Annotated in this window: 116 protein-coding genes (1 of these 116 running past the window's edge); 75 read left to right on the plus strand and 41 right to left on the minus strand. The window is 72.7% G+C overall.

Features of this window, described 5'->3' with window-relative positions:
• Positions 1-160: 160 nt before the first annotated feature.
• The 3 genes from LQ327_RS01095 (at position 161) to LQ327_RS01105 (ending at position 3436) form a co-directional block, all read left to right on the plus strand.
• Positions 161-301 carry a hypothetical protein gene (locus tag LQ327_RS01095; RefSeq protein ID WP_230729678.1) on the plus strand — a complete coding sequence of 47 codons (141 nt, stop codon included), beginning with the start codon at positions 161-163 and terminating at the stop codon, positions 299-301.
• Between the two features lie 159 nt (positions 302-460).
• Positions 461-2425, plus strand: coding sequence for a SpoIIE family protein phosphatase (locus LQ327_RS01100; RefSeq protein WP_230729679.1), 1965 nt, complete (start codon positions 461-463; stop codon positions 2423-2425).
• Positions 2426-2605: 180 nt separating this feature from the next.
• Positions 2606-3436: a universal stress protein gene (locus LQ327_RS01105; protein WP_230729680.1), complete on the plus strand. Its 831-nt coding sequence runs from the start codon at positions 2606-2608 to the stop codon at positions 3434-3436.
• Positions 3437-3503: 67 nt separating this feature from the next.
• Here LQ327_RS01105 and LQ327_RS01110 read toward each other — a convergent pair whose 3' ends face one another.
• The gene (locus LQ327_RS01110; protein ID WP_230729681.1) at positions 3504-3941 is read right to left on the minus strand and encodes an SRPBCC family protein; all 438 of its coding nucleotides are present in this window, start codon (positions 3939-3941) and stop codon (positions 3504-3506) included.
• Between the two features lie 526 nt (positions 3942-4467).
• Between LQ327_RS01110 and LQ327_RS01115 the strand changes: the two genes are divergently transcribed.
• A complete protein-coding gene (locus tag LQ327_RS01115; protein WP_230729682.1) occupies positions 4468-5211 on the plus strand; it encodes a heavy metal-binding domain-containing protein in 744 nt (247 codons plus the stop codon).
• 15 nt (positions 5212-5226) lie between these two features.
• Here the strand turns inward: LQ327_RS01115 and LQ327_RS01120 are convergent, their stop codons facing one another.
• Positions 5227-5892 carry a Sua5/YciO/YrdC/YwlC family protein gene (locus tag LQ327_RS01120; protein WP_230729683.1) on the minus strand — a complete coding sequence of 222 codons (666 nt, stop codon included), beginning with the start codon at positions 5890-5892 and terminating at the stop codon, positions 5227-5229.
• A 225-nt stretch (positions 5893-6117) separates the two neighbouring features.
• Here LQ327_RS01120 and LQ327_RS01125 point away from each other — a divergent pair, with 225 nt between their 5' ends.
• From LQ327_RS01125 to LQ327_RS01135, 3 genes are all read left to right on the plus strand, one after another.
• Positions 6118-6435, plus strand: a complete 318-nt coding sequence (locus LQ327_RS01125; RefSeq protein ID WP_230729684.1) for a YciI family protein — start codon at positions 6118-6120, stop codon at positions 6433-6435.
• Between the two features lie 781 nt (positions 6436-7216).
• Positions 7217-7738 (plus strand): hypothetical protein, encoded by a 522-nt coding sequence (locus tag LQ327_RS01130; protein WP_230729685.1) that lies wholly within the window; start codon positions 7217-7219, stop codon positions 7736-7738.
• 248 nt (positions 7739-7986) lie between these two features.
• The gene (locus LQ327_RS01135; RefSeq protein ID WP_230729686.1) at positions 7987-8910 is read left to right on the plus strand and encodes a serine/threonine-protein kinase; all 924 of its coding nucleotides are present in this window, start codon (positions 7987-7989) and stop codon (positions 8908-8910) included.
• An 18-nt stretch (positions 8911-8928) separates the two neighbouring features.
• Here LQ327_RS01135 and LQ327_RS01140 read toward each other — a convergent pair whose 3' ends face one another.
• The 3 genes from LQ327_RS01140 to LQ327_RS01150 all read right to left on the minus strand — a co-directional run bounded on the left by LQ327_RS01140 (position 8929) and on the right by LQ327_RS01150 (position 10833).
• Positions 8929-9594: a thiolase family protein gene (locus LQ327_RS01140; protein ID WP_230729687.1), complete on the minus strand. Its 666-nt coding sequence runs from the start codon at positions 9592-9594 to the stop codon at positions 8929-8931.
• A gap of 525 nt (positions 9595-10119) precedes the next feature.
• On the minus strand, positions 10120-10515 hold the full coding sequence (locus LQ327_RS01145) for a Zn-ribbon domain-containing OB-fold protein (protein ID WP_230729688.1): 396 nt from the start codon (positions 10513-10515) through the stop codon (positions 10120-10122).
• A 3-nt stretch (positions 10516-10518) separates the two neighbouring features.
• A complete protein-coding gene (locus LQ327_RS01150; protein WP_230729689.1) occupies positions 10519-10833 on the minus strand; it encodes an AMP-binding enzyme in 315 nt (104 codons plus the stop codon).
• A gap of 268 nt (positions 10834-11101) precedes the next feature.
• On the opposite strand from LQ327_RS01150, the gene LQ327_RS01155 reads away from it, so the two are divergent.
• Both LQ327_RS01155 and LQ327_RS01160 read left to right on the plus strand, forming a co-directional pair.
• Positions 11102-11416 (plus strand): DUF6092 family protein, encoded by a 315-nt coding sequence (locus LQ327_RS01155; protein WP_230729690.1) that lies wholly within the window; start codon positions 11102-11104, stop codon positions 11414-11416.
• Positions 11413-11976: a nitroreductase family protein gene (locus LQ327_RS01160; RefSeq protein ID WP_230729691.1), complete on the plus strand. Its 564-nt coding sequence runs from the start codon at positions 11413-11415 to the stop codon at positions 11974-11976. Before LQ327_RS01155 ends, LQ327_RS01160 begins: the two co-directional genes overlap by 4 nt.
• Here LQ327_RS01160 and LQ327_RS01165 read toward each other — a convergent pair whose 3' ends face one another.
• Complete coding sequence (locus tag LQ327_RS01165) at positions 11977-12687, minus strand: alpha/beta fold hydrolase (protein WP_230729692.1); 711 nt, start codon at positions 12685-12687, stop codon at positions 11977-11979.
• A gap of 113 nt (positions 12688-12800) precedes the next feature.
• On the opposite strand from LQ327_RS01165, the gene LQ327_RS01170 reads away from it, so the two are divergent.
• From LQ327_RS01170 to LQ327_RS01215, 10 genes are all read left to right on the plus strand, one after another.
• On the plus strand, positions 12801-13772 hold the full coding sequence (locus LQ327_RS01170; RefSeq protein ID WP_230729693.1) for a GlxA family transcriptional regulator: 972 nt from the start codon (positions 12801-12803) through the stop codon (positions 13770-13772).
• Complete coding sequence (locus LQ327_RS01175; RefSeq protein WP_230729694.1) at positions 13759-16440, plus strand: LuxR family transcriptional regulator; 2682 nt, start codon at positions 13759-13761, stop codon at positions 16438-16440. The genes LQ327_RS01170 and LQ327_RS01175 overlap by 14 nt, the downstream gene beginning before the upstream one ends.
• Before the next feature lie 103 nt (positions 16441-16543).
• Positions 16544-17077, plus strand: a complete 534-nt coding sequence (locus tag LQ327_RS01180; protein WP_230729695.1) for a DUF6790 family protein — start codon at positions 16544-16546, stop codon at positions 17075-17077.
• A gap of 416 nt (positions 17078-17493) precedes the next feature.
• Entirely contained in the window at positions 17494-18363 is an 870-nt protein-coding gene (locus tag LQ327_RS01185) for a hypothetical protein (RefSeq protein WP_230729696.1), read from the plus strand.
• A complete protein-coding gene (locus LQ327_RS01190; RefSeq protein ID WP_230729697.1) occupies positions 18356-18796 on the plus strand; it encodes a hypothetical protein in 441 nt (146 codons plus the stop codon). The genes LQ327_RS01185 and LQ327_RS01190 overlap by 8 nt, the downstream gene beginning before the upstream one ends.
• Positions 18797-18824: 28 nt before the next feature.
• Positions 18825-19472 (plus strand): hypothetical protein, encoded by a 648-nt coding sequence (locus LQ327_RS01195; RefSeq protein WP_230729698.1) that lies wholly within the window; start codon positions 18825-18827, stop codon positions 19470-19472.
• A gap of 449 nt (positions 19473-19921) precedes the next feature.
• The gene (locus LQ327_RS01200; protein ID WP_308286231.1) at positions 19922-20278 is read left to right on the plus strand and encodes a DUF3159 domain-containing protein; all 357 of its coding nucleotides are present in this window, start codon (positions 19922-19924) and stop codon (positions 20276-20278) included.
• A 258-nt stretch (positions 20279-20536) separates the two neighbouring features.
• Entirely contained in the window at positions 20537-21319 is a 783-nt protein-coding gene (locus tag LQ327_RS01205; protein ID WP_230729700.1) for an IclR family transcriptional regulator, read from the plus strand.
• Between the two features lie 70 nt (positions 21320-21389).
• A complete protein-coding gene (locus LQ327_RS01210) occupies positions 21390-22382 on the plus strand; it encodes a PDR/VanB family oxidoreductase (RefSeq protein ID WP_443611910.1) in 993 nt (330 codons plus the stop codon).
• A 10-nt stretch (positions 22383-22392) separates the two neighbouring features.
• Positions 22393-23628, plus strand: coding sequence for a cytochrome P450 (locus tag LQ327_RS01215; RefSeq protein ID WP_230729701.1), 1236 nt, complete (start codon positions 22393-22395; stop codon positions 23626-23628).
• Between the two features lie 4 nt (positions 23629-23632).
• Here the strand turns inward: LQ327_RS01215 and LQ327_RS01220 are convergent, their stop codons facing one another.
• Together LQ327_RS01220 and LQ327_RS01225 are read right to left on the minus strand one after the other, a co-directional pair.
• A complete protein-coding gene (locus tag LQ327_RS01220; protein WP_230729702.1) occupies positions 23633-24448 on the minus strand; it encodes an SGNH/GDSL hydrolase family protein in 816 nt (271 codons plus the stop codon).
• 57 nt (positions 24449-24505) lie between these two features.
• Positions 24506-26026 carry an HD domain-containing phosphohydrolase gene (locus tag LQ327_RS01225; RefSeq protein ID WP_230729703.1) on the minus strand — a complete coding sequence of 507 codons (1521 nt, stop codon included), beginning with the start codon at positions 26024-26026 and terminating at the stop codon, positions 24506-24508.
• An 81-nt stretch (positions 26027-26107) separates the two neighbouring features.
• Here LQ327_RS01225 and LQ327_RS01230 point away from each other — a divergent pair, with 81 nt between their 5' ends.
• The 3 genes from LQ327_RS01230 (at position 26108) to LQ327_RS01240 (ending at position 28478) form a co-directional block, all read left to right on the plus strand.
• Positions 26108-26938, plus strand: coding sequence for a nuclear transport factor 2 family protein (locus LQ327_RS01230; protein ID WP_230729704.1), 831 nt, complete (start codon positions 26108-26110; stop codon positions 26936-26938).
• A gap of 475 nt (positions 26939-27413) precedes the next feature.
• The gene (locus LQ327_RS01235; RefSeq protein ID WP_504766133.1) at positions 27414-27728 is read left to right on the plus strand and encodes an STAS domain-containing protein; all 315 of its coding nucleotides are present in this window, start codon (positions 27414-27416) and stop codon (positions 27726-27728) included.
• 336 nt (positions 27729-28064) lie between these two features.
• Positions 28065-28478, plus strand: a complete 414-nt coding sequence (locus LQ327_RS01240; protein WP_230729706.1) for a hypothetical protein — start codon at positions 28065-28067, stop codon at positions 28476-28478.
• Positions 28479-28547: 69 nt separating this feature from the next.
• Here LQ327_RS01240 and LQ327_RS01245 read toward each other — a convergent pair whose 3' ends face one another.
• From LQ327_RS01245 to LQ327_RS01275, 7 genes are all read right to left on the minus strand, one after another.
• Positions 28548-29132, minus strand: coding sequence for a dihydrofolate reductase family protein (locus LQ327_RS01245; protein WP_230729707.1), 585 nt, complete (start codon positions 29130-29132; stop codon positions 28548-28550).
• A 127-nt stretch (positions 29133-29259) separates the two neighbouring features.
• On the minus strand, positions 29260-30021 hold the full coding sequence (locus tag LQ327_RS01250) for a hypothetical protein (protein ID WP_230729708.1): 762 nt from the start codon (positions 30019-30021) through the stop codon (positions 29260-29262).
• 50 nt (positions 30022-30071) lie between these two features.
• Complete coding sequence (locus tag LQ327_RS01255) at positions 30072-30527, minus strand: BLUF domain-containing protein (protein WP_269069116.1); 456 nt, start codon at positions 30525-30527, stop codon at positions 30072-30074.
• A 118-nt stretch (positions 30528-30645) separates the two neighbouring features.
• Complete coding sequence (locus tag LQ327_RS01260; protein ID WP_230729710.1) at positions 30646-30987, minus strand: hypothetical protein; 342 nt, start codon at positions 30985-30987, stop codon at positions 30646-30648.
• A gap of 251 nt (positions 30988-31238) precedes the next feature.
• A complete protein-coding gene (locus tag LQ327_RS01265; RefSeq protein WP_230729711.1) occupies positions 31239-31571 on the minus strand; it encodes a cupin domain-containing protein in 333 nt (110 codons plus the stop codon).
• Positions 31572-31679: 108 nt separating this feature from the next.
• A complete protein-coding gene (locus tag LQ327_RS01270) occupies positions 31680-32561 on the minus strand; it encodes a DMT family transporter (protein WP_230729712.1) in 882 nt (293 codons plus the stop codon).
• A 310-nt stretch (positions 32562-32871) separates the two neighbouring features.
• On the minus strand, positions 32872-33861 hold the full coding sequence (locus LQ327_RS01275; protein WP_230729713.1) for an LLM class flavin-dependent oxidoreductase: 990 nt from the start codon (positions 33859-33861) through the stop codon (positions 32872-32874).
• Positions 33862-34062: 201 nt separating this feature from the next.
• Between LQ327_RS01275 and LQ327_RS34470 the strand changes: the two genes are divergently transcribed.
• Together LQ327_RS34470 and LQ327_RS01285 are read left to right on the plus strand one after the other, a co-directional pair.
• A complete protein-coding gene (locus tag LQ327_RS34470) occupies positions 34063-34545 on the plus strand; it encodes a MarR family winged helix-turn-helix transcriptional regulator (protein ID WP_308286232.1) in 483 nt (160 codons plus the stop codon).
• Between the two features lie 59 nt (positions 34546-34604).
• Entirely contained in the window at positions 34605-35369 is a 765-nt protein-coding gene (locus LQ327_RS01285; protein ID WP_230729714.1) for a polyphosphate kinase 2 family protein, read from the plus strand.
• 18 nt (positions 35370-35387) lie between these two features.
• On the opposite strand, the gene LQ327_RS01290 is transcribed toward LQ327_RS01285, so the two are convergent.
• On the minus strand, positions 35388-36788 hold the full coding sequence (locus LQ327_RS01290; RefSeq protein WP_230729715.1) for a M1 family aminopeptidase: 1401 nt from the start codon (positions 36786-36788) through the stop codon (positions 35388-35390).
• Between the two features lie 181 nt (positions 36789-36969).
• On the opposite strand from LQ327_RS01290, the gene LQ327_RS01295 reads away from it, so the two are divergent.
• The 6 genes from LQ327_RS01295 to LQ327_RS01320 all read left to right on the plus strand — a co-directional run bounded on the left by LQ327_RS01295 (position 36970) and on the right by LQ327_RS01320 (position 42920).
• Positions 36970-37659 (plus strand): DUF6962 family protein, encoded by a 690-nt coding sequence (locus LQ327_RS01295; RefSeq protein ID WP_230729716.1) that lies wholly within the window; start codon positions 36970-36972, stop codon positions 37657-37659.
• A gap of 444 nt (positions 37660-38103) precedes the next feature.
• Positions 38104-38961: a F0F1 ATP synthase subunit B gene (locus LQ327_RS01300; protein ID WP_230729717.1), complete on the plus strand. Its 858-nt coding sequence runs from the start codon at positions 38104-38106 to the stop codon at positions 38959-38961.
• Positions 38958-40292: a hypothetical protein gene (locus LQ327_RS01305; RefSeq protein WP_230729718.1), complete on the plus strand. Its 1335-nt coding sequence runs from the start codon at positions 38958-38960 to the stop codon at positions 40290-40292. Before LQ327_RS01300 ends, LQ327_RS01305 begins: the two co-directional genes overlap by 4 nt.
• 268 nt (positions 40293-40560) lie before the next feature.
• Positions 40561-41727 (plus strand): S1C family serine protease, encoded by a 1167-nt coding sequence (locus LQ327_RS01310; RefSeq protein ID WP_230729719.1) that lies wholly within the window; start codon positions 40561-40563, stop codon positions 41725-41727.
• Between the two features lie 61 nt (positions 41728-41788).
• Positions 41789-42082 carry a putative quinol monooxygenase gene (locus LQ327_RS01315; protein ID WP_230729720.1) on the plus strand — a complete coding sequence of 98 codons (294 nt, stop codon included), beginning with the start codon at positions 41789-41791 and terminating at the stop codon, positions 42080-42082.
• A 157-nt stretch (positions 42083-42239) separates the two neighbouring features.
• Positions 42240-42920: an alpha/beta fold hydrolase gene (locus tag LQ327_RS01320; RefSeq protein WP_230729721.1), complete on the plus strand. Its 681-nt coding sequence runs from the start codon at positions 42240-42242 to the stop codon at positions 42918-42920.
• Positions 42921-43021: 101 nt separating this feature from the next.
• Here the strand turns inward: LQ327_RS01320 and LQ327_RS01325 are convergent, their stop codons facing one another.
• Positions 43022-43726: an RNA polymerase sigma factor gene (locus tag LQ327_RS01325; RefSeq protein WP_230729722.1), complete on the minus strand. Its 705-nt coding sequence runs from the start codon at positions 43724-43726 to the stop codon at positions 43022-43024.
• A 323-nt stretch (positions 43727-44049) separates the two neighbouring features.
• Here LQ327_RS01325 and LQ327_RS35185 point away from each other — a divergent pair, with 323 nt between their 5' ends.
• Positions 44050-44349, plus strand: a complete 300-nt coding sequence (locus tag LQ327_RS35185) for a hypothetical protein (RefSeq protein ID WP_372460634.1) — start codon at positions 44050-44052, stop codon at positions 44347-44349.
• Positions 44280-44435, plus strand: a complete 156-nt coding sequence (locus LQ327_RS01330) for a hypothetical protein (protein ID WP_230729723.1) — start codon at positions 44280-44282, stop codon at positions 44433-44435. The genes LQ327_RS35185 and LQ327_RS01330 overlap by 70 nt, the downstream gene beginning before the upstream one ends.
• Here LQ327_RS01330 and LQ327_RS01335 read toward each other — a convergent pair.
• Both LQ327_RS01335 and LQ327_RS01340 read right to left on the minus strand, forming a co-directional pair.
• Positions 44390-45796, minus strand: coding sequence for a MurL-like N-terminal domain-containing (locus LQ327_RS01335; protein ID WP_230729724.1), 1407 nt, complete (start codon positions 45794-45796; stop codon positions 44390-44392). The two genes, LQ327_RS01330 and LQ327_RS01335, sit on opposite strands and share 46 nt — an antisense overlap.
• A gap of 67 nt (positions 45797-45863) precedes the next feature.
• On the minus strand, positions 45864-47393 hold the full coding sequence (locus tag LQ327_RS01340; RefSeq protein WP_230729725.1) for an alpha/beta hydrolase domain-containing protein: 1530 nt from the start codon (positions 47391-47393) through the stop codon (positions 45864-45866).
• A 389-nt stretch (positions 47394-47782) separates the two neighbouring features.
• Between LQ327_RS01340 and LQ327_RS01345 the strand changes: the two genes are divergently transcribed.
• The 4 genes from LQ327_RS01345 (at position 47783) to LQ327_RS01360 (ending at position 52527) form a co-directional block, all read left to right on the plus strand.
• Positions 47783-47932 (plus strand): hypothetical protein, encoded by a 150-nt coding sequence (locus tag LQ327_RS01345; protein ID WP_230729726.1) that lies wholly within the window; start codon positions 47783-47785, stop codon positions 47930-47932.
• Between the two features lie 142 nt (positions 47933-48074).
• A complete protein-coding gene (locus LQ327_RS01350) occupies positions 48075-50525 on the plus strand; it encodes a hypothetical protein (protein WP_230729727.1) in 2451 nt (816 codons plus the stop codon).
• Between the two features lie 246 nt (positions 50526-50771).
• The gene (locus LQ327_RS01355) at positions 50772-51839 is read left to right on the plus strand and encodes a serine hydrolase (RefSeq protein ID WP_230729728.1); all 1068 of its coding nucleotides are present in this window, start codon (positions 50772-50774) and stop codon (positions 51837-51839) included.
• Between the two features lie 187 nt (positions 51840-52026).
• Complete coding sequence (locus tag LQ327_RS01360; RefSeq protein ID WP_230729729.1) at positions 52027-52527, plus strand: pyridoxamine 5'-phosphate oxidase family protein; 501 nt, start codon at positions 52027-52029, stop codon at positions 52525-52527.
• Between the two features lie 23 nt (positions 52528-52550).
• On the opposite strand, the gene LQ327_RS01365 is transcribed toward LQ327_RS01360, so the two are convergent.
• The 6 genes from LQ327_RS01365 to LQ327_RS01390 form a co-directional block, all read right to left on the minus strand.
• Entirely contained in the window at positions 52551-52934 is a 384-nt protein-coding gene (locus LQ327_RS01365; protein ID WP_230729730.1) for a hypothetical protein, read from the minus strand.
• A 284-nt stretch (positions 52935-53218) separates the two neighbouring features.
• Positions 53219-54676, minus strand: coding sequence for a flavin-containing monooxygenase (locus LQ327_RS01370; protein WP_230729731.1), 1458 nt, complete (start codon positions 54674-54676; stop codon positions 53219-53221).
• A gap of 127 nt (positions 54677-54803) precedes the next feature.
• The gene (locus tag LQ327_RS01375) at positions 54804-55379 is read right to left on the minus strand and encodes a hypothetical protein (protein ID WP_230729732.1); all 576 of its coding nucleotides are present in this window, start codon (positions 55377-55379) and stop codon (positions 54804-54806) included.
• Positions 55380-55647: 268 nt separating this feature from the next.
• Positions 55648-57486: a hypothetical protein gene (locus tag LQ327_RS01380; RefSeq protein ID WP_230729733.1), complete on the minus strand. Its 1839-nt coding sequence runs from the start codon at positions 57484-57486 to the stop codon at positions 55648-55650.
• 234 nt (positions 57487-57720) lie between these two features.
• Positions 57721-57975, minus strand: coding sequence for a hypothetical protein (locus tag LQ327_RS01385; protein ID WP_230729734.1), 255 nt, complete (start codon positions 57973-57975; stop codon positions 57721-57723).
• A gap of 223 nt (positions 57976-58198) precedes the next feature.
• Positions 58199-60862, minus strand: coding sequence for an AAA family ATPase (locus tag LQ327_RS01390; RefSeq protein WP_230729735.1), 2664 nt, complete (start codon positions 60860-60862; stop codon positions 58199-58201).
• A gap of 666 nt (positions 60863-61528) precedes the next feature.
• Here LQ327_RS01390 and LQ327_RS01395 point away from each other — a divergent pair.
• Together LQ327_RS01395 and LQ327_RS01400 are read left to right on the plus strand one after the other, a co-directional pair.
• A complete protein-coding gene (locus LQ327_RS01395; RefSeq protein ID WP_230729736.1) occupies positions 61529-62344 on the plus strand; it encodes a GVDTG sorting domain-containing protein in 816 nt (271 codons plus the stop codon).
• A gap of 117 nt (positions 62345-62461) precedes the next feature.
• Positions 62462-63076 (plus strand): class F sortase, encoded by a 615-nt coding sequence (locus tag LQ327_RS01400; protein WP_230729737.1) that lies wholly within the window; start codon positions 62462-62464, stop codon positions 63074-63076.
• Positions 63077-63188: 112 nt separating this feature from the next.
• Here LQ327_RS01400 and LQ327_RS01405 read toward each other — a convergent pair whose 3' ends face one another.
• Positions 63189-63794, minus strand: a complete 606-nt coding sequence (locus tag LQ327_RS01405) for an HAD family hydrolase (RefSeq protein WP_230729738.1) — start codon at positions 63792-63794, stop codon at positions 63189-63191.
• 147 nt (positions 63795-63941) lie between these two features.
• Between LQ327_RS01405 and LQ327_RS01410 the strand changes: the two genes are divergently transcribed.
• Both LQ327_RS01410 and LQ327_RS01415 read left to right on the plus strand, forming a co-directional pair.
• Positions 63942-64541 carry a mycothiol-dependent nitroreductase Rv2466c family protein gene (locus LQ327_RS01410; protein ID WP_230729739.1) on the plus strand — a complete coding sequence of 200 codons (600 nt, stop codon included), beginning with the start codon at positions 63942-63944 and terminating at the stop codon, positions 64539-64541.
• Positions 64542-64572: 31 nt separating this feature from the next.
• Positions 64573-65172, plus strand: coding sequence for a GrpB family protein (locus LQ327_RS01415; RefSeq protein ID WP_230729740.1), 600 nt, complete (start codon positions 64573-64575; stop codon positions 65170-65172).
• Here the strand turns inward: LQ327_RS01415 and LQ327_RS01420 are convergent.
• The 3 genes from LQ327_RS01420 to LQ327_RS01430 all read right to left on the minus strand — a co-directional run bounded on the left by LQ327_RS01420 (position 65144) and on the right by LQ327_RS01430 (position 68662).
• Positions 65144-66052, minus strand: coding sequence for a hypothetical protein (locus tag LQ327_RS01420; protein WP_230729741.1), 909 nt, complete (start codon positions 66050-66052; stop codon positions 65144-65146). The two genes, LQ327_RS01415 and LQ327_RS01420, sit on opposite strands and share 29 nt — an antisense overlap.
• The gene (locus LQ327_RS01425; protein ID WP_230729742.1) at positions 66049-66930 is read right to left on the minus strand and encodes an STAS domain-containing protein; all 882 of its coding nucleotides are present in this window, start codon (positions 66928-66930) and stop codon (positions 66049-66051) included. The genes LQ327_RS01420 and LQ327_RS01425 overlap by 4 nt, the downstream gene beginning before the upstream one ends.
• Positions 66931-67102: 172 nt before the next feature.
• Entirely contained in the window at positions 67103-68662 is a 1560-nt protein-coding gene (locus LQ327_RS01430; protein WP_230729743.1) for a purple acid phosphatase family protein, read from the minus strand.
• 225 nt (positions 68663-68887) lie between these two features.
• On the opposite strand from LQ327_RS01430, the gene LQ327_RS01435 reads away from it, so the two are divergent.
• Positions 68888-69139: a hypothetical protein gene (locus tag LQ327_RS01435; protein WP_230729744.1), complete on the plus strand. Its 252-nt coding sequence runs from the start codon at positions 68888-68890 to the stop codon at positions 69137-69139.
• Between the two features lie 55 nt (positions 69140-69194).
• Here the strand turns inward: LQ327_RS01435 and LQ327_RS01440 are convergent, their stop codons facing one another.
• Positions 69195-69458: a 4Fe-4S dicluster domain-containing protein gene (locus LQ327_RS01440; RefSeq protein ID WP_230729745.1), complete on the minus strand. Its 264-nt coding sequence runs from the start codon at positions 69456-69458 to the stop codon at positions 69195-69197.
• On the minus strand, positions 69455-70474 hold the full coding sequence (locus tag LQ327_RS01445; RefSeq protein ID WP_230729746.1) for an FTR1 family iron permease: 1020 nt from the start codon (positions 70472-70474) through the stop codon (positions 69455-69457). The genes LQ327_RS01440 and LQ327_RS01445 overlap by 4 nt, the downstream gene beginning before the upstream one ends.
• Positions 70475-70844: 370 nt before the next feature.
• On the opposite strand from LQ327_RS01445, the gene LQ327_RS01450 reads away from it, so the two are divergent.
• The 8 genes from LQ327_RS01450 to LQ327_RS01485 all read left to right on the plus strand — a co-directional run bounded on the left by LQ327_RS01450 (position 70845) and on the right by LQ327_RS01485 (position 77970).
• Positions 70845-71000, plus strand: coding sequence for a hypothetical protein (locus LQ327_RS01450; protein ID WP_230729747.1), 156 nt, complete (start codon positions 70845-70847; stop codon positions 70998-71000).
• Positions 71001-71002: 2 nt separating this feature from the next.
• Entirely contained in the window at positions 71003-71737 is a 735-nt protein-coding gene (locus LQ327_RS01455; RefSeq protein ID WP_230729748.1) for a phosphatase PAP2 family protein, read from the plus strand.
• Positions 71738-71994: 257 nt separating this feature from the next.
• A complete protein-coding gene (locus LQ327_RS01460; RefSeq protein ID WP_230729749.1) occupies positions 71995-73488 on the plus strand; it encodes an ammonium transporter in 1494 nt (497 codons plus the stop codon).
• 31 nt (positions 73489-73519) lie between these two features.
• Complete coding sequence (locus LQ327_RS01465) at positions 73520-73891, plus strand: P-II family nitrogen regulator (protein WP_230729750.1); 372 nt, start codon at positions 73520-73522, stop codon at positions 73889-73891.
• Between the two features lie 5 nt (positions 73892-73896).
• Positions 73897-74268, plus strand: coding sequence for a hypothetical protein (locus tag LQ327_RS01470; protein WP_230729751.1), 372 nt, complete (start codon positions 73897-73899; stop codon positions 74266-74268).
• Positions 74269-74349: 81 nt separating this feature from the next.
• The gene (locus tag LQ327_RS01475) at positions 74350-75633 is read left to right on the plus strand and encodes a hypothetical protein (protein WP_230729752.1); all 1284 of its coding nucleotides are present in this window, start codon (positions 74350-74352) and stop codon (positions 75631-75633) included.
• Positions 75634-76208: 575 nt separating this feature from the next.
• On the plus strand, positions 76209-77348 hold the full coding sequence (locus LQ327_RS01480; protein WP_230729753.1) for an LCP family protein: 1140 nt from the start codon (positions 76209-76211) through the stop codon (positions 77346-77348).
• Between the two features lie 169 nt (positions 77349-77517).
• Positions 77518-77970 carry a DUF5666 domain-containing protein gene (locus LQ327_RS01485; protein WP_230729754.1) on the plus strand — a complete coding sequence of 151 codons (453 nt, stop codon included), beginning with the start codon at positions 77518-77520 and terminating at the stop codon, positions 77968-77970.
• 28 nt (positions 77971-77998) lie between these two features.
• Here LQ327_RS01485 and LQ327_RS01490 read toward each other — a convergent pair whose 3' ends face one another.
• Positions 77999-79168 carry an FAD-dependent oxidoreductase gene (locus LQ327_RS01490; RefSeq protein ID WP_230729755.1) on the minus strand — a complete coding sequence of 390 codons (1170 nt, stop codon included), beginning with the start codon at positions 79166-79168 and terminating at the stop codon, positions 77999-78001.
• Positions 79169-79253: 85 nt separating this feature from the next.
• Here LQ327_RS01490 and LQ327_RS01495 point away from each other — a divergent pair, with 85 nt between their 5' ends.
• Positions 79254-80192 carry a TetR family transcriptional regulator gene (locus LQ327_RS01495; protein WP_230729756.1) on the plus strand — a complete coding sequence of 313 codons (939 nt, stop codon included), beginning with the start codon at positions 79254-79256 and terminating at the stop codon, positions 80190-80192.
• On the opposite strand, the gene LQ327_RS01500 is transcribed toward LQ327_RS01495, so the two are convergent.
• Complete coding sequence (locus tag LQ327_RS01500) at positions 80183-80572, minus strand: nuclear transport factor 2 family protein (RefSeq protein ID WP_230729757.1); 390 nt, start codon at positions 80570-80572, stop codon at positions 80183-80185. The genes LQ327_RS01495 and LQ327_RS01500 overlap by 10 nt on opposite strands.
• A 95-nt stretch (positions 80573-80667) precedes the next feature.
• On the opposite strand from LQ327_RS01500, the gene LQ327_RS01505 reads away from it, so the two are divergent.
• Positions 80668-81141 carry a hypothetical protein gene (locus tag LQ327_RS01505; protein ID WP_230729758.1) on the plus strand — a complete coding sequence of 158 codons (474 nt, stop codon included), beginning with the start codon at positions 80668-80670 and terminating at the stop codon, positions 81139-81141.
• Between the two features lie 343 nt (positions 81142-81484).
• Positions 81485-82516 carry a YncE family protein gene (locus tag LQ327_RS01510; RefSeq protein WP_230729759.1) on the plus strand — a complete coding sequence of 344 codons (1032 nt, stop codon included), beginning with the start codon at positions 81485-81487 and terminating at the stop codon, positions 82514-82516.
• Positions 82517-82537: 21 nt separating this feature from the next.
• Here the strand turns inward: LQ327_RS01510 and LQ327_RS01515 are convergent, their stop codons facing one another.
• On the minus strand, positions 82538-84436 hold the full coding sequence (locus LQ327_RS01515; protein WP_230729760.1) for an alkyl/aryl-sulfatase: 1899 nt from the start codon (positions 84434-84436) through the stop codon (positions 82538-82540).
• A gap of 164 nt (positions 84437-84600) precedes the next feature.
• On the opposite strand from LQ327_RS01515, the gene LQ327_RS01520 reads away from it, so the two are divergent.
• Both LQ327_RS01520 and LQ327_RS01525 read left to right on the plus strand, forming a co-directional pair.
• Positions 84601-84975 (plus strand): hypothetical protein, encoded by a 375-nt coding sequence (locus tag LQ327_RS01520; RefSeq protein WP_230729761.1) that lies wholly within the window; start codon positions 84601-84603, stop codon positions 84973-84975.
• Positions 84972-85565 (plus strand): carboxymuconolactone decarboxylase family protein, encoded by a 594-nt coding sequence (locus LQ327_RS01525; protein WP_230729762.1) that lies wholly within the window; start codon positions 84972-84974, stop codon positions 85563-85565. Before LQ327_RS01520 ends, LQ327_RS01525 begins: the two co-directional genes overlap by 4 nt.
• 2 nt (positions 85566-85567) lie before the next feature.
• Here LQ327_RS01525 and LQ327_RS01530 read toward each other — a convergent pair whose 3' ends face one another.
• The 4 genes from LQ327_RS01530 to LQ327_RS01545 all read right to left on the minus strand — a co-directional run bounded on the left by LQ327_RS01530 (position 85568) and on the right by LQ327_RS01545 (position 89767).
• Entirely contained in the window at positions 85568-86983 is a 1416-nt protein-coding gene (locus LQ327_RS01530) for a phenylacetate--CoA ligase family protein (protein ID WP_230729763.1), read from the minus strand.
• Positions 86980-87798 carry an SDR family NAD(P)-dependent oxidoreductase gene (locus tag LQ327_RS01535; RefSeq protein WP_230729764.1) on the minus strand — a complete coding sequence of 273 codons (819 nt, stop codon included), beginning with the start codon at positions 87796-87798 and terminating at the stop codon, positions 86980-86982. The genes LQ327_RS01530 and LQ327_RS01535 overlap by 4 nt, the downstream gene beginning before the upstream one ends.
• Before the next feature lie 86 nt (positions 87799-87884).
• Positions 87885-88658 carry an SDR family NAD(P)-dependent oxidoreductase gene (locus LQ327_RS01540; RefSeq protein WP_230729765.1) on the minus strand — a complete coding sequence of 258 codons (774 nt, stop codon included), beginning with the start codon at positions 88656-88658 and terminating at the stop codon, positions 87885-87887.
• Entirely contained in the window at positions 88658-89767 is a 1110-nt protein-coding gene (locus tag LQ327_RS01545) for an LLM class flavin-dependent oxidoreductase (RefSeq protein WP_230729766.1), read from the minus strand. The genes LQ327_RS01540 and LQ327_RS01545 overlap by 1 nt, the downstream gene beginning before the upstream one ends.
• Positions 89768-90036: 269 nt before the next feature.
• Here LQ327_RS01545 and LQ327_RS01550 point away from each other — a divergent pair, with 269 nt between their 5' ends.
• The 5 genes from LQ327_RS01550 (at position 90037) to LQ327_RS01570 (ending at position 94903) form a co-directional block, all read left to right on the plus strand.
• The gene (locus LQ327_RS01550) at positions 90037-91293 is read left to right on the plus strand and encodes a cytochrome P450 (protein WP_230729767.1); all 1257 of its coding nucleotides are present in this window, start codon (positions 90037-90039) and stop codon (positions 91291-91293) included.
• Between the two features lie 12 nt (positions 91294-91305).
• Entirely contained in the window at positions 91306-91959 is a 654-nt protein-coding gene (locus LQ327_RS01555; RefSeq protein WP_230729768.1) for a TetR/AcrR family transcriptional regulator, read from the plus strand.
• A 101-nt stretch (positions 91960-92060) separates the two neighbouring features.
• A complete protein-coding gene (locus LQ327_RS01560; protein WP_230729769.1) occupies positions 92061-92213 on the plus strand; it encodes a hypothetical protein in 153 nt (50 codons plus the stop codon).
• A 125-nt stretch (positions 92214-92338) separates the two neighbouring features.
• Positions 92339-93295 carry a TIGR03564 family F420-dependent LLM class oxidoreductase gene (locus LQ327_RS01565; RefSeq protein ID WP_230729770.1) on the plus strand — a complete coding sequence of 319 codons (957 nt, stop codon included), beginning with the start codon at positions 92339-92341 and terminating at the stop codon, positions 93293-93295.
• 30 nt (positions 93296-93325) lie between these two features.
• Entirely contained in the window at positions 93326-94903 is a 1578-nt protein-coding gene (locus LQ327_RS01570) for an FAD-dependent oxidoreductase (protein WP_230729771.1), read from the plus strand.
• A 56-nt stretch (positions 94904-94959) separates the two neighbouring features.
• Here the strand turns inward: LQ327_RS01570 and LQ327_RS01575 are convergent, their stop codons facing one another.
• Complete coding sequence (locus LQ327_RS01575; RefSeq protein WP_230729772.1) at positions 94960-96066, minus strand: cobalamin-independent methionine synthase II family protein; 1107 nt, start codon at positions 96064-96066, stop codon at positions 94960-94962.
• A gap of 167 nt (positions 96067-96233) precedes the next feature.
• On the opposite strand from LQ327_RS01575, the gene LQ327_RS01580 reads away from it, so the two are divergent.
• From LQ327_RS01580 to LQ327_RS01595, 4 genes are all read left to right on the plus strand, one after another.
• A complete protein-coding gene (locus LQ327_RS01580) occupies positions 96234-96701 on the plus strand; it encodes a GNAT family N-acetyltransferase (protein ID WP_230729773.1) in 468 nt (155 codons plus the stop codon).
• A 73-nt stretch (positions 96702-96774) separates the two neighbouring features.
• Positions 96775-97416: an MEDS domain-containing protein gene (locus LQ327_RS01585; protein ID WP_230729774.1), complete on the plus strand. Its 642-nt coding sequence runs from the start codon at positions 96775-96777 to the stop codon at positions 97414-97416.
• The gene (locus LQ327_RS34475) at positions 97413-99047 is read left to right on the plus strand and encodes a PucR family transcriptional regulator (protein WP_230729775.1); all 1635 of its coding nucleotides are present in this window, start codon (positions 97413-97415) and stop codon (positions 99045-99047) included. The genes LQ327_RS01585 and LQ327_RS34475 overlap by 4 nt, the downstream gene beginning before the upstream one ends.
• Positions 99044-101356, plus strand: a complete 2313-nt coding sequence (locus tag LQ327_RS01595) for a molybdopterin-dependent oxidoreductase (protein WP_230729776.1) — start codon at positions 99044-99046, stop codon at positions 101354-101356. Before LQ327_RS34475 ends, LQ327_RS01595 begins: the two co-directional genes overlap by 4 nt.
• On the opposite strand, the gene LQ327_RS01600 is transcribed toward LQ327_RS01595, so the two are convergent.
• Entirely contained in the window at positions 101344-101835 is a 492-nt protein-coding gene (locus LQ327_RS01600; protein ID WP_230729777.1) for a TIGR03618 family F420-dependent PPOX class oxidoreductase, read from the minus strand. The genes LQ327_RS01595 and LQ327_RS01600 overlap by 13 nt on opposite strands.
• Before the next feature lie 23 nt (positions 101836-101858).
• Here LQ327_RS01600 and LQ327_RS01605 point away from each other — a divergent pair, with 23 nt between their 5' ends.
• Together LQ327_RS01605 and LQ327_RS01610 are read left to right on the plus strand one after the other, a co-directional pair.
• A complete protein-coding gene (locus LQ327_RS01605; RefSeq protein WP_230729778.1) occupies positions 101859-102284 on the plus strand; it encodes a class I SAM-dependent methyltransferase in 426 nt (141 codons plus the stop codon).
• A gap of 227 nt (positions 102285-102511) precedes the next feature.
• A complete protein-coding gene (locus LQ327_RS01610; protein WP_230729779.1) occupies positions 102512-102868 on the plus strand; it encodes a hypothetical protein in 357 nt (118 codons plus the stop codon).
• A gap of 146 nt (positions 102869-103014) precedes the next feature.
• Here LQ327_RS01610 and LQ327_RS01615 read toward each other — a convergent pair whose 3' ends face one another.
• Positions 103015-103896 carry a heparin lyase I family protein gene (locus LQ327_RS01615; RefSeq protein WP_230729780.1) on the minus strand — a complete coding sequence of 294 codons (882 nt, stop codon included), beginning with the start codon at positions 103894-103896 and terminating at the stop codon, positions 103015-103017.
• Positions 103897-104247: 351 nt separating this feature from the next.
• Between LQ327_RS01615 and LQ327_RS01620 the strand changes: the two genes are divergently transcribed.
• The 10 genes from LQ327_RS01620 to LQ327_RS01665 form a co-directional block, all read left to right on the plus strand.
• Entirely contained in the window at positions 104248-105294 is a 1047-nt protein-coding gene (locus LQ327_RS01620) for an alpha/beta fold hydrolase (protein ID WP_230729781.1), read from the plus strand.
• A 97-nt stretch (positions 105295-105391) separates the two neighbouring features.
• Complete coding sequence (locus LQ327_RS01625; RefSeq protein ID WP_230729782.1) at positions 105392-106048, plus strand: class I SAM-dependent methyltransferase; 657 nt, start codon at positions 105392-105394, stop codon at positions 106046-106048.
• Positions 106049-106086: 38 nt separating this feature from the next.
• On the plus strand, positions 106087-106689 hold the full coding sequence (locus tag LQ327_RS01630) for a DJ-1/PfpI family protein (RefSeq protein ID WP_230729783.1): 603 nt from the start codon (positions 106087-106089) through the stop codon (positions 106687-106689).
• A 26-nt stretch (positions 106690-106715) separates the two neighbouring features.
• Positions 106716-106985 carry a YdeI/OmpD-associated family protein gene (locus tag LQ327_RS01635; RefSeq protein WP_230729784.1) on the plus strand — a complete coding sequence of 90 codons (270 nt, stop codon included), beginning with the start codon at positions 106716-106718 and terminating at the stop codon, positions 106983-106985.
• 8 nt (positions 106986-106993) lie between these two features.
• Positions 106994-107317, plus strand: a complete 324-nt coding sequence (locus LQ327_RS01640; protein ID WP_230729785.1) for a rhodanese-like domain-containing protein — start codon at positions 106994-106996, stop codon at positions 107315-107317.
• 99 nt (positions 107318-107416) lie between these two features.
• Positions 107417-107644, plus strand: coding sequence for a hypothetical protein (locus LQ327_RS01645; protein ID WP_230729786.1), 228 nt, complete (start codon positions 107417-107419; stop codon positions 107642-107644).
• Between the two features lie 162 nt (positions 107645-107806).
• A complete protein-coding gene (locus tag LQ327_RS01650; RefSeq protein WP_230729787.1) occupies positions 107807-109096 on the plus strand; it encodes a metal-dependent hydrolase family protein in 1290 nt (429 codons plus the stop codon).
• Between the two features lie 479 nt (positions 109097-109575).
• A complete protein-coding gene (locus tag LQ327_RS01655; RefSeq protein ID WP_230729788.1) occupies positions 109576-110136 on the plus strand; it encodes a hypothetical protein in 561 nt (186 codons plus the stop codon).
• A gap of 101 nt (positions 110137-110237) precedes the next feature.
• Positions 110238-110996: a hypothetical protein gene (locus tag LQ327_RS01660; RefSeq protein WP_230729789.1), complete on the plus strand. Its 759-nt coding sequence runs from the start codon at positions 110238-110240 to the stop codon at positions 110994-110996.
• Between the two features lie 518 nt (positions 110997-111514).
• A protein-coding gene (locus LQ327_RS01665) for a hypothetical protein (protein ID WP_230729790.1) crosses the window boundary here: on the plus strand, positions 111515-111564 show its beginning. It continues 955 nt past the right edge of the window; only the first 50 of its 1005 coding nucleotides appear in the window; it begins with the start codon at positions 111515-111517; its stop codon lies off the right edge, out of view.

Genomic DNA, 111564 nt, shown 5'->3' on the forward strand with positions numbered 1-111564 from the left:
ACCATGGTGACCGGCGTCTCAAAGAGCGAGGCGTCCACGTCGACGACGTGCATGCTCCCGGCCATCGGCGCGCTCGCAACCCCCGACACGCGAGCCGGAACCGACGGGCAGGTGATCACTCGTGCATTCGCACCTGGGACGGATTCTGGTCCCCACCGACGTGCCAGGCAGGACCGAACTGGCCCAGCACCCGATTCCCGCCACCGTCATCCCGGAACGGCCCTGGTGGCCGACGTGGATCGCCGGGGACGAGGACGGCCGCATCCGCCGCGAGTACGCGGAGCGCTCCGCCACCTGGTGAGCACGACGGGTCGCGGTGTCTCCGTCGCGTCGGGGTTCCGTCGCCGCGCCGCCGGACGGCCCCTCGCGCACGGCCGTCCGCCAGCGGATAGTGTGTCCCGCGCCACAAGGGGGCTTTGGGGCGAGGAGCCACGAGGGGGCCTGAGGCGAGGAGTTGGCCATGGCCGAGGACCTGGGATCCCACCGGGAGCTCTCCCACGCGTTCGGTGACCTCGACGCCGTCGCAGCGAGCTTCGAGCAACAGCTCGATCCGGTGCTGGTCTTCCGTGGCCCGGAGCACGTGTTCGCGGCGCTGAACGCCGCCGGGCGGCGGATGTTCGGACACCGCCCGGTGCTGGGGCGCACGTATCGCGAGAGCGTCGGTGACGCCGACGGACCGCCTCTGACCGAGCTGCTCGACGAGGCCTTCCACACCGCCCGGCCGGTCACGGCGCGCGAGCAGCCGGTCATGATCCGGCCGTCCGCCGAGCAGCCGGCCGTCCAGCACTTCCTGACCATCAGCGTGAGGGCGATCTTCGACGGCGACGGGCGGGTCGTCGGAGTCACCTGCCACATCGCGAACGTCACCGGTGAGACCGTCGAGCGGCGCGCCGAGCGGTCCCGGACGGACGAGGCCCGGCAGCACTACCTGGAGAGCCGCGACATGGTGGTGGCGCTGCAGCGCAGCCTGCTGCCCGCCGATCTGCCGGTACTGCCCGGATCGCAGCTGGCCGCGCGGTACCTCGTCGCCGGCAGCGAGCTGACCGCGGGCGGGGACTGGTTCGACGTGATCCTGCAGCCCGAAGGGCGGATGGGCCTCGTCGTCGGGGACGTCGTGGGACACGGGGCACGGGCCTCGGCGACGATGGGCCAGCTGCGGGCGGTCCTGGCCGCCTATCTGATCGAGGGCGCCACCGTGGACGAGGCGCTGGCCCGGTTGGACCGGTTCGTCGCCCGCCTCCCCGCGGCCACGGCGACCACGGTCTGCCTCGGCGTGCTCGACCCGAACACCCGTGCGCTGTCCTACGCCTCCTGCGGCCACCTGCCGCCGCTGCTGATCCCTGCCGCCGGGGAGGCCTACTACCTGCCGACGGTCCCCGGCGGCCCCCTCGGAACCGCCGGCCCGCCCCCGAAGGCCCAGACGGTCCAGCTCGAGCTCGGCGACGTGCTGTTGCTCTACACCGACGGCCTCATCGAGCGCGCGGACCGCAGCCTGGACGTCGGACGCTCGCAGCTGCGGCAGTGCGCCGCCGAGGCCCTCGCGGATCGCGACGCCGGGGCGGTCGGTGGAGCGACGGTCGACCGGGTGTGCGAGATCGCGGTGAATCGGATGACCGAGGGTGGATACACCGACGACGTCAGTCTGCTCGGCTGCGAGCTGACCACAACGATCAGCGCGCCCTTCCACGCCGAGCTGCCGGCGGAGACGGAAGCGCTCGCGACCCTGCGCGGCACCTCGGGCGCCTGGTTGAGCACCCTGGGCGCCTGCCACGACGACGTCGAGTCCCTCCACCTGGCCTTGGGCGAAGCGGTCGCCAACTGCATCGAGCACGCCTACCTCACCGATCCCGGCCGGATCACCGTCGACGGCTATCTGGACACCGCCGGCCGCGCCTGTCTCACCGTCTCCGACCGCGGATCGTGGCGGGCCCCTACTGCCGATCCGGGCGGCCGGGGCCGCGGCCTGGTGATGCTGCGACGGTTCATGGACAGCGTCGAGGTCGACACCGATGGCCCTGGTACCACCGTGCTGATGGAACGCACCCTCCGTCGCTACCCGGTGCTCGCCGTCGCCGGCGGCGGACCCTCGGACGGCCCGACACCCGAGCGGCCGTTCTCCGTCGAGACCACCGGCTCCGATCCGCTCCAGGTCCGTGTCACCGGCGTCGTCGACATGGCGACCACGCCGGCACTGCGACGCCATCTCGAACGTGCCACCCGCGGCGGAGCCCTCCCCGTCACCCTCGACCTCACCGCCGTCGACCAGCTCGCCAGCGCCGCTGTGCTCCTGCTGCACGAGCTCGCCGAACAGGCCGCCGTGGACGACCGACCGCTCCGGATCATCGCGCCCCCGGGAGCGACCGCGAGCCAGGTCCTGGAACTGTCCGGTCTCGATCACCTCGTCGAACCGGACCTCGACGACTGATCCGGGTCACTCCGGAGATTCCCGACCGCGTTGACGCGAGCCTTCGCGGTCTTTTCGTCATCAGGGAGTTCCGGACCACCGGCAACGAGCACACACTCGTCACCGATCGCTCGTGCTACTCCTGATTCCGGCACCGCGATCGGATGGTCAGCAGGTTCCCGTTACTGGAGGTCGTCGACGATGAGCGAGGAATCGTCCGGCACCGGGCCCGTCGCAGGTGTCGTGGTGGGGGTGGACGACTCCCACAGTGCGCGAGCCGCGGTGGCGTGGGCGGCGGCCGCCGCCCGTCGACGCGGGCTCGGCCTGCACCTGGTCGAGGTCCTGCCCGGGCCGGGAGTCGAGACCGGGACACCGCACGGGAGGGCGCGGGCGCTGCTCCACCAGGCGCAGGGGATCGCGCGGACGATCAGCCCCGACCTCACGATCACCGTCCGCACCCTGCCCGGGCGGGTGGGTCCCGCCCTCGTCAGCTATGCCGCCGACGCCGGGCTGCTCGTCGTCGGGTCGAACGGTCCCGGCGGGCCCATCCCGCTGTCGCTGGGTTCCATCCTCGGCGAGGTGACCACGCGCTGTCGGTGCCCGGTGATCCTGGTGCCCGCCAGGAGGGAGCTGCGGCCGCGAGTCGACGACGCCCCGGTGGTGGTCGCGCTCGACGACGGTCCGGACGGTCGGCGGGCGCTGGAGTTCGCCGCCGAGACCGCCCACCGCTACGGAGCCGCCCTGTCGGTCCTGGCCGGGACGACCGCTCCGAACCGTGAGGACTCGGGCGGACCCTCGGTCGGGCCCCCGCCTCCGGCCGAGCTCGACCAGCTGCATGACAGCTATCCGGGCCTGGAGATCCGTACCGAGACCGTGACCGGCCGACTCGGAGACGAGCTGCTCAACGCGGGCTCGCGGGCCCAGCTGATCGTCGTGGCCGCCCGCCGGCGCGGCTCCGGAGGCGGCCAGGCGTCCGGCTGGACGCGACACTTCCTGCCCGTCCTGAGCGCCTGCCCGGTCGCGGTCGTGTGACCGCCGGGGCCCACCAGCCCGATCCCCGGCGGTCGTCACCGGCTTCGCGCCGGCCAGGCTCCCGACGTCAGCCGAGCTGCTTCCGCAGACCGGCGATCCCGCCGCCGAACACGTCCTGGGCGAAGACGCGGTTGAGCTCCTCCTCCTGCCCGGCGTCGGCGTCGTACTCGGCCCACCACTCCACGAAGGTCTCGCCGGTGTCGGTGACCGGGCTGACCCGGACGGTGGCGACGTAGCGGCGGACGCCGAACGGGTTCGCCCCGGTGAACGTGTAGGTGAGGGTGCGGCCGGGGTCGTCCAGGACGAGCAACCGCTCGTCGAAGGGGTCGCCGCCGTCGGCGAGAGTCAGCCTGCGGACCGCGCCGACCTGCCCGTCGACGCCCTCGACCAGTTCGCTGTGCCCGATCGCGGGCAGGAAGGCGGGCAGGTCGTTGTAGGCCCGGATCTGGGCCCAGACCCGGTCGACGGGCGCGGCGACGACTCCACTGGCGTACGGACGCGGCATGGTCACTCCAAGGGTGTCAGGTGGTTGCTCTTGAGCGGGCGAGCCGGTGTCGCCCCTCGGTGCAGGGGTCGGCCGGGGGGAGCGTGCCTGCTTCCGGCGCGTGGCGGCAACCTCAGAGGTTGGCTGGCCCGCCGGGCGTCAGCATGCGCAGGTGTGTGCGCTGCCCGTGACGGGTGAAGGCACCGGGACGGTGTATGCGGGCTGGGTCAGGTGGCCCAACCGTCGGTGTTCACGGGGATCACCGTCGCCGCGTCGAGAACGGCAGCGGCCTGGGCCGCGACCGGGCGTCGACGCAGACGTGATGGTCCACGTGCTCGGCGCATCCGGTCTGGACCACTGGGCAAGATCCGACCGGTGGCTCCGGATCTCCCCTTCCCCGGCCGTGATGTGCTGCGGTTGCTGTCCTCCGGAGGCGGGCGGGAGGGTGTGACCGGTGGCCGGGCACGAGCTTCCTCTGAGGTCGGACGCCGGCCATGGACGATCGTCCCCGAACGGGCTCTGGACATCGCTGGCACCGTCACCGTCGTTGCTGGCCGGCCAATCGGCCGAGCTGGATCCCATCGGTGATGTCACGGGGGCCGTCGCGATCCGGATCGACTGGCGCGGGTCCGGCCCCGTCGACCCCTGGACCGGCCGGACCCGCTACAAGACCACCACCTCGGGCGGCGGCAGCGGTTCGCACGGCCACCGGCCGTATGCCCGCGCGGTGAACCACGCGCACTCCGAGGCGCTCCGCCGGCTCGTGGCCGAGGCCTCCGACGAGGAGGCCGACGGCGTGGTGGACCTGGACCACCACGTCGTCGAACACGACGACGGACTGCTGGAGGTGGTGCTTCGGGGCACCGCGGTCCGGGCCCGCACCGCCCAGCGACCGGGCCGGGTGTTCACCACGGACCTCGGCGCCGGCCAGGTCGGAACCCTGATCCGGCAGCACTGGGTGCCGGTCACCGCGGTGTGGGGCTTCTCGGTCGGGGTGCGACCAACCGACTGGTCCGCGGCCCAGCAACGTCGCCGGAGCGCGCCGCCGCAGGAGGTCGTCGGCCGGAGCGATCTCCTGACCCGTACCCGGGCCGATGCCCGCGATCAGCTCGCCGACCGTGCCCGCCGGGCCGGAGCCGACGGAATCCTCACCTCGACGATGACGCTGCGGGAACGCAGTGAGATGGTCTGCGAAGCCTTGATCCGCGGAACCGCCATCGCCCGGTTCGCACCGGGTGACCCCACACCGGACGACATCGCGCCGCTGACCGTCATGCCCCTGCGCTCGTAGTGCGGCATCCGGCCGTCAGGGTGTCGACGACAGCGCGTCCCAGCGGAGCCGGAGGTCCTCGGCGTACGCGTCGGGGCCGGCGAACGCCGCGTCGTGGATCCCGGACCTCGCGACCTCGATGTCTCCGGTGGACCCGACGCGCAGCATGGTGGTCGACCCGTGCTGGCGGGCCGGGTCGCGCTCGGCGTCGCCGTCGAGCACGAGCACGTCGTCGCCGAAGGCAGCGGCGGCCTGGGTCGCCGTGACCGCCGTCGCCCCTCCGGTGGCGTTGGCGCTGCTCATGAACACCCAGCCGAACGCCGTCAGGATCTCGGCGAGGTCGGGGCGCCACGGCGCGGCGGTGAAGAACACCCAGCCGTCGCGCACCGCCGGCGCCAACCAGTCCGGGACCGGATCGGCGACGGGCACCAGCACGCTGACCGTCTCGGACCCGACGAGCCACCGCAGCTGAGCCGTCGCCGTCTCGGTGACGGCCAGATGACGATCGAGCACGTCGAGGTCGCGCACGCTCAGCCCGACGGGTTGGTCCGCGGCGCGGCCCTTCGTGGTGTTCACGACGGGGCCGGTCGTCGCCGTGACGACGTACCCCGCCGGAGACGGCAGCGGCAGCACCACCGGTCCACCGCCACGAAGCACCTCGACCGCCTCGGCCACCGTCGCGGCATCGATCCGCCGGATCATCTCGTTCCCTCCGCCTCGCCGTCGTGCCCGTCCTCTCGATCTTCGATGGTGCCCCTGAGCTCGCCGCGACGACGTCGAACCGATGCGATCCGTGGCGAAGGTCGCGGAGCTCAACAGTGGGGTTGGCGCCGTCGGCGGCTGGACCTTGACGACCTGTTTCGGTCAGCGTCTAATTCGTCTATAACCGAAATCATCGGTAGCGGACCGCTCCGGAGGAGGCTCACGATGACGAAGTTCCTGGTGCTGTACCGGGCGAAGATCTCGGCCACCGAGCAGATGAGCGCCAGTGACCCCGAGCAGGCGCAGGCCGGCATGGACGCGTGGATGGCGTGGGCGACCCGCGCCGGAGATGCGGTGGTCGACCTGGGCTCCCCACTCGCCGTCGTGGAGCCCGCGGGGGACGACGCCGACCCGATCGGCGGCTATTCCATCCTGCAGGCCGAGTCCCGCGAGGCACTGGCCGCCGTGCTCGAAGGTCACCCGCACACCGTCTGGGGCGGCACCATCGAGACCCTCGAGATGCTGTCCATGCCGGGAATGTGACCCGACGGGTTGGTCGCTGAGATCACGGTTCCTGCCCGGAATGACGCCGCCCACCGATCTCGTTGCCCGATCCGACCTGAATTGGGCGCCGATCGATCCTCGCCTTTCGCGTTCGGGATGACGAATGCGCTCGTCGGATAACCGGGCACCGTCAACAGATCCAGGATCCGACATCCCGGTGAATCGTCCGCTGACCTGGGTGACTCGCGAACGATCCGATCGGTCAAACGATCGGGCGCAACCCGCTCGGCCTGCCGTTCGCCCGTCGAGCCGCCCCCCGGAGATGTCGGAGGAGCCCGGAGAGCGAGCACGATCCGCGCCCCTTCCCGAGTGATCGTGACGTTTTCGATACCTATTCCGTGGCGCCTGATCCCGTCCGCCGGGGTGCCATGGAATCGCCCCACATCGTCGGCCACGTCATTGAACGACATCGCCCGAGAAATGTGATGTTCCACTGCGCCGTGGACTCGTGGTATGAGTAATTGACCGCGCCCGAACGGCGACCGGCGATCAATGCCGAGGTGGGCGGGCGATGCGTCAATGGGGGGATCGCGTGTCGGATTCGGGATGCAGTGGGCGCTCTGGTCGATCACGGGGCGATCGGTCGTCCGCCGGTGCCGTGGCAGGAATGCGCCGATCAGGATCGGTAACGGATCGAGGTCGACGAGGCGGCGCTCATCGCTTCCGACCCGCGGCGAGGACCAGGACGACCGAGGAGGACCTCGCCCGACAGGCCGGTCCCGGATGGACACCCCGCCTCGATCGCGACGTTCCGGACGGCATGCCCACCCCCGGCCGCGGCCGTCACCAGGAGGCGGGCCAGGGCGCCTGCCTCATGGAGTACGTCTCCCTGCTGGTGGGGGAGGCGTTCTCCGATCGGCCGACGTGCACCCACCCTGCGCTCGCCGAGTTCGCGCGCGGGGTCAACGACCGCCTGTCGGACGACGGCCGAGCCAGCCTGTTCAGCCGGGCCCCCGTCGTGGCCACCATCGGCCCACGAGCCCCGGGTGTGGCCGCGGCAGTGGCCACCGCCGCCCTCGCCGACCTCGGCCCCGACCGCCCGGGCGGCGGCCTCGATCCGGATGAGAGCCACCTTCTGCAGAGCCGACTGATGCGGTTGCGTCGCCGCGATCGGCCCGGCCGCCACCGGTGGGGCCGTCACCGCGACCGCATCGCCGCCCGTGAACTGATCCACGTCGGCCTCGAGCGCACGCGCCGCATGCCGCCCGGGCCTGCCCGCGACCGAATCCTGCTGCGGCTCTTCGACCACGCCCTGCTCGCCGTCCCTCGCACCCCCGCGTGATCGGAACCGGGAACAGCAGCGGACCGACGGCGCGTGTCTGAGAGGTCGCGATGGTGGAGGACCCGGCAGGGACCCGGCCCGACCCGGACGCCCGCCCCGGACGCCCGTGGCGGTCGGGGACCTCGGCGCGGTGGTTGGCCGCTCTACGCCACCACCGTGGTCGGCGCCCATCCACCATCGATCCGGCCGAGCGGGCTCCCGCCGCCACCGAACCCCGCGCGAGGGTGGCCGCCGCGGACGAGGAATCGTTGACCGGCCGGCGGATCGGGTTCTACGAGGTCGGGGACCTCCTCCACGACGGGACCCTGAGCCGGGTCTATCGAGCCTCCGACCCCCGGCTCGACCGGGCCGTCGCGCTCAAGCTGATCGCCCGGCGTCACGCGCACGACGAGGAGCTCCGTCGGCTGTTCGTGGCCGAGGCCCGCCACACCGCCGCGGTCGAGCACCCGCACATCGTGCCGGTCTACGACCACGGCAGAACCACCGACGACGCGCCGTATCTCGTGATGCGCTACATCCTCGGCGGCACCTTCGCCGACCTCATCGCCTGCCACCCGTTGCCGCTGAGCCGCTTGCTCGTCGTCGGCGGTCAGGTCGCGGGCGCGCTGGACGCGGTGCACGCCGCGGGTCTGGTCCACCTCGACGTCAAACCGGCCAACATCCTGGTCAGCACGTCTCACCGGACCGGCTCCGACGCCGGCGGCGACTACGTGTACCTCGCCGACTTCGGCCTCGCACGCCCCGACGGAACGGTCCCCGCCGCGCCCGCCGGGGCGTTCCTCGGGTCTCCGGCCTACGCGGCCCCCGAACACCTCCGCGGCCACTCGATCGGTCCTGCCGCCGATCTCTACTCCCTCGGCTGCGTGCTGCATACGGCGCTCACCGGTCGTGCTCCCTATCTCGGAACGGTCCCCGAGATCGTCTCCGGACATCTCACCGGCGGCGCCGATCAGCCACCAAGCCGGCTGCGTGCCGCCCACCGACCGCCGCCGGAGCCCGGCCTCGCCGCGGGCCCCGCCACCGACGCCGTGTTCGCGCGCGCCCTGGCCGCCGACCCCGCCGACCGCCCCGCCACCGCCGCCGACCTGCTCGCCGGGCTGCACGCCGCGCTGGCGGACGACGCGAGCGCGGCCGGGTGGCGGGGCCCGGAGAACGACGGGGTCGAGGGGTAGCCAGTCGCCCTCGTGAGGTCAGCCGGTGAGGACGACGCCGGCGCTGCGCAGCAGCGGCGATCCGTCGAGCGCCACCGCGGTGTGTGCGTCGGACACCTGCCGCGGCCCGGCCCGCCCGCTCACCTGCCGCACGGCCTCGATGAGGTGCCCCATCCCGTGCAGGCGTCCCTCGGAGAGGCTGCCGCCGAACGTGTTCACCGGGAGGGTCCCGGTCCGCGCGATCCGGCCGTCCCGCACGAACGCGTGCGCCTCCCCCTCGCCGCAGAACCCCGCGGCCTCGAGCCAGTAGTAGACGGAAGGGCTGAACCCGTCGTACAGCTGGGCCACGTCCATGTCCGACGGTCCCAGACCCGTACGCGACCACAACGCGTCCGTCGTGGTCCGGCCCGCGGCGACGTAGTCGTCGAGCATGTAGAGCGGCTGGGCCAGCGGCGCCCGGCGCACCGTCTGCTGCGCGTAGGCGCCGACGTACGCCGGGCGGTCGACGAGATCGCGGGCCCGCTCGCTCGTGGTGAGCACCAGCGCGGCGCATCCCTGCACCGGGACGTCACAGTCGTAGAGGCACAGCGGGTCGGCGATCATCCGGGCGCCGAGGTAGTCGTCCCGGGTCAGCTCCCGATCGCGGAAGATCGCCTGCGGGTTGAGCCGCGCACCCTCCCGCTGGGTGACCGCGAGCTCGGCCATCGCCTCCCGCGAGGCCCCGTGACGGTGCAGGTAGCGCTGGTAGGCGACGGCGTGGGTCTGGACGATCCCGGTGAAGCCGTACGGCGCGGTGAATTGCTGATCGCCGCCGACGCGGTCCTCGGTCCAGGCGCCGTAGGACCCCGGCGGCCGGGCGCATCGCCCGCCACACGAGCACGTACCGGCACACCCCGGCGAGCAGCGCGTCGACCGCCTCCACCACCGCGCTCGCGACCATCCCGTCGGAGACCTGCGCGTACCAGCCGATCGCGCCCGAGGAGAAGAGGTGGTCGAGCAGGTAGCCGGCGCTCACCAGGTCGACGCCGTCCTGGCGGGCGGCGCCGTGGAACGGCTGGTCGGGATAGGTGGCGAGGCCGTCGACGTCGTCGACCGTCAGGTTCGCGTCGGCCAGCGCGGCCCGGCAGGCGTCCAGCGCGAGCGCACCGAGCGGCCGCGGATCCGCCCGCACGATCTCCGAGACGCCGCACCCGACGACGGCCGTCCGCCCGGCTCCCTCCCACACCGGGATCAGCCCTCCGCCGGCTCGAACTGGGGCAGCACGAGGTCGTCCGCCACGTGCTCGAACCACACCCGCACCGCGGCGCCGATCTGCACCCACCCCGGACGCGGACCCGGCAGGCCGCCGACCAGCAGCAACCCGTCCTGCACGGTCAGCGCCACGACGACGTTCGTGTGCGGCCGGCCATCCGCGCCCCGCCCCGGCACCGTCGTGTGCGAGTGGACCCGGCCCTCACCCGGCACCTCCCGATGGTCCAGCTCCTCCCCCGCGCACCACGGGCAGAGCACCCGCGGCGGGTGGTGGAACCGGCGGCAGCGCAGGCAGTGGCGTAGCACCAGCCGGTGCCGGCGGGCGCCGTCCCAGAACGGCGCACTCAGCTCGTCGGGGACGGGACGGATCGGCACGGATCACCTCGTGACGCCTCGGGCCCACTCGGCCTTGAGCTCCTGCTTGGCCACCTTGCCCGACGTCGTCCGGGGGATGTCCTCGGCCCGCCGGAACACCACGTGCGCCGGGACCTTGAACCGGGACGCGAGCGCCCCGACGTGGGCCCGCAGCGTCTCCGCGTCGAGCCCACCGGACGCCACGACGAACGCCGCCGCGATCTCTCCCTGGACCCGGTCGGGCACCCCGAGCACGTAGGCCTCGGAGACCTGCGGGTGCATCAGGAGCAGCCCCTCGACCTCGGCCGGGGACACGTTGATCCCGCCGGTCTTGATCATCTCCTTGACCCGGTCGCGCCGACCGTCCGGAACCGGACGGCCACCCGCTGTCCTGGGAGGAGCTGTGGGAACAGCTGCTGTGGCGGGCACGGATCACGCTCGACGGACCCCGGGCGGCGTGCCCGAGCCCGGCGGCGAAACGGCAGGCGATGGTCGTGCTGCTCGGGGCGGGCGGCGGTGCTCTGGACCGCGCTCTGGATGCTCCTCGGCGTGCTCGCGCCCTGAGCCGGACCCTGGACTCCGGGCCCGACATGACGAGGATGACCGCATGGCCACTGCCTGGGTCCTCGACGAGGACGACGCGCTCGAACTCCTCGCCTACCTCATCACCGCGGCCCGCACCCAGGTCGACGAGGCCGCCGAGTACGGACCGATGCGCCTGCTGACCGCGGCCCATCGGCTCGCCGAAGCCATGGCGCCGCGCTCCTCCCCGGCCACCGCCGAGACGCTGAACGGGCCTCTCGCCGAGATGCCGTTGCTCGCCGTGCCCCGGGAGCAACGCGACGAGTACGTCGAGGATCTCGACGCCGTCTGCCGGTCGCTGGCCGCGCACCTCACCGCCCGCTACGGCGGCACGCCGTGAACGACCCCGTCCTCGACGCGATCCGCCGACGGCGGGTCACCCGGTCCATGACCGACGAGCCGGTCGCCCGGGAACAGATCGAGACGATCCTCGAGGCCGCGCGGTGGGCGCCGACCGCCGGGAACCGACACCTCCAGCGGTTCGTCGCGACCACCGATCCCGCCACGCTGCGCGTGCTGCGCATGGTGTCGCCCGGGATGATCCCGCGCCCGGCCGCCGCCGCCGTCGTCGTCTGCGTCGACCGGGAGCTCGTCGCGCGCTACGGCTTCCCGACGACGGCGCCGGGTCCCTGGATCGACGTCGGCACCGCGACGGCGACGATCCTGCTCGCCGCCCAGGCGGTCGGTCTCGGCGCCGGTCCGGTGAGCTCGTTCAGCCGGGCCGCGGTCGCCGTCGTCCTCGATCTCCCCGGGTCCTGGAGCCCGGAGCTGATCATCTGCCTCGGCCATCCCGCGGCCGACCAGCCCCGGCCGATGCAGCGGCCCCGCGCGCTCGGCTGGCGGGACCTCACCCGGTGGGTTCCCGACGACGACCCGGGTCCTGCCGCGGACGCGAGGTAGTCACCCGACGGCGGCCGGGGAGGAGCTGATCGCCCGGGCGGCGGATCGGATCACGTCGGCCACCTCGTCCGGGTGGGAGAGCATCGGCACGTGGCTGCTGTCGAGCTCGTAGGTCGTGGCCTGCATGCGCCGGGCGCAGAACCGCTCCAGCTCGGGGTGGACGGTGCGGTCGTCGCGCGCCACGACGTACCAGCTGGGCTTGGACCCCCAGGCCGTGCCGGCCACCCGCTGGTTGAACAGGTCGGTGTCGGGCACGCCCTGCGTGGCCCAGACGATCTGCTGTTCCTGCGAGGGCAGGTCGCCGGCGAAGCACTCGATGCCGCTCGGGCGCAGCCAGATGCGGCCGTCGGCGACCTCGATGTGGGCGAAGACGTCCGTCGTCGGGAACTTGTCCTGCAGCGTCTGTGAGGTCTCGTCCTCGTCGGGAGCGAGCGCGGCGAGGTAGACGAGCCCGGCGACGCGGTCGTCGGCGCCGGCCGCGGTGATCACGGTCCCGCCGTACGAGTGGCCCACCAGGACGGCGGGGCTCGACACCCGGCCCAGGGCCCGGTGCACGGCCGCCACGTCGCCCTCGAGGGTGTCGAGGCTGTTCTGGGCGGACAGGACCTCGAAGCCGTCGGCGCGCAGCAGCGACATGACTTTCGCGAAGCACGAACCGTCGGCCCACAGGCCGTGGGCGAACACGATGCTGGGCTTGGTCGAGGTGGGCATCGGTGGGCTCCTCCGGAGGATGCGCTCGGGTCGATTCCCGACGCTGCTCCCTCCCGGGGGCGTCCGCCATGACGCAATACCCTCGGATCCGGACTTCGGCGCATACTGCCGAGGTGGCCAGGACGGTGGCGCTGCTCGCGTACGACGGGGCGCAGTCGCTCGACGTCACCGGCCCCGCCGAGGTCTTCGCGATCGCGAACCAGGAGGCCGGCACCGAGCTCTACCGCGTCGTCGTCCTCTCGCCCGACGGCGCCGAGGTGGTGTGCAGTTCGGGCCTGACGCTCGGGGCCCGGTCGTCGTTGGGCGATCACGACGGTGCGATCGACACCTTCGTCGTGCCCGGGAGCCCCACCTGGGAGCGGGCGATGCACGACGAGGCGCTGATCTCGGCGGTGGCCGCGGGGACCGGGCGGAGCCGCCGGGTCGCCGCCGTGTGCGGCGGCGCGTTCCTCCTGGGCGCGGTGGGTCTGCTGGACGGGAAGCGCGCGACGACCCACTGGGCGTGTCTCGACGACCTGGAGCGCTGCTTCCCGACGGCGAAGGTCGAGCGCGGGCCGATCTTCACCCAGGACGGTGCGGTCTTCACCTCGGCCGGGGTCACGGCGGGCATCGACCTGGCGCTCGCCCTCGTGGAGGACGACCGCGGCCCGGGTCTCGCCCGGAAGGTCGCGCGGTTCCTCGTCGTCTTCCTGCAGCGGCCCGGGAGCCAGGACCAGTTCAGCGCCCGGATGCGCCAGGAGCCCCCGGCGCACTCCGCGCTGCGCGGTCTGCTGGACACCATCGTCGACGACCCGACCGGGGATCACAGCCTCGCGGCGCTGAGCGTGCGGGCAGGGTACAGCGAACGACATCTCGCCCGGCTGTTCGTGCGGGAGCTGGGGACCTCGCCGTCCCGGTACGTCGACGAGGTGCGCCTCGAGGCCGCCCGGACCCTGCTGGAGGCCGGAGACGCCTCGATGGAGGTGGTCGCGCAGCGGTCCGGTCTGGGCTCGGCCGAGACCCTCCGGCGACGGTTCACCCAGGAGGTCGGCATTCCCCCGGGCGCGTATCGACGGCGTTTCCAGACGACCGGTGTGTCCCGGTAGCCCCGGGCCGGCCGGCGCACCCGGGCCCGACCTGTACGGCCGCGACCGGGAGCTGGCGTGGCTCTCGACCTGGTACGAGCGGGCACGCGCCGGCCGGGCCGGGCGGGCCCTGGTCCTGGGGCCGGGCGGGATCGGCAAGACCGCGCTGGTCGACGCCTTCGCCGCGCGGGCGCCCGGAGCGGTCGTCGTGCGGGTGGAGGCCGACGGCGACCCGGCCGCCGGCGCGTTCCTCGATCTGGTGCACATCGCGCTGGGGGGCAAGGGCGGGCGGGGCGCCGTGGAGTCGGTGGCCGGTGTGCTGGCCGAGCTCGGCGCCGTCCAGGAACGCGGTCCGGTCGTCGTCGCGCTGCACGATCTGCACGACGTCGACGACGCCTCGGCCCAGGTGCTCGCGCGCACCTTCCGACGGCTGCGCCACGACCACGTCCTGATCCTGGCCACGAGCCGCTCGGCGGCGCTCTCGCCGGTCTGGACCCGACTGTTCGCCGACGGGCCGGAGGCGGGCACCCTGCCGCTGGACGGTCTCGATCAGCAGGGTGTCCGCGACCTCGTCGAGCAGGTGCGACCGGGACGCTGGAGCCGAGCGGCCGTCACCCGGCTCCACGAGGACACGCAGGGACACCCGCTCCACCTCACGACGCTGCTGCGTGAGCTCTCCGACGAGGCCCTGCTCGGGGACGAGCCGCTGCCCGCCCCGCGGACGCTGGCCGACGACGTCGCGACGGTGACGGAGCGGCTGTCCCCGGCCGCGCGCCGGCTGCTCGCCTGCCTGGCGGTCCTCGACCGACCCGCGGGCCGGAGCCTGCTGGCGCGCTTCGACGAGCTCGCCTCGGTGCCGCTGCCGCCCGCGGCCCGCGAGCTGGCCGACGCCGGACTGGTCGACGGTGCGGACGTCGGGGTGCGGCCCGTCCTGCGGATCCACCACCCGCTGGTCCGCTCCGCGGTCTACGCCGCGCTCGCGCCCGATCAGCGCGTCCGCGTGCACCTCGACGCGGCGCGCGCCGTCGGCGGCACGGCCGCGCTCACGCACCGGGCGGCCGCCGCGGACGGCCGCCCCGACCCGGACCTGGCGTCCGAGCTGGAGGCCGCGGCGGACGCCGACCCGGCCGACGGGCGGGCCGGGGCGACCCGACTGCTCGCCGCGGCCGAGCTGAGCGCCTCGGGGGCCGAGGCCGAGCGACGACTGCTCGCCGCCTGCCTGTTGCTCGTCGACGCCTACGACACCGACCGCCTCCGGGCGCTCGCCCCGACGGTGCACGACACCCGGCCCGGCCCCGAGCGCGAGATCGTGCTGGGCTTCCTGGCCAGCCAGGACTTCGACCCCGCGGCGGCCGTCCACCTGCGGCAGGCGTTCGACACCTCCGACGCGGACCGCGAGGTGAGGGCTCTGGCCGGGGTCCGTCTCGCCCTGGAGCACGTCTTCCGCGGTCGCGGCCGCGATGCCGCCGACGTCGCCGTCGAGGTGACCGCGCTGACCCGTCGTCCGATCCGCGCCGAGCAGGCGGTGATCCTGCAGGCGGTGGGCCGGGCCCAGCACGCGGGCCCGGACGACGGGCTGGCGCTGCTCGACGGGCACCTGCTGGGGGCGCTGGGCGCCGACCCCGCCATCACGGCCGGGACCCTGCACCTGGCCGCCGGGAGGGTCGCCGTCGCCGGAGCGCACCTGGACGAGGGGCTCGGCCGGGTGCGACGCGGAGCGGAATCGACCAGCACCCATCGCGCGCACTGCCATCGGGTGGAGGTCCTCTACCGCACCGGCCGGTGGGACCTCGCCGAGGCCGAGGCCGACATCGCGCTCGACTGGTTCGCCGACGGCGACCGGCCGTGGGCGGAGTCCCTCGCCAACGCGGTGGCCGCCCTCGTCCCGGCCGCGCGCGCCCAGCAGGACCGGGCCGGTGAGTTCCTCGGCGTCGCCCGCGCGTCGCTCGCCCGGACGTTCAACGCCCAGGGCGCGCACGCGATCGCGCTCGCCGAGGCGACCCTGCGCCGCGCACTCGGCGATGCGGCCGGGATGGAGCGGGCGCTGCGGACGCTGCCGGAGATCGCGGCGCGGGGCGGGATGGCGTCGGCGCCGTTCGCGCCGTGGCGACCGCTGCACGCCGAGGCGTTGGTGGCGACCGGCGACGTGGCGGGCGCGCGTGGGGCCCTGCGCTCCTGGCCACGGGCCGGCTCGCCGCTGTGGTTCCGTCTCGCCCGTCACCAGCTCCAGGCCCGCATCGCCCTCGCGACGGGGGACGCCCCCACGGCGGAGACCGCGCTACGGGCCGGGATCGCGCTCGCCGAGCGGCACGGCGAAGAGGTCGCCGACGAGTGCCCGGTCGAGCTCGCCGAACTCCGGGTCCTGCTCGGGTCGCTGCCCCACGTCACGGACGGTCCCGAACAGCTCGCGGCCGCCCGACCGGTCTTCCTCGCCCTCGCGGCGACCCCGTGGCTGGAGCGCATCCGGGCCGCCACCGCCCACGCCGTGTCCGACGACGCCCCGGGCGACCGCACCCTGACGCCGCGGGAACGCCAGGTGGCCGGCCTCGTCGCCCTGGGCATGACGAGCCGGGAGGCCGCGGAAGCCCTCTGGGTCACCCCCAAGGCCGTCGACTACCACCTGGGGAACGTCTACACGAAGCTCGGACTGACCTCCCGCCGTCAGCTCCGTGGTCGTTCCTTCTCCTGACCTGCGAGTCCTGGGGACTTTCCCCAGGGTTTGCGCGGTCGCGCGGGCGGACCGTCGTCCGCAGGACCGGCTCGGGCAGCCGGGACGACGCGAGGAGGACACCATGGACCCGGCCGCCTACGGCCCGGCCTTCCTGCCGGTCATCGCCCTCATCGGCGCCCTGATCCACATCGGCGTGATGAAGCACCGCACCCGGGAGCGGGTCCTGACGATCGCCCTGCTGTGGACCTTCGGGGTCGCCGTCGGGCTCAGCGAGGTGGTGACCGCCGGGTCGCACTTCTTCGCCCCCGCGGCCACGGCCGCCCAGATCGGGTTCCCGGCCGGGAACCCGTTCCAGTGGGAGGTCGCCTGCGCGAACCTGGCCTTCGCCGTGGCCGGGATCGCCTGCGTGTGGGCGCGCAGTCTCTGGAACGGGACCGCGGTCGGCTTCGTCGTCTACTTCTGGGGCTGCGGGGTCGGGCACATCGACCAGTACGTCAACCACGGCAACACCGCCCCGTACAACTGGGGACCGATCGTGGTGGTCGTCTTCCTCGTGCCCGCGGTGCTCGCCGCCCTCCTCATCGCCCTGCGTATGACGCAGCACCGCGCGGCGCCGGCCGGTCAGCACGAGCAGGCCGATCTCGTGCGCTCCTGAGCAGGACGTCCGACCGTGTCGATTCTGGACAGAAATGACCGTCCGGCGGGAACCATTGTCCTCCCCGCGAATCGTCTGGCCCTCGGACGTGGCCGCGAGTTGGTACGTCCGAGTGATCTGCTCACCGCTGACACAGCAACGAGCCGCAGATTGCCACCAGGACGACCAGGATCGTCTGGTCCGATCGCCACGACTACTCGCGCGAACGGCTGTGTTCAACCGTGTCTCGGCTGATCAGGTGTGCGGGCCGCGATCGCGAGAGTTCTCCAATCGTCGACGGACATGCGTTTTTCGCACGTTGAGTGTCGATGACGACCACTCGTATGGTGTGGCGGCCACCCGTTCGGCCGATCGACCGGGCACCGAAGAATACGGGTGGCCATATTCGATACAGCGACCGTGCGGGAGAACGCCGGGTGACGAGTGATGCACGGATGGTCCACGACTCGGGCCCGCGTCGTCTCTCGGTGCGCGTTCCGCAGGCCGCCCTGGCCGGGAAGCGGGAGTACTGGGAGTGGCGCCGTCCTGATACCCGCGCACCGACGGAGCCGCCATCACGGTCCGGATACGCGGATTCCCTCCGCGGCTCGGTACCGCCGGCGGGTCCGCCATTCGACGACGGCGGTGGGGGCGCCCCTCGCGACGGCGGCGCGGTCGACCTCGAGGCTCTCCTGGCCCTGACGGCGCTGCCGGGCGGCGAGGCGCTCTGCGTTGTCGACGACGCCGGACGGCGTCTCGCGGAGACGGGTGACGTCGGCGACGCGTCCGCGCTGCTGGAGTGGGTCCGTCACCTCGGGACGGTCGCCGGAGCGCGGGGAGAGGCCCTCGACGACGTCGTCGTCGTGGCGTCCCCGGCGTACCACCTCCTTCGTCGCGTGACATCGGACGGCGGGTCTCCGATATGGGTCTACCTGCGGTTGCGCCGACCCGGCGGCAACCTGGCCATGGCGCGCAACCACCTCGCGGACCTGGCTCGCCGGGGTCGGCGTCGAGCCCTCCCCGCGTCCCCGACACCGACCGGGCCGCGCGGCATGCCGAAGCTCCCCGCGAGGGTTCGGCTGCCGGCCACGGCCCACGCGGTGCCCGCGCCGACGCCGGACATCGATCCCGCCGGGCCGCTGGAGGAGACGACGCACGTGCTCCTGACCAGGTGCCTCGGCGCCCTCCGCAATCTCGTCCTCGGTCCGCAGGTCGGACCGACACCGCCGAGAGGCGGCCATGCCGAGGACCCGTCACCGACGACGGGCCCCGTCCGCACGACCTATCACAGGGAGAACCATGGCTGACATCGATTACGTTCTCGGCGCCGCTGCGAACATCAAGGGGGCGTTCGCGGTCGCGGTCGTCGATTACGAGAGCGGAATGACACTCGGTTCCCGTGGCGGGAGCGCCGAGTTCGACCTCGACGTGGCGGCTCCGGGCAACAGCGAGGTCGTCCGCGCGAAGTTCGACGTCATGCAGAAACTGGGACTCCGCGAGACGATCGAAGACATCCTGATCACGCTGGACTCGCAGTACCACATCATCCGCCCGATCTACTCGAACAACGAGGACAAGCTCTTCATCTATCTCGTGCTGAACCGCCAGCAGGCGAACCTCGCGATGGCACGCCGCGATCTGCGACTGATCGCCCAGCGCTTCTTCATGGACGACCCGAGCGCCGGGCCCGCCCTGACCGCCGGACACGAGCAGGGCTACTACCAGGGCGGACGGCGCTAGCGGCGCGAGCGATCCCGGGGGGAACGAGTTGGCGCGTCATCGCCACATACTGTGCGTCCCCTCCGACGGCCTCTCGACGGTCCTGGAGCGGCTCCTGGCCCAGCACCGGATCCTCGCGGCGACGCTGCTCGACGCGTCGAGCGGACTCGTCCTCGACGGCTACGTCGTGGACACCGGGTGGGCCGACCTCGAGCAGCTCGCGGCCGGGCACGCCGACCTGGTGCGCGGCGCCTCGGCGATCGAGAGTGCCCTGTCGCGCGGCCCCTGGGACCGGGCGGGCGAGCTCACGGTCGACGCCGCCGACGGATGGCACCACCTGCTGCAGCCGGTGCCCGACCCGCACGGCGACCGCCTGGTCCTCGTGATCCTGGTGCACGGCGGGGCGGGCGCCGTCCGCCGGGCGAGGCGACGCCTGCGCACCGTCTCTCCCGAGGCGATCACGGCCGGGCCCTCCCTGAGTCGGCGTCCGGTCGCCGGGACCTGGCTTCCCTCCACCCCGGAACACCCGCCGACCACCTCCGCCACCGAGCGCGGGCCGACCGCTGCGGCGGGGGGCCGGGACGACGTCATGACCGCTCGCCTCGACTCGCGGCCGCTGGCGGCCATGGCCCCGTCGTCCCCCGAGGAATCACCTCCCTCGGGACCGCCACCGCCCGTGTCGGCCGATCAACCGTGAGGCTGCGCCGTGCCTGAGCACCGACCACCGATCCCGCTGCCCCCGGCGGCGCCCCGACCCCCGGGCATACCCGTCGAAGTGGCGGGAGAACGCCCCGGGAGGACCCACGCCCTGGTCCGGGTCGCCGCCATGCGGTGGTTGCGGGTCACCTCCTGCACCGACCGCCGCGATCACTTCGTGACGGTCTACGACATGGAGGAGGCCGTCGGCCACGGCGGCCCACCGATCGCGCTGTGCCGACAGCCGATCGTCCCCGGCCCGTTGGCGATGAGCCCCGGTCGGCTCTGTCCCCGCTGCCGGGACGCCGCCCTCGGACGGGGCGCTCCGCGGAGATCGTTGGCGGAGCGGCTACGGCGGTGGTGCCGCAGTATCGGGTCCGTCGGCGCCCGTCGTGGACGCGTCCGACGCCTCTGACGAACCGGGGCCGGTCCGCGGGACTTGAGTGTGTCGTGGGGGCATGCCTTCTCCTCCCTCGGCACGGCGGGCTCACTGTCGCCCGCCGCCCGGTGACCGGCCTGATCTGGAACCTCGTGCATGGCGGCGGGCACGGCTGGCGGGACGATCCGCGCTCCCGGCGCGCGCACGACATCGCCACCTCCGGAGCGGCCCTCGTGTTCGCCGCGCGGTTCGTGGTCAGCCAGTGGCTCTACTCGGCGGACTCGACCGGTGGGCTCGCGATCGCCCGGGCCTCGATGGGCCTCCCGCTGACGGCGCTGGTGGCGGTCGTCATGCTCTGGGCCTTCCGGCGGACCACGCTCCGCCTCGTCACCCCGGCACCGATCCGACGAACCCGACCGACGGTGTGATCCGCGCAACTCCCCGCTGGAGTGTGCCGCAGCGGCACGCCCGACGGTCTCTCCCGACACCGGCCGCCGCCGCTCCCGCGCACCACACCCAGCGCCACAACCATCGCAGCCACCACGACTCGGACGACGGGCTCCCGGCATCGCCTCGGCCCACCGCTCACCACTCCTCGGCTCGGCCCCCGCGGTCGGCGGTTCTCCGGGGGCTACCCGATCTCCTCGCGCTCGCCCCGACGATCGACACGGTTGCAGACTGGGGCGATGGCGCGGTCGCCGTCGGGTGAGTCGGTCCTGGAGCGGGTGGTGCGCATCCTGGAGGCATTCACCCCCGAGGCCCAGGTCCTGGGCGTCGGCGAGGTGGCCCGTCGGGCCGATCTGCCGGTGGCCACGGCGTCGAGGATGGTCGCGGACCTCGTCGAACACGGGCTCCTGACCCGCGAGTCCACGGGGCGGGTACGGATGGGGACCCGGCTCTGGGAGCTGGCGTCCCGGGCGTCGCCGACGCTGTCGATGCGCGAGCTCGCGATGCCGGTGCTCGAGGAGCTGCTCCGGGCGGTCGGCCACCACGCCCAGCTCGGACTGCTCGACGGCGAGGAGGTGCTCTTCGCCGAGCGGCTCTCCGCCGAGGGTGCGGTCGTCAACTACACGCGGATCGCCGCCCGGCTCCCCCTGCACGCATCGTCGTCGGGCCTGGTGCTGCTGGCCCACGCGCCCGGGGATCTCCAGGAGCGCATCCTGACGGGGAAGCTGGCCCGGTTCACCAGCGAGACCATCACCGACGGCGCCGAGCTGCGCCGGCGTCTTGCCGACATCCGCCGCGAGGGCTTCGTCCTGTGCGCGGGCCACCTCCACCTGGAAGCGACCGGCATCGCGGTCCCGGTGCGCGACGAGACCGGCCACGTCGTCGCGGCGGTGTCGGTGATCGTGCCCAACGACGACCGCGCCCGCGGCCACGTGCCGCTCCTGACGGCCGGTGCCCGCGAGATCCAACGACGCCTCCGTCGGGCGGTCGGCGAGGCCGACGACATCGGTCTCATTGAATGAGAACGCCGTTCCGTGCCCGATACGCGGCTCGGCATCCTCGGTGGCGACGTCGGCGCACGAGGAGGTCGGGATGCCGGGGACGACACGGGCCGCGCCGGGCACCGGCACCGTCGGGGAGGCGGTGGACCGCCTCGTCGTCACCGGGATGTCGACCGCGGCGCAGGACGTCGTGTCCCTGACGCTGACCCGCCCGGACGGCGGCCGGCTCCCGGACTGGGCACCGGGTGCACACATCGACGTGACGCTCGCGAACGGTGAGACGCGGCAGTACTCGCTCTGCGGCGACCGCTGGGACGCCCACACCTTCCGGGTCGCGGTGCTCCGCGAGACCGACGGGCGCGGCGGCTCCGCGTTCGTCCACGACGAGCTCGCCGTCGGGGACGAGGTGCTCCTCGGCGGTCCCCGCAACAACTTCCCGCTGGCGCCCTCGCCGCGCTACCTGTTCATCGCCGGGGGCATCGGCATCACCCCGATCCTCCCGATGATCCACCAGGCCGATCTCGTCGGCGCCGACTGGACGCTGCTCTACGGTGGCCGCCGCCGCGCCTCGATGGCCTTCCTCGACGACCTCGCCGTCCACGGCGAGCGGGTGGAGATCGTCCCGCAGGACGAGGCCGGACTCCTCCCGCTCGGGACGTGGCTCGGCGCGCCGCGCGGCGACACCGTCGTCTACTGCTGCGGCCCGGGCCCGTTGCTCGACGCCGTCGAGCACGCCATGACCGGCGCCGGATGGGCGCCGCATCGGCTGCGCACCGAGCGGTTCACCGCTGCCGAGGTCGGCGCCCCGGTGCGCGACGAACCGTTCACCGTCGAGCTGGCCCGCACCGGCACCACCGTCGTCGTCGGACCTCGACTCTCGGTGCTCGAGGCCGCCCGGCAGGCGGGTGCGACGACGTTGTCGTCCTGCGAGCGGGGGACCTGCGGCACCTGCGAGACCACGGTGCTCGACGGCCTGCCCGACCACCGTGACTCGATCCTGGCCGACCACGAGCGCGCCGCGGGTGACTGCATGTTCCCGTGCGTGTCCCGGTCGTGCACCGACCGACTCGTGCTCGACCTGTAGGAGGACCGCGATGACCACCACCCTCCGCCCGGTCCCGGCCGTCGGCGCCGTCGACCCGTTCTCCCCCGAGGTCCTCGGGGATCCGCTGCCGTTCCACGCCGCACTGCGCGACGCCGGGCCGGTCGTCCCCCTCTCCCGCTACGACGGCCTGTACGGCATGGGTCGCCACGCCGACGTCCACGCCGCCCTCGTCGACTGGCAGCGCTTCTGCTCCGGCGCCGGCGTCGGGTTGTCGAACTTCCGCCGCGAGGAGCCGTGGCGCCCACCGTCGCTGCTGCTCGAGACCGACCCTCCCCACCACGACGCGCCCCGCCACGTGCTCGCGCCGATCCTCGGCCCGCGGGCGCTGCGCCGACTGCAGGGGCCGTGGTTCGCCGCCGCGGAGGAGCACGTCGAGGACCTGCTCGCCGACGCCGGGCCGGGCGAGACGGTCGCGGTCGACGCCATGCCGGCGCTCGCCGAGTCGTTCCCGCTGCGGGTCTTCCCGGACGCCGTCGGCATCCCGCGCGAGGGCCGCGAGCACCTGCTGCCCTACGGCGACCACCTGTTCAACGCCTTCGGCCCGTCCAACGAGCTCGTGGCGAAGGGCGCCCCGCACGTCGCCGAGCACGCCGCCTGGGTGAACGCCCAGTGCCGCCGCGAGGTGCTGAGCGACGACGGGTTCGGCGCGGCGATCTGGGCCGCCGCCGACCGCGGGGACATCACCGGCGAGCAGGCCCCGCTGGTGGTCCGGTCACTGCTCTCGGCCGGGGTCGACACCACGGTCCACGGCCTCGGCGCCGTCCTCCGAGCTCTGGCCACGCATCCCGACGCCTGGGCCCGGCTGCGCCACGACCCGGCTCTCGCACGGGTCGTTTTCGATGAGGCGATCCGGTGGGAGTCGCCGGTGCAGACGTTCTTCCGCACCGCGGAGGTCGACGTCCCGGTCGGAGACACCGTCGTTCCCGAGGGCGCGAAGATCCTGATGTTCCTCGGCTCGGCCAACCACGACCCCCGCCGGTGGACCGACCCCGACCGGTTCGACCTGACCCGCGACCCGTCGGGACACGTCGGCTTCGGGATGGGGCTGCACCAGTGCGTCGGCCAGCACGTGGCCCGGCTCGAGGCGGCGGCCCTGCTCGCCGCGCTGGCCGCGCGGGTCGAGCGCATCGAGGTCGCCGCCGAACCGACCCGACACCTCAACAACACCATGCGCGCCTTCGCGAGCCAGCCGATGCGGCTGCACCTCGGTCAGGCTCCGTCGTAGACCGTCAGGCGCGGTCGGGAGCGGGCCGACGCACCGTCTCGACGACCAGCTCGGCCACCTCGGTCATCCCGGTCAGGTTCGGGTGGTACGGCACCGGGCCGCCCCGGCCCGGGATTCCGAGCTCGAATCCGTACACCCACGGGTCGGGCGACCCGACTCCGTGGGACACGCTCGCGACCGAGGCCGCCACGAGCTCGGCGCCGGAGCGGGCGGCCGCGTCGCGGAAGGCCTGCGCCAGCCCTCGGCCGACGGCGGCGGCCGACCCGGCCTGGGCAGGCGTGAGCGGGGCGACCGACGCCGCCCCGATGAGCGTCAGGTAGTCCACGAGCAGGATCCGGGCTCGCGGGGCACGTGCCCGCACCCGCTCCACCACCTCGGCCTGCGAGGCGGCGACCGCGGCGAAGACGTCCGGGGCCGCGTCCGGGGTGGTGCGGAACGAGACGAGATCGCCGAGCCGTTCACGGACCGACACCGGCACCAGCGGCAGCCATCGGAGCGCCGAGCCGAGCGCACCCGCCGCGAACAGGGTGCCCACGTAGCCGAGGTCGTTGCCGCCGGCCGTGATGGTGACCAGTTCGCAGTCCGGGGTGACGGCCTCGATCTGCGGCGGACGTCCTCGCTGCGGGGTGGTGAGGATGTCGGCGGTCGTGGCGCCCGAGAACGTCACGTCGACCAGTTCCAGGTCCAGCGTGTGCGCCACCTGGTGGGCGTAATTGCGCCCCGACCGGGAGGCGGCGGCATCCACCACCGGCGTGATTCCGGGGCCGGCGGCGAAGGAGCTCCCCATCGCCACGTACTTCCCGCCCGACCCTGGAGCCACGTCCGTCATTCTGGGTCCTCCCGACCCTCGGCGCGGGTGGCCTCCCCACCGCGATGGTCAGTTCCTGGTGGGGAGCAGTCCGTTCTCGGTGGCGAACAGGGCGGCGGCGCCTCGCGTGGAGACACCGATCTTGGCGTAGATGTGCTGGATGTGATGGTCGGCGGTCTTGGGGCTGATCACCAGCCGCTCGGCGACGGCGCGGGTGGTCGAACCGACCGCGAGCAGCCGCAGCACCTCGACCTCCCGGGTGGTCAGGCCGGCGGGGAGCGACGCGCGGACGGCCGGACGGTGCCCGGCCGCGGCGAGGACGCGTTCGACGGCCACGCCGCACAGGCGTCCGGTCCCGGCGAGGGCGCGCATCTCGGCCGCCGCCGCGGCCGGTCGGTGCGGCGCGCGATGGGGACGTTCCGAGGTCATGGCCTGGTAGCAGTCGGCCGCGGCGAGGGCCCGTTGCGCGGCGTCGAGCCCGGCGCCGCCGACCCGGCGGTGATAGCCCGACCCGTCCATCCGTTCGTGAGCCGCCCCCGCCGTGGCGGCGAGCTCGGCGGTGTACCGGGTCCGACGCAGGATCTGCTCGGTGTGCAGCGGCACGGTCTCGGCGCGGTCGCGCTCGTCGCGGGTCAGCGGGCCGGGCTTGTCCCAGACGGTGTTCGGCACGGCGACCCGGCCCAGGTCGTGGAGCAGGCCCGCCGCCTCCGCGGCCGGACCGCCGGCCTCCCCGGCGAGCGCCGCCACCGCCCGGGAGTGCCCGGCGGTCCAGGGCGATTTCAGGTCCGCGAAGTCGGCGATCACGAGCAGCGCGTCGTGCACGCCGTCGGCGTCGAGCGGTACGTCCACCGGCGCGGCCGCGAGCGCGGCGTCCCAGGGGTCGGCGTCCTCGATCTCGGCCCACCAGCTCGCCGCGTGGGCGACCAGGAGATCCGCCAGCTCCGGGTCGTAGGCGCCTCCACGACGAGCGCCGATCGTGGCGATCGCGGGGCGGTACCCGTCGAGACGGGCGAGGACCTCGAACTCCTGGGCCAGCTGCGCGACCCGCATCGGGCGCGGGATCCCGGTCCCGGCGATCCCGTTCGGCACGCCCCGCCCGTTCCACCGCTCGAAGCTCGTGGCCAACCCGGCGCGGGCGGCGAGGTCGAGGCCGAAGCGCGCGGCCAAGGCGTCGGCGACCTCGCAGGCGGTCCGGAAGTTGTACGCCACGCTCGTGGGGGCGCCCGCGACGGTCGTGACCACCGACCGCAGCCGGGACAGCCCCGCGCGCCCGGGCCCGGCGTGACCGACCATCAGCCGCAGCATGTCGCCCGGGTTCGCGGCGTCCACGCGCAGCGAGCGGTCACGCAGCGCGATCTCGTCCCCGAACATCGCCGCCACCTCGAACGCGTGCCCGGTGCAGCCCAGGAACCGCAGCGCCGAGACCCACCAGGTCGTGGCTCGCTCGTCGGCGCCGGCCCCGGCGGCGCGGGCCAGCTGATCGGCCAGCGCCGTGGCGCGGAGCTGTGCCCCGGGCGGCTGGCCGAAGGCGTGGTCCTGCCCCACCGCGAGCAGCGCCGCCAGCTCGACCCGGGTCGTCACCGGGGTCATCGGGACACGGTAGGGCCTGGCGCGGGAGATGGGGAGTTCTCCCGACGCGACGAATCCGCAGGTCCCGGGATCGTCGTCGCCATGACAACGACACCGTCACCCCGGCCCACCGCCACCATCGACACCGCCCCCGACGACGACCCCAAGGTCGCCTCCGTGCAGCGTCTCTACGCCGCCTTCGGTCGCGGCGACCTGGACGGCGTGCTCGCCGAGCTCGCCGAGGACGTCGACTGGGCCGCCGAGGCCGCCGGCACCGGCGCGCCCTGGTACGGCTCCTACCGGGGCCGCGACGCCGTGCCCGGGTTCTTCGCGGCCATCGCCTCGACCGTCGACATCGACTACCTCGACGTCGTCGGCTGCACCTGCGGGGGCGACGACGTGATCGCGACCGTGCGGTGGGCATACACCGTCAAGGCCACCGGTCGCCGCGCCGAGATGTACATGCAGCACTGGTGGCGCTTCGCCGACGGTCGCATCGTCTTCTTCCGCGGGTCGGAGGACTCCGCGCAGAGCGTCGCCGCGTTCGCCCCGTCCCTCGTCGAGATCGTCCGCGACGGCTACGACGCGTTCTCCCGCGGCGACATCCCCGCCGTGCTGGCCACGTTCGCCGACACCGCACAGTGGTACTCCCCCGACGAGCTGCCCACCGGCGGCACCTTCCGCGGCCCCGCCGAGATCGCCGCGTTCTTCTCGGCCCTGCCCGCCCACTACGACGAGCTGCAGGTCCACCCCGAGCGGTTCCACGCCGCGGGCGACCGGGTCGTCGTCGAGGGACACCACACCGGACGCGTCGCCGGCGCCCCGTTCGACGTCGGGTTCGTCCACGTCTGGACGATGCAGGATCGGTCCGTGGTGGAGTTCCGCGAGTACATGGACTCGGGCAAGCTCCTGCCGCTGTTCGGCCCGAGGTGACACCGGGGCGGGGTGGTCAGGCCCGCGCCTCGAACCCCGCCTGACGTCCGCTGCCGTCGCACCGGGCACAGGGCCGCTCCAGGACACCGGAGCCGCACTCGATGAACGCCGCGACGATCGTGTGCAGGTGGCCGTGCCCGCGACAGTCGGGGCAGACCACGGCCGGAACGCGCCGCGCTGCTCGTTCCTGACCTCTCGCGACCCCGTCCCCCGACACCCGGACCAGGCTACGGGATCGACCAATTTCGCCATAGTCCCACGATGAACGACGACAGATTGCTCGCCACCGATTCTTGCGCCACCGATTCTCGTGCCGCCTTCTGATCCGACCGGCGTCGCCGCTGTCCGGGAAACGATACGGCCGGCGAACCGCCCCGCATTCGATGCATCACGGCGTTGATCCTTCGCCGCCCATTGTGGCAGTTTCGCCGCCAGCGGCCCGCATGACGCGGAGCCGCCGGGGGGCGGAAAAGACATGCGGTTCAGATCGAAGAAGATCTATTGTTCTGGCGTGGTCGACGAGAGGGCCGCGACGCATCTCACCGCGCGCTGCTCATTGCTGGCGCGGCACGGTGCGCGCCGGGTGGTGATCGACGTGTCGGGGGTGGCGCGCTGTGAGCCAGCAGGACTGGTCGGGCTCTGGGAACTCCACCAGGGCCGGTGCGGGCTCCGGGTGCGGCTGACCGGAGCACACTGGGCGCAATTCGTGCCCGCGTTGCTCCATTCCGAGGCCGAACAGTTCGAGGGCCATTACCGAATGATTCGGACGGTCCTCGAGGAACCCGCGTAGCTCAGCCGCGCAGGGTGTGGCCGGGGGGTCGGCCGCGGTGGCGGGCGACCGCGTCGGGACGGGTGCGGGGGCCGGGACGAGGTGGTCCCCGGTGCTCCTGGCCGTGCGTGATCGCCGCACCTCGGCGTCCCGGCCGGGCGGCGCGGACACTCCGGCGGAAACGTTCACTCACACCCCGGTCAGGCCGAGATCCGGGCCCGACGAGCCGACCACGGCCGTTTTTACGCCGACCGGGCCCTCGATTGCGGCTTTCTGCCGCGGTTGCGGAGAGTGCGCACTGCCTACCCCTCACCAGGGACGCATCGTCGGGGTCGCGTCGGGAAGAAAGCACACGTCATGACAGACATCAGCGCCGGTCAGGAACCGGTCGAGCAGCCACGGCGAGTGGCCAAGAACCGTCTCACTCCGCAGCACTCGGGGACATCCTGGCGCTGGCAGTGGTTCACCAGCCTGGGGCAGCACGAGGTCGCCTATCTGCCGGTCCGGGAGGCCTGGTTCACCCGGTACCGGTCCGGCCACCCCGAAGGCGACCTCGGTCTGTGGAACGAACCCCAGGCGGCGAGCCTGCCCCGTCCCACCAACTGCCGGCACGCGGCACGCATCGCCCAGCGCTACGCCGACACCCGACGGACGTCGTCGTCGGCGGCGCCGACGACGAGGAGGCGGGCCCGGCGTCATCGGCCGGTCGACCCGGCCGACCTGTCCTATCGGCGCACCTTCGAGCGCATCGTCGGGCGTCTCCGCCACTGACGAGCCCCTCCGGCGACCGTCGTCGCCGAGGGGCCGGCCGACGCGGCCGGTATCCGTCGGTCTCCCGGGTCAGCCGACGCGGAGATAACGGATGTGGGTGGCCAACGGCGAGTGCAGGACCTCGGCGGGCTCGAATCCGAAGGACTCGACCCCGTCGAAGATCCGCTCCCCCGAGCCGAGCAGGACGGGCACGACGTCGAGGGTGAACTCGTCGATCACCCCGGCCTGCAGCGCCTGCCGGACCGTCGAGGCCCCACCCGCGATGTCCACGCCGCTCTCCCCGGCGGTCTCACGGGCCGCGGCGTAGGCCGCGTCGAACCCTCCGGTGACGAAGTGGAACGTCGTCCCACCCTCCATCTCGACCGGATCGCGATCGTGATGGGTCAGCACGAACACCGGCGCGTGATACGGCGGCTCGGGGCCCCACCAGCCGTTCCACTCCTCGTCCCAGTCCCCACGGATCGGGCCGAACATGTTCCGCCCCATCACGTACGCGCCGCGGGGTCGCATCAGCCACTCGGCGGCGATCTTGTCGGCCTCGGTGGCCCGCGGGTCGCCGATGTGCCAGCCGTGCACCTCCCGCCCCCGCTTCCCCAGCGGGTCGTCCCGGCTCTGGTCCGGCCCGGCGACGAAGCCGTCCAGTGAGACCGACATGTGACAGGTGGTGTCCGGCACGATGAGCCCCCAAGTGGTTGCGACCTGCAATCGGTCGTGCGGACGATAGCAGGCGTGCCGCGGACGGCGAGCCATCCAGGAGATGCTCGAAGCTCGACGGACACGCTCATCCGCCGTCCGACGGGTCCGCGGGCACGATGTTGACGTTGACGATTCCCCAGTAGGCGGAGGGCGGCGGGGCGTCGTTGCCGGTGAGCATCGCCCCACCGGGCGAGGACCCCGGCGGGTCCAGCCGGTCGAGCTGGTAGAGGTCCTGGTCGCCGCGCGGGCCCCCGTCCACCGGCAGGACGTTCAGGGGACGGAAACCGGCCACCGGCGTGGCCGGGATGTTCTTCCGCCCGTCCCCGAAGGCGGTGATCACATCGGTCCCCCGTGACACGGTCTGGGTGAGCTGCGGGACACCGAAGCTGCCGTTGCGCCGCGTGATCGATTCGAGGCGTCCGTTGCGATAGGCGAGCACCGACAGCGAGTGGCCCTCGTCGCCGGTCTTCACGGTCATCTCGCTGGTGATCGTGGCGCCGTTCTCACGGCCGGTTCCCGGCGCGGTGTAGACGTCGATGATCGACCCGTACACCAGGTGGTGGTCGCGCAATGTCCAGGCGTGCGCCGCGCTGTCGGTGAGCCGGGTGTGCTGCGCCTCGGCGTTCGCCTCCCCCGGGCCCGGCCCGTCCCCCATCGCGACCGCGACCAGGAGGTTCGCCTCGTTCATGCTGCTCGGCAGGACCACGGTCGCCAGTCCGTCCTCCAGCGGCGACCGGGCGACGACCGCGTCGATGAAGGCGACCCCGTGCGGGACCGACGAGCCGGCGCCGCACGCGGAGAGCACCAGCACGACGATGCCCGCCGTCGCCAGGACGCTCCGCCGCACCCGCCGTCGCACTCCCACCTCCGAGGACCGGTGCCGCCGACGGACTGGGCTCAGACCAGGTCGGCGCCGATGGTGTTGCGCATCCGGGCCAGCACCGCGCGCTGGTCGCCGGTCAGCGCCGTGGCAGCCCGGGCGTGGATCTCGTTGCCGAGGGCATGCAGTGGGATGTCGGCGTGCCCGACCGCCGACACCTCGGCCATGGACCAGCGCGGGAACGTCCGGGCCGGGACCGTCGTCGTCTCGAGCACTTCGAGCGCCTCGTGCCGGGTGTCGGCACCGATGCGCTCGTAGAGCTCGTTCACCGCGGACGGTGACCCCTCGAGAACCTGCACGAAGTAATGATCGGTCAGCAACAGTGCCCCGGTGATCCCGAGTTCCCGGTTGTGGGCCCGCGCCTGCCGGAAGATTTCCGCGAGCACGGTGGGACGATCCGTGCGCGGAATACGACTGTGGCTCCGGTAGATCAGTTGCAGGACCCCTGCCGACTCCGTTGTCAGCTCGACCATGATCGCCCATCCTCCCTGCACCCAGCACCGTTCGAGCGCCCCGGATCGGGCTCATTGTGCTCTCGGGACCGGAATCGGACCATGCCGGACGAGCAGTCCCCCGCCGCGGTCGAACCGATCACGCGACGGGATGGCCGGTCGGGACGTGGTCGGCCCGGTGCCGGCCCCCGTGCCCGACGTCGGCGTCCTGGTCGTCGGCCTCGTCGTCGATCAGCGCCCGGATCCAGCGGTGGGTGGCCTGCAGCTCGACCAGCGGCGTCGCCTGCAGCGCCGGGAAGAACTGTGACCACCGGACCCCGGTCAGTGCGACCTCGAGCCCACCCCGCCCCTGCTGCAGCTCGACCAGGCCGATCAGCCCGGCCCGATCGCACCCGGTCACCGAGGAAGCGTCGATCACCACCCGCCGCCAGCCCTGATCGGAGAGCAACCGGCAATGTGCGAGCAGTTCTGCCACCGTCATCCGATCGATCGTGTCGACCAGGATTATCCGCCGTCGCCGAGACCACATCTCGCATCCCCCACCACGCTCATCATGGTCACTTCGCGCGTCCGGGCGCCCCCGCAGTGCCACTATCGACGCCCGCGCCACTGTCCTCGCGTCGAGAGGCCGGCGGAACCGTATTCGTCGTGACTCGACGAGGGATCTCGAATCGTCGGGCGTCGGCAGGACAGTTCGAACGCCGCGCGGACAGACGGAACGATTCGGGTGGATCAGCGGTGCTTGGCGACCGTGAGCAGGACGGCCGAGTCCTCCAGCGCTTCGAGGCGGTGCAGCGCGTCCGGCACGATCAGCAGATCACCGGGAGCCCCGTCCCAGGAGATGTCGGAGGCGGTGAGGCGCACCCGGCCGTGCAACACCTGGACGGTGGCCTCGCCGGGATTGCTGTGGTCATCGAGGGCGCGGCCGGCGGCGAGGGCGATCACGGTCTGGCGCAGCGTGTGCTCGTGGCCGCCGTAGACCGTGTGCGCGCCGCGCCCGCTGGTGGCGTCCTTCGCGATCTTGAGTTGCTGACGGGCCAGCGCGGTCAGCGACAACTTCTCCATGGACGCCCCATTCCGACACGGCCGACGGTCGTCGCCCGGGATCCGGGTCTCGCGGTCCGCCGACCATGGCAGAAACGGGCCGTGTCCCGCGCCCGCCAGGTCGGCCGATCAGCGGCCGGCGGCGGGCGCCTGCTCCGGCGCCTCCCGGTGCCCCTCCAGCAGCGGCGATCCGGACAGCACGATCACCCCGGCGACGAGCAGGGCGCCGCCGACACCGGCGGCGGCCGACCACCAGCCGCTCCGGACGTGCTCGCCGTAGACCCCGACGCCCCAGAGGGTGGCGACCAGCGGGTTGGCCAGGGTGATCCCCGGTTGGGAGGCGATCAGCCGCCCGGCCTGCAGGGCGTTCTGGAGCAGGAAGAAGCCGACGCCGCCGACGACGAGCAGCATCCAGGTCTGCCAGGCCGCGAGCGCTGAACCCACCCCGCCGGCCAGCGCCGCGGTGACCGGCTTGACCAGGACCGCGCCGAGGCCGGCCGACACCCCGGCGGCCACCCCGGCCAGGGCGGTGGCGACCACCCGGCGCGTCGTGCGTCGTGCCCAGACCAGCGCCGACCCGATGGCTCCGGCACCGAGCGCCAGCCCCACGACCCAGGTCGACAGCGGGACCGAGGTGGGGTCGCCCCCGCTGGGCGCCAACGCCAGGAGCAGACCGGCCACCCCCGCCGTCATCACGGCGAGCGCGAACCATTCCCGGCGCTCGAGGCGCCCGCCCAACAGCACGGCGGAGAGGAGCAGGGTGAAGGGCAGCTCCATCACCACCACCAGCTGCACCAGCGACACCGGGCCGTTCGCGATCGCCGCGATCTGCAGCGCGAACGACCCGACGACGGCCGCCAGTCCGGCGGCCCACACCGGACGACGGCGGATCAGCAGCCACAGCAGCGACCACGAGAACCCCTGCTGCGGCGGCTCGGCCTCGGTGGCCTTGCGCAACAGCACCAGGCCGAGTGCCCCGACCGCCGCCGCGCCCAGAACCAGCGTGATCACCCCTACCACCGCACCACCATCCCCTTCCGGGAGCTGGTGGATGCGTCCGGGGCATCAGGACGGGCAGGAAGGGTGACGGTCGCACCCACCGCCGGGACCGTTCGTGGACCGGACATGCGCCACGGTCGGTGACGATGTCAGGCTGCGACGGTGACCACGGGGGCAGCGGTCCACGCGACCGATGACGACGACGTGCTGACGGTGTCCGGCGAGCTCGACTCGGACTCGTGCCCGTCGGTCCGATCGGTCCTGCTCGAGGCACTCTCCGTTCGGATCGCCGCTCTGGCCGAGAACGAGGTCGTCCGCCCCATCAGCCGCGCGCGGCGTCCAGGAACCGCTCGAGCTCGGAGCGGGTGTCCGGACCGCACGGCTGGAAGACGATCTCCGTCACGCCCTGGGCGCCGAGGTCGTCGATCCGGCGACGGACCTCGGCGCGGGTGCCGCTGACGGTCACGTCGCGCAGCATCGCCGAGCCGCCGGCGTCCCACGCGGCGCGATCGGCCTCGCCGAGCTCGACGCAGTGCCCGGAGTGCACCGCGAGGTGGCGCTCGTCCTGCGGGCTCTCCTCGACGACGGACAGCCACTCGTCCCCGCCGGGCAGGGTCCGCACGGCGTCGGCGCCGCTGAACTCGTAGGCACCGTGGTAGGCCAGCGCCCACCCGGGTCCCCCGGCCACGCGGGCGTGCTCGGTGTCCTGGGGCTCGTCGTCGTCGAGCACGGTGCCCCAGGCCAGGAACGGCACCCACGTGTACTCGCTGAGGAAGTCCGGGACCTGCAGGGTCGCGAACAGCCCGTCGCCGAGCTCGCGCGCCACCCGCTCGCCCTTCGGTCCCAGCGCCCCGATGAGCACCGGGACCTCGACGGGCCTCGCCGGCGCATGCCCGTCGGGATGGAGCATCTGCATCCGCGCGCCCTCCCACTCCACGACCTCGCCGCGCAGCAGGTCGCGGAAGACGCGGATGTAGGACTCCATGAACGCCCAGGTGATGGCCCGGTATCCCATGGCGCGGCGGCCGGTGAAGCCGGTCCCGAACGAGACCGCGGTCCGACCCGGCGCGAGAGCGGCCAGGGTCGCGGTCGCCGCGGCGTTGACCATCGGGTGGCGCAGGCTCGGCACGAGGACGCCGGGCCCGATCCCGATGCGCTCGGTCCGTTCCGCCGCGAGCGCCAGGGTCATCCAGACGTCCGGGCTCTGCTGCGGGGTGTCGTAGACCCAGGCGCGGTCGTAGCCGAGCTGCTCGGCGAGCGCGATGTCGTCCGGCGAGCTCAGGGCGGTCGGGAAAGCGCAGGACACCTGCATGGTTCCTCCATCCGGCGCCGGACGGGTCGTCACGCTCGACCCGTCGGGCCGGCCAGGCCTCGGGCGTGGTCCGGACCACGCTGACTGTGCGCACAGTCACCATCTCGCTCCGGACTGTCAAGCGCCGCGCCGGGCGTCCTCGTGCGCCGACGGACGGAGTCCGCTGGCTCCGTCGTGGTCGGTGTCCGTAGCGTCGGGGGTGTGGAGGACATCCAGCAGCCGCACCCCGACACCGGCGGCGACCTGCCCGACGACCAGCTGGCCCTGGTGCTCGCGGCGGCGTCGCGAGCGATGACGGCGTGCTATCGGCAGGGGCTCAGCGCACTGGGACTGAGCTATCCCCAGTACGTGGTGATGCTGGTGCTCTGGGAGCACGGACACGCGTCGATGAAGTACCTCGGTCAGACCCTGGAACTGGACTCAGGGACTCTCTCGCCGCTGCTCAAGCGCCTGGAGGTCCGGGGACTGGTGACCCGCCGTCGGGATCCGCACGACGAGCGCCTCGTCCTGGTCGCCCCCACCGACGCCGGTCGGGCGTTGGAGGAGCAGGCCCGCGAGGTCGCCGGTGGGGTCGAGCGCGCCGCCGCGATGAGCGGGGACGAGGTGACGGCGCTGTGCGCGCGCCTCGACCGGCTGACGACCCAGGTCCGCGGTCCGGGGCGGTCGGGCACCCCGCGCCACTAGCCGCCTGACCGCCGCGGCCGATCGTGGTGACCGGGCCGCGATCCTGCGAGGCTGGACACGTGGGGCGACTGGATGCGGTGGACCTGTCCTCGCGGCTGTCCCGGGAGCAGGGCGCCGACGAGCTGGCGGCGGCCCAGAAGCGCCTGGTGCACCTGCGGCTGCTGCTGGCGGGCCTGATCGGCCCGGGCCCGATCGGACCCCCGCTGCTCGTGCTGTTCGAGGGCTGGGACGCGTCCGGGAAGGGCGGAGCCATCAAGCGCCTGGTGGCGCCCCTCGACCCGCGGCACGTGCGCGTCGTGCAGTTCGCGGCCCCCACCTACGACGAGCAACGCCACCACTTCCTGTGGCGGTTCTGGCCGGCGCTGCCCGGCTGGGGCGGGATGGCCGTGCTCGACCGGACCTGGTACGGACGCGTGCTCGTCGAACGCGTCGAGGAGTTCGCCACCGAGGCGGCCTGGGAACGGGCCTACTCGGAGATCGTCGACCTGGAGACGACGTTGGCCGCCGAGGGCACCATCGTCGTCAAGTTCTTCATGCACATCTCCCCCGCCGAGCAGCTGCGCCGTTTCCAGGCGCGCGACAAGGACCCCTACCGCGCCTGGAAGCTCACGCCGGAGGACTGGCGCAACCGCGACCGACGGCCCGCCTACGAGGCGGCCGTGGAGGAGATGGTGCGCCGGACCGAGTCGCCCGCCGGTGCGTGGCACCTGATCGCGGCCGAGGACAAGCGCTGGGCCCGGGTCGCGGTGGTGCGGACCGTGTGCTCGGAGATCGAGTCCGCGCTGGCGGCCCGGGGGATCGATCCCGACCCGCCCACATCGTGATCGCCCGAGAGCGCACGCTCACCCGGGCGGGGAGAAGGCCCCGGCGCGGGTGAGCAGATCCTTCGCTCCCGGGAGCCCGGCGAAGGCGCGGGCGACGTCGGCCGGGGTGGCGACGCGATGGGCGTTCCCGGCGACGTACGCGCGCACCGCGGCGTCGAAGGGTCCGGCCCCGACCCGTTTCCGGGCGGCGAGCAGCGCGGCGGCGCCCTGGACGTAGACGCCCGAGTAGTAGGCCGCGGCTCCACGGTCGGACCAGGTGGCCATGGGATCGCCGAGCTTGCCGCGCAGCGCCGTGGGCACGTCGGCGGTCCGGTACTCGCCGGGGGTGTTGTCGACGACGGCCTGGGCGTAGGTCGCGAATCCCTCGTCGAGCCACGGGTCGCGAGCCTGGTCGTTGCCGACCAGCCCGTAGAACCACTGGTGGGCCAGCTCGTGCGGGACCAGCTCCGGCAGCGCGTCCGAGCGGAGGTCGCCGAACTGCAGCGCGCCCGGGTACTCGATGCCCGACGACAGCGACGGTGCGATGGCCACCCACAGATCGGGGTAGGGGAACGGCCCGACGAGCTTCTCGAGCCGTCCGAGCGCCCCGTCGATCTGCCCGGCCCACTGCTCCGGGTCGGTGCGCGTCCCCGACGACGGGGTGAACAGGTGCAGCCGGGTGCCGGCGACATCGCGCTCGAGGACCCGGTAGGCCCCGACGGCGACCGAGACGTCGCGGACCGCATCGGCGCGGAAGACGTGGGTCGTCGTGCCGGGCCGCGGGCCGGGTGCCGGGGCGTCCGCGCGTCCGGTCCCCGACACCGCCGCCCCGTCCGGGGCGATCACGTGGAGCGCGTCGAGCTGGAAGTCCTCGCTGGTGGCGGTCTCGCTGGCGATGCCGACGGCGTCGTCCCGGGCCCAACCCTGACCCCGGACCCAGGCGAGCAGGGGGAAGCCGGAGCCGAACCAGGCGGTGCCGGTCGCCGGGGAGGTGCCGAGACGCTCGTCGGCGTTGCTCCCGAGGCGCAGCGTGAAGCCGAGCTCGGCCCGGACCGTCTGCCCCGCGGCGACGCAGGCGGGCAGCGGCAGCTCGATCAGCGTGCCGGGGGCACCGCTCGGAGCGCCCCCCGGCCGGACCACCGGTACGGTCGGGCGTCCCTGGACGCCGGCCCCGGTGATCTCCAGGGAGTTCCCCTGCACGGCCGCGTTCGGCATGTTGGGCCAGGCCCGGAACACCAGCTCGCACACCGGCAGGTCCGGCGCGAACTGCACCGTCTCGCGGCCGGTGGCGGTGCGCAGGTCGGGGGCGAGGTCGAACGCCAGGTCGACCGACGGCCGCTGCGGCCACGGTGCGACGGCGGGCGGAGCGGGCGCCGACCGCGGGATCACGGCGCAGGCGCCGAGCAGGATCAGCACCGCGACGAGCCCGATGAGGGCCACGCACCGGCGGAGCCCTCGGGGTGAGCACGTCACGCGGCACGCTCCCTGATCCGGGACGACTCGACGATGCCGCGTACCGGCCCGCGGCGCCAGGGACGCTCTGCGCGGACCTCGTCCGCGGAACGAAGGCCTGCCGCGACGGGCGTCGCCGGACGTACCGTGCCGTGTGCTCGTCCAGCCGATGGCCTCGCTGACCGACCTCGCGCTCGGGCTGGTCACCCTCTGCCTCGTCCCGCGGCTGCCCCGGGATGTCGAGGGCGCGCGCTACTGGCGCGCCGCGTTCGCCTGGGCGGCGGTGACCGCGCTGATCGGCGCCGCGTTCCACGGCTACCTCGTCGCCGTCCCGCGGATCGGCGGGATCACGTGGGCCGTCATGAGCACCATGGTCGTCGTCATGATGTCGTACGTCCTCGCGGCCACCGTGGTGCAGGTCCTCGGCCGCAGCCGCGCCATCGTGTTCTGGCCGCTGCGTCTGCTCGGTTTCGTCGCCTACGCGGTCATCGCCGCCACCGGGCACCCCAGCATCGAGGCGATCATGTGGTGCGAGAGCCTCACGATGGCCTGCGTCATCGGGCTCTGGATCTGGGCGTCGGTGCGCGGGCACCCGTCGGGTCGCGCGATGCTGGTCGCCATCGGGGTGAGCATCGCGGCGGCGCTGCTGCGGCTGGTGCCGGGCGCGTCGGCATTCCTGCGGCTGGATCCCGACTCCGCATATCACATCGGACAAATCGTCGGAATGGTGCTGCTGTTCCGGGCCGTCGTCCGCAGCGGGGAGCGCGCGGTGACGGATGTGCGGCTACGGCGTGTTCACGACCTCTTGCCGTCGCCTCGATGGACCTGGCGCAACATCTCGATGAACTCCCGGCGATAACCCCCGACCGTGCAGCGGTCGACCGGCACCATCATCGCCTCGAAACGACGCGCGGCGCACGCGGTGTCGTGCGCACGCCCGGCCAGACCTGGGTGATCACATTCTCCCGCGAACTCCGCGACCGCCTCGGCCAGTCCGATCAATCGGGCCGCGTCACGGCCCACCGCTCCCGCGTTCACCATCGCTGACCTGCCCACCCGCGTCTGCGGTACGGCTCCCCGCGCCACACCGTCCGTGTTCGAAGCATCGTCGCAGCACCACGCGCCGTTACCGACCTGTGACTGTTCACCTCCGCGACCACTCCGCGTCACCTCGTGCCGCGCCCCATTCCCGCCCGGTCCGGTGAAACCCCACCGATGTCATTCACGTGGTATCACGGAACGGCTACGGAAATATCTCGTCCCGGGGCTGACGGGTGCATACGGGTGAGTTACCGTCCTCCGCGTGACGCAGTCGGGTGACGCCGCCGAGTCCAATGTCTTCGACCTGAGCAGCCGGGGTTACAACCAGCATCAGGTCGACGGCCACGTCCAGGCGCTCTTGGCGCGGGTCGAGAGCCTCGAGCACGCGCACCGTCAGGAACAGCAGCGTGCCGCGCAGGCCGAGGCCGAGCTGGCCCGCACCCGCGACCACGCGGAGCGGTCCGGACCCGAGGACGGCGAGTCCTCGTTGCCGTCGGGGTTCGGCCACCGCGTCGAGCGGGTCCTACGCGTGGCCGAGCAGGAGGCGGCCAACGCACGCACCACCGCCAACCGTGAGGCGGCGGTGCTGATGCAGCGCACCCGCGAGGAGGCCGACGCGCACCGTCGGGAGGTCGAGCACGACCTCGACGCACGCCGCTCCTCGCTCGACGAGGAAGCCGCCCGGCGCCGCGGTGAGCTCGACGAACGCGAGCGCGAGCTCGACGAGCAGATGGCGGCCAGCCGCCAGGACGCCGAGCAGACCCTGGCCGAGGCGCGCATGACCGCCGAGCAGATCACCCGCGACGCCGAGGCCACGGCCCAGCAGCGTCGTGAGGACACCGACACGGAGATCCAGCGCCGGCACACCGAGGCCGAGCAGGAGCTCCAGCGCCTCCACGGTCTGCACGACGGCGTCCGTGGCGACCTCGGGCGCCTGCTCGACTCGCTGTCGGGGCAGCTCCCCCGCCAGCACTCCTCGGCGCAGCCCGCGGCCGCCGCGGCCTCCGCGGCCCGACCGGAGAACGGCGCGACCGGTGAGACCGGCGGGCCCGGTGATCCCGTCGAGACCGCGCCGGACGACGCCGGGAGCACGCACGACCACGGGGACGACGCGGCATGAGCACAGGGGCGCACGGCGCCCCGCGGCTCGGCGGCGGCTCCGGGTACGCGGTGCCGAGGAGCGCGGGTCCCGTGCCGTGGGCCCGTCGGGCGGATGCGCCCGCGCCTCGACTCGTGACGACCCGGGTCGCGGAGCCCGCCCACGACGACACCGTCACCCTGGCCCCGGTCGCGGCCGAGGACCAGGGTCTGACGGCGCTGCGCCGGCTGCCGTCGGTGCAACGCCGGGCGCTGGTCCTGCACCATTCCCGGGGCATGACGCCGGGCGAGATCGCCATTCTGGACGGGATCGCGGTCGACGTGGTGACACGGCGCCTGACCCACGGCGCGCTCGCCTTCACCCACCTGCTCGGCGGCGGAGGGTCCGTCAACGCGTCCTCCGAGGTCGTCACCGCTCACGAACTGGCGCGCCTCGGCGGCCAGGCGGTGGGCACGCTGGATCCGCTCGACCCGCCGGGCCTGGCGCCCGTCGCCGAGACGCCGCCGCGTCGCCGTCTCCGGGGCACGATCGCCGTCGCCGCCGCTGCGCTCGCCACACTCGGAGCGGCCGCGGTGGCCGTCCACGAACTCGGTCAGTCGAGTCCCTCGGCACCGGCCCCGACCCCGACCCCGACCGACGGGGCTCCTCCGCCCGGGTCCGCCCTGCCTCCCGGCGCCGGCGCGACCGCCGGTCCCGGCCCCGTACCGGGCGCGGTCGCCCATGCTCCCGGGCCGGGCGGTCCGCCACCTCCCACTGCCGCCGCGGCCGACCTGAACCTGCACGGGAACATCGCGCCGCCCCGGCCACAGGTGTCGCCGGCGGCGGTCGTCCCGCTGGCCGGAGCCGCCCGGTTCGCACCCGCCCAGGCTCCGGGGGTCGGCGGGCCTCCCCCCGCCCAGGCGTCGGTCGCCGCGGCGAACCAGCCGGTACCTGCGGCCGAGCCGTCCGGGCCCTCGGCGGACTCCGGACCCTCGGCGGACTCCGGGTCCTCGGCGAATTCCGGGCCCGGCGCGGCGTCGTCGTCCGCGCCGCCCGCATCCCGGCGCTCCTCGTCAGCACCCTCGTCGTCCGCGGCGCCGTCGTCCGCGGCGTCGGCGCCCTCGCCGTCGGCATCGTCGTCCGCTCCGGCGGCGGACTCGGAGTCGGCGCCGGCCGACGGGGGCGGGGCGGCGGCGGACGACGGCGGGTCGCACCCCGGGTCGTCACGTCCGGCGCAGGGCGACCACGCCCGGCCCGGCGGGGATGGCGGCTCCGGCCGCGACCGAGGTCATGACGGCGGCCCGGGCGGTGGCGACGGCCACGGCAACGGCCGGGCGGGCGGACAGGGTCACGGCGGTCACCGGGGGCGCTGACCGGGAGATCGGCGCGCGGCGCGTTCCGGCGCCTCTCAGGAACCGTCGCTCCACTTCACAGACAACTCCTCGATTCCGGGCGTAATTCATCTTGCGAGGGCCGCGGGCCCACCCGAGGTGAACCATGGACCGGCAGAACGAACTCCCCGACTCAGGAACCGAGCGACCCGCCGTCAGGCCGGCTCCGCCGCGGCACCGTTGGCTGCGCGTCGGAGCGACGGCCGCCGTCGTGGTCTCGCTCGCGGCCGGCACCGGAACGATCGTCGGAATGGAGTCCGCCCCGACGACGACGGTGGCCGCCGCCCCCGATCGTCACGGCGGTGGATTCGGCATCGGGAACGGTGATCTCGGGCAGACGAGCACCCAGTCGTCCGCGGCGGCCGCGACGACCCAGCAGCAGACCGGCGTCGTCGACATCGACACCGTTCTCGACTACGGGCAGGGAGAGGCCGCGGGCACCGGAATCGTCCTCACCCCGGCGGGAGAAATCCTCACCAACAATCACGTGGTCCAGGGATCGACGTCCATCAAGGTCACCGATGTCCGCAGCGGCGCGAGCTACACGGCCGAGGTCGTCGGTACCGACGCCACCGCCGACGTCGCCGTCCTGCAGTTGCAGGGCGCCTCGGGTCTCACCCCCGCCGTCCTCGCCTCGCCCGCCGCCCAGGCCGCCGTGGCGCCCGGGACCTCGGTGACGGGGGTCGGCAACGCCGGCGGCAAGGGCGGGACCCCGTCGGCCGCCACCGGCACGGTGCTCGCCACCGGCCAGACGGTCACCGCCTCCGACGAGACGTCCGCCGATGCCGAGAACCTCAACGGGATGATCGAGGTCCAGGCCGCCATCGAGTCCGGCGACTCCGGCGGGCCGCTCTACGCGAATGGTGCCGTGATCGGGATCGACACCGCCGCCTCGGAGTCCTCGTCGCCGACCGTCCGCAACGCCGCCGACTCGACCACCGGCACCCCGACCACCGGGTACGCCATCCCGATCGCGACGGCGCTGAACGTCGCCGGCCAGATCACCTCGGGCGTGCACAACAGCGCCATCCAGCAGGGATACCCGGCCTTCCTCGGCGTCGAGATCGGCTCGGGCGCGTCCGGCTCCTCGTCGTCCGGCGGTGACAACGCCGGCGGATACGGCGGTGGCTACGGATCCAGCCGGTACGGGGACGGATCCGACGGCACGGGATCGAGCGCCACGTCCCAGGGCGCCCCGATCTCCGGGATCGTCAGCGGCTCGCCCGCCGCCTCGGCCGGGTTGGCGGCCGGCGACGTCATCACCGCCGTCGACGGGCAGACCATCACCGGCGCGGATCAGCTCTCCTCGAGCCTCGGCTCCCACGCCGTCGGTGACCGCGTGAGCCTCACCTGGGTCGACGCGGACGGCACCTCGCACACCGGCACGGCCGTCCTCGCCGCCGGCCCGGCGGCCTGACGGCGGTCACATTCGACGGGAAAGGCGGTCATACTCACGGACCACGGACGAAGGAGACACGATGATCATCGGCCGCTTCAGGATTCAGTGCCGCCCGGAATGGACCGAGAAGGTCGCGACGACGATCGCGGCGGTCGAGGCTCCGAGTCGTGAACTGCCCGGCGTCGTCCACTTCGACATCGCGCGCAGCGTGACGGACCCGAACACCTTCCTCGCCGTCGAGGTGTTCGAGAATCGTGAGGCCCTCGACCGCCAGAACGCGCAACGTGAGGTCGCCGACCTGCTCGCCCTCGTCGACGCGGGGGCGCTCACGGGCGATCTCGAGTGGACGGTCTGGGAAACGACGGCGGAATAGCGGGAGGACCGCACCCAGCGGCATCGGGCGCTCACGTGCGGTGAGCGATCTTCCGTTCCTGCGACGCTCGCGATCGGATCGAGGTGCGGTGTTCACCGGACCGTGGCCGGCGCCGTGAACGGTCGAACGGGACAGTGGCAGCGCGGAGGGAGTCCCGATGAACATCGTCCTGGTCCACGGTGCGTGGGCCGACGGCTCGTGCTGGAGCTCCGTCGTTGAGGCCCTCCAGTCGCGCGGTCACACCGTCACCGGTCCGCAGTTCCCCGAGACGTCCCTGGACGCGGACGTCGCGCGCCTTCGTCAGGTACTGCGACGTCAGAACGGTCCGACCCTCGTCGTCGGCCATTCCTACGGCGGACAGATCATCACCGCACTCGGCCGGGACGCCCCGAACGCCGTCGGGCTCGTCTACGTCGCGGCCTTCGGGCTCGACGAGGGCGAATCGATCGGCAAGCTCCTGGCCCAGGGCCCCCCGACGCCGGCGCTGGCTCACCTCGACATCGACGAGCTCGGGTTCGCCTGGCTCCCGGAGGACGACTACGTCGGGCACTTCGCCGCGGACGTCGACCGGGCACGGGCCCGCGTCATGCACGCCGTCCAGCAGCCGCTCGCGGCGAGCACCCTCGAGGACGTCATGGGCGTCCCGGCATGGAAGGCGCTGCCGTCCTGGTACATGGTGGCCACCCACGACGAGGCGATCCCGCCGGACGCCGAGCGCTCGTTCGCCGCGCGGATGGGCGCGACCACGGTGGAGGTCGAATCCAGCCACGTGCCGATGATCTCGCATCCCGACGCCGTCGTGGACCTCATCGACACCGCCCTGGCCCGCGTGGCCTGACGCCAGAACCGGTGTCCACTCGAGGGCGCGTCGTCGTCACCGGGGCCAACGGCTGGATCGGCGGGAGGGTGGGCGCCGCCCTGCAGACCCGCGGAGTGCGCTCACCGCGCGACCGCGTCCGGCGGTTCCGCCAGGATGACCGCCAGGGCGACCTTGGCCCGACGCACACGCGAGAGGACCGTGTCCCGGGGGATTCCGAGCATCACGGCCAGCTCCGACGCGGTGAACCCGCGCAGCACGTGCAGGAAGAAGGACTCCCGCAGCCGGTACGACAGCTGCAGGAGTGCCTCCTCCAGCACAGCGACCTCGACTCCCCCGGCGGCGACCCAGCGCTCGACGGTGAGCACGTCGTGGGTCGGTTCCACCGGCTCGGCCAGCCGCCGCCTGGACACGAGCTGGGAGAGCGCGGTGTTGATCGCGATGCGGCGCAACCAGGTGCTCACGGCCGCGTCGCCCCGGAACCGGCCCGCGTGATGCGCGGCGCGGGTGAACGCGTCCTGCACCGCGTCCTCGGTGTCCTGGTGATGACGTAGCACCGACCAGGCCGCCCGGAAGACCACCTGCCGGTGGCGGGCGTAGAGCACCGCGAACGCCTCCCGATCGCCGGCGACGTGGGCGGCGAGCAGCTCCGCGTCACCGGCGGCCCGATCCCCGCCCTGCGGCTGCGGGATCCGCTCGGCCGGATGCGCGCTCCGGGGGGCGGGGTACGGCCCGGCTCCGTCGGTGGCCGTCGCGCGGGCCCGGTCCCCTCCGGAACCGGGCCGCGTGAGCAGGTCCGCTCCCGTCGCGGGGCTGGGCAGTGACATCGACACCGCTGATCCTCCTCGTCGTCCGTCGCCGGCCGCGTCGGGTATCGGTCGCCGCCCTGGGCGATCCGCCACCGACGGTCGGTACGGCCTCGTAAGATCTGCTCCGGTACGGGGAGGACGCTGTCAGCGACCCGTGGTGGTGGGGGCCCGTCGGGAGTCGACGGGGGCTGGAAGCGCAGGTCAGAGCCTGTCTGTTCGGTGCTCAGTGAGACTCATGCGACGACGCGACGGGAACGCCATGGCAGCGCCGACCTGGTTCGTGGAGCACCTCGAGGCGCTGCGCCGGCTTCCCGGGCTCCCGGCCGGCCTCCGCCCGGACGCTGGCGGAGTGGAGCGCGCAGGTCGGCGCGGTCGGAGGGGCGGCGTGGAGCTCCGACGGTCAGACCCTCGCCATCGGCAGCGATGATCGCTCCGTGGCGCTGTGGAACATGGCCGATCCGGGTCGCGGAGCCCCGGTCGGCGACCCGATCATCGGGCACACCGACAGCGTCTACAGCCTCGGGTTCCCCCCGACGGCCGCGTCCTGGCCAGCGGAGGCCGCGACCGCACCGTGCTCCTGTGGAACCTGGACGTCGACGCGGCGATCCGGCGGGTCTGCGACGCCACGCCCGACACCCTGACATCGGAGGCGTGGAGCACCTACGTCTCCCCGGACCGCTCCTACGACCCGCCGTGCGGGAGCGGCGGCGCGACCGGGACCCACTGATCGACGGCGTGCTGGTAGGCCTCCGGCGCGGCGGGGGCCTTGTCGACCTGCCACACCCCGTCCGCTGTGGCCGCCGGCATCGGCGGTAGCTGTGCCGCGAGCTCGCGCACCACCCTCGCCCGGCGCCACCGCGGGTCCTCGGCCAGCATCGCGGCCGCCGCCCGGGTCTCGGCGATCTCCCCGACGCACTCGAAGGGCTTGTGCCCGGCCAGCCCCGCGAGCTCCCGGTACCCGTCGAGCTGGCTCGGGTCGTCGAGCAGATCGTGCGCGAAGATCTCGAGCAGCCGACGCTTCTCCATGGAGGACGCCAGCGCCAGGAACACGAAGCGGCACTTCGCGCAGTCGTTGCACCAGCGCTGCGTGCGACCCTGGTGGCTCATCCGGAACGCGAAGTTGCAACTGGTCAGCAGCGCGTCGTAGTCGCGGGTCGCGGCGAAGAGCCGGCAGATCGCCAGCTCCGAGAGTCCGCGGAGCAACGAGAAGCAGCCGGTGCCAAGCCCGGCGTGCTCGCGGAGCGCGGCGTCCAGCAACGACTCGGCCTCGGACCCCTTGGCCCACTGGTGGTTCACCTCGCGGCCGCGCCAGACCATGGTGCTCTCGTCCGCGGAGCGCTCGTTGGCCAGCACCACCGGGCCGAGCCCGTGCAGCGCTCCCGCCGCGGCACCCGCGAGCGCGTTGATGGCGGTCACCGGGACGTGGCCGACGCGCATGGCGTTCTCCCGCAGCAGCCGGGTCATCTCCGGATCCTGCTGACGCCGGATCAGCAGCCCGGGGCCGGGACCTCGCGCCATGATCTCCTCGAGCAGTGGCGTGGGCTCCCGCTCCACCGCGAACATGGCTGGGGCGAACCCCGCGGTGTGCAGGATCTCCAGCGCGACGATGGAGTCCTTGCCGCCACCGATCGCCACCAGCGGGATCCGGCCCGCCGTCGCCAGCTCACGGAACTCCCCGACCGGGGACCGGTGCTCGGTCTCGACCGGCAGATCCAGCACGTGCTCCAGGGTCCAGCGATGGGCGAACTCGGCCAGTCCCCGCTGGTAGAGGGCCTCGGCCCAGCGTGTGGCCGCCGGGGCGAGCGGGACCGCGTCCACCGAGACCCGGCCGGGCGCGACCCCTTTGTAGTAGACGGTGCCGACCGCGACGTAGAGCAGTTCCAGCACCCGACCGAACGACTCCAGCGCCGCGGGGTCGACGTCGCCGCACGGGAGCGGGAACTCGATCGTGTCGGTGAAACGGAGCTGCTGGGCGCTCCCGTCGTGGAGATAGTCGAACTCGGCGACGCCGGTGCTCGGGTCGAAACGTAGCCCGCGATAGCGGAACGTGTGGATATCGGCCCAGCGACTCTCGTCAAGCCATTCCACCGGCGCACCCTCCCACGGGGAATGTCGCCACCGATGATCTCATGGCGGCCTCCGCTCGGCGGAGGCGTCAGGGCACCGGGGCCCGGTCGGCGGCGCGGATGAGGTCCTCCGCATCGTCCTCGGTGAGCCATCGCCGGGCCTGCAGCTCCCGCGCATCCGCCGTGACCTTGGTGACGTAGTCGCCGTGGCCCGGATAGAGGACCTGCAGGTACTGCAGGGAGAACGTGATGTCGTACCCGGCATAGGCGCTCTGGTTGCTGCCGGGCGCCTTCAGACCGCGGGGCGCGAAGGTGGCGGTCGGTACGTCGGACGCGGTGGTGCGGACCCCGCCCACCGGGTTGCCGAGGGCGTCGGTGGTGGCCTCCGGCGGCCAGTCCGCGGGATCGGCCACGGTCAACCGCGTGGCGTGCGGCGGTGGGACGCCGTGGTCGACCCAGGCATCCAGGTTCGCGAAGGCGGCGTCGAGCACGACGTGCAACGGGAAGCGGCTCAGCGGATAGGCGACGCGGTTCTCGGGACGCAGCCCGGCACGGACCAGTTCCGCGTCGTCGGGGAAGAACGCACCCTGATCGGCCGGGAGGTGGCTGCCTCCGCCGATCTCGTACAGCCGGATGCGCCGATCCGGGGTGTCGCTGTCGTCCGGGCGGTCGGTCGCCCGGGGGAAGCTCGCCGCGCTGGCGAAATCGGTGGGGGTGCTCACCACCTCGACCGGGACGCCGGGCGGTGGATCGAACCGCGCCCGGGGATCGCCGGGCGCCGGTAGTGGGGCACAGCGGCTGATCGGCGTCCCTGCGTAGCCACCGGCGCCCGGGACGTAGCCGTCGAAGACCGGGCCGCCGCCGGGCAGCGTCTCGTGGCGGGCGACCGCGCCGAGGTAGGTGAGGTCGTAGGAGCCGGACTGCGACCACCCGGTCAAGGTGCTCTCGCGGGGGCGCAGATCTCGCAGCGGGTTGCTCGGTGCCGTGCTGCGGATCAGCCCGCCGACCTGGCTGATGACGTCCCAGGCCAGGCCGGGTTCTCCGCCGGGATCGATCTGGTGCGGCGTCGGGCAGCCCGAGGTGTCCGGCTGCGGGTCGGCCATCTGCAGCGAGGCGTACCGGGCCGGGTCGAAGCGCTTGAGCGACGAGATCGTCTGCGGGCCGACGGTGATCCCGACGTAGGCGTCCCCGGCGTGCATGAAGCCGGCGTGGCCGATCTCCCACGCTCCGTCGAGGTCATGGCCGCTGGTGGTGTTGAGCGGTTCGACCCGCACCCGGCCGCTGAACCTCGCCGGATCCGCCGGGCGGCGGATCAGGATGCGGGTGGTGTAGCTGCCGGTGGCGGCGACCCGCAGGGTGTCGGACGCGGGCCACGAGAACACCCGGGCCGGCCCGGCGACGAGGTACTCCTGCTCGACGTAGCCCGAGGCAGCCACGTCGATCGGGCTCACATCGTGGTCCGAGGCCAGGAACGGATAGGACTGCGCCGACACCGGGATCGGGCCCGACACCGCGGGGAGACCCGGTACCTCCACTCCCACGCCGTCGCCCGTCGGGCTCGTCACCCCGCAGCCCACGGTGCCCGCGACCAGACAGAGGGCGAAGCACAGCCCAGCCACCCGCACCCCGCCGACCCGTCGTCGCCACCTGGCCGTGGTCGGAGAACTACCTGGACCTGGCATCGCCTCGTCCCTCCCGACCCCTGGCTCGCTCGCCTCACCGTGACGACCGGCGCCGCCCGCGCAACACCGTGCCGCCGGAGACCGCATGTCGGGTCGGTGGACGGGATCTCGGACGGGAGAGAACCAGGTCGGACGGCGCATCTCCAGGTCTCACTGAGCAGGCATCGCGCCATCCAGGGCTCTCCGCAGCCGACACCGGTGGCTCGTCGGGGTCAGGAACCGACGTTAGATGAATCGATCCAGAAAAGATCCGGGGACGCGGAAGGGCCGGATCGCCGGTCTGACTTCCGTGAACGGCCATCAGCGGCGGGCGAGGAGACATCACGATGACCGACGACGACCCGGCGACTGCCGACGAGATCACGGCGCTGCTCGCGCAGCGCTGTTCGCCGGGATCCACGAGCCGCGCCGCTGACTCGCGAACCCGGCTGTTCGGCACCACGACACACAGCAGCCAGACAGAAGAGCACCGCTGACATCAGTCAGATCACCGTCCGCCCGGATGCGCCGGAGATGCCCTGAGGGTCTCGGCGTACCGCCGGTTCGGGACCACGACCACATCTTTCCCGGGCGGGGCCGGGCGAGATCGGCCACGCCACTACGTCGAGGAGTTCGTCGATGTCGGATGTCTGTGACCTCGAGGGCTGCGCAGAGTCGCTCGAGCCCCAACCGGACGGCGCTCCCCCGCGCAAGTACTGCTGCCAGGCTCACCGCACCGCGGCCCGGGCTCGCCGCGCAGCGGCCCGCCGGGAGCAGGAACAGCTGACCGAGTCGGGCCAGCTCGTGCCGTCCCGAGAGCCCGGACCCCCGCCCTTGCCCGTCGAGCCCGAGCCCGAGGAGTTCCGGGTGCCGGAGCAGCGCGACGACGCGGACGGGAGGGAGGTGACCGGGGCGAGCCCGGACGAGGAGCCGGCGTTCCAGCGCATCGGGACCGCGGTCCGTCGCGTGGTCGACGACGAGGCCCCGGAAGACGCCGGCGACGGTTGGGGCCGCGCCGGGGACGAGGACGACTCCTGCTCGGGGTGGGAGTCGAACTCGGCCGAGGAGACGGAGGGGGCGGGCGCTGGGGAGCAGTCCGCCTCCTCCGGGCCGGGCAGTGCGGTGTCGCGGCAGCCGGTGCCACTCAAGGCGCTGCGTAAGCGGCCGACCTGGGCGGCGCCCAAGACCGCCGTGGCCGCGGGGCTCGCAGCCGCGATGGTGTTCGGCGGCGGTACCGCGCTGTTCGGCATCTCCCAGCAGACCTCGCCCGAGGCGCTGACCCCGCCGCCGCTGCCCCCCGGTGGCTCCCAGTGGCTGGACAAGGCCAACCTCGCGTTGGCCTCCACGAACACGCAACTGCACATGATCGACGCCGCCCGGCAGCGGTGGCAGGCCGGCGCCGCGAACCGCGGTGCCACGGCGGAGCCGCCGGATGTCAAGGCCCTGGAGGCACGCAAGGCCTACCTGGAGAGCCAGCGCTCGATCCTGGCCTCGCAGATCGCAGCGTGGCAGAACCTGCAGCAGAACAACGCCGCGCTCGGCACCGCGAACGCCCAGCTGGCGTCGTTGACCCAGGCCGCCGACCAGCCCGGGCAACCCGGCGATGTCCAGCAGCAGATCGCCGCGCAGCGCGCGACGCTGCAGGCGCGCAGCCAGATGCTGGCCGATCAGGCCGGCAAGTGGCAGCAGGACGTCACCCAGGCCAGCAGCGCCCCGATGCCGGACACCTCCGCGCAGGCGACCAGCACCGTCGTCTCCCAGGTCGACGACCTCGGCAAGGGCCCGAAGCCGACGGCGCCGGGCGGGGACCGGGAGAGCGGGTCGATCCTGGCCGGCCGCTCGCCGAACTCGGGGGACAAGGAGCGCGATCTGCCCGGTACGGCGGCGCCGCCGCGACCGGATGACGGGTTCTCTCAGACGGCCGAGAACACCTCGACCAGCCACGGCAGTGTCCTGGCTGCCGCGGGGGCGGCCACGAAGCCGGTCACCGACACCGTGCGGGGCACCGGACTGCTCGGCGGTGCCGGTAGGCGAGCGAGCGACGGCTCCGGTGGGCAGGCCAAGGGCGACGACGGCGACAAGGGCGTGGTCAAGCCGGTGGAGCGGACCGCCGGTCGGGTCGGTGGTGTGCTCGGAGGCGCGGTCGACGGACTGACCGGTGACGACCGGTCCGGGGCGCCTCGCGGAACTCGGAGCGGGCGCGACGGAGTGCAGCAGCCTCAGACCGGCGGCGGGCTGGGAGGGGCGGTCGGCGGGCTGCTCGGCGACCAGCCGGGCTCGAGTCATTCGAGCGGCCGGCAGGGCGCCCAGCGCGGGTCGGCGACGACTCCGGCGGTGTCGTCGGCCGGGATGCGCACGGTCGGCGATCTGGTCGGCAAGGCGATGGACGCCCAGCAGGCCCAGCCGGATGACCACGCGGATCGATCAGCGTCGAAGGACGCTTCGGCGGATGGGCGGCACAGCGCCCTGATGAACGTCGGCGGAACGACCTACCGAGTCGGGTTGCCCGTCAAGTCCGGCAAGAGCTCGCCGCATTCAGACGAGGACCGCAGTGGACCCGACACGAGGTCGGGGAAGTCGTCACGGGCGAACAGCTCCCGGAACCCGACCGAGCGGCATGTCCGGGAGGCGGCGACGAGCTGGGCGAACAAGCTCGTCGGCCAGTACGCGGGCAAATCTGCTGGTTCGAAGCGCTCGGGCTCGAAGGAGTCGGGGGCGAAGGGGCTCGCGGGGCTCATCGCCAAGTACTCGAGCAAGAGCTCGGGAAGCTCCGGGACCAGCATCAAGGACCTCAAGGCCAAGCACTCGAGCTCCAAGGACTCCGACTCGAAGAGCTCCGACACCAAGCACCCCAGCTCGAAGAACTCGGGGTCGAAGAACTCGGGGGCGAAGGGGCTCGCGGGGCTCATCGCCAAGTACTCGAGCAAGAGCTCGGGAAGCTCCGGGACCAGCATCAAGGACCTCAAGGCCAAGCATTCGAGCTCCAAGGGCTCCGACTCGAAGAGCTCGGCCACCAAGCACTCCGGCTCGAAAGATTCCAGCTCCAAGAACTCGGGCTCCAGCTCGAAGAGTTCCGGTGGCGAGAGCTGAAGAGCCGGCCGGCTCAACGCCGACGACCTGTGGGCGCTCGCGGTGCCGGCGCCGCAACGGTCACGGTCTCTCCGGCACGAACTGCTCCCGACCAACCGGGTCGCGGTGACTCGGTTGCAGAGATGTCGATCGGGCCGTCGGCCCGGAACTCGATGGTGTCGGTGAAACGGCGCTGCGGAAGCCGGGCCCCGCCGGGCAGGATCTCCTGCCGTGGGGGCGCGCCGGATCAGGTCACTGTGGTGTGCAGTGACGGCGGTGCTTCTCCTCGCGGCGACGGGTTGCGCGGCGCCGACGCTCGGGAGATGCGCGGCCCCGCCGGCGCCCGACGTCGGCACCACGGCGGGTTGGGTCGGCTACCTCGCCGCGCACCGCGATGACGTCGCGTTCGTCATCGACGACGGGCGGGGCACCCGCCTGGAGCACCGCGCGGACACCGTCGTCCCGATGGCCTCGGCGAGCAAAGCCCTCAACCTGGCCGCGTACGCCCGGGCGGTCGCTCTGGGTGTCGTGCGCCCCGACGAACCGGTCCGGCTCGGCGACTGGGAACGCTGGGAGGTCTACAACCCCACCGAGACCGCCCATGCCAGGGCACTCGACCACCTCGGCATCCCGCGCGCCGGGAACCGCGCCACGGATCCGGATCGCATCGTCACCATCGAGCAGCTCGCCACCGAGATCAGCATCTGGAGCGACGACGCCGGACCGGACTACCTGCGCGCCCGCCTCGGCGACCAGGCCCTGCTCGACACCGCCCACGACGTCGGCTGGGCCGACCCAGAGCTGATCAGCACCACCGGCTTCCTCGTCTCGCTGTTCACCCCCGAACTGGTCCCGCCGGCCACCGACCGGCCCGCGCGCCGCGCCGCCGAGTGGGCCCTCGCCCAGCGCTACGCGACCGACCCGGCCTTCCGAGCCGACGCCGATACCCGCAACGTCGCGCCGGCGGTCGAGGCCCGCTGGGCCGATGGCGGCCCGGGCGGGACCGCTCGGCAGCTCCAGGCGCTCTGGTCGGCGGTCGGTCGTGGCAGCTTCCCCGGCGCCGACCGGGCCCGGGCCCTCGCCGAGCAGGACCCGGACCCCGGACCAGGAATCACCGCCCTCGGAGCCAAGGGCGGCTCGCTCACGGGCGTCCTCACCCGAGGCATCGAGCTGCGCCGCGACGACGGCACCGTCGCCACCGCGGTCCTGCTCGTGCGTCACATGAGCGAACTCGACACCCGACGCGTCGACGAATCCAGCCAGGCGTTCAACGACGTCCTGGTCGCCTCGGTCCAGAGCCCCGAAGTCACCGCGGCACTCCGCTGCCAACTCTGACCTCTCCCGCCCGCAGTACGGCGATCGCCGGATCGACGCGAGCACGAGTCCCCCGAAGGATCGTTGATCGGTCGGGGTCACGCTGACACGAGCGTCGCCGAGCGCGCTCGTGAGTTCACCGAGCGCGGAATGCTCGGCTGGTACGCTCCTAGGACTCTGCGTTCCGTCGGCAGGACTGGAGCCCCCGATGTCAACGACCGTCGAGATCGACCGGCGCTTCGGGAATCCGGAGGCCGAGGCGACGCCCTGGGCCACGGCGGAGTCCGCGCTGCGTGACAGCGAGCTGTACTGGCTCACCACGGTCCGCGCCGACGGGCGCCCGCACGTGACGCCGCTGGTCGGGGTGTGGGTCGACGACGGCTTCGCGTTCACCACCGGCCCGGACGAACAGAAGACGCGGAACCTGGAGCATGGCCCGCAGGTGGCCGTGACTACTGGCGTCAACACCTGGGCCCAGGGGCTCGACGTCGTCGTCGAAGGCGTCGCCACCCGGGTCGACGAGGTGGCGACGCTCCGGCGCATCGCCGAGGCCTACGACGCCAAGTACGCCGGCGATTGGCACTGGGAGATCGACGACGGCGGGTTCGTGGCAGGCGACATGCGACCGCAGGTCTTCCACGTCGCGCCGAGCAAGATCCTCGCCTTCGGCAAGGCTCCGCACAGTCAGACGCGGTACCGCTTCCGCTAGTCGCGGCGAGCCGGTCGTCGGACTCAGGACCGCTCGTCCTGGAGGATCCGGTGCAGGCCGGACCTCCCGAAGTCGAGCAGGTGCAGCCCGACACCGATCTCCCGCGCGTGCCGCCGCAGCGCGTGGAGCGCCTCGGGCAGGCCGGGCGCGAAGGACGTGACCTCGGTGAGGATCACGACGACGATCTGCGGTTGCTCGGTCCGGCTGTTGTCGATCTCGGTGCGCACCCAGTGATGGAGCACGGTCGCGTCGTGGGCGCCCACGTCCCCGGCGATCGCCACGACCACGCTGGCGGCATCGCTCGCCACGCGACGGGTGATCAGCGCGGACGGGCTCGGGAGCGTCTCGACGAAGGGGGCGGTCGGGCGCGTCGTGTCACGCCGCGAGGGTGCTGGCGCATCGTTCACGCAGCTGAGGGTTCTCCCGGGAGCCGACGGGGTCCACTGCGTGCAGGACACGATCCGAGGTGCTCCCGGTGAACACCGCGTCGTCGCGCCACGGCCGGACCCGTCGACGACCGGGCGTTGCCACGCTGCGGCATCGCTACGCTACGTCCGGTGCTCGGTTCACTGGTGGATCGCCCATCCCGACACCCCCCCGGGAGCAGGTGATCGCGTTCTACCGCGACTTCATCACCGGCGGTCTCGCATCACGGCTTTCGCCTCCCCGGTGAACCTGCCGTACGGGTCGGTCACGTCAGGGCCGTCGTCCGGAAGTCGGCGAGGTCGGGGCGCCGCATGTCGGCCTCGAGGTCGTCGAGCAGGATCGGGTTGACCAGCGGCAGGCCCTTGTCGTCGAGGTACCAGCTGGTGCAGCCACCGGTGCCCCACACCGTCTTCGACGCGCGCTCGCGGATCTCGGCGAGCAGCTCGGCGCTGCGCTCGGGGTCGGGCGCGAGGGCGACCCGATCGGCGACGACCTTGTCGATCAGCTGCATCACGTACCCGACGTGGATCTCGATGATCGAGAGCACCGAGGCGCTGCCACCGGGCGAGAACGGCCCGTTGATCATGAAGAAGTTGGGCATGTGCGGCAGTGCGACCGACTTGTAGTTCATCGGGACGTCGGTCCAGATGTCGTCGAGGGAGACGCCGTCCTCGCCGGTGACGGTCATCGGCCGCAGGTAGGCGTCGGCGTGGAAGCCGGTCGCGAGCACCAGCGTGTCGAGCTCGTGCAGCACGCCGTCGGTGGTGCGCACGCCGCCCGTCTCGACCCGCTCGATGCCATCGGTGACGACATCGACGTTGTCGCGCTGGACGGCGTCGTAGAACTCCCCGGAGATCACGAGCCGCTTGCACCCGACCTCGTAGTCCGGGGTGAGCTTCGCGCGCAGCTCGGGGTCGCGCACCGTGTTCAGGTGGTCGACGACGGTCTGTCGGCGCTCCTCGGCGGCGCGGGGATCACCGGTGGCCGCGCGCCCGATCTCGTCCACCCAGCGCTTGATCCCGGCGCGGTAGCGGCGGGCGTAGCCCGGGAGCAACCGCATCAGCGCGCGGCGCCACCACGGGATCGTGAGGTTGTCCATCGGGAAGATCCACTGAGCGGTGCGCTGGAACAGATCGAGATGCGCGACGCGCGACGAGGTCGCCACGGTCATCTGGGTCGCCGACGAGCCGGTGCCGACGATCCCGAGACGGGCGCCGTCGATCTCGGCGGCGGGGTCCCAGCGCGCCGAGTGGAACAACCGGCCCCGGAAGTCCGCCAGACCGGGGATGTCCGGCCACGACGGCTGCTGGAGCCGACCGACGCCGGAGACGACGACGTCGGCGACGAAGGTCTCGCCGTCGGTCGTCGTGACCGTCCACCGCGTGCCGTCCCACGTCGCGTCGGCGACCTCGGTCCGGTAGCGGATGTGCCCGGTGATGTCGTGGCGCTCGGCGATCTCGCGGAAGTAGTTCCAGAGCTCCGGCCCGCTCGCGAACCGGGTCCTCGGGTGCACGTTCGGGGCGAACGAGAAGCTGTAGAGATGGGCCGGCACGTCGCACGCCACCCCGGGGTAGACGTTGTCGCGCCACGTCCCGCCGAGGGTGTCGCCCTTCTCCAAAATCGTGAAGTCGGTCAGCCCGCGGTTCCGCAGCTCGATCCCGGTCAGGATCCCCGCGATCCCGGAACCGATGACCAGCACCCGAGTCGGCGCGTCCGTGCGCACGTGCACCATCTCCTTACATGAATCTCGGTTCACCTTAACATGATGGTGAGCCGTGGTTCATGTTGTCGAGGTCACGTACGGGATGACCGCCGGTGCCGTCGGCCGACACGTCCCGACGGCGTCCGGGTCAGCGGTTCGCGGGCCGCGTGCCGTCCGAGTCCGGGAGACGCCAGAAGTCGCCGAGGAACCGGAGGACGCTGCTGAGCGCGGTGGACGGCGTCGGCTCCCGCGACGGTTCGGGGCCGCTGCGGAGCTGCTTCGTCGAGCGGTGCCGACCGTGACGGAGGCTCCGCGGACCACCGACCGGGGCGTGATCGCCCGGCTGCTCCACGGTGTCGTCGGACAGCGCCGGCGCCGGCTCCTCGATCGGGGCCGGCTCGACGACGTACTCGTCGGGCCACTCGATCCACACCGGCTCCATGAGCCGGATCGATACCCACTGGTTGTCCTGGGTCAGGGTCGCGACCTCGACGGCCGGCACCCGGAAGGCCGCCGCGAATCGTTCGGTCTGCTTCGCGAAGTCGCCCGGTAACTGGCCCGGTCGGAGCTTCACCGAGAACCGCGCCGGGACGGAGTCGAGGGTGATCGCGCCGACCAGCGGGGTCTGGAGGATCGGACCGGGCGGAGGGATCACCTGCGAGAGGTGGGTGACCAGACAGACGTTGGTCCAGACGTTCCTGATCTCGCGTTCGGTGGCTGCCACTTCCCGGCGGTGCCATTCACGATCGGCCCGACTCGCCCCGGGCGGCAGTGGAGGAATGACCCACATGATCCTGACCCCCTGACTCCTCACGCATCCCGACATCCGGGCTGCCGAAAGGCGGAGAACCCGTCGTTCTCCGACGGATCTCCTCATGGACGAAAGTAGCCCGCGAAATTGCTGCGGTATGTAGTCACATCGGCTCGTCCGCCGTCACGAACGGCCTATCGAGGCCGTGCCGGGCGATTCGGGTCGCCGTGAGCGGCCCCGGTCAGCCGCGGCACGGTGCGCCCCAGATCCCGGCCCGGGCGCGCTGGGCGTCGCGTTGTTCACGGACGAAGACCGGGTCGTACCAGAGCGGCCGGGCGGTCGATCGGGCCGCGTAGCCCCCCAGCAGCGCGGCGTCGGTGTAGGAGAGCTCCGAGGGCAGCACGACGTAGGCCAGCCGGCGGCCCTGGTCGTCGACCGGCGGGATCGTGGGGTCGGGCACCAGGGTGACCGTCTGCCCGTCGAGGGTGTCCTCGGCGAAGTCCAGGGCCGCGTCCCGCCCACAGCCGGTGGGTGCTTCGAGCCCCAGTACGGACACCGTGGCGTCCTGCCCGGCGATCGAGACGGTGACGGTCTGCGCGTCCTGGACCGCGACGACCCGGCCGATGACCGTGAGGCCGACGGGCGGCGGCGCCGGTGTCACCGCCGGCGGAGGGGCGCTCCGCAGGAGGGGACCCGGGCCGAGGGTGACCACGCCGGCCATGGCGGCGGCGCCGAGCAGCGCACCCGCGGCGACCAGGGTCCCCCCGACAAGCGCCGGCGCCCGGTGCACCCGACGGCGGAGCCGGAACGGCCCCCATCGGCGTCGGGCGGCGCGGACCGCCTGGCGGGCGAAGGTCGCGGCGATCAGGCCGATGCCGGCCGGCGGGAGCAGGAGCAGCAGCACCTGCACCACCCCGAGACAACCGGTGGTGACCTGTCCCGCCTCGAAGGCGGCCACGGTGGCGGCGACCATCTGCCGCAGCGCGCTGACCAGCGCCGGCACCAGCGCCGGCAGCATGATCAGGAAGACGGTCAGCCAGGCCAGCAGGGTGGGCACGACGAGCAGCACCCACACGGTGATGACGCGCCGGGTCCAGGGCTTGAGCTCGAGAACCTCGCGGGGGGTCGGCCGACCCGGCCACAGGCCGGCGATCACGGGGCCCAGGCGGCTGAACAGGTCGGGGACGCCAACGAGGTCGGCGAGGATGTAGTAGCCGTCGAGGCGGATCGAGGGCAGGAACTGCCAGAGGGTCTCGAAGTGCCAGAGCGCGAGGGCGACCAGGATCCAGCCCGACCCGGTGCCCAGGTACGCGCCGGCCATCGCGGCCATCACGACCGCGTTGAAGTACACGCCCCCCAGGTCGGTGCGGAGTCGTCCGCCGCGCCCGAGCCGGTAGGCGTCGGTCACCGTCGAGTACAGCGCCGGCCAGACCACGTAGATCCCGAAGCCCATGACCCCGGGCTCGGCGCCGCCGTAGCGGCACGCCGTGACGTGCCCCCACTCGTGGATCATCCCCGCGACCAGGATCACCCCGAGGACGAGCAGCGTGAGCCCGGGGCGGGACACGAGCGCCTCGGCCGCGGGGAACATCTGCCCCAGCCCCCCGCGGGCGATCACCACCCCGTCCAGGGCGAGGAAGCTCGTGAGCATCACCGCCACGACGGGCGGCCAGTACATCGGGCGCAGCAGACCCGCCACAGCGTTGACCACCCGCGGCGGGATCACCGGCAGCCGGTACCTCAGCATCAGCAGGGGATCCGGCCGGGTCGGGCTCTCCGGGGCCGCGCCGCGCGGGGCGTCGGTGACGGCAGGGGCGACGATGCCGGGCGGGCGGAGCTTCTCCTCGAGCAGGAAGGACACCTGCTCGGGGGTCAGCTCGCGGTCGAGCTCCCGGCCCACCGCCGCGGCGAGGGCGTCGTGGTCGCGGCGACCGTCCAGATGGGCGGCGAGCACGTAGAGCAGCTGCGACAGCTGGGCGACCTGCCCGTCGGCGCGCCGCACGATGTACTTCGGTTCGCGGAAGCCCGAGCCCTGGTACTCCCCGATCAGCTCGGTGCCCTCGGCCAGCCGTGGGATCACGGCCGTGACCGACTCCCCGATATCCGCCGCCTCGTCCGAACCCCTCGCGATCGGCCCCGTCGCGGTGTCTGTCGCAAGGTGGGTGGACACGACGGCCTCCCGGTGGCGGTCGGACTTCTACGGAACGGACGCGGGAGGGGCGCCGAATGGGGTGGCGCCCCTCCCGCCGCCCGGGCCCTGAGGCCGGACAGAAGGCGTTGACCGAACAGACCTGGCCGAGTCAGCGCCCGGAGATCACCAGCCCTTGTGGACGTTGACCTGGCTGGCGTGGCCGCCGTTGCCGCCGTTGCCGCCGTTGCCGCCGTTGCCGGCGTTGTTGGTCTGGTGGCCGCCCACGTTGATGTTGAGCAGGTTCACGCCGATCCCGCCGTTGCCGCCCTTGCCGCCGGCGCCGCCGGCGCCGCCGGTGATGGCGGTCATCAGCGTGCGTGCGGGCAGCAGCTCGACCCGTGCGTCGTCGAGCTCGGCTGCGCTGAGTGCCTGAGACATCCGGTCCTCCTTGACATCGGCCCCCCAGGGCCGGGGATGGAGAACAGACCGGCATTCCGCCCATTCGCGCGGATCTCCGGCCTCTCCCCGTGGTCCGCCGGATCGGCTCTCGACCGTCCGGCGAGACCATCGTGGAAAGGGCTGCCGAGATCGGAATCAGTAGTTCCTACTCAATTCCCGCGCGAAGCGGACCTACCCGACCGGCGAGACGGACCGCCACTACTCACCCGGTCCCCCCGGTACCCAATGGGTCCGCCCCGGACGATCGCGCCGATCGGCTCCGGGATGCGAGGGCGTCCGCGAGGTCGGCGCGACGGTGGATCGCGAGCTTGGTGAACACCTTGACCAGCTGGTTCTCCACGGTGCGCACCGAGCGGTGCTGGCCGTCGGCGATCGCCCGGTTGCTCAGCCCGCGGGCCGCCAGGACCGCGACCTCGTACTCGCGCCGGGTCAGTGCCTCGGGGCCCACGGGCTGCGGTTCGGAACCGGGTGGGTCCGGTTCCCGGGCCGGGCCCGACCGTGCGGCGGAAGGCCCGCCCGTGCCGGCCCGAGCACGCGCGGCGTGGTCCCGTGCGACACCGGCGAGGCGGCCGCAGCCCAGCCGCGCGAAGGCCGCGGCGACCTCGTCGAGGGCGTCGACGTCGTCGTCGAGCAGGCCGCGGGCGTGGTCGAGGTACAGCCCGCCGACCGGGCCGTCCAGGTCCGCGGCCAGTTCGGCCAGACGATCGAGCGCCGTGTCGTCGGCGCCGAGACAGACCGCGGCGTGCAGCGCGCGGGCCTCCGAGCCCACCAGGCCCATCCCCGCGGCGCTCGACGCGGCCTGCCACGCCAGGTGGACGGCGTCGGGGTGGTCGGCGGCACGGGCGCGCCAGGCGCGGGCCAGGAGCGCCTCGGGTTCGGACACCGTGTTCAGGGGGGCCGGCGCGGGCGGGTCGCCGGGGACGGTGGCGCCGGTCTGGCCCAACCACGCGGCCGACAGCGGAAGGCACCCGATCGGATCGCGGTCCCCGAGCTCGAGACAGGCCTCGGTCAGCCGGTGCACCGCCTCCTGGGCACGACCGGCCGCCGACGCGAGCGCCCCGCGGTGCATGACCGCCACGCCGTCCGCGCCCGACGCGGCACCGGCGAGCTGACGTTCGTGCCACTGTTCCGCGAGGTGCTCCGCGTCCGACACGCGCCCGGCCGTCCAGAGCGCGAGCAGCCGAGCGTGCATCAGCAGGATCCGGCGGAGGGCGGACTCCGGTTCGGACGGCTGCTCCTCCAGGGTCGCGGACGCCCGCTCGGCCGCGCGGCCCGCTTCGCCGCTCCGACCGGTCAGCGCCAGCCCCAGCGCCTCGGCCACTGCCGCCCACGCCGCGGCATCGGGTCCTGCGTCCGGCGCGGCGATGACGTCGGCGGCGTCGCGGAGGGCCTGACGGGGGCGGCCGCGGAGGGCGGCGAACACGGCCCGGAGGGCACGCGGTGCCCAGCGCGGGACGCCGGCGGGTCCGTGTGCGCCGACCAGCGTCGCCTCGGCGGCTCCCGGGCGGTGATCGAGGAAGAAGAGGGTGAGCGCGCGCGAACCGGCGAGCCGGGCGCGCTCGACACCCGTTCCGAGCAGGGCGGACGCGCGGTCGGCGTGCTCGGCGGACTCCCCGCGACGACCCTGCCAGCGCAGTGCCTCGAGCAGCGCCAGGTGGGCGTCCAGCCCGGCCCCCACGTCGATGGCCTCGTGGGCCAGCCGCTCGGCCAGATCGTGGTCGAACGCGGCGTTGGCCTCGCGCGCGGCGACGGTGAGCAGCGCCGGGTCCCGTCCCGGGTGGTCACTGTCGAGCAGCAGGGACCCGATCCGGAGTCGGTCGCCGGTCCGACGAGGCCGGTCGCCGGCGGTCCGGGCCCGCGGGGCGTGCGTCGTGGCGTCGCGGACCTCGAGCAGACGTCGGCGTAACCGTCGGCCTCCGACCTGCGGCATCCCGGCTGCCACGACGTCGGCGTAGAGCGGATGCATCAGCCGCGCACGGCTCCGTCGACCGTCGCTGTCCACGGTGACCAGTCGCCGCCGTTCCAGCTCCGCCACCGCCTCCACGCCGACGAGCTTCACCAGCTCGGCCGCGGACAGCGGTCCGTCGAGAGCGAGTAGTTCCAGGGCCGTCCGCTCCGTCGGGTCCAGCGGTCCCCATCGGGCGCGCACCGTCTCGGCCAGCCGGGGCGGCACCTCCGGACGGCGGGTGCAGAGCCACACCCCGTCGGGTGCGGCGATCCCGCCGTCCGAGAGCGCCGCGGCGATCACCTCCCGCAGGTACATCGGGTTGCCGCGGCAGAGCTGCCAGAGGTGACGGCTGGTCCGGCTGCCGACGATCGGGCCCAGCACCGCACCGATCAGCTCGTCGGTCCGGCCCCGGGACAGCGGAGCCAGCTCCAGCCGGGTCCCCAGCCCGTCCTTCCACAGTCCCGACAGGGTCTCGGGGACCGGGCCGTCGCACGGCACCGTCAGGAGCAGGGACGCGGCCGCACCCAGGGCGAGGTTGTGCACCAGGGTCAGGGAGAGTTCGTCGAGCAGGTGCGCATCGTCGATCCCGATCACCACCGGCCCGCTCCCCCGGCCGACGCCGAGCAGCGTCGCCGCCTCGCGCACCAGGCTCAGGGGACGCATGGTGGGGTCGAGAGCGGGCAGCAGGTGGGCGAACGCCCCGAGCGGTACGTCACCCGCGGCGCCGGTGCCGACGGTCCACGTCGTCGGGCGTCCGTCCCGGCGGGCGGCCTCGAGCGCCTCGGACAACAGCCGCGACCGGCCCAGTCCCGCGGACCCGGCGACGATCACCGTGCCCGGACGCCCGCTCCGCCACGCCTGGGTCAGGGCCGACAACTCGTCCTGTCGCCCGATCAGCGGCCAGTGAATGCCGCTCATCATTCCGGCCCACCCCTGACTCCGCACCCGCCCCCGAATGGTCTACCGTGATTGCTCACTGTGAACTCCCCCCGATTCACTGAAATGTTCGGCGCCCCACGACCCCCCAGTCCGCGGACGCCTTGTCGGCCTCACTCCCGACCTCGATTCGAACCGTCGCACGATCGCGGTTCGGCACTGTGGGAGATTCTCAGATAATCGCGCTGCGGCATACCCGTCCGGTCCGAATGCTGACGATTACCGGTACCGGACGGCGACTTTGCGGACCGCAAAGACCGATCGCGTCGTCCGGTGCCCGACAACGGCGTCATGCACGGGGCCGCTCTTCCGCGAGTAACTGTGGACCGAGGGGTCGGAATGGACCGTCCGAATGGGGACGACCTTCGACCCGAACGCGATATCCTCTGAACGCACTGGTGGACCGACTGTGCCGGCCGAGCGCGGAGGGACGGCGCCCCGGCCCGGCCACCCCGGTCGCCGCCATTCGCACGACCTCGGGATCCGGTTCGGCCGTGCCGATCATCCGTCCTCGGTCGAATGCGTCGGGAGGCTCGTGTGATTCCCGTGAAGAAAACCCGGCGAAAATTCCTCTGAACGATTCTCCGGTCTCGTGCGGATGTGCAGCACACCCGGCGGCGAGGCCGGGGCGACCAGGGGAGTCACGAGATGAAGTTCCGCAGCATGGCCGTAGCGGGGGTGGCCGCCCTCGCGCTCACCGGGATCGGTTCCGGTATCGCCGTCGCCCAGGCGGGTCCGCCGCCGGTCGCGACGATCCCGAGCCTGACCGGACAGAGCACCTCGGTGAAGCTCGACTCCGGGTTCACCGGCGCGCTGAAGTCCCTGGACGTGACCCCGGCGCCCACGGGCACCGCGACGGTCACCGACGGGACGGCGAAGTTCCCGATCACCGGCGGCAACGTCACCGTCTACAAGCCGGGCGAGGTCACCCCCTACGTCCAGGGGATGATCATGCACGACGGGTCCGGCCTGAGCCTGACCAAGGGCAGCACCAAGGTCACCCTCGAGAACTTCGTGATCGACCCGGGCCAGCCCGCCACGCTCAAGGGCAAGGTCTCCGCCAACGGCACCACCGTGGCCGACTCCGTCACGCTGTTCGACCTCGACGGGTCCACGCTGAAGCCGATCACGACCGACGCCGCCGCGGGCACCGCGACGCTGACCGGCACCACCGTGCGCCTGTCCGCCGACGCCGCTTCAGCCCTGAACAAGGCGTTCTCCACCGACGCGATCAAGGGCGGCACCACGGTCGGCATCGCGACGATCGTCGTGAACCTGCCCGGCAAGGGCGGCAGCGCCGCCGCCATGCCGGGCGCGATGCCCACCGGCGGCGCCCAGACCGGCGGCGGCAGCACCGCCACCGGCGGGGTCGACCCGACGCTGCTCGCCGGCGGCGTGCTGGTCCTGGCGGTGGCGGGCGGCGCGCTCGTCGTCGTCCGGCGCCGCTCCGCCGAGCGGAGCTGAGTCCGCACGGCACGGACGGCCCGGGGACCGGGTCCGCGGACCCGGTCCCCGGCTTCCGTCGCGACGACCGCAGGAGAGGAACCCGCCATGTCACCGACCCGACGTCGAGGATGGTTCGTGGCCGTCGCCGGGCTCGCCGTCGTCGGGGTGGTCCTGGTAGTGCTGGGGCTGACGACGGGGCCGCGGGCCGCGGCTCCGGTCGCCGCGGTCGCCGACCGGGCACCGGTCACGTCGACCCCGACGCCCACGACGACGGCCGCGGCCGACCTGCCGGCGTCGCCGCCGACGCGGATCGCGATCCCCGCGATCGGGGTGGACTCGGCGGTGAACCCCGTGGGCCTCAACCCCGACGGCACCGTCGGGGTCCCCGCGCCGGGTCCCCACTACGACGAGGCCGCCTGGTACACCGGCTCGGCCACTCCAGGGCGCCCGGGACCGGCGGTCGTGCTCGGCCACATCGACTCCGCCGCCAACGGTCCGTCGGTGTTCTACCGGCTTTCCGCCCTACGACCGCTCGACGAGTTCACGATCACCCGCGCCGACGGGCGCACCGTCGTCTACCGGGTGAACTCGGTCCAGAGCTACCCGAAGGACGCGTTCCCGACGACGGCGGTGTACGGCCCGACGACGCGTCCCGAGGTCCGGCTCATCACCTGCGGCGGCCCGTTCGACTCGCAGGCCCGCTCCTACCTCGACAACACCGTCGTCTACGCCAACCAGATCGATCCCTGATCTTCGCTATGACGGCGGACGGTGCGGGTACCGGCACCGGGAGACACGTCGACGGGAGGGCGCTGGACGGTGACGGGATCCCGATCTCGGGCGGCTGGGCGACGTAGCGGGGTCAGTCGGCCAGGAGGTCCCGGAGCTCGGTGATCGCCTGGGCGTTGGTGCGGTACCCGACGGCGAGCATGCCCGCCGAGCGTGCGCCGTCGAGATTGGCGTCGACGTCGTCGAGGAGCACGGCCTGGTCGGGGCGGACGCCGAGCTGCCGGCAGACCGTCGCGTAGGCCCGCGGGTCGGGCTTGGCCACGCCGGCCTCGTGGGAGTAGACGAGGACGTCGACCAGGTCGCCGAAGCCGTAGGCCTGCTGCTCGCGCTCGCGCGCCCCGACGAAGCTGTTGCTCAGGATGCCGGTCCGGTGGCGCGGCCGGAGCTCGCGCGCCCACTCGATCAGCTCGGTGTTCGCGACCCCGAGGTACCGCTCCCACATGATCGCCATCAGCCGGTCGGCCTCGGTGGTGGTGACCTCGAGCTGCTCGCAGATCGCGTCGAGCACCCCGATCTCGGTGACGTGGCCGAGACAGCCGGCGGCGAAGACATCACCGAGGCGGTCGTGCACGGCGCCGGTGGGGAGACCGAGCTCCGCCTCCCAGCGGGCGCCGACGTCCATCGGCGGCGTGATCTCCAGGACCCCGCCGATGTCGAACACCACCGCCCGGATCTCCATGCGCGGCCACGGTAGGGGTCGGATCTCCCGACTGCCATCGGTCGAGGTCGCAGATCCGATGCCTCGCCGAGATCCTCCGCGTCTGCGACCCTGGCCTCTCGTGGACGCCTCGGGGCACGACGTCGGGCGGCACTGGGAGAGCCACGCATGACCACGATCGACTTCTTCATCGACCCCGTCTGCCCGTTCGCCTGGGTGACCTCGCAATGGGTTCGCGAGGTGGCCCGGCAGCGCCCCGTCGACCTGCGCTTCCACTCCATGGCGCTGGCCATCCTCAACCGGGACCCGTCCGATCCCTGGGAGACCGCGCGGGGCACCGAGAGCGCCTGGCGCCAGGTCCGGGTCGCCGAGGCCCTGGCCGCCGCCCGCGGCCGGGACACCCTCGACGGCTACTTCCGCGAGTTCGGGTACCGCTATCACGTGCTCCACCAGCGCGGCCGCGACGAGGTCCTGCGCGACACGCTCGACGTCCTCGACGCCGGGGAGTTCTACCCCGCCGCCGACGACCAGGCCTTCGACGAGGCGGTGTACGCGAGCCATCGGCGCGCCATGGACGTCGTCGCCCTCGACGACGTCGGCACCCCGATCACGCACATCGACGGCGTCGGCACCTTCGGCCCGATCCTCACCGAGGTACCCCGGGGGCCGGAAGCGCTCGAGATCTTCGACGCCGTGGCTACGCTGCTTCGCCGGCCGGTGTTCGCGGAGCTCAAGCGCGGGCGGCGCAGCGACCCCGTCCCCGACTGAACCACGGGACTGCTCGACCAGGAGGCGGCCGATGTCCGACGACCAGCTCGACGACCCGTCGTTGGCCGAGGTCCTCGTGCACGGACCCCGCCCGGTGTGGGTCACGTTGCGCGAGTACGACCCGTCGTGGCCGCTGCGCTTCGAGGCCCGCGCCGAGCAGCTACGCGAGGTGCTCGGGGAACGCGCGACGCTCGTCGAGCACATCGGGTCGACGGCGGTGCCCGGGCTGGCGGCGAAGCCGACCGTGGACATCGTCGTCGGGATCGAGGACCCCGACGACGAGGCGGCCTACCTGCCGGATCTCGAGGCGGCCGGTTACGACCTGCGGGTGCGCGAGCCGCAGCACCGCTGCCTCCGGACCGGCGAGCCCGACGAGCCGGTCAACCTGCACTGCTACCCGCCCGGACATCCCGAGGTCCGCAAGTACCTGCTCTTCCGCGACCGGCTGCGATCCGACCCGGCCGACCGGCAGTTGTACGAGTCCGCGAAGCGCGTCCTGGCCGACCGCGAGTGGGCGGACATGAACTACTACGCCGAGGCGAAGCAACCCGTCATCGACGCGATCCTCGCGCGTGCCGGATGGCCCCGTGACCAGCGGTGGCTCACGGCCGAGGGTGGGAGCGTCGGGTGAGGACCCGGACGCCGTAGGTGCCGGCCGCGTCGAAACTCGCCGCGTGCCAGCAGAACAGGCGCACGTACTCCAGTCCCTCCGGAGGCGGGCTGCTCGCGGCGATCTCCGCTGACCGCGGAGCGCGGATCTCGGCGGTGATCGCGGTGTCGGTCGCCCACATGTCCAGTTCGCAGGGTTCCGGCGCACCCGGCCGGTCGGGCAGGCGGTTCGCGACGATCAGCGCCGCTTCGTGGACCGCGACGACGTGCGCGTCGACGGCCGCGTCGTCCAGTCCGGCCGCCGAGACGACCGCTCTCACGTGGCCCCGGATGTGGTGCAGGTCGGCCGGTCCGCGGAAGGTTAGACCGAGGATGGGCGTCCCGCTGCCCGCCTGGACGACGGCGTCGGCCGGGCGGTAGGCGGCGTTGTCGCGGACGATCCCGTCGACGAGCAGCCGGGGATGGACGCCGTGGGCCGTCGCCAGCCGGGTGGAGGCCGCCGTCGTCGAACACGCGCAGATCAGGGTCACCGGGAGGTGGGCCAGTTGCCGGTTGATGTCGTCCTCGCCGCGGCGCAGCCGGCCGTCGGGGATCCCGAAAACCGAGTACTGGGCCAGCACCAGTCCGCGTGGTGCCCGGGCGACGTCACGGAGATGGTCGAAGAAGAGCGAGTTCGAGTCCTCCAGCTCGGCGGGAGGAGTGAACGTGATCGCCGACCCCGGCCCGAGGGCGTCCTGCAACGTCTCGGCTTCCCCCGGGTCGACGACCGCGGAGACCTGCCCCCCGGCGCCGAGAACCGCCCGGACCTGGGAGAGGACGCCGCGGGCGAACCCGGTCGTCGAGTCGTACACGTAACCGACGTGCTCCAGGCTCGACGAGCCCGCCCACGACGTGGTCGTCATCGCGGGACGGACGTCTCGGCGGTGAACGACAGACTCGGTGGCCGCCCGACGGCGGTGACGACGTTGCGCACCGAGTCGCGCGCCCCGTGGACGACGATGCGTTGGCGGCGGGCGGCGGCGTAACCGGCCAGCATCAGACTCTGCGCGCTGCCGACGTCCAGGAACTCGATCCCGGAGGCGTCGATGCGCAACGTCGGGTCGTCCTCGCTGTGCAGGCACTGACGCAGCGCGCCGTCGAGTGCGGCGCTGAAGCGCCCGACGACGGTGACGTCGAGCTCGCCGCGCACGTGCCACCGACCGTCCGACCAGGCCGCGCTCCACTGGTGGTCCACGATGTCGCCGCTGTGCAGACCGGCGATCTCCCAGGCTGCGGGCGAGCTCTCGTGCGCGAGGGTCAGCTGGCAGAGCGTGGTCAGCGGCCAGCGGCGGGCGAGCTCGTCGTACCCGGCTTCCTGTTCGGCGTACTCGGCGATCTCGGCGTCGTCGGCGAGGGGCCGGCTCGCGCTCTCCTGCGACATCGCGAGCCGGGGCCAGCCCTCGTCGAGACCGCGGGCGACCTCGGCGGCCTGCAGTTCGCGGAGGCCTCGCGTGGTTCCGCCGGCCAGGTCGATGACCTCGGCGAAGTCCCGGATCTCGAGCTGACCGGTGCGGAACGCCCACCGGGCGCACGAGCTCCCGGCCGGACCGACCAGCCACCGCGGATCGTCACCGCCCCAGTCGCAGGGACGCGACTTGTAGAAGACCTTCGCGCCGGCGGCGAGCTGCTCGTCGACCCATGCGGCGGCGCCGACGCGCTGGTCCGGTGTGGTCTCCGAGACCAGCAGGCTGTGAACTTCTGGGCGCTCGACGAGTCGACCGTTCCCGGTGCTGATCGACATCCTCGCCCCCGACCGGTGAGAAAACGTGTCGACAATGTCGTGCGCAGGTGACGATACGGGCTGCCGCAGCGCATTCGGTGGCCGCCCACCGCCGGCCGACCCTCCGAGTGGACCCCACGGCTGCGGGAACAACCACCCGAGTCCACTCGACGCGAACGACCCGCGGACAGCCTCACTGCCGACCGCGGTCCCGCGCCTTCCGCAGTTCGAAGCGATCCACGGGCACGGTCCGTCCGTAGGGCCCGACGACCGCCGAGTAGGTCACCGCGATCGTGGTGTCCCCGTCCGGCGACCCGGGATCGACGTCGAAGGTCGCGAAGCCGTAGGAGTGCTCCCGGTCGCGGACCGCCGACCACGGGGCCTGCTCCCCGACGTACACCGGAGTCTTCTTGCCGGTGGCGGGGTCCGCCGGGCCGACCGCCGTGATCACCCGGCAGGCCGGCGGGTCGAAGAACAGCTGGTTCGACGGCGAGGACGTCCCGCCGCCGCCGATGACCATGTGGACGGTGCCCGCCGAGGTGTCGACGACGTCGGTGCGCATCGAGACGGGTCGCGGCGTCAGGGTGTCCGTGCCGAGTGCCCCGCGTACCGGGTGCGAGCGTTCGTAGTGGTGCTCGTGGCCGCACACCACGAGGTCGACGCCGTACCGGTCGAACAGCGGCAGCCAGCTCTGGCGGACCCCGAGGTCGGCCCCGTTGAACCTGTCGACGGTGGAGACGGCGACCTGGTGCATGCAGACGACGATCCAGTCGATCGACGAGTCCGCCGACGAACGGGCGAGCTCGCCCTCGAGCCACCGCGCCTGGGCCCCGCCGGAGTAGCCGTGCACGTAGGAGTTGCCGCCGTCCTGCAGCGCGACGTCGTCGTTGGCGAGGCTCACCACGCGCACCGAGCCCGCCGTGAACGCGTACCAGAGCCCGCGGGTCTCCGGGTCCGCGCCGGAATCGGGCAGGGCGAAGAGTGCCTGGTAGGCGCCGTAGCCGAACGGCCCGTTGCCGCGCTCGTTCTCGTGGTTGCCGGGTGCGGGCATCCACGGACGGTGCCGCGACGAGCGCCCGGTGTCGGCGAGCCAGTCCGACCAGCTGCGCACGCGGTCGACCGCGAGGTTCGCGTAGCACAGGTCGCCGTTGACGAGGTGGAACAGGGGTGCGGCCTGCTCGACGGCGGCGGTCACGTCGCCCGCGGCGGGGGATCCGAGGTTGTCGTTGACCCAGTGACCGTCGGCCGACTGCTTGCCCAGGGTCGGGGTGCCCTGGTCGCCGAAGCTGGTGAACCGCAGCGGAGCCCGACCGCTCGGGGCGGTTCGCAGCGTGCCCAGCTCGGCGGCGGCACCGTCGTGGACCGCGCCGTAGACGTGGTCGGTGTCCGGCGAGAGCGACGTGAGGCGGGCGTGGTGGACCTGCAGTTCGGTGCCGGACTGCGCGTCGCGGTAGGTGGTGGTCTCGGCCGCCGTCGACGACCCGAACCCGGCGGTCGCGTCGCCGAAGATCACGCGGGGGTTCCCGACGGAGGCCGGGGTGACCCAGGAGACCACCGCCTCCCGCGAGGCGTCGGCGCCGAACTGGGTGTGCAGGCCGAGCACCGGCGCAGCACCCGCCGTCGACGTGGAGGGCAGCAACAACGGCGACGCGGTCCCGCACCCGGCCGCGCCGAGCGTGACCGCGCCCGCGCCGAGGCCGGCGCCCCCGGCGAGCAGGGAACGGCGCGACACGGACGGTCCGGCGGAGCGCATGCCGCGGATCCTGCGGGGCCGGGATGAATGCCGGGCGAAGCTCGGATGAGCGATGCCGGGACCCGCGACGCCGCTCGACTCGCACCTGGGTGGTCGCTCACCCCGCCACCCGGCCCACGCCGTGGCTGCCGTTCGACGGTCACGGCGCGTCTGAACAGACGCTGACCTGCGAAAACAGACCTTCACCCGGTGCGTCGAGCCTGCGGTCGGGGTATTCATCCCGCCATGAGCATCGGGCGAGTGGTGGGATGGATCGTCGTCCTGCTGGTGCTCTACGCGATCATCACGCAGCCGACGCAGTCCGCCGCGACGACGAGCAACCTGGCGTCGGGCCTCGCCCACGCGGGGCAGCAGACCATCGTCTTCATCCAGTCGGTGGCGACGTCGTTCACCGGCGGGTCGACGAGCACGTCGTACTCGCAGACGCACGGGGTCCCGTCGGGCGGGGTCAGCACCGGCGACGGCAGCTACCCCTGAGCACTCCGGAGCCGCCCGGGCGAGTTGCTCGCTGCTTGACGCCGCCCACCCCGCGTCATCGTCGGCGGAAGTAGTCGCGGTTGAGCGCGGCGTCGCGCACCAGGTCCGGCGGGAGCTCCTCCTCGGGGTAGATCGCCTCGACGGGACAGACCTCCAGGCAGGCGTCGCAGTCGATGCACTCCGCCGGGTTGATGTAGAGCTGGCGGGTGGTGCCGAACGCGCGGTCGCGCCGGTGGGGGTGGATGCAGTCCACCGGACAGACCTCGGTGCAGCTCAGGTCGAGGATGTCGACGCAGGCCTCGGTGATCACGAACGTCACTGCGCGGCCTCCGAGACCGCGCCGGCCGGCAACTCGGTCGACGACGGCGGTTCGGCCGACATCCGGGCGGCGCGCTCCCCGCGACGACGGGGCCGCCAGACCCGGAGGTACTGCGCGCCGACGTAGGACCCGACCACCAGGACCAGCGCGACCACCTGGGCGATGAGGGTCTCCCAGTTGCCGAACACCGAGAACCACTGCCCGGCCCAGCCGGGGATGTCCACGCCGGGGATCGGGGTGGTGCCGATCCAGCCGGCGAGCTGCATCTCGTTGATCTCCTCGCCGACCATCACCCACAGCACGACGACGAGCAGGCCGCCGGTGATCACCAGGAGCTTCTTGTACGGCAGTCGTTCGTGGAGGACGAACGTCAGCACGCCGACCGCGGCCGTGAAGAGTAGGCCCAGCGTGAGTCCCTCGAGCACCGTCGAGGAGCCGTACCGTTCCCGCAGGCCCTGCAGGAAGATGACGATCTCGAAACCCTCGCGGTAGACCGAGGTGAATCCCAGCAACGCCAGTCCGAGCACGGTCGCGCGCAGGGCGGTCTGCTCGTCGCGGGCGGCGCTCACCACGGATTTGCGTCGCTTGTTGTGGTGGGAGATCCAGCCGGTCCAGTACACGTTGTGGAAGAACCAGTTCATCACGACGAGCAGCACGATGATCGCCGGGATGCCGGTCGCGGCCTGCACGCCCAGGCCGTCACCGCCGAAGGTGTCGATCGCCCAGACGACGATGAACCACGTGGCGACGCTCGCCGCGATCCCGACCGCACCGCCGTAGGCGACGGGCTTGCGATAGGAACGGTTGCGTCCGAGGAAGCTCGCCGTCACCGCGGCCAGCACCAGGATGCATTCCAGGCCCTCCCGGAAGACCAGCACGGCGCTGTTGAGCACGACCGCGGTAGGGCTGAGCTGGACGCTCGGATCCGTCGGGTCCGGGTTGCCGTCGCCGCCGTGCCAGCCCAGGATCACCGTCACGACCGCGACGGCGAGCGCTACTCCGGTCCAGATCAGCAACGCCGTCCGGGATCCCTGGGATTGCGCCGATCGGCCCTGACCGTCCATTTCCGCCGACTCCCTCTGCTGGCCCGATCCTCGGATGAGGTGAGGCTAACCATAGTGAGCGCCGCGGAATGTGCCAGTCCCGACCGCACATCTCGTCAATTCCATTCGCGTCCCGAGAAATGGCAACGCCGAGGGAAAATCCGGCGTATCGACAGATGACGGATATCAACGGCGACGTCGCGCCCACCCCCGTACGGCGGCTTCTCGCGGGGCCGATACTCTGACGATCGCTTGAGCATGCACGGTGCTCGGCTCCGGTGACCGCCCGCCGCTCACCGCGATCGGAGAGGACCACGAAGAACGTCGACGGAGAGGTGCGGTCGTGATCACGCTGGGCGTCATCCTGCTGATCGTGGGGTTCCTGCTGCACATGCCGCTGGTCTGGGGCATCGGAATCCTGCTGTGCATCTTCGGGCTGATCTTCGCGGTGCTGGGCGCCCTCGGGCGACTGGTGTTCGGTCGGCGTCACTTCTTCTGACCATGCCGCAGTGGCCGGTGCACGCCCGTCACACGCGCCTCGTCGCGCGGCGGCTGCGACTGCCGATGGCCGGGCTCGCGCTGCTCGGCGCGGTCGTCGTCACGGGGCTGGGCCTGTACTTCTCGGGGGACACCCGCGCGGGCCACACCGACCGTGCCGTCGCCGGCCTCGTGCGGGTGCACCGCGGCGTCGCGCGAACCGTGGAACTCGGGTTCGCCGACCTCGGCAACCCGCTGCCCGTCGCGGCAGCCCTCCTGCTGCTCGCCGCCGTGGCCTTCGCCGCCCGCGGACCCCGCGGGCTCGCGCTCGCCCTGCTCGGGCCACCCCTGGCCATGGTCACGACCTCGTTGGTGCTCAAGCCACTGATCGACCGCACGCGCGGCGGCGAGCTGGCCTTCCCGAGCGGACACACCACGGCCGTCGCGTCGATGTCCGTCGCGGCGGGCACGCTGCTGCTCGGCTGGGTGGTCGTCCCACGGGTGCTCCGGTGGGCGGGGGCGGTGCTCCTCGCCCTGCTCGCGGTCGCGGTCGGGCTCTCCATGGTCGGCCTGGGCGCCCACTACCCGACCGACACGGTGGGCGGGACCGGGGTCGCGCTCGCCGTCGTCCTGGTCGTCGCCCTCGCCGTCGACGCGATCGCCGACCGGCGCCCCGGACAACGCATTCGCGGCAGAGCGCCGGACGGGGCGGATATCGCCCGCGGACGACCCGGGACGGACGTCTCCGTAGAGCAGTGACAATCGGAGCGAGAGGCTCCGATCGTCGCATCGATCGATTCGGCGACCAGACGGAGTAGGACGCCGCGAATCAGCATGGAACGTCCGATCCGAATGCGGCCATATTACGCGATGGAAACATCGTTTAACGCACATGCAATGCCGCGCGCCCACCATTTTCGCACTCGGGACGGCGCGAAGATCCATTGATGTGATTCATTTCATGTCCGCCGTCCGGGATCTGGATCTGCCTGACGACGGCGAGGGTGGTGCGTGTGATGGTGCCTTATCCCGACTGGCTCAATGCCGGGGACAACGGCTGGCAACTCGTCGCCGCGACCCTCGTGGGCCTGATGAGCATCCCCGGGTTGGCGATCCTCTACGGCGGGATCGTCCAGCGGAAATGGGCCGTCAACACGATGATGATGGCCTTCACCGGGTTCGCCGCGGTGCTCGTCGTCTGGTTCCTGTGGGCGTTCAAGATGGGGTTCGGCGAGCCGCTGAACATCGGGCCGGGGATCCTGTCGGAGATCGTCGGGAAGCCCGGTCCGACGCTGGGCACCGACGCGGCGGCCCAGGCCGACATCCCGATGCTCGACTCGTTGATGCCGAAGCTGCACTTCCCCGAGTCGACCCTCGCGTACTTCCAGTTCGTGTTCGCCGGGATCACGCCGCTGCTGTTCCTCGGCAGTGTGATCGGGCGGATCAACTTCAAGGTATGGCTGATCTTCGTCCCGCTGTGGTCCACCTTCGCCTACGGCGTGAACGCGTTCCTGATCTGGGGCGGCGGGTTCTGGGGCCAGCAGGGGGCGCTGGACTTCTCCGGCGGGTACGTCATCCACCTCGCTGCCGGGACCTCCGGCTTCGTCGCCGCCGCCGTCGTCGGGCCCCGTCTGGCCCGGGACCGGTCACGACCGCTCCCGAACAACCTGCCCATGGCCGCGGCGGGCGCCGGGCTGCTCTGGTTGGGCTGGAACGGCTTCAACGGCGGTGACCCGTACTTCGCGGGCACCGACGCCGCGACCGCGGTCGTGAACACCAACGTGGCCTGTGCGGTCGCGGTCCTGGTCTGGGTCGCGATGGACATGATGTTCGGGGTCGACCGCAAGCCCACGTTCCTCGGAGCGGTCAACGGGATGATCGTCGGCCTGGTGGCGATCACGCCCGCAGCCGGCTACGTCGACGGGTTCGGCGCCCTGCTCATCGGGCTGATCCCGTCGGTGCTGGTCTGGCTGTCGTGGAACCGGCTGGCCCGCCTGCGACCGTTCTCGAAGGTCGACGACGCCCTCGGTGTGGTCCACACCCACGGCGTCGCGGGGCTGCTCGGCGGGATCATGGTCGGGCTGCTCGCCGACCCGAACGTCGTCGAGTACATCGGTCAGGGCAGTACGTCGAGCGTGTCCGGGACCGGTCTGTTCTTCGGCAACCCGAAACAGCTGCTGATCCAGCTCGGCGCCGCGCTCACGGTCATCGTGTGGGACGCCCTCGTCACGTTCGTGCTGCTCAAGCTGATCGGCCTGGTCCTCCCGCTGCGCATGCCCGACAGCGATCTCGAGACCGGCGACCTCGCCGCGCACGACGAGGAGGCCTACCCGCAGGAGGGGCTGCTCGTGGGCGCGGGCGCCCCGGTGCCGCCGCGCGCCGGAAGCCTCACCGCGGACACCGAGGCGGGCCGACACCGGGGCGGGGCCCTCGTGCACGAGGGCCCCGAGCCCGGCGAGCCGCCGCCGGCGGACGCCACCCCGGAGGCCGGAGCCGGTCCCGCGGGGTGAGCCGGGCCGGTTCCACGGAGGAGGACGCGTGATGAAGCTGATCACGGCGGTGGTCACGGAGGACCACGTGAACTCCGTGGCGCAGGCGCTGAACGCCTTCGACGTGCCGCCCGCGGTCATCTTCTCGGTGCTCACGCCGACCGCGGTGCGGCGGTGGGAGACCTATCGCGGTCACCCCCGGCCCGTCGACGTGGTCGAGAGCGTCCGGGTGGAGATCGTCGCGGACGACGACGACACCGGTGACATCGTCCACGCCATCCGCAGCGCGGCCGACTCCGGACCGGGCTGGCTGTGGGTGACGGCGGTCGACCCGGCCTCGCGGCTGGAAGCCGCGGACTGCCCGGAGCGGGCCCCGGTCCCCCGTCACGACGGCGGCGGCGAGCCGGGGCACCGGAGGAGCTGACGCCGATGGGGACCGGAACTCCCGGGGTCTCGCCGTGGTCGACGGTCCCGCCGCCGGGGCCGCCGTCGCACCGGGTGCGAGTCCTGGTCGCGGTGGCCGTCGGGCTCGGGATCGTCCTCCTGCTGGCGGTCGTCGGCTGGGCGCTCGCCGACCCCGGCGGCTTCCGTTCGGGGGACGGCTGCATCGACGTGACCTACCCCAGCTCGACGGGTGGCGCGCTGATCCACCGCTGCGGTGACGCCGCCCGGGACGTGTGCCTGCAGGCCGGCACGACGGCGGGTCGGCTCGCCGAGCTGACCCGCCGCGAGTGCCTCGCCGCGGGGCTCCCCTCGGTCGCGTCGACGCCCGGCCCGGTCGTCACCAGCTCCGGGCGGTGAGGGCCTGCCTGACCTCGGCCGACGTCGGACGGCCCGGCCCTGACCCCGGAGCGTCCCGGGCACGGGGCAGGATGTGCGGACGTGCGCGTCGCCTCCGGGACCGACTCCGACACCGAGCCGATCGATGCCCAGGAGCCGCCCGGTCAGGAGCCGTCCGGGCAGCACCGGCGAGGGCCCCGACGCCGTCGGTGGCCGACCCGGGTGTCGATCGCCCTCCTCGTCGTCGTCGTGCTGCTCGGGGCGGTGTCGGCCCCGTCGCTGTGGGGGGCGCTGACGCGTCCGGGCAACGACAGCGTCGCGGCACGGCTGGCGGAGTGGGGCCGCGACCACGGGCTGGGCCCGGTGGTCACGTGGCTCGAGCAGCGCCAGTACGACCTGCACCAGCCCCCGACCGGAGGCGTCCCACCGGGCGGTATCCCCGCCGCGGCCGGCCCCGAGCCGGACCGGCCCGGCGGGCAGACCGCGCCGGTACCGATGCCCCCGCCCGCGGGCCTCTCCCCGCTGCCCGGCGAGGGGGTGTGGCACACCGTGGTGTCGACCCCGCACGGCGACGCCGTGCGCATGGCCTCGGTCCGCCCGGACGCCGCGCACACCTCGTTCGTGGTCGGCGTGCTCTGGCTGGATCCGACGCTCGTGCGTGGCGTGCTGCACCCCGGGACCGAGGATCCCGGCGGCCGCTGGACCACGCCGACGTCGGTCGACACCGCCGAGCAGCGCACCGTCGTCACCGCCTTCTCCGCGGGGTTCCGGCTCCAGGGCGACAGCCACGGCGGCTGGTACGCCGAGAACCGTGAGGTGCGCCCGCTCGTCCCCGGCGCGGCCAGCCTGGTGATCCGACGGGACGGCTCCGTCGACGTCGGGGCCTGGGGCTCCGAGGAGCGGATGGGTCCGGACGTGGCCTCGGTGCGCCAGAACCTGGTCCCGCTCGTGGACAACGGAGCCGTGACCCCGACGTGCGCCACCGGCGGCACCGCGGAGTGGGGCTCCACCGTCGGGCAGGCCGCGTACATCCACCGCTCGGCCTTCGGGGTCACCCCGACCGGCGCGATGGTCTACGTGGGCGGCCCGGCGCTCTCGGTGTGCACGTTGGGAGACCTGCTGCGCTCCGCCGGCGTGGTCCGGGGCATGGAGCTCGACATCAACCCGGCGTGGGTCTCCGGGGCGTACTTCCACCCCGACGGGGCGTCGCGCCCGAAGGCGTTCAAGCTCTTCCCCGACGAGCAGATCGGCGCGCAGCACTACCTGGAGACCTCGAGCCGCGACTTCGTCTCGTTCGACCTGCGCTCGGTCGGCGACACCACGCCGAGACCGCCGACGCCGGCCCGTGCCCCGTCGCGCCACCGGGTCCCCACGCACCGCACCTGAGTCGTCCGGCGGGCACCGCGGACGACCCCCGACCTCGATAATCAAATGATTGTGCGAGTATCTGACCTCTGAAGCGACCGGCGAGGCCGGGCGACGGAGGCAGGTGGGTCATGGCGTCGAACGAGGGGGACCGCCCCGGCGGGCCCCGTCGCGGCGACACCCGTCCCGACGGCAAGGACGCCCCACGGCCGGGACAGCCTCCCGGGTTGCCGCGCCAGTCGCCCGGGTCACCCCGCCCGTCGCCCGGGCGGCCGGGACAGCCTCCCGGGTCGCCGCGCCAGTCGCCCGGGTCACCCCGGCAGGGACCCGGGCCGCCGCCCGGCCGACGTCCGGGACCGCCGCCCCCGCAACGCCCGGAATCCCCACCGCCCCGGCCCGCGCCTCCGCGACCGGCGGGGCCGCCTCCCCCGCCCATCGGCGCGCGCAGCCCCGGACCCACCCCGACACGGGCGGCCCCCGCATCCCGGCCCGAGCCGGACCCCGGTTCGTCCGGTCCCGGAGGACCTTCTCTCCTCCACCGCGTCCGGCGCGCCGCGACGAAGCGCGTCCTGCTGCTCGTCCTCGCGGGCGCGTCGGTGCTGCTGCTGCTCGCCGGAGGCGGCATCTATCTCGCGGCCCGCTCGATCGACTCCGGACTGAGCCGCGTCGACGTCATCTCGCCCTCGATCGACTCCGCGCTCGGCACCGACCAGAACATCCTGCTCGTCGGTCTGGACACCCGGACCGACAGCTTCGGCAACCCGCTCCCGGCCGACGAGCTCGCCGCCCTGCACGCCGGGGGCGGCGACGACGGCGGCGACAACACCGACACGATCATGGTGCTGCACATCCCCGGCGGCGGCGGACCGGCGACCGGGTTCTCGATCCCGCGCGACTCCTACGTCGCCCTCCCGGACGGCTTCGGCACCCACAAGATCAACTCTGCGTACACGTACGGGCAGAACGCCGCCCACCAGCAGCTGGCCCAGTCCGGCGTGAGCGGCAACCAGCTCGCGGTCCGGTCCGGAGCCGCCGGGGCGAAGGCGACGATCAGCGCCGTCCAGTCCCTCACCGGACTCACGATCACCCACTTCGGCGCGGTCAACCTCGCGGGATTCGCCGACATCAGCACCGCCGTCGGGGGCGTGCCGGTCTGCCTCAACGCCAAGGTCGACGACTCGTTCTCCGGGGCGAACTTCCCGGCCGGCCCGCAGACCGTCTCGGGAGCGCAGGCCCTCGCGTTCGTGCGCCAGCGCCACGGCCTGCCCGGCGGCGACCTCGACCGCGTCCGACGTCAGCAGGTGTTCCTCTCGAGCATGGCCCACACCGTGCTCTCGTCGAACACGCTGACCGACTCCACCGAGCGCGACGCCCTGATCGCCGCCGTGGACAAGGCCCTCACCGTCGACCAGTCGCTCGACGTCCTCAGCCTCGCCGAGCAGGTACCCGGCCTCAGCTCCGGCTCGATCGGCTTCCACACCATCCCGATCGTGAACGCCGCCTACGAGACCCCCGACGACGGCGAGGCGGTGCAGGTCGACCCGTCGGCGGTCCAGAAGTTCATCGCCGACACCGACTCGGGCCGCTCGGGCACTAGCTCGCCCGCGCCCTCCACCGCACCGGCGCCGTCGGGCGGCTCGTCGTCGGCAGCCGCGGCGTCGAAGACCAGCGCCGCACCGGCCGTGCCGTCGTCGGACGCGGGAACCGCGGGCTCGACGGTGCCCTGCGTGAACTGAGGCGGTGACGGTCGATGGGCGGCGATGCTGAAGCTCGGCTGAAGGACCGTGCCGGGCGTCGTGGCTTCTCAGCGACGCCACAGCAGCGAGGGCGAGCGTCGCCGTCGTCGGCTCCTTCCCCCGAGCCGCCGACTCTCCCCGCTCCCGCCCGACCGATCAGAGGTGGATCATGAACGACGCTCCCCGGGCCTCGACCTCCTCCCCCACCGACCGCTCCCGGCGGCGTCGTCCCGTTCGCCGGGCGGCCTCGGTCGGCGTCGTGGCGGTGGCCGCCGCGCTGACCCTCGCCGGGTGCTCGGCGAGCACCCCGGCCTCCTCCGCGGCGGCGCCCGCCGCTCACGCGCGAGGCGCCGGGAACGGCGTGCGCGGCACCATCAAGGCCGAGAACGGGTCCACGTGGACCGTCGCCGCCCGCAACGGCAAGCAGTACACCGTCGACGTCACCGCGACCACCCAGTACGGCACCAAGGCCGCGCCCGCGACGGCGGCGCAGTTCCCGGTCGGCGCCCAGGTCACGGTCACCGGGTCGGTCTCCGGCACGACGGTGACGGCCACCCGCGTCGCCGCTCCGCGGGCCCCGCGGGCCGGCGCGAGCTCGACGGCGGCCCCCACGCCCGCCTGACTGGCACCGGGTCCCGTCGCCGGTCGGGTCAGCTCGGCCGGGGAGAGTCGGTGACGCGCTCCGGGACGACGTGGCGCTGCCGGTCGACGCCGACCTCCACGGCCGCCTGCCCGTAGACCAGCATCTCCCGCTGGTAGGCACGGAGCCCGGCGACGGTGTCGTCGGTGCCGGTGAGGTGCTCGAGCAGGGTCGCGGCGTCGCGCAGGGCGGTGGCCAGGCCGTTGCCGCCGCTGGGAAGGGTCAGGTGGGCGGCGTCGCCGAGCAGCGTCACCCGCTCGGTGTCCCACGGCGGCAACGGCCGGTCGAGCAGCTTCGGGGTGACCATCCAGCCGTTGTGCGCACTCGAGTGCTCGATCAGGTCGCGGACCAGCGGGTGCCAGCCCTCGATCAGCCCGAGCACCGTGTCGCGGGCATCGGTGCCGGTGACGGTCTGGTCGGCCTTGCGACGGGCCGCCTCCGCGACGGGGTGGTCCGGCGGCAGCATCAGCAGCCAGCGCAGGTAGCTCTCGGTGGCGGGGAGCTCCGGTGAGGCGTACGACGGCGGGGTCCGGAACAGCATCGGGGCGACGGTCAGGTTCAGGCCGGGTGCCTCGATCCTCGCGCCGCTCCCGGACGCCAGGAGCGCGAATCGGTCGTCCACCGGGGTCCGCCCCATCGCCGCGACCAGCTCCGAGCGCACGAACCCGATCTCCGGGTGGAGCTGGCCACGGACGCCGGAGAACGCGCCGTCGGCACCGACGACGACGTCGCCCACGTCGGCACTGCCGTCGTCGAACACGACCCGCACGCGGTCGCCGTCCTCCTCGACGCGCGAGAAGCGGCGACCGAACGTGACGCGCTCCGCGATCCCGTGCATCAGCACGTGGCGCAGCACCGCCCGGTCGACCGGATGCAGGTCATCGCTCGCCGCGGTGGCCCAGGTACCGAGGGTCTCGAGACGGTGGTCGTACCGGGTCGTCGGTCCGTGCAGCTCGCCGCTCGTGGCCTCCGCGAGGGCGAGCACCGGCTCGGGCAGACAGGCTCGCAGCGACGCCCATCCCGCGTTGTTCAGCAGGATCCGGTAGCCCTGCGAGCGGGCGTCGAGAGCGGCGTCCCGCTCGTACACGACGACGTCGGTCCCCGCCCGGTGCAGACCCTGGGCGAGGGCCAGGCCGGCCGGGCCCGCCCCGATCACCACGACACGCAACGGACCGGACATGGTCGACTCCTCGGAAGCTAACAGTGTTTGCGCAAACAGTGTTAGCCTCACTGTTCCCGGCCGTCAAGCAGGGGGAGGAGCCCGGATGTCACGGCGTGACGAGGTGCTGCTGGCCGCGCTCGATCTGCTCGACGAGGTGGGTCTCGACGCGCTGACGACGAGGCGGCTCGCGGCCCGGCTCGGCATCCAGGCGGGCTCGCTCTACCGGCACTTCGACAGCAAGCGCGCCCTGCTGGACGCCATGGCCGGCCATCTCCTGCGGGGCGTCGCCGAGGATCCTCCGGCCGACGACGAGCCGTGGGAGGACGCGGTCCGCCGCGTCGTCTCCCGGATGCGCGCCGCGATGCTCTCCCGGCGCGACGGGGCCCGGCTCCTCACCACCTTCCACGGGCCACCCGAGATCGGCGAGCGCCTGGTCGAGGGTCTCGTCGGCCGGCTCGTCGCCGCCGGGAGGCCACGCGAGGACGCGGCCGTCGCCGTGGACACGCTCCTCGGTTACGTCAACGGCTTCAGCATCGAGGAGCAGGAGCACGACGACCTCGGCCCCGACGCGCGCTTCCCCGCCGGCGTCGAGCTCATCCTCGCCGGGATCCGCGGGCAGCTCGCCGACTCGGTACCGAGCACGACCCCGGCCCGCCCGGAACCCGACGATCAGGACCTCGGGATGCACCTGCGCCCGATGGTGCACGTCGAGGACATGTCCGCGTCGGTGACCTTCTACGAGCGACTCGGCGCAACGGTGCTGCACGGCAGCCGCGACGGGGACTGGGCACTGCTCGCGCTCGGCGAGGCCCGCATCGGGCTGCTGGCCCACCCGCCCAACCCCGAGCAGCGCGGGGGCCTCGTGGAGCTGAACTTCGAGGCGACCGAGCCGCTCGACGTGCTCGAGGCCCGCCTTCGAGCCGACGGGATCACGATCACGAGTCCCACCAGCCACGCGTCGTTCGGCCGCCAGCTCCAGCTGACCGCCCCCGACGGCCTGCTGATCAAGATCGACGAGCTCGCTCCCGACCTCTACGCCTGAGCGCTCGCCCGGAAGAAGGCCTCGAGCATCGGGACGTCGGAGATCAGGTTCTCGGCCGCCGTGATCTGATCACCGTCCACGGAGAACACGATCACGACCTGCTCGTCGAGCGCCGCCTCGCCTCGACGCCCCGTGTTGTGCAGGAGCACCGCGACGCGGTCCCAGCCCTCGAGGAGGTACTGCAGCTCGATCGACACCCCGCCGGCGGCGACCGCCTGAGCCCGCTCGACGACGGCGTCGGCGCCCTCGGCGACCCCCGAGATCCCGGTGCGGCCGGGCACGCTCCACGTCGCGGTCGGAGCGAGGACCGCGCGCATCCGGTCGAAGTCGTGGTCGATCAGGCCGGCGAGGAACCCTTTCACCAGGTCCTGCTGCGTCAACGTCGACCTCCACGCGTCGGGAGATTCCGGACTACCCGTCCCGACGGCGAGCGCAATCGGACCGGTGCGGTCACACTGATCACCGGGGGGACACCATGAGTCGAAGCCTGTCGTGGCGCACCATCGCACTGCTGGCCGTGCTGGCGGTGGTCGTGATCGGCGGCGTGTGGATCGATGCCGCGACCGGGCACCGGGACACGGTGGCAGCGGTCGGGATCTGTCAGGACGCGGCGACCAGCCGACGGGTCCCCGACCAGCAGTGCACCGGCGGCCACCCCGGTGACCGGTGGGTCTACTACCCCGCCGGCAGCACCGCCCCCGGAGTCGGTGGTGTCGCCGCCGGCGGCGCCCTCACCCCGCCGTCGAGCGGCGGGGCGGTCAGCACCGGCGGCGAGTCCGAGGACGGCGGTGAGGTCGGGAGCCAGTCCGGTGCCGGATCGAGCGGTGGGTCCGGTGGCGGCGAGGGCGGCGAGGGCGGCGGTGGTGGCTCGGGGGGCAGCTCCGGTTCCGGCTCCGGTTCCGGCGGAGGCGGAGGCGGGGGCGGCGGCGGCGGCGGCGGCGGCGAGTAGCCGTAACGGCGCCGCGGTCGGCGTCGATGACTCGGTTGAGCCCGGCGGACCGCCGGACCCCCGACCTGGCGGCCCCCGGGCTCGATCTCTTCTCGCATGTTTCTGCAGTGATGGTGCATCGACGGGCTGGGGAGCCTCGTCGACGCACCCGGCCCGGGTTCGACCGTTGGGGCGGTCGACCCGGGCTTTTCTGTCAGCGCGGAGCGCCGCTCCCCGAACTGCTCACGGCCCCCCGTGCGGATGTGCAGGACACTCGGCGACCAGGCCGGGGCCGACGAGGGAGCACCATGACGATCCGCACCAGGGGCGCCCATGTCCCGGTTCCCGTCGGGATCGTCGACCCGTGATCGGTCACCGGATCACGGCGGCCGTCCTGCTCGCGGTCGCCCTGCTCGTCGGCGGGTGCGCCTCCCCGAGCCCGCCCGGGCCGGCCGCCCTGGGGCCGCCCCGGCCCGGCGTGCGCCCCGCCGCCTCGCCGGCCGATTCGCCCCCGCTGACGGTCCCACCGGCCGGCACGGTGATCCCGGTCGGCGCCGGCGCCGAGGGCGTCGCGGTCGACCCGGCCACCCACACCGTCGCGGTCGGCGCCCACGACCCCGACCAGCTGGTCCTCGTCGACGCCCGCACCGGACAGGTCCGGGGCCGGACGACCCTGCCCGGACACCTGCGCCACCTGCAGAACGGCCCGCCCGGCACGCTGCTGGTGCCCGACGAGGACTCGAACCAGCTGCTCACGGTCGCCCTGCCCGCCGGCGCGATCACCTCGAGCCTGGTCACCGGGATCTCGCCGCACTACGTGGTCACCGCGCCGGACGGCACCCTGTTCGTGGCCAACGAGGCCGGGCATTCCGTGGCGGTCGTGCGCGGCGGTCGGGTCGTCGCGTCGCTGCCCGACGCCGTCATGCCCGGCGGCATGGCCCTGGGCGGCGGCCGCCTCGGGCTGGTCGACGTCGCCTCGGACACCCTCACTCTCTACGACACCAGCACGCTGGCCCGGCTCACCACCGTGGCGCTCGGCGACGGGCCCACCCACGAGGTCGCCGACGACCACGGCCACCTCATCGCCGCCGACACCCGCGGCGACGCGCTGCTGGTCGTCTCCCCGCAGCTCCCGCCCCTGCTCCAGGCCCGGCTGCCCCTGGCCGGATCGCCCTACGGCCTCGCCGTCGACACCCCCCGCGACCGGCTCTGGGTCACGCTCACCGGGCGCAATCAGCTCGTCGGCTTCGACACCCGGACCGACCCGCCCCGCGAGATCGCCCGGTACGCGACCGTGCGGCAGCCGAACACCGTCGCCGTCGATCCGACCAACGGCACCCTCTACGTCACCGGCGCGACCGACGGCGTCCTGGAGTCCGTCCCGGGTCCGCCCTGATCGCGGCGGCCGCCGCGACAGTCACGGAGTGACGATGGCGAAGCCGGGGTCGGGAGGGTCGACGACCGCCAGCAGGATCGTCAGGACGTCCCCGACCCCGTCGATCGCGAGTCTTCCCGACCCGGTGAGGGCCTCGACCGTCGTGGCGCCGCCGAGGAGTGCGAGCAGATCGGCTCGGGTCACGCCCACCCGGGCGTCGGACCCGCCCCGGACCGTGCCCTCGCCATGGGTGAGGACACCGTTGGCGAGCCGGGACCAGTAGGCGACGCCGTCGACGGTCCAGTCGACCGCCACGGCGTGGTCCCATGCCTTCGGGCCGTCGATCTGGATGGCGAGGCTGTCGAAGAGCTGCTCGAGGTTGAGCTGGGCGATCATGTCAGGAGACGCGGTCACGGTCGGCGTACCGGGCGTGCTGCCGCGGAGCTCGGCGGCGCCGCTGAGGAAGAAGTTGCGCCACGTCCCGTTCTCGGCGCCGAACCCCAGTTGTTCGAGCGAGGCGGCCTGCAGCTCGCGGGCCTCGGTGTTCGTGGGCTCGGCGAACACCAGGTGCCCGACCAGCTCGGCCACCCATCGGAAGTCGCCGGCGTCGTACGCGCGTCGGCCGGCGGCCAGGACCGCGTCCGGTCCGCCGATGGCCTCGACGTAGCGGCTGCCGGCGGGCTCGGGCGGGTGGCGCCAGAGGTTGGCGGGATTGCCGTCGAACCAGCCCATGTAGCGCTGGTAGACCGCCTTGACGTTGTGGCTGATCGATCCGTAGTAGCCGTGGGCGTTCCAGGCTCCCTCGAGGGCGGGCGGGACCTCGAGCATCTCGGCGATCTCGGCGCCGACGTAGCCCTTGTTGATCAGCCGGAGAGTCTGGTCGTGCTGGTAGGCGTAGATGTCCCGCTGATCGGACAGCAACCGCACGATGCGGTCCCGCTCCCAGGTGGGCCAGTGGTGGGAGGCGAACTCGACGTCCGTGGTGTCGGCGTACAGGTCGATGGCCTCGGTCAGGTAGTGGGCCCAGGCACGCGGGTCGCGGACGAGGGCGCCGCGCAGGGTGAGCAGGTTGTGCAGGGTGTGGGTGGCGTTCTCGGCCATGCACAGGGCGCGCCGTTCGGGGAACTGGAAGTTCATCTCGGCGGGGGCCTCGGTGCCCGGAGTGACCTGGAACGTGATCCGGACGCCGTCGAGGACCTCTTCCTGGCCGGTGTGCGTGACGTCCCTGGTCGGCGGGATGAGCGTGACGGTGCCGGTGGAGGTGGTCATGCCGAGACCGGCGCCCATCTGGCCCGCGGGGCCGGCGGGGAGGGACGCGCCGTACATGTAGGCGGCGCGCCGGCTCATGGCGACGCCGGCGTAGACGTTCTCGGCGACGGCATGCTCCAGGAAGCCCCGCGGCGCCAGGACCGGGACCCGACCGGCGGCCACCTCGTCGCCGGAGACGACGCCGCGCACGCCGCCGAAGTGGTCGACGTGGCTGTGGGTGTAGATCACGGCGGTGACGGGCCGGTCGCCGCGGTGCTCCCGGTAGAGGCGCAGGCCCGCCGCCGCGGTCTCGGTGGAGATGAGCGGGTCGATGACGATGACGCCGCGGTCGCCCTCGACGACGGTCATGTTCGACAGGTCGAGCCCACGGACCTGGTAGATGCCCTCGGCGACCTCGAAGAGTCCGTGCATGGCCACTAGCTGGGCCTGGCGCCACAGACTGGGGTTGACGGTGTGGGGCCGCGGCGTGGCGAGGGCGGGGGTCCAGGTCTCGGCGTTCCAGACCACCCGGCCGTCGTCGGCGTGGACCAGGCCCTCGGGGATCGTGCCGAGGTATCCGCGTCGGGCGTCGTCGAAGGCCGCGTCGTCGGCGAACGGGAAGCGGGACTCCAGCGCGGAGGCGGCGGCCACGATCTCGGGGCGCGCGGTGGAGGGGTCGTCGTCGTCGGCCACGGTGTCCTCGTCCTGTCGAAGCGGGCGCCTCCGATCGCGGAGGCGAGGTCCCCCGAGGCTTGCGGTACCGAGCGGTCCTCGCCTCATCCGTCGCGGGTGGGACGCGGAGCCCCGTGGTCACCTATCGTCGGACGACGGCCGGAGCGGCCGGCGGGGAGACACACGTGGGCGTAGATCCGATCGACGACGACGAGTCGTCCCCCGGCGCGGTGCCGTCGCTCGAGGCCGTGCTGGAAGCGGCCGCCCGACGCGACCAGCGATTCCGGGAAATGGTGGCCGTGGTGGCGCACGGTCCGGGGGTCCTGCCGCCCGGGGTCCGCGAGTCGCTGATCGTCGGGACGGCACCGCCGGAAGGGCTGGCCGCGTTCGTCGCGAAGGTCGCCGACGGCGGTCTCGCCGTCACCGATGAGGACGTGACGGCGTTGCTCGCGGCGGGCTACGACGAGGACGCCGTGTTCGAGTGCGTCATCGCGGTGGCGGTGGCCGCCGGCGGGGCCCGGCTGCGGACCGTGGAGAAACTGCTGGGGGCCTCCTCGTGATCCGCCTCCAGGCCATCCGTCGAGGTCGGGGGCTGCGGGCCCGGGTGATGGGGCTCCTGCTGCCGCTCCTCTCGGGCGGCACCGCCCCCGGCTTCGTCAAGGTCCTGCTGTTCCGGCCCGAGTTCTTCGGCACGCCCTTCGGCCGCTACGCCGAGGCCGTCCTCCGCGGACCGGGACGCTGGACGGTCGGCGAACGGGAACTGTTCGGCGCCACGGTCTCCGCGGGCAACGCGTGCGGCTACTGCACCGGGGTCCACCGACAGATCGCCGCGGAGAGCCTCGGTGAGCCCACCGTCGAGGCGCTGGTCGACGGGACCGGTCACGTCCCGGCCGGCGTCGATCCCGCCGTTCCGCTGATGACCGCGTTCCTCCGGCGGCTCTCCCACGACCCCGACGGCCTGACGACTGCGGACGTGGCCGACCTGCGTGCGGCCGGGATCGGCGACGACGCCATCCGGGAGGCGGCGCACGCGGCCGCCCTGCTCGAGATCGGCAACCGGGTGAACACCGCGCTCGGCGTCGATGCGATGGACGACGAGGGGAACCGGCGCACCGCGGCGATGCTGCTGCGCCGCGGGTACGACCTCTGACCTCAGGGACGCGTGCGTTCGTCGACGACGCGGCGGGCCTTGAAGGTGGTCTCGGGCAGGGTCCCGGGCTCGAGCAGGGTGACCGGGACGCGGATGTTCACGTGGCGGCGCAGGGCGTCCTCCACGCGACCGACCAGCTGCTCCCGCCGCGCGTCCCGTTCGGCGTCGGACAGATCGCCGAGCGCGCCCGACGCGCCGTGCGACAGCTCGGCCTCCACCCGGAGCTCGTCGAGGGCGCCGACGGTGCTCACGCGGATCCGGAACTCGGGGCCGAGCTCGGCGACGGTCCGCAGCCCGGTCTCCACGGCGCTGGGGAAGACGTTCGCGCCACGGACCACGAGCATGTCGTCGAGACGCCCGAGGATGCCTTCGGGCAGGCGGGGATAGGTCCGCCCGCACGGGCAGGGGTCGGTGGCGAGGTAGGTCTCGTCGCCCGGCGCGAAACGGATCATCGGCTGCGACTCGCGCCAGAGGTGGGTGTAGACGACGGCGCCGCGCTCCCCCACCGGGATCGGCCGGTTGAGGTCGTCGGCGGCCACGACCTCGGTGAAGACCTCGTCGGTGTGGAGGTGGGTACCGGTCCCGGCCTCGCAGCCGACGCTGGTCTGGAACGGGTACATCTCCGACGTCGAGCCGGCGTCGCTGGCGATCGCGCCCCAGCCCTCTTCGATGATCTTGCGGGTGCCGGGGAGGCTGCCCCCGGGTTCGCCACCGACGAGGATCCGCCGGACGGTGCCCGGAGCGAGGTCGATGCCGAGGCGTTCGGCCACCGAGAGCAGGTGGATGCAGTACGACGGCGTCGCGCTGAAGACGGTCGCGCCGAGCCGGGTGATGAGCTCGAGGTGCCGCTCGGAATCGGTCACGCCGAGGGGGAACACCGTCGCGCCGATCCGCTCCGCGCCCTGCACGACGCCCCAGCCCCCGAAGAACAGACCGAAGGGGAAGCCGACCTGCACGAGGTCGTCGGGCCGGATCCCGGCACACCACTGGGCCATGGCGTGGACGTCGGCGGCCCGCTTCCAGTCGCCGTGGGAGACCGCGTACATCGTGGGCGTCCCGGACGTGCCCGAGGAACCGTGGACCCGGGCGATCTGCCCGGGCACGAGCGGCGGCGTGTAGCTCCCGAACGGCGGGTGCTCCGCCTGGTCCGCCACCAACATCTTCTTGGTGATGATCGGGACCTTCGTCGTGAAGTCCTCGAGCGAGCGCACGTCGTCGGGGTGGAAGCCGTGCGCGTCGTAGTGGCGCCGGTAGAACGGCAGGTCGCGGTAGGCGTAGTGCAGCTGCTGCCGGATCCGCTCGAGGATGATCCGGTCGCGCTCGGCCGGCGGCCGGGTCTCGCGGTCGGCGTCCCAGAAGCGCGGGAACCCGCGGTCGTCGGAGAGCGCGGCGGGAGCCGGCCGGGCGTCGGTGGTCATGTCGCCGCGGGACGCGCGACGAGCCCCTGGGCCTCGGCCACGTCCCAGTAGGAGTGCAGGCCCCGGACGTGCTGGCCGCCGTCGACCGGGATGAGGTGCCCGGTGATCCGAGCCGAAGCCGGGGAGGCGAGCAGGAACAGCGCCACCTCGGCGATGTCCTCGGGCTCCTGGTGGCGGGGCGGGCTGACGAAGGTGCGGTCGAGGAACTCCTGGCCGATCTGGCCGACGGTGAAGCCGGCCCCGAGCGGGGTGTTCACGGTCCCCGGGCCGATCGCGTTGGCGCGGATCCCGTGGCGCCCGAGCTCCCCGGCGGTGACCTTCGTGAAGTTCATGATCCCGGCCTTGGCGGCGCAGTAGTGCCCGAGCCCGTCGGTGGCCGCGATCGCGTTGAGGGACGAGATGTTGACGATCGCCCCTCCCGTGCCGGCGGCGACGGCGCGCCGGGCGAAGGCCCGGGTGCACAGGAACGTGCCCTTGAGGCACGTGTCGACGATGAGGTCCCAGTCGTCCTCGCTGGTGTCGACGATCAGCGCGAGCGTCGCGGTGCCGGCGTTGTTGACCAGGTACTCGACGGTGCCGAAGCGGGACTCGGCGAGGTCGAACGCGGCCTCCACGTCGGCGGCCACCGCGACCGAGCCCTCCGACCAGGTCAGACGCTCGCCGCCCGCGAGCTCGGCATCGGCGGCCTTGATGTTCTCGGGCGAGATCTCCAGCCCGACGACGTTGGCGCCGCCGGCGAGCAGGGCGGCCGCGATCCCCTTGCCGATGCCGCTGCCGGCACCGGTGACCACGGCGGTGTGACCGGACAGTTCCATGACGACTCCTCGGACGGGGTGGGCGCGGCGGGACCGGCGCCGCGGGGGGACGGCGCCGGTCCCGCCACGAGCGGGGGAGCAGGTCGTCAGCCGGCGCTGCCCTTGGTGTTCCAGCCGCCGTCGACCGGGAGGATCTCGCCGGTGCAGAACGCGGCGTCGTCGGAGAACAGGAAGGCCGCGGCGGCCGCGATGTCCTCCGGGGTGCCGAGCCTCGGGATGATGTGCGCGGCGACGAAGTTCTCCCGCATGCTCTCGGTGATCCCGGCGAGGATCGGGGTGTCGATGGTGCCCGGGCAGATGCAGTTGATCCGGACGCCCCGGGGCCCGTACTCCATCGCGGCCTGCTGGGTGAGGCTCACGACCCCGCCCTTGGCCGCGGAGTAGGCCGCGAGGTTCTCCAGGCCCTTGAGCGCGGCCATCGACCCGATGTTGACGATGCTGCCGCCGCCCGCGTCGATCATCCGCGGGATGGCGGCCTGCATCCCGAGCCAGACCCCGCGCAGGTCGGTGCCGACCACGTGGTCCCAGCCGTGGTCGTCGAGGTCGACGACGGTGTCCGGGCCGAACGTGTTGGTGACCCCGGCGATGTTGCCGAGCATGTCGAGCCGGCCGTACTCGCCGATCGCCTCGTCGAGCAGCCGCTTCCAGTCGCCGCGCTGGCGGGTGTCCATGACGACGTGGGAGGCCCGGCCGCCGTCGGCGACGATCTGCTTGGCGGTGGAGTCGTCGTCCTGCAGGTCGCCGATGACGACGGCGGCACCCTCGGCCGCGCAGCGCAGCGCCACCGCGCGCCCGATCCCCTGCACCCCGCCGGTGACGACCGCGACCCGGTCCTGCAGTCGGACGATCCCGGCTGCCATCAGGCGATCCCGAGCGCGACGTTGGCCATCTTCTGACGGCGGGCCATCCGCTGGTTGTCCTGGAACTGCGGCATGACGTAGCGCGCGAACATCTCCAGCGACCGGTTCCACTTGTCGGTGGTGACCCAGTCACGACAGTTGATCAGCAGCGTGCCGAAGCCGCCGGTCTCCTCCTCCAGCTCCTTGAGCTGGCGGGTGCACTCCTCGGGGCTGCCGACGATCCAGGGGATGTTCTCGACCATCCAGTCGAGCGTGAGGTCCTGGTCGGTCATCCCGTCGCCGATCTTCATCAGGGCGCCCAGACCGAGGCCGAACAGGTAGTCGTAGGAGCGCTTGACGCCCTCGCGGATGTCGCGCAGCGCCTGGTCCTTGTCGTCGGTCACGTAGACCTCGCGCACGATCCGCCAGTTCTCGCGCGTCACGGCCTCGGGGATTCCCGAACGGTTGCCCGCCTCCAGCATCGCGGCGCCCATCGCCTTGAGGTCCGGGGCGTCCATGTACGTGCCGTTGTCGGTGGGTGCGAAGTGCACGGACAGCGGCTTCCACCCCTTCTCGCCGCACTTCGCGTAGTTGTGGGTGCCGGTCAGTCCGGCGATCGCGAACGGCGGCACGTCCTGGTAGGGGCCGACCTGGAGCTGGCGGTTCTCGTACTTCCAGTACACGCCTTCGTAGCTGACCGGGTCCTCAGACGTCAGCAGCTGCCAGATGATCTCCAGCGCCTCGTTGGTCCGCGGCGACGCCTCGGAGGGCTCGAGGCCGAAGAGCGCCTTGTCGGTGGGCAGCCCGCCGCCCCCGAACCCGTACTCGAGCCGGCCGTGGGTGAGGTGGTCGAGGAACGCGAGCCGCTCGGCCACCATGAACGGGTCCTGGTACGGCAGGTTCACCACGCCGGTTCCCAGCCGGATGGTGTGTGTGAGCGCCGACGCCTTCGCGATCATGAATTCCGGGACCGGGACGTTCTCGAACCCACCGGTGTGGTGCTCCCCGATCCAGAACTCCGAGAAGCCGAGCCGCTCGGCCTCCACCACCGCGGCGATGTCGCGGTCGTAGGAGAGCGTCCAGTTCTCGATCGGCGGATGTTCCGGCATGGTGAAAAAGCCGAACTTCATCGGTCGGTCCTCCTGCTCGGCGCGAGCGCGGCTCAAGGGCGGGATCGGTTGCCAAACATTGGTTTGCCAACGGGGCCTGGCTCACTGTGGTCCGGCTCACCCCCGAGTGTCAAGCGCCCCCACGGAGCCCCACTCGACCCCGGTCGAGCCGGGTCACGCCGACGGGAGCCGGTGTTGTTACCCGACCCGCGGTTTGTTTTCATGGTCGGAGTCGAGCCGCGGGACCTGCTCGACGCCAACGTCGGTGTCGTCACGGAGCTGGAGGCACGATGACCCTGCAGCCCCTCGACCTCGAACACGCCGATCTCCTCGGCGACGAGGCGGTGGCCGACCCGTATCCCCTGCTCGGCGCGCTGCGGGAGCACGACCCGGTGCACTGGAGCGCGAAGTACCGCTCCTGGTTCATCACCCGTCACGACGACGTCGCCGACGCCCTGCGGGACGAACGCTTCTCCTCCGACCGGATCACGCCGTACCGCCGGGCGAAGCTCGACCGGGACGACGCCGACCCCGGCGTGCGGGCCGCGTTCGGCGTCCTCGAGGACTGGATGGTCTTCAAGGACCAGCCCGACCACAAACGGCTGCGCCGGCTGCTCAGCCGGGCCTTCACCCCGCGCGCCGTGGCGCTGATGACCCCGCGGGTCGAGGAGATCGCGACGACGCTCCTGCGCGAGGCCACCGACCGACCGGCGTCCGACGGCGTCGGCACGGTCGACCTCATCGGCGAGTACGCCTACCCGCTCACCGCCTCGGTGATCGCCGAGATGCTCGGGGTCCCGCGCGAGGACCGCGAGCAGTTCAAGAGCTGGTCCGACCAGATCACCGGTCTGGTCTTCGGCGGCATGGGGGACTCGTCCCGCCACACCACCGGCGCGGACGGGATGGCCGAACTGACCTCCTACCTCGCCGCGCTGGTGAAGGACCACGAGCGCCGGCCGGCCGACGACCTGATCTCGGCGATGATCAGCGCCCGCGACGACCGGGACGCGCTGAGCCACGACGAGGTCATCGCGACCGGGGTCCTCCTGCTCTTCGCCGGGCACGAGACCACCACCAACCTCATCGGCAGCGGCATCCTGGCCCTCCTGCAGCACCCGGAGCAGCGCTCGATCCTCGACGCCCGCCCCGAGCTGCTGGGGAACGCCGTCGAGGAGATCCTCCGGTTCGACGGGCCGGCCAAGACGGTGGCCCGCGTGATGGGCGCCGACGTCGAGCTGCGCGGACGCACCCTGCGTCGGGGCGAGCGGGTGTTCCTCAGCCCGTCCTCCGCCAACCGCGATCCGCGGGTGTTCGAGCACCCGGACTCCCTCGACATCACCCGCGACCGGAGCGGCCAGCTCGGCTTCGGCGTGGGGATGCACTACTGCCTGGGCGCCCCGCTCGCCCGGCTCGAGGCCTCGATCGCCGTCCCCCGGGCGTTCGAGCACCTGCCGGGGCTGCGCCTGGGCGACGAGCCCCTGCGCTGGCACCCCGTGCTCCTGTCCCGGGGCATGGGAAGCTTCCCCGCTCGATACGACGCGCGCTGACCCGGAGGACCCATGCCTCGCCCCAGCCGCTGGCCGGAGCTGCTCCACGCCGCCGGGCAGGAATTCCGCGAGCACGGATACGAACAGGCGACCCTCGAAGGCATCGCCGCCCGCCTCGGGATCCTCAAGGGCAGTATCTACAACTACGTGTCGAGCAAGGAGGAACTCCTCCTCGCGGTCGTCGAGCAGCCGGCCCGGGCGCTGCTCGACGAGCTCGAGAGCCTCCGCGCCGATACCGAGAGCGGCGTGGCCGTGCGGCTGCGCGAACTGGTGAGGATGCAGATTCGCATCTTCAGCGAGTACTACCCGGCTGCTTTCGTCTACCTGCAGCACCTCGGCCATCTCGAGGCGTCCCCGCAGTTCGCCGAGTTCAAGCAGATGGACGCCCGGTACATGGCCGCGGTCGAGGCGCTCGTCGCCGAGGGCGCCGCGAACGGCGAGTTCTCGCTGGCCGCCGAACCCCGGGTCGTCGCCCGCGCGATCGTCGGCATGATCGACTGGATGCAGCACTGGTTCACGCCCCACGGCGAGGAGGAGGACCTCCGGCTGGCCGACCAGTTGTTCGCACTCGCCCTCGGGGGCCTCGCCGCCGGCGGCAGCATGCGCGCGATGCTCGGCGCCCTGCCCGATCCCCTCACCCGGATCGAGGTCGAGACCCGCCGCTGACGCGGGAACCCGGAATACCGGACGCGGTGGAGGCGGATCGGCCGAGACACGCCGAGCGATTCGATGATTGTTTCGCGGGGCGCGGGCGTAGTCTTTTTCGCGTGCGCCGTATTATCGGGGTCATCGTCCTGCTGTTGGTGCTGTTCTGGGTGATCTCGGCGCCGCTCACCGCTTCCGCGACGGTCAACGCGATTCTCGCGGCGCTGGCCTCGGCCGCGACCTCGATCATCGTGTTCGTGCGCCATCTTTTCTGATCATTCCGGACCAACTCGCCGGCGCATAGTGAGCAGGGTTCTCGTCTGATCGGAGCACACTGAGGCGAGTTCGTCTGCGGTGGACATACCGCGGCACCCCGGAATGACCGATGCTCCGACGAGGGATGACCTCACCAGGGCAGATCGGCCGCGCCATGCAGATCGGAATGACCGTCGGGGGTGACGTCCTCGCGCGCCCCAGCTCCCCCGCCGCGATCGTGGCCGACGCCGCACAGGCCGAGAAGGAGGGGTACGCCACCGCGTGGTCGGTCCACTTCTCCCGTGCGTACGACGCCCTGACCACCCTCGCCGTCGCCGGCACCGTCACCTCCCGCATCGGGCTCGGCGTCGGCATCGTCCCGACCTACCCGCGCCATCCGCTCGCCCTCGCCCAGCAGGCGGCCACCGCCCAGGTGTTCTGCGGCGGGCGGCTGACCCTCGGCGTCGGGGTCTCCCACCGACCCGTGATCGAAGAGCTGCACGGCCTGCCCTACGCGAGCCCCGCGGCGCACATGCGGGAGTACCTCGGCGTCCTCGTCCCGCTGCTGCACGGCGAGGAGGTCCACGTCGCCGGTGAGCACTACCGCGTCGACGGCGGGTTCCACGTGCCCGGCACGACGGCGGTGTCGGTGCTGGTCGGCGCGCTGTCACCGCGGATGGTGCGCGCCGCGGGCGAACGCGCCGACGGCGTCATCACCTGGCTCGCCGGACCGCGCGCGCTCGGCTCGACGATCGTCCCGACGCTGCACGAGGCCGCCGCGGGCCGGCCGGCGCCGCGCGTCGTCGCCGCCCTCCCGGTCGCCGTCACCGACGACCCCGACGCCGCCCGGAGCGTCGCCGAGCAGGCGTTCGGCCGCTACAACGGGCTGGCGAACTACCGCAGGCTCTTCGAGCGCGAGGGCGTCTCCTCGGTCTCCGACCTCGCCGTCGTCGGCACCGAGGACGAGGTCGCGACGCAGCTGGCCCGCTACGCCGAGCTCGGCGTCACCGAGCTGTGGCCCGCCGTCTTCGGTGTCGGCGACGACGAGCAGGCGAGCGTCCGCCGCACCCGCGCTCTGCTCGCGTCCCTCGTCGGTCCCTGATCCCACCTCGACTCCCAGAACGGCAGTGACATGGACATCCGTGATCGGCACCCCAACCTGGCCGAGTGGAACGACCTCATCGAGGGCAGCCTCGCCGACCCCGACTCCGAGCCCATCCTGAACCTGGACCCGGACGACCCCGATCCGCTCTACGACGCGATCTTCGTCGGCGGCGGGGCCGGCGGACGGTTCGGCGCCGCCTACATGCGGGCGATGGGTGGCCGGCCGCTGATCATCGACGCGTGGCCCTTCCTGGGCGGCTCGTGCCCGCACCAGGCCTGCGTCCCCCACCACCTGTTCTCGGAGGCCGCCGAGGAGCTCGACCGGATGCGGTGGTTCTCCGACGAGCTGTTCTTCCCGAAGTTCGACGCCTCGCGGGCGAGCATCCTCGAGCTCGTCCGGCTGTTCCTCGCCGGCCGCGCCAGCGCCCACGCGTTCATGAACTGGCAGACCAAGGAGCAGCTCGACGTCTCCTACGTGCTCAACGCGCGCGCCACCCTCGTCGACCCCCGCACCGTCCGCGCGGGCGGGCGGACGTTCCGGGCGCGCAACCTGGTGCTGGGCACCGGGGCGCGTCCGCTGACCCCGGACGTCCCGGGCCTGGACCTGCACGGGGTGTACGACTTCGTCAGCGTCGTCGAGGAGCTCGACTACGAGCCGACCCGCTGCGTCGTCATCGGCGGCAGCAAGGTCGCGATGGAGTACGGCTCGTTCTTCCACGCCACCGGCTGCGACACGACGATCGTGTCGCGGTCCCCGGTGATGCGCTCGTCGTCGTTGCACCACGTCGACGAGGATCTCCGCGCCTACGTCGTCGGCGGGATGCGCGAGCGCGGGATGGACATCCTCGAGGGGGCCGAGCCGGTCGCGGTCCACGGGGCGGCGGGCTCGGTGCGCGGCGTGACCGTCCGTCTGGCCTCGGGCGAGGAGCGCGAGATCGAGACCGACATGGTCTTCCTCGGTCTCGGCGAGCGCCCGGAGACCACCGAGGCGCAGGCGGTGCTCGGCATCGACGTGGGGCCGACGGGCCGCGTCGTCGTCGATCACCACATGCGGACGACGACGCCGAACGTCTACGCCATCGGCGACCTCATCGGCGGCCCGATGGAGATGTTCAAGGCCCGCAAGTCGGGCGTCACGGCGGCCCGCAACATCATGGGCGAGGACCTGGAGTTCGACTTCTCGGAGTATCCCGACTTCCTGCACACCACCTACGAGGTCAGCTGGGTGGGGCTCACCGAGGCCGAGGCCCGCGAGGCGTGCGACGAGGTGATCGTCATCCAGATGCCGCCGTACGTGGAGGGGCTGGACACCCAGCACCTCCCGCTGCCGTGTGCCGAGGGCACGATGCTCTACGCGTTCAGCCGCCCGCGGCTCTCCGGGTTCCAGAAGCTCGTGGTGGACGGGACGACCCGGAAGGTGCTGGGCGCGCACCACTGCGGCTACGGGGCCAAGGACGCGTTCCAGTACCTCGACCACCTCATCCACCGGCCGGAGGGGCTCACCGTCGACGAGCTGGGCTGGATGAACGAGCTGTTCCTCAACCCGGAGCACTTCGTGCAGCTCTCGCGGCTGCGCGCCGGGAAGTCGACGCTGACCCACCTCTGAGGGCAGGGCCGGGCGGGACCGTCGGCCCCGCCCGGCCAGGCATCAGCGGCCGGATGTCACCGCAGCTGCTTGCGGACCATCTCGGTGCCGGCCACGAGCGCGTGCAGCTTGTCGATCGCGATGTAGCGCTGCAGCAGGATGAGGCCGCAGTCGGTGGTGACGCCGAGCTGCTCGGCCGGGATGTACTCGAGCAGCCGGTGGATCCGGTCGGCCACCTGCTCGGCGGTCTCGGTGATCGTGGACTTCACGTCGATGACGCCGGCCCAGAACATCATCCCGGCGGGCAGCGGGTGGTTCTTGATGACGTCGAGGCCGGAGAGGTCGTCGGAGCGCCGCCCGCAGTTCTCCAGGTTGAGGACGTCCATCCTGCCCTCGTAGGCCTTCGGGATGATCGACGCGGTGGCCGACGGCGCCTCGCCCCGGCGCTCGGTGAGGTCGAAGATCTCGCCGGCCTCGGCGGTGTCGTCGGGCATGTACGCCGGCGTCCCGCCCCAGTTCCCCCAGCAGACGTGGCAGATGATCTGCGCGTGGGTCACGCCCTGGACCGCCCGGTTGAAGGCCTCGATCGCCCAGGGCTCGAAGAAGTAGGGCCACGTGAACTCGTCGAGCTGGATGAAGTCGATCCCCATCGCGTCGACCTCGAGGATGTCCTCGTTGATCGCCGCCGCGAGCGCCATCGCCCGGTCGCGCGGGTCGTCGTAGTGGAGGTCGTTGGTGGCCTGCGCCAGCACCTGGATGCCGGTGTACTGCACCTTCGTGGCCCTGCGGGTGGACCGCTTGAGCGCCCGCGCCTGCTCGACCATGATCGCGCCGCGACGACGGATCTCCTCGGTGGCCGTCGCGGCGTGCAACCGGCTGTAGATCGGGAAACCGAGGAATCCACCCTTCAGGTCGAGCCCGAGTCGGCGGTAGTAGTAGTAGAGCGCCTGGTCGGCGTAGTTGTCGCCCTGCAGCCGGCCGTCGGTGATGATGTCGAGCCCGGCGTGCTCCTGATCGGAGACCAGCGCGCTCATGGCGTCCTGGAACGACTCCTGGTTGAACGAGTCGGGCGGTTCCTGATCACCGCTCCACCAGCGGACCGGGCCCGCGTCCCACCACCGCGGATTCGGGTAGTTCCCGACCATCGAGGTCGGGATGAGGATGTCCTGGTCGCCGACGCGCATCGCGATTCCTCTCGATCGACTTCCCTGATGTGAACTGGATCACAGACAGATGGGTCGACGGTAACCGCGCGAAAGGGATGCGGGCGGAATCGTTGGCCCGCGGAGACGGGTACCTCGTCCCGGGCGGCCGAGTCCCCGGCGCAACGATCGGGCCCACGATGACGGCCATGTCCGGTGAACGCGTGCGGTTCCGTCCCGGCCGGTCCGACGAGAGCCCGGCCCGCGAGCTGATGGCGGCGCTCAACGACCTCCTCGACGCGCAGTACCCGGGCCGCGCGGCGCGGCCGGGCTCCGTCACGACCCCGGACGAGATGGCCCCGCCCGGCGGGGCGTTCCTGGTCGGGTACGAGGGCGAGCGGGCGGTGGCGATCGGGGGGCTGCGGCCGCTGGGCGACGGGGCCTGCGAGATCAAGCGGATGTTCGTCGTGCCGGACGCGCGCTCGCGCGGGGTCGGCCGGGCCCTGCTCGCGGCGCTCGAGGAGGCCGGCCGGGCGCTCGGGTACCGGCTGGTGCGCCTCGACGCGGGGGCGGAGCAGCAGCACAGCCGCCAACTGTTCGCGGCCACCGGCTATCGGGAGATCCCGCCGTACAACGGGAACCACATCGCGGTCTACTTCGGGGAGAAACGCCTGTAGCGCCCGGCGCCGGCGACCTGTTCGGCGGGCACCTCCGGCGCTACGGTCGGAGGCCCGAACGCAGGGACCGCGCATGACGACATCGATCGCGATGGGTCTTCCGGGCGTGAGCCTCGCGCCCGGTGATCACATCTGCGCGTTCTACCGCGGGCCCGCGGAGCGCGACGCGATCCTCGTCCCCTATCTGCGCGAAGGGCTGCGCGCGGGCGACAAGTGCCTGTGCGTCACCGACGACCCCCTCCCGGCCGAGTCCGTCCGGGAACTGGCGGCGGATCCCGGGCACCTCGAATCCCTGACCAGCAGCTCGACCTACCTGCTCGACGGGTTCTTCGCGATCGACCGGATGATCGCGTTCTGGGAACGCGCCGTCGGACGGGCGGTGGACCGCGACGGCTTCGGCTTCGTGCGGGCGGTCGGGGAGATGACCTGGGCCCTGAGCGGTCGTCCCGGCGTCGCGGATCTGCTCGCCTACGAGTCCCGCCTCAACGACTTCCTCCCCCGCTACCCGCAGGTCATCCTCTGCCTCTACGACCTCCGTCGCTTCTGCGACGGCGAGGTCCTGATGGACATCGTGCGGACCCACCCGGCGGTGCTGATCAGCGGCCAACTGCTCGACAACCCCTGGTACGTCGAGCCCGACGAGTACCTCTCCCGCCACCCCGGGATCGCGGTCCCCGCCGTCGACGCGCTCGGCGCCGCCCGCGCGGTGCCGTGACCGCCCTCGCCCCCACCGCCCCCGTCGGGCGTGACCTGCTCTCGAGCATGCGCAGCCTGCTGGTGCTGGGCAAGCTCATGACCGAGGGGGCCGACGAGGCCCAGATCCTGGCGCTGGCGACGACGGCGGCCCGGTCCGTGGCCCGGTGCACGACGGTGGCCGTGGAGCTCGTGGGGGCGGCGGCTCCGCTCGACGGCCGTCCCGCGCGCGCCGGCGAGGTCGGCGGTCCCGTCGGGCTCCCCGACGCCGGGTGGGCGTGGGCCTTCCCCCTGACCGGCCGGTCCGGGCCACTCGGCCATCTCGTGGTCGGTGCCGTGCACGAGCCCCCGGACGACGAGCGGTTCCTGCTGGGCGCCCTCGCCCAGCAGACCGGGGCCGCCCTGGCCGACCGCCGGCTGCACACGCGCGAGCGCGCCACGGCGACCGCGCTGGCGGATCTCAACGAGCGGCTGCGCGGCACCGTCGGGGCGCTGCGGCACAGCATGGACGTCCACGCCCGGCTCACCGCGGTCGCCGTCTCGGGCGAGGGCCCGGAGGGGATCGCGCGGGCGCTGCACGACCTGACCGGCCGGCCGGCGGCGATCGAGGACCGCGACGGTGCGCTGCTGGCGTGGGCCGGACCGGGCCGCCCGCAGCCTCTCCCCCCGGACACCGCCGACCGGCTCGTCGCGCGGGCGCGGCGGGAGCCCGGGCCGTGGCGCGCGGACGGGCGGGTGGTGGCACTCGCCCGGCCCGGGAGCGACACGCTCGGGGTGATCGCGCTCGACGACCCGGACGGCCGCGCCGGGGAGCCGGAGCTGACCGCGCTCGAGCACGGGGCGACCGTCCTGGCGATGGAGCTGTCCCGGACCCGCAGCCTCGCCGAGCACGGCCGGCGCCGTCACCGCGACGTCGTCGACGAGCTGCTGGACGGGGTCGACGGCACCGACGACCAGGGCCTCCTCGCCCGCGCGGCGGCGCTGGGCCACGACCTGCGCCGCCCGCACCGGGTCGTCGTCGTCGAAGGGCCCGGGGGGACCGACACCGAGGCGCTGCTCCGGGCCGTCCGACGGGCGACCCGGGACGAACCCGCCGGCTCCCTGCTCGTGGCCCGGGGCGCCGCGGTGGTGCTGCTCGCGGACACCGAGTCCGACTGGGCGCACCTGCGCCGCGCGGTCGGGCACCACCTCGGCGAACCGCGGGTCCGGATGGGCGTGGGAGAGCGGTGCACCGCGGTGGACCGGTTCCCGCGGTCCTACCGTCAGGCCAGGCTGGCGCTGCGGCTGCCGGAGAGCGGGGACGACGACCGGGCGGTCCGCTTCGACGACCTCGGCGTGTACCGGCTGCTGGTCGGCATCGAGGACCTCGCCGAGATCGACCGGTTCGTCGAGCGGTGGCTCGGGGCGCTGCTCTCCTACGACGCCCGGCGCGGCTCGAACCTGGTGCGCACGCTGACCCTGCATCTCGAGCACGGCGGCCGTCACGAGCTCACCGCCCGGTCGCTGATCGTGCACCGCAGCACGCTGAAGTACCGACTCCAGCGCATCCGGGAGATCGGCGGTCTCGACCTCGCCGACCCCGAAACCTGGTTCAACCTGCACCTCGCCACCCGGGCGCGGCGCACGGCCGCGGTGCTGCGGGCGGTCCCGTGACGGGCCCGCGGGAGGACACCTCGCACCGGCACACGTCGCACTGGGGCGCGTTCACCCCGCGGGTCGAGGGCGGTGACGTCACCGCCGTGCGCCCGTCGCCGTTCGATCCGGCCCCGTCGCCCCTGCTCGGGAACCTCGTCGGGTCGCTGCGCCACCCGCTGCGCATCCCGCAGCCGATGGTCCGCGAGGGCTGGCTGCGCGACGGTCCCGGGCCGGCGCCGCTCCGCGGCGAGGAACCGTTCGTCCCCGTCGGGTGGGACGAGGTGGTCGACCGGCTGGCCGGCGAGCTGCGCCGCGTCTACACCGACCGCGGACCGGAGGCGGTGTTCGGCGGCTCCTACGGATGGTCCAGCGCCGGACGGTTCCACCACGCCCAGGGGCAGGTGCACCGGTTCCTCAACACCCTGGGCGGCTACGTCGCGTCGGAGAACACGTACAGCGCGGGGACGTCGGAGGTGCTGCTCCCCCACGTCCTCGGTGCCGGCCCGCAGATCCTGCGGACGCTGACCAGCTGGCCGGTGCTCGAGGAGCACACCGAGCTGATGGTCTGCGTCGGCGGCGTCCCGACGAAGAACATGGCCGTCGCGCCGGGTGGGGTCACCGCCCACACCAGCGAGGGGCACCTCGCCGCGATGGCCGCCCGCGGCATCGAGCTGGTCCTGGTGGGACCCGACCGGCGCGACCTGCCGTCGTCGTCGGCGTGGCTCCCGGTCCGGCCCGGGACCGACGCGGCGTTCCTGCTGGCCCTGTGCCACGTGCTCGTCACCGAGGGCCTGCACGACGAGGGGTTCCTACGGACCCACTGCGTGGGCGGCGACCGGGTGCTCGACCACCTGCTCGGCCGGACCGACGGCCTGCCGAAGACGCCGCGGTGGGCGGCGGAGCTGTGCGGCATCGACCCCGGCGCGATCACCGCGCTGGCGCGGCGGATGGCCTCGCGCCGCACGATGATCACGCTGACCTTCTCCGTCCAGCGCGCCGAGTTCGGTGAGCAGCCCGTCTGGGCCGGCGTGCTCCTCGCCGCGCTGCTGGGGCAGATCGGGCTCCCGGGCGGCGGCTTCGGGCACGGCTACGGCTCGATCGGCGACAACGGGCACCCCGCCCACACCCGGGTGCTCCCGACGCTGCCCCAGGGCCACAACCCGGTGCGCGCGCGCATCCCGGTGGCCCGGATCGCGGACATGCTGCTGCACCCCGGCGAGGAGTACGCCTACAACGGGGAGCGTCGGCGCTACCCCGACGTCGAGCTCGTGTACTGGTGCGGCGGCAACCCGTTCCACCACCACCAGGACCTCGCCCGCCTGCGGGCCGCGTGGCGTCGCGTGCCCACCGTCGTCGTCCACGAGCCGTACTGGACCCCGGCCGCCCGGCACGCCGACATCGTGCTGCCGGCCACCGTCACGCTGGAGCGCGACGACATCGGGGCGTCGCGCACCGACCCGGTCCTCACGGCCATGCACGCCGCGGCGCCGCCCTACGAGCAGGCGCAGGACGACTACACGATCTTCGCGGCGGTGGCCGACCTGCTCGGCACGGACAAGGACTACACCGAGGGCCGGAGCGCGGCCGAGTGGCTGCGCCACCTCTACGAGGGCTGGCGTGCCGACGGGGCGGGGCGCCCGGACTTCGACACGTTCTGGGCCGACGGACACGCGCGCACGACACCCCCGCCGCCGGGCGTGCTGCTGTCCGGGTTCCGCCGTGATCCGGTCGGGCGTCCCCTCGCGACCCCGAGCGGGCGGATCGAGCTCGCGTCCACCGTCGTGACCTCGTTCGGCTACGACGACTGCCCGGGTCACCCCACATGGCTCGCGCCGGTCGAGTGGCACGGCTCCGAGCGCGCGGCGCGCTACCCCCTGGTCCTGCTGGCCAACAACCCGGCGGCCCGGCTGCACAGCCAGCTCGACTTCGGGGAGCACAGCCGGGGGTCCAAGGTCGCCGGGCGGGAGCCGGTGCGCATCCATCCCGACGACGCCGCGCGGCGCGGGCTCGGGGGCGGCGACTTGGTCCGCGTCTTCAGCGACCGCGGCGCCTGCCTCGGTGGCGTGGTCGTCGACGGCGACCTCTCACCCGGCGTCGTCCAGATGTCGACCGGCGCCTGGTTCTCCCCGGTCCCTGGTGTCGAGCCCGTGCTGTGCGCGGCCGGCAACGTCAATGTCCTGACCCGCGACGTCGGGTCCTCGCGACTCGCCCAGGGCTGCACCGGCAGCCGGGCGCTGGTCGAGATCGAGCGCTGGCACGGACCGGCGCCGGAGGTGGACGTGGCGGCGCCGCCGGAGACGGTCGGTCGGACGCGTCACCAGGGCTGACTGCTGCTCGTCCAGTGGGTGAGCGTGTCGATGTCGTCGGGGCTGTGGGTGTGCCGCGGCGGCGTCGCGAACGTCGCGTAGGGCGTGATCCGCACGACCACCCGGTGCTCGTCGGCGCACATCTTCCGGACCGTCGCCATCTTCTCCTCGGGCACCTCCTGCCCCCCGCCCATCAGCACGATGACGCGGCGCATCAGCTCGGTGGCGGCGTCGAGGTCGTCCTCGATGACGGCGTCGCCGTAGACCTGCAGATAGGTCAGCGGCCAGTGCTCGTCGAGGACGCAGAGGCTGACCTTGCCGGTCCGGGCCACGGCCTTCGCCTTCTGCCGCTCGGCCATGGTGGAGACGAGGATGTCGTCGGAGTCGGGGTCGAGGAGGTAGTAGACGACGGTCATCGCCGGTCCGTCCTCGCGGCGGTTGTACCCGAAGATCGCGGTGCGGTGGTTCCGGACGAAATCGCGGCGTTCGGCCTGGTCCATGCGTCCAACCTAGGCTCCGGCCCATGGGCTCCTCGTCGGTCCGTCGCCCCGAAGACCTGGACGTCGTGCGCGAGTCCTACGACCGGGTCGCCGACAACTACGTCGAGATGATCGCGGCCACCGGCCTCGGAGACATCCGCGCCCAGCCGTGGCTGCGGGCCGCGATGGACGCCTTCGCGGACGCCGTCGCCGGGCGGGGTCCGGTGCTCGACGTCGGGTGCGGTCCCGGCACCGTCACGGCGTACCTCGTCGATCGCGGCGTGGACGCGTCCGGCGTGGACCTGTCCCCGCGCATGATCGAGCACGCGCGGCGGCTGTACCCGCAGTGCCGCTTCGACGTCGCCTCGGCGACCGAGCGGACCGGGCTGCGGACGGTGGCTGAACTGCGCCTTCCCGCGGCGGCGCCGATCGGGCCGGTCGTGGTGCTCGTGGCTCGACGGGAGCAGTGAGCGCCGTCGTTCGACCAGGTCAGCGGGCCGGGCTCGACGATCGCGGCGCGGTGTTCACCTGCCGGACAACCCCCTGAAGGCACGAGCGTGGGTCACCCGTTGCGATGAACGAGCAACGAGACCCGTGACCGTCGCCCGGATCTTCGTGTTGACCACACGTAATCACGACAGTCGCCGACCGTGATCGCCGGCGGCTGGGCTCCCCCCACGTCAGGAAGGTCCCTCCCATGGCGGCCCTGCACAAGACCATCCTCGCCTCGGCCATGATCACCACCGGCCTGCTCTCGAGCGCCGGCATGGCGATGGCCAACACCTCCAGCAGCGACAACGGCATCGACGCGAGCCAGCCGTCGCACCACGACGACGGCACCACGGCGCAGAAGGGCCTCGTCAACTCCAGCGACTTCGCGCCCAACACCACCGGGGACCTCTGCAACAACGACACCCCGGTCAACGCCCTCGGCGTGCAGGTCCCGGTCCAGGACGACGTCCTCGGCCTGCCGATCCTGTCCAAGGCCCACGAGCAGGGCAACGGCGCCGCGAACGCCAAGCACTGCGGCAACGGCATCTCGGCCGCCAACTAGAGACGTCCGCGGCCGCCGTCCGGGAGCGGGGAGACACACCCCGGGCGGCGGCTCCGGAGCGCGTCTGCGGGCCGGTCGTCGGGTTCCTCGTCGGAGCCCGGTGACCGGCCCGCAGTGTGTGCGCTCCCGCTCGAGTCCCGCTGGCGCTACTTGCTGGGCGCGCCCGCGCCGGCCAGCGCGGCCGCGGACTCGTAGCTCGACCCGACCCGCGCGTCGTCGAGGAAGAGCGTCGCGCTCTGGGCGATGGCGCTGTCCCGGTAGATCCCGGTCTTGAGATAGGACTGCTCGCCCTCGTAGAGCGTGCCGTTGGCCGGGTGGAAGTTCGTGATCTTCTGCTGGCCGTTCTCCCAGACGTCGGCCGTCGCCTGGCCGGGGTCGGAGGAGAACGTGATGTGCACGACGATGTCGGTCTGCTGCCCCGGCTGCGCGGCACCGATCGGCTGCGTGAAGTAGTTCTGGGCCGGATGGTGACCGCCCGCGCCGCCGTCGAGCACGAACTGCCCGTTGCCCACCTTGACCTCGATGGGCGGGCTGCCGTCGCCGAAGTTCTTCCACTGCGCCACGACCTGCCAGTCCGGGGTGTTCACCGGGAAGTCCGGCGGCAGGTACCAGGCGAAGCCGTACCACGCCTCGTCGCCCTCGTTGAGCGACGGGATCTTGGGCTCGAGCTCGGCGCGGATGCCGCCCCCGGGCACGGTGTAGCTGACCGCCTGCCGCCCCGGGATGTTCGGGGAGTTCACGACGACGGGTGGCGGCGCCCCCTCGTCGTTGTACGGCGTGTCCCGGAAGCTCGACAGCAGGTCGCCGGTCCCCAACTGCCACGTCGGAGCCGGGGCCGTCGCCGGATCGGGCGCGCCGGTCGCGGCGGGAGCCTTGGTCGTCGTCGTCGTCGCCGGGGGCGTCGACGACGGTGCCCCGCCGGTCCCGTCCGACGAGCATCCGACACCGACCGCCGCCACCAGCAGGACCGCGGCGACGGCCCCCAGCGCACGGCGTGACCGTGTCGCCCACGGGTGATCCCTGGTCACAGCGCACTCCCCTTCGGAGGGCCGGCGGGTGATCCCCGATCACCCTGACCGAGGGATCATGTGGTCACCATGTGGTGACGCGCCACCGCACGACCGAACGAGTCAATCCTCCGGACGGTTCGGAAGCCGCGTCGTTGACCCCCTCACCCGCAGCACGATCACCGCCGTCCGCACCCCGGAGGGCTGGCGGGCGGCCGCCATCCACAACGCCCGGATCCGGCCCGCCGGCATCCCCGAGCCGGACTCCGTCGTCGCCCGGGTGGTCCGGGGGCTGGTCCGCACGGCCGGCGCGCTCGGCGTCTGAGTGGTCTTTCCGGAACCGATCGCGGGTCGACGACCTACGCTGATGACGTGAATCCGCCGGTTCGCGAAATCCGGTTCCTGACGCGGGACGATCGCCGCATCGCCTATGAGCGCAGCGGCGACGGTCCGTTGTTGATCTGCCCGGCGTGGTGGGTCAGTCACCTGGAACTGGATCGGGACAACACCGCGGTCGCCCATTTCTGGGATGCGGTCGGCGACGGGTACTCCGTGGTGCGCTACGACCGCTTGGGAGTGGGGGTGTCGGACCGGGAATTGCGGGACGACGACGCGACGCTCGACGCGGAGGTCGAGGTGATCCGCGCGGTGGCGGACGAGTTGGACGCCGAACGGGTGTCCCTTCTCGGCGGGTCGTCGGGCGGATGTGCGGCGATTGCGTTCGCGGCCCGTTTCCCCGAGCGGGTGGATCGTCTCGTGCTCTACGGGGCGTACGCGGACGGCGCCTCGATCACGCAGCCGGAGGTGCGAGAGGCAATTCTCGCGGCGATCCGCTCGCACTGGGGTCTCGGATCGCGGCTGCTGGCCACCATCTTCCTGGGCGACGTCAGCAGCGAGGAACGGGAGGAGTTCGCGCGCTTCCAACGTCTGGCCGCGAGTGCCGAGTCGGCGGCGCGGTTCCTCGAGCAGGTGTACCGGAACGACGTCCGGGATCAGTTGGCGCTGGTCCGGGCACCCACGCACGTCGTGCACCGTCGGGAAGACCGCACGATTCCGTACCGGCTGGGGCGTCAGGTCGCCGCGGGAATCCCCGGCGCGACGTTGGTTCCGCTGGCGGGGAGCGCCCATTTCCCGTGGTCCGGCGACGCCGGCGGGGTGGTCCGGGCGTTGCGCACGGCCCTCTCGGCCGGCGGCCACTCCCACGGGCCGGCCGAGGAGCCGGCGGCGGTGCTGCTGTCGCGACGGGAGCGCGAGGTGCTCGATCTCGTCGCGGGTGGCCTGCGCGACGACGAGATCGCCGAGCAGTTGGTCGTCAGCCCGCACACGGTGCATCGTCACGTGGCGAACATCCGCCGCAAGCTCGGCCGCGGTTCCCGGACGGCGGCGGTCGCCGAAGCCGCGCGCCTGGGCCTGCTCTGAGCCCTGGCGTCGTCGGGATGGCCGGAACGGGCCATCTGCCGCGGATGACGATTTCGCGCGATGCCCGGCCGGTCGCCCGCTGCCTAGCGTCGTCGCCATGACCACCGAGACGTCACCACTCACCTCCGCCGCCCGCTCCCGCCCCTGGGCACGCGTCTTCGCGGCGATCTACGACCCACTGCTGAAGGGCGGCGAGCGGGCCGGCATGAGCCGCTCCCGCCACGACCTCCTCGCCCAGGTCCGGGGACGCACCCTGGAGATCGGGAGCGGGACCGGCCTGAACCTCGGCCACTATCCGGACGGCGTCCAGGACCTCGTGCTCGCCGAGCCCGAACCCGCGATGCGCCGCCGGCTCCAGGACGCCGTCCGCCGTGGCGGGCACCGGCACGAGGTGATCGACGCCCGCGCCGAGAGGCTCCCGTTCCCGGACGCGAGCATCGACACCGTCGTCTCGACGCTCGTCCTCTGCACCGTCGACGCACCCGACCGCGCGTTGCGCGAGATCCGGCGCGTCCTGCGTCCGGGCGGGCAGCTGCTGTTCATCGAGCACGTGCGGTCCGAGTCCCCGACGCTCGCGCGCTGGCAGGACCGCCTGGCCGGGCCGTGGCAGGCGTTCGCCGAGGGATGCCGCTGCAACCGCGCGACCGCCGAGCTGATGGCGGCGTGCGGGTTCCAGCTCGACGCCCGGCCCGCGGTCTGGCGGGCGATGCCGGGGATCATCCGCCCGTTGCTCATCGGCCGAGCCACCGTCTGACCCTCGCGGTTCGCGGTGCCGGGAGAGAGGCTGAGCCCGTGCGCATCGAGATCGTGGTCTTCGACGGATTCGACGATCTGGACGTGTTCGCGCCGCACGAGGTCCTCCAGCAGGCGACCGCGGACCGCCCGGACTGGGACGTACGCCTGGTCGGCATCGACGGGCCGGCGACGGTGACCAGCGCCCGCGGCGTCGTGGTGACCGTGCCGGAAGGACTGGGCGAGCCCGACGGCGTCGTCGTCCCCGGTGGACCGTGGCGGGACGCGGGCAGCGGGTTGGGCGCCGAGATCGCCCGCGGCGTCCTCGGCGCCCGGCTCGTCGCGCTCGCACCGCGGCTCCGGTGGATCGCGTCGGTGTGCACCGGCGCGATGCTGCTCGCCGCGGCCGGGCTGACGTCGGGCCGGCCGGCGGTCACCCACCACGCGGCGCTCGACGACCTCGCCGCGTCCGGGGCGCTGGTCCGCCCGGGCGAGCGCGTCGTCGACGACGGCACCCTGGTCACGGCGGGCGGCGTCACCAGCGGGCTCGACCTCGCGCTCCACCTCGTCGCCCGGGAGATCGACCCCGAGACCGCGCGGCGGACCGCGGAGTTCCTGGAGTACACCCCACGGATCGACCTCGGCGCCGCGGCTCGAACCTGACGCCCGCCCGACGCCATACTGGCGCCATGCGATTCCGCACCACGGTCGAGCTGGGCGGCAGGACCGCGACGGGTCTTCCGGTGCCGGACGACGTCGCGGCGGCACTGGACGGCGGCGGACGCCCGGCGGTCCGGATCACCGTCGAGAACGGATCCCGCGCCGCGTTCGACGCGCTGGCCTACACCCACCGTAAGGAATGGGTGCGCTGGATCGACGAGGCGAAGAAGGCCGACACCCGCGCGCGTCGGGTCGCGAGGACGGTCTCGTCGCTGCGTCCCGCTCCGTCCGAGTCCTGAGGAGGACCATGTCCGACATCGACCCCACCGACGCGCGCCGCCGCCTCGACTCCGGCGAGGCCGTCCTGGTCGACGTCCGCGAGCCCTCCGAGTGGGAGGCGGGGCACGCCTCGGGTGCGCTGCACCGGCCCCTCGCCGACCTCGACCCGGCCGAGTTCGCCGGCCGATCGGTGATCACGACCTGCCGGGGCGGCGGACGGGGGACGCGGGCGGCCGAAGCGCTCACCGACGCCGGCGTCGACGCGGCGAACCTGGGCGGCGGCCTGCGGGCCTGGTCGGAGGCCGGTGGAGCGCTCGTGCGGGACGACGGTTCGCCGGGCGGCCTCGACTGAGTGCAGGCCCCGGAGCCCGTGAAAGGGCTGCGTCAGCGGTCCCCACGACCCCGATCATGGGCCTAGGCTCGGGCGGTCGGTGCGACGAGAGGGGCGGACATGCATTGCGTCCTGGCCGGTGTGGGCCGCTACGACGGCATGGTCCAGCGACCTCCCGGGCCCGACGGCGAGCCGCCGACCGAGGTCGAGCTGATCGCGGCCAAACGACCGCTCGGTGACGACCGCCAGGAGGTCGACGTGATCGTCTTCCGGTATGAGGGGCTCAACCCCGACGGGCTCCCGCGCTACCTGCGCGACCGGGTCTACACCGAGCAGCGCAGCGTCTGACCTGGTCTCACTCCTCCGCGGAGAACCGCTCCCAGGCCGACTGCCGAGTGATCCCGAGGGCTTGCCCGACAAGCGGCAAGTTCGCCCGAAGTGCCCTGGAGTCGAGAGCGGCGAGCCGGTAAGTCAGGAGGTCGGTGATGACCTGACCGACGGGGGACGCGCGTGGCTGACGGACGAGTGCTGCTGGAGAACATGCGCCTCATCGACGGGCGGGGTGGCGATCCCGTCGACGACGCGGCGCTGCTGGTCGACGGAGGCCGGATCTCGTGGGTCGGCCCGGTCGTCGAGTTGCCGGAGGGGCACGACGAACACCGTCGGGTCGACCTCGGTGGTCGGACCGTCTGCCCGGGCTTCATCGACGCCCACGTGCACTTCGCGCTGCCCGGTCGCGAGGGCAGTCCGCTGGAGGGGCTGCAGGAGCCGGCGTCCTATCGGGTGCTGAAGGTCCTGCAGCGGCTGCGCACGACGCTCGAGAACGGCGTGACCACCGCCCGGGACCTGCTCGGGCTCGACGCCGGGTTCCGGCGGGCAGTCGCCGAGCGCCGCATCCCCGGGCCTCGTCTGCTCGTCTCGATCGCGATGCTCAGTCAGCGAGCCGGGCACGGCGACTTCATGACGCCGTCGGGCATCGACGCCCTGGCCGCCGCAGTGGCCTTGCCCGGGAGCCCACCCAACCTCGTGGACTCGGTCGACGCGATGCGCCTGCGGGTCCGCGAACTGGTCGCGGCCGGCGCGGACTGCGTCAAGCTCGCCTCCAGCGGCGGCGTCACCTCGCCTCACGACGATCCCGACTGGCTCGGCCTGCGCCCGGAGATGATCCGCGCCGCCGTCGAGGAAGCGGCTGCCTACGGTGGGCGGCCCGTCGCCGTCCACGCGATCGGACGGCCGGGGATCGAGGCGGCCGTGCGGGCCGGGGTCACCAGCATCGAGCACGGCTACGCCCTCGACGACGAACTGCGCGCCGAGATGGTCGAACGCGGCCAGTTCCTCGTCCCGACACTGCTCGAGACCATGACCGAGCCCGATCCCGCTCGGAGCGCACCCGGCGCCTACGAGAAGGCGGTGCGGTGGCATCGCGTCGCCCACGAGTCCGCGGCGCGGTCGGTCGAGGCGGGAATTCGCATCGTTCTCGGCACCGATGCGGGGATCACGCCGGAGCACGGGACGAACCTGCGCGAGCTCGACCTGCTGGTCCGACTCGGTGGGATGACTCCGCTCCAGGCCATCACCGCGGGGACCCGGAATGCGGCCGAGTTGTGTGGGGTCGGCGAGGTCACCGGAACACTGGAAGCCGGAAAGGCCGCCGACTTGGTCGTGACCGATGTCGATCCGTTGACGAACATCGCCGGTCTGGCGGAGCCGGCGCATGTCCTCGCGGTGGTGAAGGAGGGGCGCATCGCGATCGACCGCGGCGGCGTTCTCGCCGGAGCCCTCCCCGAGCTGTGTCCCTGATCAGCACCGTCTCGATATTGATTCGCTGCAAAACCGACTATCCTTGATAACCGGTCGATCCAACGCGTTTGCTGGGGCTCTAGCACGACGAACGATCATCCTAGACACCGACCCTGAGCGAAATCGTTGACGCCACGTTCCTCGGCCAAGACATCGCGGATGCTACCAAAGCATCCGTGAGACCCTTTTGCGAGCCCGCCCCACTCTCGGGCGCCCGCTCGCAGGTGCATCAGCATTTCCGATGACGGGCTGGGGGTTGCACCCTTCGGAGACGAAGAGCCGACGCCGCTCGAGCCGCACCCTCGGAGTGCTTCACCCTATCGGCGCAGCAACATTCCGTGGCCGGGAAGCGAAGTGTGGAGCAAACCGTCACACGTCTTGACCATCTGCGGACTCGGGGAGGCCGCTGGCCCATGAGAAGACCGGCGAAGGCCAAGTCACACAGTCCACGAGCAGACCTGCCGAGAGCACGGTGGGCGATGTGGACGGGGATCGCGTCGCTGGCGCTGGCCGTGCTCCTCACTCTGGCCGCGGTAACGTTCTTCGTTCCGACTGTCCTCGTTCCGCCCGACTCGAGTGGACCGAACGCACTGATGCAGGGGACCACCGCGTTCGCCGTCGCCGTCGTCCTGGGCCTCTTTTGGGCCTATGCCGTCTGGCGCGCGAGAGTCGAGTATCTCGCCGCGGCCCCCGGCCCTGTCACTGTCCTTCCGTTCCAGGACCACACCCACGATCAAGCGGATGCCGACCGCGCGAAAGAATTGACCGCGCGGTTCGAGAACGCCTTGGTCCAGACCAAGATCTATGGCTCGACGGCTATCCCATCGACTGGACGTCCGAGTGATTTTCTCAGCATAGTCGAAGCCGCCGGCGACCGGTTGACCGGTGTATGGGGGGCGGCGTCCCGCCTGGTCCGAATTCTTGCTCCACTCTCGGCCTACCAGGTCCACTGCACCATGCGGACCGAAAGCGAGGCCGGGCCCACGTACTCATCGTCGAGTTGTCCCGGCTTCCCAGTACGTCGATCGCACCATTCGTGATCAGGAGCCCGTCCTGGGACGAAGCCGTCCGTACCGCCGCGCATCACGTCGCCGCGTACATCCTCCCGCGAACCCGTCAATGTAGTCACGCGCCGTGGCGGATGTGGCGAGGGCTTAGACTGCACCCCGAACTATTCAGCACCTACCAGGATTTCCTTCAGTTCCGACTCGGGCGGAACTTCGACGAAGCGATGACCTCGTTGCGGGCCGCAGTCAAACTCGACCCTGGAAACCTCGCACTCCGTCTCGACCTGGGCAAGCTGCAGGAGAGAATGCAGATGTACCTCGACGCGCTGCTCACCTACGACGACATCATCACGGTAGCTGCTCGGCGGGACGTCAGACTGTCGCGATGGTGGGGGAGTTCCAATACGAACAACGAGATTCGTGGCTGGTCTGATTCCCGGCGAACCCGAGGTCTCCGGGCTGACGACCCGGTCATCCTCATCGCTCGCTACCGCCACGCCCAATTGCTCGGGCTGAGCGACAAGCTGGCACAGCAGTGGTGGACTCGAAAGGAACGGTGCATTACAGGGGAGCATCGGTCCGCGCGCGAGGAACGCCGAGCTTATCTGAGGCAGGCCCTGGCAACCCGACTCGGCAAGCGATACAGGCGCCTGGTTATCCGCCTACCCCTAGACGAGGACCTCAACCGCCCACGCTGCCTTGGACAGCTCACCGAAGTTGAAGATGATCTTGCTCGTCGGAGCAGGAACGCTGAAGCACGGATCTACTTTGCGATGCTCGCACAGTACGAGTACGACCACCTAGTCGGGGATTACGCCCGCGTCGGATCCGAGATCTGTACTGGAGCGCGTTTCACAACAGAAAGCTCCCGTGGTCGGAGAGAGTCACCGTGATCTCGACTGTCGGGCGTCGCCGCGCGTTGGAACGCCTCCGCTGGATACGACTTCCCGGCACCCGAGGATGGAGGGAGAGAGCCGAGCAGATGCGAATCCTGCCTCGGGAGGCCATCCTGATGGGGCTTCCATGGTCGAGCCTGCGGCGTGCGATGGCCATCTCGTGGGCTCACCGCGCGGTTCCCAACTACCCGCCTGGCGGCTGGAAGGTGAGTGAAGCCTCACTGTCCGTCAGAGAGCAGGACAAACGGTCCGAACGATGGGCTTTCCGCGGCGCGGACGAAGTCTTACGGAACGGATGGCCGCCCCGGATCGAAGACCTGGAGAACGTCGTCCGGCGGCTCACTGGGGGGCGACATTTTCGACTGAGGACATGGCGCGCCCACTACAATGCCGCCTGTACGCTAGCGCTCCCGCTCCTTCCGGACGGATTGTCACCCCCGAAGGAAGTGCTTCCCCCAGTGCCTCCGGGTGAGCAGGACAACAACCGGGACACCGCAGCGACCTCGGCAGCACTCATGGAACTCGAACGGGCTGTCGCGCGCGCTGACAGCGGATACGTCGCGCA

It is taken from the genome of Actinomycetospora endophytica (genome assembly GCF_021026375.1).
GTDB classification, from domain to species: Bacteria; Actinomycetota; Actinomycetes; order Mycobacteriales; family Pseudonocardiaceae; genus Actinomycetospora; species Actinomycetospora endophytica.

What these genes read in the sequence shown, in the direction of transcription:
- LQ327_RS01305 (WP_230729718.1), top strand. Translation starts at nt 38,958, where the DNA reads ATGAGCACAGGGGCGCACGGCGCCCCGCGGCTCGGCGGCGGCTCCGGG.
- LQ327_RS01165 (WP_230729692.1), bottom strand. Translation starts at nt 12,687, where the DNA reads ATGCCCACCTCGACCAAGCCCAGCATCGTGTTCGCCCACGGCCTGTGG.
- LQ327_RS01410 (WP_230729739.1), top strand. Translation starts at nt 63,942, where the DNA reads ATGACCACGATCGACTTCTTCATCGACCCCGTCTGCCCGTTCGCCTGG.
- LQ327_RS01465 (WP_230729750.1), top strand. Translation starts at nt 73,520, where the DNA reads ATGAAGCTGATCACGGCGGTGGTCACGGAGGACCACGTGAACTCCGTG.
- LQ327_RS01235 (WP_504766133.1), top strand. Translation starts at nt 27,414, where the DNA reads ATGCGGTTCAGATCGAAGAAGATCTATTGTTCTGGCGTGGTCGACGAG.
- LQ327_RS01610 (WP_230729779.1), top strand. Translation starts at nt 102,512, where the DNA reads ATGGCGGCCCTGCACAAGACCATCCTCGCCTCGGCCATGATCACCACC.
- LQ327_RS01455 (WP_230729748.1), top strand. Translation starts at nt 71,003, where the DNA reads ATGCCGCAGTGGCCGGTGCACGCCCGTCACACGCGCCTCGTCGCGCGG.
- LQ327_RS01240 (WP_230729706.1), top strand. Translation starts at nt 28,065, where the DNA reads ATGACAGACATCAGCGCCGGTCAGGAACCGGTCGAGCAGCCACGGCGA.
- LQ327_RS01555 (WP_230729768.1), top strand. Translation starts at nt 91,306, where the DNA reads ATGCCTCGCCCCAGCCGCTGGCCGGAGCTGCTCCACGCCGCCGGGCAG.
- LQ327_RS01265 (WP_230729711.1), bottom strand. Translation starts at nt 31,571, where the DNA reads ATGGAGAAGTTGTCGCTGACCGCGCTGGCCCGTCAGCAACTCAAGATC.
- LQ327_RS01225 (WP_230729703.1), bottom strand. Translation starts at nt 26,026, where the DNA reads ATGACCCCGGTGACGACCCGGGTCGAGCTGGCGGCGCTGCTCGCGGTG.
- LQ327_RS01535 (WP_230729764.1), bottom strand. Translation starts at nt 87,798, where the DNA reads ATGGAACTGTCCGGTCACACCGCCGTGGTCACCGGTGCCGGCAGCGGC.
- LQ327_RS01550 (WP_230729767.1), top strand. Translation starts at nt 90,037, where the DNA reads ATGACCCTGCAGCCCCTCGACCTCGAACACGCCGATCTCCTCGGCGAC.
- LQ327_RS01640 (WP_230729785.1), top strand. Translation starts at nt 106,994, where the DNA reads ATGTCCGACATCGACCCCACCGACGCGCGCCGCCGCCTCGACTCCGGC.
- LQ327_RS01215 (WP_230729701.1), top strand. Translation starts at nt 22,393, where the DNA reads ATGACCACCACCCTCCGCCCGGTCCCGGCCGTCGGCGCCGTCGACCCG.
- LQ327_RS01660 (WP_230729789.1), top strand. Translation starts at nt 110,238, where the DNA reads ATGTGGCGAGGGCTTAGACTGCACCCCGAACTATTCAGCACCTACCAG.
- LQ327_RS01485 (WP_230729754.1), top strand. Translation starts at nt 77,518, where the DNA reads ATGAACGACGCTCCCCGGGCCTCGACCTCCTCCCCCACCGACCGCTCC.
- LQ327_RS01385 (WP_230729734.1), bottom strand. Translation starts at nt 57,975, where the DNA reads ATGTCTCAGGCACTCAGCGCAGCCGAGCTCGACGACGCACGGGTCGAG.
- LQ327_RS01540 (WP_230729765.1), bottom strand. Translation starts at nt 88,658, where the DNA reads ATGGCAGCCGGGATCGTCCGACTGCAGGACCGGGTCGCGGTCGTCACC.
- LQ327_RS01635 (WP_230729784.1), top strand. Translation starts at nt 106,716, where the DNA reads ATGCGATTCCGCACCACGGTCGAGCTGGGCGGCAGGACCGCGACGGGT.
- LQ327_RS01545 (WP_230729766.1), bottom strand. Translation starts at nt 89,767, where the DNA reads ATGAAGTTCGGCTTTTTCACCATGCCGGAACATCCGCCGATCGAGAAC.
- LQ327_RS01580 (WP_230729773.1), top strand. Translation starts at nt 96,234, where the DNA reads ATGTCCGGTGAACGCGTGCGGTTCCGTCCCGGCCGGTCCGACGAGAGC.
- LQ327_RS01350 (WP_230729727.1), top strand. Translation starts at nt 48,075, where the DNA reads ATGTCGGATGTCTGTGACCTCGAGGGCTGCGCAGAGTCGCTCGAGCCC.
- LQ327_RS01360 (WP_230729729.1), top strand. Translation starts at nt 52,027, where the DNA reads ATGTCAACGACCGTCGAGATCGACCGGCGCTTCGGGAATCCGGAGGCC.
- LQ327_RS01140 (WP_230729687.1), bottom strand. Translation starts at nt 9,594, where the DNA reads ATGGCCGAGCTCGCGGTCACCCAGCGGGAGGGTGCGCGGCTCAACCCG.
- LQ327_RS01505 (WP_230729758.1), top strand. Translation starts at nt 80,668, where the DNA reads ATGAGTCGAAGCCTGTCGTGGCGCACCATCGCACTGCTGGCCGTGCTG.
- LQ327_RS01100 (WP_230729679.1), top strand. Translation starts at nt 461, where the DNA reads ATGGCCGAGGACCTGGGATCCCACCGGGAGCTCTCCCACGCGTTCGGT.
- LQ327_RS01210 (WP_443611910.1), top strand. Translation starts at nt 21,390, where the DNA reads ATGCCGGGGACGACACGGGCCGCGCCGGGCACCGGCACCGTCGGGGAG.
- LQ327_RS01205 (WP_230729700.1), top strand. Translation starts at nt 20,537, where the DNA reads ATGGCGCGGTCGCCGTCGGGTGAGTCGGTCCTGGAGCGGGTGGTGCGC.
- LQ327_RS01155 (WP_230729690.1), top strand. Translation starts at nt 11,102, where the DNA reads ATGGCCACTGCCTGGGTCCTCGACGAGGACGACGCGCTCGAACTCCTC.
- LQ327_RS01260 (WP_230729710.1), bottom strand. Translation starts at nt 30,987, where the DNA reads ATGACGGTGGCAGAACTGCTCGCACATTGCCGGTTGCTCTCCGATCAG.
- LQ327_RS01245 (WP_230729707.1), bottom strand. Translation starts at nt 29,132, where the DNA reads ATGTCGGTCTCACTGGACGGCTTCGTCGCCGGGCCGGACCAGAGCCGG.
- LQ327_RS01470 (WP_230729751.1), top strand. Translation starts at nt 73,897, where the DNA reads ATGGGGACCGGAACTCCCGGGGTCTCGCCGTGGTCGACGGTCCCGCCG.
- LQ327_RS01310 (WP_230729719.1), top strand. Translation starts at nt 40,561, where the DNA reads ATGGAGTCCGCCCCGACGACGACGGTGGCCGCCGCCCCCGATCGTCAC.
- LQ327_RS01255 (WP_269069116.1), bottom strand. Translation starts at nt 30,527, where the DNA reads ATGGTCGAGCTGACAACGGAGTCGGCAGGGGTCCTGCAACTGATCTAC.
- LQ327_RS01435 (WP_230729744.1), top strand. Translation starts at nt 68,888, where the DNA reads ATGAGCATCGGGCGAGTGGTGGGATGGATCGTCGTCCTGCTGGTGCTC.
- LQ327_RS01150 (WP_230729689.1), bottom strand. Translation starts at nt 10,833, where the DNA reads ATGATCAAGACCGGCGGGATCAACGTGTCCCCGGCCGAGGTCGAGGGG.
- LQ327_RS01585 (WP_230729774.1), top strand. Translation starts at nt 96,775, where the DNA reads ATGACGACATCGATCGCGATGGGTCTTCCGGGCGTGAGCCTCGCGCCC.
- LQ327_RS01655 (WP_230729788.1), top strand. Translation starts at nt 109,576, where the DNA reads ATGTGGACGGGGATCGCGTCGCTGGCGCTGGCCGTGCTCCTCACTCTG.
- LQ327_RS01320 (WP_230729721.1), top strand. Translation starts at nt 42,240, where the DNA reads ATGAACATCGTCCTGGTCCACGGTGCGTGGGCCGACGGCTCGTGCTGG.
- LQ327_RS01395 (WP_230729736.1), top strand. Translation starts at nt 61,529, where the DNA reads ATGAAGTTCCGCAGCATGGCCGTAGCGGGGGTGGCCGCCCTCGCGCTC.
- LQ327_RS01495 (WP_230729756.1), top strand. Translation starts at nt 79,254, where the DNA reads ATGTCACGGCGTGACGAGGTGCTGCTGGCCGCGCTCGATCTGCTCGAC.
- LQ327_RS01460 (WP_230729749.1), top strand. Translation starts at nt 71,995, where the DNA reads ATGGTGCCTTATCCCGACTGGCTCAATGCCGGGGACAACGGCTGGCAA.
- LQ327_RS01190 (WP_230729697.1), top strand. Translation starts at nt 18,356, where the DNA reads ATGGCTGACATCGATTACGTTCTCGGCGCCGCTGCGAACATCAAGGGG.
- LQ327_RS01120 (WP_230729683.1), bottom strand. Translation starts at nt 5,892, where the DNA reads ATGATCCGGCGGATCGATGCCGCGACGGTGGCCGAGGCGGTCGAGGTG.
- LQ327_RS01530 (WP_230729763.1), bottom strand. Translation starts at nt 86,983, where the DNA reads ATGACCACCGACGCCCGGCCGGCTCCCGCCGCGCTCTCCGACGACCGC.
- LQ327_RS01125 (WP_230729684.1), top strand. Translation starts at nt 6,118, where the DNA reads ATGACGAAGTTCCTGGTGCTGTACCGGGCGAAGATCTCGGCCACCGAG.
- LQ327_RS01275 (WP_230729713.1), bottom strand. Translation starts at nt 33,861, where the DNA reads ATGCAGGTGTCCTGCGCTTTCCCGACCGCCCTGAGCTCGCCGGACGAC.
- LQ327_RS01130 (WP_230729685.1), top strand. Translation starts at nt 7,217, where the DNA reads ATGCCCACCCCCGGCCGCGGCCGTCACCAGGAGGCGGGCCAGGGCGCC.
- LQ327_RS01490 (WP_230729755.1), bottom strand. Translation starts at nt 79,168, where the DNA reads ATGTCCGGTCCGTTGCGTGTCGTGGTGATCGGGGCGGGCCCGGCCGGC.
- LQ327_RS01575 (WP_230729772.1), bottom strand. Translation starts at nt 96,066, where the DNA reads ATGCGCGTCGGCGACCAGGACATCCTCATCCCGACCTCGATGGTCGGG.
- LQ327_RS01315 (WP_230729720.1), top strand. Translation starts at nt 41,789, where the DNA reads ATGATCATCGGCCGCTTCAGGATTCAGTGCCGCCCGGAATGGACCGAG.
- LQ327_RS01105 (WP_230729680.1), top strand. Translation starts at nt 2,606, where the DNA reads ATGAGCGAGGAATCGTCCGGCACCGGGCCCGTCGCAGGTGTCGTGGTG.
- LQ327_RS01390 (WP_230729735.1), bottom strand. Translation starts at nt 60,862, where the DNA reads ATGAGCGGCATTCACTGGCCGCTGATCGGGCGACAGGACGAGTTGTCG.
- LQ327_RS01415 (WP_230729740.1), top strand. Translation starts at nt 64,573, where the DNA reads ATGTCCGACGACCAGCTCGACGACCCGTCGTTGGCCGAGGTCCTCGTG.
- LQ327_RS01420 (WP_230729741.1), bottom strand. Translation starts at nt 66,052, where the DNA reads ATGACGACCACGTCGTGGGCGGGCTCGTCGAGCCTGGAGCACGTCGGT.
- LQ327_RS01345 (WP_230729726.1), top strand. Translation starts at nt 47,783, where the DNA reads ATGACCGACGACGACCCGGCGACTGCCGACGAGATCACGGCGCTGCTC.
- LQ327_RS01645 (WP_230729786.1), top strand. Translation starts at nt 107,417, where the DNA reads ATGCATTGCGTCCTGGCCGGTGTGGGCCGCTACGACGGCATGGTCCAG.
- LQ327_RS01430 (WP_230729743.1), bottom strand. Translation starts at nt 68,662, where the DNA reads ATGCGCTCCGCCGGACCGTCCGTGTCGCGCCGTTCCCTGCTCGCCGGG.
- LQ327_RS01325 (WP_230729722.1), bottom strand. Translation starts at nt 43,726, where the DNA reads ATGTCACTGCCCAGCCCCGCGACGGGAGCGGACCTGCTCACGCGGCCC.
- LQ327_RS01425 (WP_230729742.1), bottom strand. Translation starts at nt 66,930, where the DNA reads ATGTCGATCAGCACCGGGAACGGTCGACTCGTCGAGCGCCCAGAAGTT.
- LQ327_RS01110 (WP_230729681.1), bottom strand. Translation starts at nt 3,941, where the DNA reads ATGCCGCGTCCGTACGCCAGTGGAGTCGTCGCCGCGCCCGTCGACCGG.
- LQ327_RS01405 (WP_230729738.1), bottom strand. Translation starts at nt 63,794, where the DNA reads ATGGAGATCCGGGCGGTGGTGTTCGACATCGGCGGGGTCCTGGAGATC.
- LQ327_RS01605 (WP_230729778.1), top strand. Translation starts at nt 101,859, where the DNA reads ATGGGCTCCTCGTCGGTCCGTCGCCCCGAAGACCTGGACGTCGTGCGC.
- LQ327_RS01295 (WP_230729716.1), top strand. Translation starts at nt 36,970, where the DNA reads ATGGCCTCGCTGACCGACCTCGCGCTCGGGCTGGTCACCCTCTGCCTC.
- LQ327_RS01570 (WP_230729771.1), top strand. Translation starts at nt 93,326, where the DNA reads ATGGACATCCGTGATCGGCACCCCAACCTGGCCGAGTGGAACGACCTC.
- LQ327_RS01600 (WP_230729777.1), bottom strand. Translation starts at nt 101,835, where the DNA reads ATGGACCAGGCCGAACGCCGCGATTTCGTCCGGAACCACCGCACCGCG.
- LQ327_RS01180 (WP_230729695.1), top strand. Translation starts at nt 16,544, where the DNA reads ATGGACCCGGCCGCCTACGGCCCGGCCTTCCTGCCGGTCATCGCCCTC.
- LQ327_RS01565 (WP_230729770.1), top strand. Translation starts at nt 92,339, where the DNA reads ATGACCTCACCAGGGCAGATCGGCCGCGCCATGCAGATCGGAATGACC.
- LQ327_RS01230 (WP_230729704.1), top strand. Translation starts at nt 26,108, where the DNA reads ATGACAACGACACCGTCACCCCGGCCCACCGCCACCATCGACACCGCC.
- LQ327_RS01625 (WP_230729782.1), top strand. Translation starts at nt 105,392, where the DNA reads ATGACCACCGAGACGTCACCACTCACCTCCGCCGCCCGCTCCCGCCCC.